Origin of the sequence: Haliscomenobacter sp. (assembly GCF_041740695.1) — a bacterium.
Lineage (GTDB): Bacteria > Bacteroidota > Bacteroidia > Chitinophagales > Saprospiraceae > Haliscomenobacter.
This window is the reverse complement of sequence record NZ_JBGSLK010000006.1, coordinates 1-105,589: the sequence shown is the minus strand read 5'-3', so window position 1 is coordinate 105,589 and position 105,589 is coordinate 1. Positions and strand designations below refer to the sequence as shown.

Genomic DNA, 105,589 nt, shown 5'->3' with positions numbered 1-105,589 from the left:
AGAGGAAACCCCATAAATTTTTTGAATATTACCTGTTTCATTAGCCAAAATTGTCGACCAAGTTAAGCTATAATCAGGAAAAACATCATTTACCCATCGGTCTTCAATGTTGTAACTTGCTTGGGTTTCTCTTGCTACTACTCCTTTTACTCTGCTGGATTCTCTTAAAACAGGGTCGCTGCTTGCAGCATTCGCAAAGTCATTATTAAACGCAATCCAAAGAGAAGTGCCTGCACCTGCTGAATTACCTGCCAAAATAATTTTATTTTTGTCAATCTTAAAATCGCTTGCTCGATACCTGATGTATTGTAAAGCTCTTTTTACATCAGACATCGGTTTTTTAATCCCCTCTGTTTCTCCTGTCGTGCTTAACAGTGTGTAACGAATAGTTGCAAAAGCAATATTGTTTTGAAGTAAAAACCTAATGTCCGAGGGGAAATCCCAAGCACCGCCCGACTGAACAGAATACACAAAATTCTTATCGCCACTCGTAAATCCCCCACCATGTACATATATAACTAACCCGGTGGGTGTGTTAGAATTGGGTAGCCATATATCGAACTGCGTCCTTTCTTTGTTGTCATAGGCAATGTCTTTTGCAAATTTTGCATTTACACCTTGCAAGTCAAAAGGCGATTCCGAATAGGTAATATTAGAAGTTGGATTTACAGGATTGTCATCATTTTTATCACAACCAAATGTGAACAAGACAAGGAATAAAAAAGCAATGCTTGTTTTTTGGTATGTCCCCATATTATTTTTGTTTTTATGGTTGCTTACAACATCAAGCCCAGTAAACGTAAGTTTGGTTCAGGCCAAACTTACGTTTACTGGGCTTGATGTTGTAAGCCAATTGCTCATAGTTGATGGCTCACAGCTTACCACTGTCACTTCAACTCCGCCGACCCAAACAGCACCGAAAACGCTTTGCACCAGATCAAAACAAACTTTTGAGATTTAATATCGACATTATCTGGAACAGCGATCCGTACATTGCCCAATGACAATTTGCTTGAAATTTCGGTGAAATCGTCAGCCTTGAGCGAGGTAGCAAGGTAAATCCGAAGGTCAGGACCACTATCAGCTTTAAGATTTTCCAACAACAGGAACCGCTTACCGTCCTTGTCTTTAATCAATTTCGCGGTGCCGGAAGCAGTATGCTGGCTAGAATTTATGAAAGAACCAGTAGCTAGTACCTGATCCGTATCAACTGGAATTATGGCATCATCGGCAACGTTGGGTTTGGAACATGCAAAAGCAAGGAAGCTTAGGGCAATAATAATCGACTTGTACATAATGCTGCAATTTTAATAAGGAATTGAATTTTCATCCCCCATTTAACGGTAATGTTGTTTGCTTTGTTTCTCTTTGACTTGTCGCGGCTGAAACAGTTTAGTTTGATTCTCAAAGGTTTTTACTTGTAGCCAAACTGCTTGAGCAAAAAATCATCGTTCCGCCAGTTGTCTTTCACTTTGACGAAGAGCTCCAGGAAAACCTTTTTTTCCAAAAACTTTTCCATGTCCAGGCGGGCATCCGTGCCCAGTTGTTTGATTGACACTCCATTTTTGCCAATCAAGATGGATTTTTGCGTATCGCGCTCCACAAAGATGGTGGCAGAAATACGGGCTATTGCTTTGCCACCAACCGTTTGGTCTTCTTTAAACTCCTCGATGATCACCTGCGTTGCGTAAGGAATTTCCTGATGGTACAACGTCATGATTTTTTCCCGGATGATCTCGCTCATAAAAAAGCGCTCGGGTCGGTCGGTCAATTGGTCTTTGGGGTAGTATTCCGGGCCTTCGGGGAGGCTTTCTTTTAAAGTGTTCAGCAACAAGTCGGTGCTGATTTTTTTCAATGCTGAAATGGGGATCACCTGGGCGTCGGGCAATTGTTCGGCCCAAAATGTTTTCAACTGCTCCAATTTCTCCTCGTCTACCAGGTCAATTTTGTTCAAAACCACAAACATGGGAATGCTGATTTGGCGACGCAATTGTTCCAGGAGTTGATCGCCCGCCTTGTATTCTTCCAGCACGTCGGTTACCAGGAGCATGAGGTCAGCATCCTCGAAAGTGGACTGTACGAAGGAATTCATGGCCTGGTGCATCTTGTAGGCCGGTTTTTCGACTACTCCGGGAGTGTCGGAAAGCACCATTTGGAAGTCCTCGCCACTCAGAATCCCGATGATCCGATGGCGGGTCGTTTGAGGTTTGTTGGTGATGATGGACATTCGTTCGCCCACCAGTGCGTTCATCAACGTGGATTTGCCCACATTGGGATGGCCGATGATATTGATAAAACCAGAACGGTGCATATGCTTACTTCTAATGCGAATGATAGGTAGTTACGTTTACTAAACTTTTAAAGTTTAGTAAACGTAACTATTCTAAAAGATCCCATCCCTGGGGCAGCTGCTTGATCCGTCCGTTGACCAATTTATCCAGGATATGGTAAATGTCGCTGGGCTTGAAGGGCCGCCAGTTGATGTTGTTGAATTCGGGGCCAAAGTTAAGGTAATATTGGAGTTTGTTGTCTTTCATTTCTTCATAAACGTGCTTGAGCGAGTTGATGATCACGATCCAGCCATCTTCGTCCTTGATGTCTTCGTACCATTCTTCGTAGTAGTCGTTGTCGCCACTGTGGTAATTGAGCACGTTTTCGCAGATCAAAATGTAGCGGTAAATGCCTTTTTCGATCATGAAATCCACCAGTTCACGTTTGAGGTAAATGCTGTCGTCATAGAGACAGTCGTTCCATTCGCCGATCATTTCGATGATGGCGTACCCCTCATCGTAATCAGCGTACAATACTTTTAGGTACAGGGTTAGAGAGCCAATGTTGTCCCATTGAGGATGAATGTAATAGTTGTAAATTTTATTGGTGTAATAAAGCTCGCTATACTCGCGTCCGTAAAAGGGCGAGTTAACGTCTTCAGCAGCCACGTAGTCATCCCGCCAGCGGTAGTATGGTTCGATGTCTTGCACAGTCGTGATTTTTTTTTGGAAATGTACGATCAAAACGATTAAAATGGGGAAATAGTTGAGGGAAGTTGATAAGGTTTAGGAAGGTTTAGGCTACCGCAGCGATTTTGACAATGTCCTTGTCTAAGCCACTGCGGTAGCCTAAACCTTCCTCAACTTCCCTCAACCTTCCTCAATTTTTCTTCTTAACTTGGTCTTTCACAATCAAAATCAATGTTAAAAATAGGCATCACCGGTCCTGAATCTGCTGGCAAAACTACCTTGGCCAAAGCACTCGCTGTCCATTACAAAACGGCCTATGTGCCTGAATTTTCGCGTCTTTACCTCGAAAAGCATGGCCCTGGGTACGATGAAGCCGACCTGCTCGAAATTGCCAAAGGCCAGTACAGCTGGGAGCTCGCCTACGCCCGCGATGCCAAACGGTTGTTGATTTGTGATACGGATTTGTTGGTGATCAAAATTTGGTCGGAGGTGCGCTTTCAGGAATGCCACCCCTGGATTGAGCGGCAGTTGCACTTGCATCCTTACGATTTATTCTTGCTGTGCAAACCTGATTTGCCCTGGGAAGCGGATCCACTGCGGGAAAATCGGGATGATCGGGAGGATTTGTACCAGCGCTATTTGAAGGCACTGCAGGATATGAATGCCAATTTTTTTGAAATAAGTGGTTTGGAGTTCGAACAACGGCTGGCGCTGGCGGTTTTTAGTGTAGATCGGTTTTTAGGATTTGCAGGTTAAGAGGAAAGTTTTAGCTTTGCGTCCGGTCGCTGGCTCCCAGCTCTCCTCCCACTTCCCACAGATAAATCTGTGGGGTGGAGCGGTAGGTGGCCTCCCATGGATAAATCCATGGGTTGGCAGATAACCTTGAGCGATGAAAGGCCAACACACCCACACGATCACACTTCACACCCACACCCATTTTTGTTCTCATTTGGGGTGCCCAACCGAACGGGCTGAGATCATACCCATTGAACCTGCCAGGTAATTCTGGAGAGGAAAATGAGCACCTTCGACAAACTTGCTTTACCGCAAGTCCCAGGTGCACGAAGGTATTACACCGTCGAACCCCTTGATGGTGTCTTTTTCAATGTAAGGTTGAGAAAGTTGAGAAGGTTGAGAAAGTTGAGGCTGCCGCAGCAATCCTTGCACTTCGGCTACGCTCAGTGACCGGGTCGCTGCTGCAGCCTCAACTTTCTCAACCTTCCTCAACCTCACTCAACCTTCTTCAACATTTTTTCATGAAATCCAATTTTTTGATGCTCGCATTGCTCTTTCTGTTGAGCAGCAGCGCCTGGGCGCAAGTGAGTTTGCGCGGCAAAATTACGGACGCTACTGGCCAGGGTTTGGCCGGAGCCAATGTCTGGTTGGAAGGCCTGAAAAGAGGCACCACCAGTGATCGTTTTGGCGGATTTAGTTTGCCCAATTTATCTGCCGGGACTTATCAACTGGTGATCAGTTACGTTGGCTATCAGGATTTGGTGGAAACCGTAGAGCTAAACAGCACCCACGAGTTGAATTTTGTGCTGAGCGAAAAAACCTACTCCATGGATGCATTAGTGGTCAAAAGTACCCGCTCTGACCGCAAAACCCCCATGACTTACAGCAACTTGAATGCCGAACAAATTGGCAAAAACAACCAGGGTCAGGATGTGCCTTTTATCCTGCAATGGACTCCTTCAGCCGTGGTTACTTCCGATGCGGGCACTGGCATTGGCTACACGGGCATCCGCATCCGGGGCACTGATGCTACCCGCATCAACGTGACCATCAACGGGATTCCCCTGAATGACGCCGAATCGCAGGGGACTTTTTGGGTCAACATGCCGGATTTTGCCAGTTCCACCAATGATGTGCAAATCCAGCGTGGGGTAGGTACGTCTACCAATGGCGCAGCAGCATTTGGGGCCAGCATCAACCTCAATACGGCTAAGGTCTATCAGGATGCCTATGCTGAGTTGAACGGTACAGTGGGTTCCTTCAATACCTTGCGCAGCAACGTGCAGTTTGGGACGGGTTTGCTTAAAAGTGGCTTCAGTGTGGATGGGCGTTTGTCCAAAATCAGTTCCGATGGTTACATCGATCGGGCGCGTTCTGATCTGAGCTCCTACTTCGTGTCAGCAGCCTGGACGGGCAAAAAGCAACTCTTGCGTCTGAATGTATTTTCGGGTCATGAAATCACCTACCAGGCCTGGAATGGGGTGCCGGCCAACTTGATCAATGACCGGGAAACCCGCACCTACAACTCGGCAGGTACCGAAAAACCCGGCGAGCCCTACAACAACGAGGTGGACAACTACCGCCAAACGCATTACCAGCTCATTTTTAACCGGGCCATCGCTCCGGCCTGGAATCTGAATTTGGCCCTACACTACACCCGTGGGCTGGGCTTTTATGAGCAGTACAAGGCCGGGGAATCCTTCGCCGACTACAACATCCAAGCCCCCAATGACTCCATCAGAACGACCGATTTGGTGCGCCAACTCTGGCTCGACAACGACTTCTACGGCGGCGTGTACGCGCTAAGCTACAATAAGGGTAAAGTTGACTTCAGCATCGGCGGCGGCTACAACATCTACGATGGGCGGCACTACGGCAAACTGCCCTGGTTGCAGTATTCTGGCGATTATGTGTTGGGGGACAAATTTTATCAAAGCACTTCTTTGAAAAAAGACTTCAACGTATACGCCAAGCTCAATTACCAATTGGCGCGCAGCTTGTATGCCTACGCCGACCTGCAAGTGCGCTCCATCAACTATACATTGGAGGGCAACGACCGCCAAAAACGCGACATCAGCCTGGAGGATCAGCTGGGCTTTTTCAATCCTAAATTTGGCTTTAGTTACCTGCCCAACAGCCATAGCACTTGGTATACTTCCTTTGCGGTAGCCAATCGGGAGCCTAACCGGGACGATTACCTGAGTGCCTTGTCCAACTTCCCGGAGCCTGAGCGTTTGTACGACACCGAATTGGGCTACAAATACGCAGGCAAAAAAGGGGTACTGGAGCTGGCCCTCTTCCACATGTATTACCGCGATCAACTGGCAGTAACCGGGCAAATCAATGACGTGGGATCTCCAATCAAAATCAACGTTCCCAAAAGTTACCGCTTGGGGCTTGAATTGAGTGGCGGCTATCAATTGAATCCAATGCTGCGCGTCCAGGGTAACGCTGCTTTCAGCCGCAACAAAATTGTAAGCTTCACCGAATACCTCGACGACTACGATGCTGATTTTAACTGGTTGGGCCAACAGCAGTTTGTACGCGAGCAGGCGGATTTGGCGCTATCGCCCAATTTGATCGCAGGCGCGGAACTTGCTTTTTCGCCGTTCCAGCGGGGTAGCTGGGCGGATAAACAAAGTTTAACTTTGTCTTTGCTCACGCGCTACGTTGGGCAGCAGTTCATCGATAATTCCGGCGATGTAAGCAATACCCTGAAGGCTTATTCATTTAGCGATTTGCGGGTTGTCTACCAGCACAAAGGGCAGTTTTTGCGGCAGCTGGAGCTAAGTTTGTGGGTGAATAACTTGTTTGATGCGATGTATTCCTCCAACGCCTGGTCGTATCGGTACATTTATGCCGGGCAAGGTGCGGTGGATCAGGGATTGTATCCGATGGCGGGAAGGAATGTGATGATTGGGGCGAAAGTGAGGTTTTAGAATTTGGCTCGTCCTAAAATCATGTCCTAAAATAGGTTTACATTAAAATCGGCTCTGTTTCAATGGTGAAACGGAGCCGATTTTAGTTTTAAAAACAAAAAATCCTCCCACCTCTCCAACACAAATCCCCCCAAAGCGCGTTTTTTAATCAGGTCTACTAACAAAACACCATCATACCATGAGACTACACTTACTTGCGATCTTTAGCTGTTTTGTTGCTGTTTACTCCCTCCATGGTCAACAAATCTCTATTTGCACCAAAGCGAGAACCATTGCATGTGACATCACCTACCGGGACAGTACCGATTTTGAAACCAGCCTCAGCAGCAATTATCAGTGTAGTGAAGGGGGTTCTTTTTTGGGCAGAGAGCGGGTCTACAAATTCACTTTGATTCAGCCACGGAACATCTTCATTTCCCTACAAATTGCCGAGGCTGGAGTCGATCTGGACTTGTTTTTGCTGGGTTCCTGCGTTTTGAGTGCAGATGCCTGTTTGGCGTACAGTACCTCAAATACCCGAAAAGAACAGCTTGTACAATCCTTGGAAGCAGGCACTTACTACATTGTGGTGGATGCAAAATTGGCCGAGGCTATCGGGAGTTATCGACTCAAGCTTACTTGTGTAGACAACATTTGTCAGCGCTCCATCTCCTCCATCATCTGTGGAGAATACAGAGCCAAAGAAAACCTGGACAACACCCTCAACCTGATTGACGAATACCCCGGCTGCCTGAATAAAGTCTATTCGGGGCGAGAAAAGATTTATCAAATTGATCCCGGTTCCAATTCCAACATCCAGGTGGGTTTGCATGTAGACACCAGCAGTAAAAAAGAGTTTGATTTGTTTCTGGTGCAGGTGGATGAAACCTGTTATGAGATTACCTGCCTGGCGCAAGCCACTGCTTCGGCGATCAAGGGCAGTAAATATTTATTCAGCAACCAGCTTAGTGGCGGCACCTATTACCTGATTGTTGATTCTCAAGAGTTTTATACCTCGGGGGAATTTTCCATCGATGTTTCCTGCGCAGACTTGCCTTGTACTGGTTTGGCTGCATTGAATTGTCAGGCTCCGCTGCTTGGAACCACCAGCATTGCGGCCAAAGACCGCAGCAAAGTGAGTCTTTACCGGGTTCGGCAAGAAAATGCCCCCGAAAAATATTACCCTGGACACGCGGGGCCTGAGAAAATTTATTCCTTTGAAGTCTTTGAACCTCAGAATGTCACGTTAAAAGTGAGTCAGCCGGATGAGCTCAGGCCAAAAGACCTGAGCCTTTTTGTACTCAAAAGTTGCGACAAACTAGATGCCGTTGCAGCAAGTTCGACCCGAGGCAGTGGCACAAAAACGCTTACCGTTTTTCTCAATCCCGGCACTTATTACGCCGTGGTGGATCAGTTTTTAGGTGTCGATGCCTATAAATTTTCGCTGGATATTCAATTTACCCAGGCTTGTACCAATATTTGTGATTACGGTGGGGCTTTTATCTCCCGAGGGACTACTTTTTCCAATGAGTTGTCGCGTTCAGAAGTTGCTCCAATCTTACTGTATGAGGATCAATGTGTGAAAGACGCATTTGGCAATTTTTCAGCTGGAGGGAAAAGATTGTATGCTGATGTTTTTTTGTTCAACAATGAAGCAGCACAAAGCCCAATCGTATTGACTTTGAACGCTAGCAATGGCACTCAAACCATTCGTGGTTTTATCCTGCGCTGTGATTCCACGGCAAAAACAAGTTGCCTGGGTTTTACCGAGAATGGCAGCCTGGATTTAGGCCCAAGTGCCGCAGGTTTTTATTATGTCGTCATCCTGGATACCCAAAACACGCCTTATACCTTTAGCATCACGCCCAAGGGTGTTTGCGAATCCAACCCCGAGTCCATTCCGTTGAATACAAACATTACCCGTACCGTCAGCGGAAAGAAAAACGATTTCAGCATCGGCAGCAGTGGTTTCACTGGGTACAACTGTTACAGCGGTGCGCGTACCTATCAGGGCGAGGATGTAGCATTCCAATTCACGGTACCTTCCAATGTTTTAGCCAATATATCCCTGAGTTCCAATGCGGCGATGGGGCTATTCCTCTATGGCTACACTTGTGGAAAAGGGTGCCTCGATTATACCCAAACCGCGATCGGTGGAGGAAGTGGAGAAATTAAGGATTTTCCGCTCAGCCCAGGGACGTATTATTTGATTGTGGACAAAAACGACCTGGCTACTGAAAATAGCGAATTCAGCATCAGCATCAATACCCGACCGGCCATCGCTCCTCCTTTTTTCCTGGCCTACGATCCGCTCAATTCTAGTTGTGTACAAAGCAAAAGGAAAGGGCACAGCCTGGAAATCAATAAAAAAGCAGCTGCCAATCAATTGACGGCAAGTGATCGGTTCTACCTTTTTTCCGAACAATTGAGCCCCCAAGCCCGAGCCATTGAGAAGTATTGGGAGCCCAATGCCAGTGGGGAAACCATAAAAATGGATGAGCTCAAAATGGACTCCCTAGGCGATGCGCAAAAATGTGGCTTCAGAGACCGCGATTCCATCTTTATCTTCCTTGAAACAAACGACAAAGACCAACAATACATTCAAGAAATTCTGCCAGAATATGCCGCGCCTTTACCCAGCAATGCGGTCACGGCCAAAGGCGTATACAAACCTGGAGGGGTAAGTTTAATCCAGGCCTTTCGCTTCATTCGGCCCCGGCATTTTGCCCTCAGCACCACTCAGCTCATCGTCAATCCCAATGAAAATGTCACCCAATCAATCGCATTGAAGACCAATGTTCGATTTAGGGTCAAAGTGGAACCTGCGGTGGATTACATCAAGATTATTGACTACCAAGGTATCTATCCAGCCGAAGCAACTGAGCTTAAACTATCCATCGCCAAAAACAGCAGTGGAAAACCGCGCGATCCGGTGAAATTGATTTTCACATCGGCTGACAGTCCAACATACCGCGCCGAAGTGCTCCTCCAAGAGAAACAATGTGTGCCATTTGTGGCCAGCATTGTGGCTAGCGAATCCACCACTTTATGCCCCGGAAGCTCCATTACCCTAAGTGCCAGCGTCAATAACGGGAGTTTGTCCGACTACATATATTCCTGGAACAATGGGTCAACGGCTGCTTCCATCGAGTTGAATGATTTAAAAACGGGTACAAGCGATTATGTGCTTAGCATCACACCCAAAAATGAAAGCATTTGCGAAGTAAAACCATTGACTCAAACCATCACTGTATTGGCGCGGCCCAATGCGCCCCTTGCGGTCAAATCAGAAGTGGGGGTGTGTACTGGTCAATTGGCCCCGCTGCTATCGGTGGCTCCTCAAGCAGGAGTAAGCACCAATTGGTACAATAGCGACAATGAACTATTGCCCGCGGTTGACGCGATCCGATTTCTGCCCAGAGTAAGTCAGCCTGGGGTGTATACCTATTATGTGGAAGCGCAAAGCAGCGCGGGTTGCATCAGCGAAAATCGTACACCCATTACACTGAGCGTCTATCCGGCATTTACCCTGGCCGCCGATCCGGTAGAAAAAAATGTTTCTTGCAAGGGAGGAAGTGATGGCATTTTAAACATCCAAATCAACGAACTTGGGTACAAAAACCTCACCTATCGCTGGTCCGACAATGGGACGGGCAGCCGCCGAACCGACCTCAAGGCGGGGCCTTACACGGTTACCCTGAATTCAGGATCAGGCTGCGCTCAGGAGTTTTCTGCCGTATTACAAGAACCCGATTCACTTAAAATTGCCGTTAAAAGCATCAAAGCGGATACCAGTTCAAAAAACAGCGGGGGGATTGAGGTGGTGGTAAATGGGGGCACTCCTCCTTATGGCTATAAATGGTTTCGAGAGGGGCAATTGTTTAGTAGCACCCAAAATCTGGTCCAGGCCAGCACGGGCAATTACCAATTGGAGGTAAGGGATCAAAACCAATGTGTGCGGCTAAGTCCGATCATTACCGTTCCGAGGGTGGTGTTGAGCTCTGGTAAGGAGCATCCTTGGGCGGCGCGGATTACCGTTTCTCCCAATCCGACGGATGGGGTGATTAATGTTGCTTTTGATTTGCCGGAACGGATGGAGGTGGCTCTTGAGATTTTTAATGCGTTGGGGGAGTTGGTGGTGAAATTGCCGAGGCAGTGGGTGATGAAGGGGGGTATTCAGACGGAGATTAAGGGAGTGGGGGCTGGGGTTTATTTTTTGAAGATTGGATTTGACGGGGGGATGGTGGTGAAGAGGGTTTTGGTGGGGAGGTGATGTGGGACGAGACAACCGGGCCTGTCAAGATGTAGTAAATCCTCTTTTGACAGGCCCGTATCATTTTTCAATTAAAAAATAAGCGCAGATTCTAGCTCTGAACCACAATTTAAAAATATATTGCAGAAATAAATTTAACACTTAATCTAGTGCATTAATCTTCCTTCCCTAATTACCAGAACATCCGTAAAATAGAGTTACTTCATAAATATGCTTGGCTGTGTAGCAGTGCTGCAAAATCAAGGTGATAATATATAAACATGCAGTTGTTTTCGTACTTAAGATTTAGCTTGGGTTTAGGCATTTTATTGTTTCTGTTGCAATGCAGCTCGGAACGGCCATCGAGTATCCCGGATGTTTTTCGCAGTAGTTTTTTCTCGGATCGTTTTAAGGTTGTAGAACAAAAGATGTATGCCTTGGAATTTCCGCAGGCATTACAGCAAGTGGAGCAACTGATTTACAAATCTGAATTACTAGTTCCCGAGCAAAAATACGCCTATCTACAAGCCGCCTTTTTAAACCTTTCCCTGGAAAAAACCAAGAGGGGCCTTGCCTGGATTCAACGATTCCGTAACGCATTTCCAGATAGTACAAAGTGGAGCGTGGCAGTTAGAGCCCACTATCATTTGGTAAAAGGGATGGCTGAATACCAGGAGTTGGAGTTGTTTGAGGCAAAAGAGGAGTTTTTAAAGGCGGTCCCTTTGTTGCAAAAAGTGTACACGAACAACCATTATTATGTAGCGGTGGGATTGACACAAATGGGGCTGGTGTTGTTTGATATTGATCATACACAGGTGCTGGTGAATGAGTACATTGAGCAAGCAGAGGCGATTTATCAGTATAACCCTTCTTTAGAAAAATTTGCCTGGGAAGTGTATCTAGGTAAGGCCTTACAATCAATCAATGATCATGCCTATCAAAAAACACAAAGCGCAATTGCCCAAGCTTTGTACCTCTATCAAAACTTACCATTCAAACTACCCATTTTCCATGGTCGATGTTTATTGGCCATGGGGAATGCCTTAAAAAAACTAGCAGATCCCATAAATCGCGGGGCCAGTAATTATGACAAGGCTGACAGTTGTTTCCATTTAGCTGTTCAACTCATTACCCCTAGTAAAAGTATTCGCCTTCAGGAATGTTATCGAGATATTTGTATTTTATGTGTACGGGCATCATACAACCAGCCCTTTAAACAAAACCTCCAGGCATTAAAGACCCTAATCAAAACACAAGGCCGAGATATATTTGGGTTTCCTGATCGTTTAATAGGGTTCAATAATTACATACAAAATAATGCTGATTCGACGCATGAAAGTAACTCAACTAAAACTGGCACTTTCTCGGTTATCCATTCATATGAGCAATTTTTAAGAAAAAATACTAATAATCCTTACCATCGTCGCCATCTGGATGAAGCATATTTTTTCCTGATGCGTACCTACGCACGTTTAAAAAACTATCCTAAAGCCATTTATTATTGCCAAAAAAACATCCAATTGTACCAAGTCGAACGTCAAAGTGCAACTTACCAGCCTATTGTCGGAGTCCCTATGGATACGAATGAAGTAGCAGCGTGGATTGGCTGTGGTTGGCAGGCGGGTTTTCAACTCCAGTTGGCCAAAATCTCCAAAGGAATAGCTCAAGAGCAAGCTTTAAAAAGAGCCCTGAATCTTTTCATTTTATTTGATGCTCACTTTTTCAACAGTATCTTGAATAACCAGGAAGATGCCCTAATCGGTTTTCAAAACGAGGTCGCCGACATAATCTATCAGAATGCCTTAGAAGCTTGTTATGAACATTATCTAGCTACCAAAGATGAAAAATCCATAAACTTAGCTTTGCGTTTTAGCGAACGTAGCAAATCTCATTTGTTGTACCGAGATATGCTCAAACAAAATCCTGATCAAGTAGCAAAAAGGAATGCTCTCCGCAGCTTACAAAATGAGTGGAACAAGTTGTACTTCGTTTTGAGTCAACAATCGGAACGCAATAATAAGGAGCTATTTCGGCAGTTAAACCAAGTAGAAAAAAAATTGACCGATGCTTTGGCTGATATGCGAGTTGATACCCTGGCTTATCACAAAAAAATTGAACAACCCAGCCACACCCTCGCCCAGATCAAAAGGCAAATTCATTCCAACCAACAAGTTATTCATTATGTCTTGGGTGAGCAGCAGGTGTATGCCATTGCCATCAGCAAGGAAAAAACCTGCTTTGTAAAAACGAACACGGATAGTTTAGCACATTTTGTTCAGCGTTTTTTAGGGGTAATGGGTATTTCTGGTTTTCCCAGCGCTATTCAAAACCAACAATATCTCCTTTTAGCGAATACTTTATTCAACCATCTAATCAAGCCTCTAAAAGCTGTAATTACCGATTCCAAAACGACTATTATCGTTCCCGATCAATATTTACACTTATTGCCCTTCGAAGCTTTGCTAGAAACACCAATCACTTCATCGGAAAATCTAAACTTCAAAACCCTCCCCTATTTTCTGTGGAATGGCCCAATTGTGTACACCCCATCATGGAAAGTGTATGCTGAAAAATCAAGGCGGGATTTCAGTAAAATCAGCTCAGGCCAGGCATCCTTTTGGGCGGCTTCGGACGTGTTGCAAACCCAGGAGTTAAAATCGACATTGCGTAGAATGTATGGGCAAGACTTACAGGTTTTTGAAGCAAAAAATTGTAAGCGTGATTTATTTTTGCAGCAGTTGCCTCAACTGCAAGGGCTGGTACAGCTATCCGTACACGCGGAGAGCAGTCTACAAAATCGATTGGACAATAAGTTTAAATTTCCAAGCGACAACCCAAGCTCGGGATACCTCTATGGCTTTGATTGTAGCGCGTTGTCTCTGGACAAAATTGATTTGATGGTACTAGCCGCTTGTCAGTCCAATTTTGGGCAAACGGGAGGTGAAGGTACTTTTTCCTTAGCACGGTCTTTTACGCAGGCTGGGGTAGGCGCAATTGTAGGGACACTATGGAGCGTAGACAATGGTACAACCAATCGTTTGTTGGATCGGATGTACCATCATCTGGCAAAAAAAAGGCCTTTAGAGAAGGCTATATGGTTAGCAAAAAAGGAATTTGTTACAGCTAATCAATTTAATTTTCCTAGCTCTTGGGCTGGTATAGTATTGACAAATTAATTTCTTCTCACTTTGTTGTTTTAACCAATCTAGCATCCATTGTGGTGTAAACTGCCCATTTATCGATATATTCATGCGAAAAATCAATGGCGATCAAATCACACTCCTTAGCTTCGTCAAACCAGTTAATAAGATAAGCTCTACCGTCTTCATTATCAGGGACAATATGATAAACAACAGTATTGCTTGAAAGTAACAATGGAATCGCAAATGCGTTTCCCCATTTTCCTGGACTAGGATACCACCTAGCTGTTTCACCTCTAGCCCTTCTACGCCGCATACCTGAATTAACGGAACGGTGCATAGTTCGTAAAGTAGTTGAAAGATCTGGGTCACTAGCATCTATATAGAACAAAAGATAAGCGGATTCAAAGGAAGCTAACGATGTGTGCATCAAATATGCACAGGCCTTTGCTCCGTGTTGCTTATTCTCTTCTGGACTTGCTTCTTCAGAAAATGCACTCATACCTTTAGGCAAAGCCCTCTGACACGGGTGATTTACATCATTAGATTCATTGATAGTATGAATTAAATCAAATTTACCGCTTGGTATAGATAACGCGTTAAGTTTAATTCTTTCTAGCGCTTCTTTATCAGGAGAAGTTCCAACAATAATTGGTTCTATTGCTAGTTTAAATACTTCTGGGATAATTATTGAGGTATCTGAAAAGTATTTTCCAGTTGATGGGTTATTTAGCATCTCAAGGATATTGACATTTTTTATATCCATAGCAATAACTTCTTTTACCAAATTCGCCCCTTTCTTCAATATACAACGTTTCAAAAGAGGATGGTTTGGTAAATTATCAAAATTTCCCAATGACACTTCGCCTACAGAGTATCTGTTGATATGGTTACTAAAAGGTACCATTTTAGGTCTCTTACTTCTTTTTTGATTTTCTTTCATCAGGTGAATTAAGTTTTAGTTGTGCAATTAACTTTCTAATCTGGCTATGCTTGTGATGTTGAAATGTACTCAAATGTAGTAGGATATCTATTGCAAGTTTCTTCTCCCCCACTCCCAAATACCCCAGCGCCAAATACCACTCCACATCTTCCCGAATCGTTTCAAACCGGGCAGACTTCGCCAATTGTTCCAAAACCGGAATGGCCTTTTCTGCCTGATTGCTTCCCACCGCTGCGATAGCGGCATACAACAAATACGTACTGTCCTGAGTCTCCTGAAAAAGGGTTTGCATGGCCTGTTCGGCCTTTACATAGTCGTGGTCTTCTTCATACAGGCGGATGGCCTCTTGGGGGCTAGTCCCCAAGGTGGCACCGTAGTAAGGAAAATGGTCAAAAGCGGCCTGTGCGATGGCTTGGTTTTCGTTGAGTTGGGGTTTTCGCTCCTTGCTGAGTAGCCAAATGGCCAGTACAATCAGCAACGAAACCCCGATCAATAAAATCCACCATTTTTTCCACCAGGCTGGTTTTGTCAGTTCCAGGGCTGGCGCTTTTTGTTCAAGCTGAGCCAACTGATTTTTCCATTGGCGTCGTTGAATGTCGCGCAGTCCTTTTTGTAGTTGTTGCAGTTCATTTGCGGCCTCACGGAAATCGACATCTGTATTGAGTCGTTCTTCCAGCGCGTTACGTTCTTGTTCCGCAAGCTCAGCCTTCCAATAAGTCTCCAGCAACGTTATGTCTTTAGCATTTAGTTCCATAGCCCAGTGTTTTTTACGCGATCAAACACTTTTTCCCGCAAACGGTCGATGCACCGACCGTATTGCACTCTTATTCCTCCTATTGCTGTTGCCAGAGCACTTTCGTCTTGAGTATTTTGACTGGGGTTTAGCCAGCTGTATATCGCTTTGTACGACAAATCTTTGAGCACACGCAAGTCTATCAGTTCCCGGCATTTTTCGCCCAAATTGTCGAGTTCCGCTTGAATGATTTGCAAAAATGCTTCTTCATCATTTGCCTCATTTTCTGCGGCGGTGTTGGGAAGCAGCTCTTCTGATTCAAACTTCAATTGCTTCGTTTGGCGATTTTGCACCAAAAGCAGGTTCCGCCCAATTCCTTTCAACAAAGGCAACCAGCCTTGGCGAACTTCCTGAATTTTGCCGATCTGGATACTTTCCAACAACACCAAAAAGCTTTCCTGATAGAGTTCAAGCACTTGGTCGGTCGAAAGATTCCATTTGTACGCAAAGTTTTGGCAGAAGCCCTGGCGACAAAGCAGGTATACCTCCTCAATCGCCCGGTCATCACCTGCACGAATGCGTAACAGTAGTGAATTAGCGTCTTGCATCATAGAGTGATCGAAATAGGGAAAATGCAACAGGGTGAGTCTTATTTTTTTTCGGGCCAAAAAAATCAGCAATTTTTTTTCAAGTAGATGTTGCGTTTTGATGCTTTTGGTCACTTAAGGATAGAAAGCAGTGAAATCAACATTTGAACAACAGGTGGCTCACTACTTTCTAAAGTAAACATAAGCAAAATTTAGCAACTCAATCTTTTGTGGGCGAAAGAAATTTTATACACAAGAGAAGAGGTACAGAAAATATTTTTTAACCCTAAATTCTTGAACTATGCCTATCAGAGTAAGATTAGAATTTGATGAAATTAGAATTCATCGCGAAAGGAAAAGGTGGAACCTTTATTTTATTGTGGTGGCTGATCATCCCATTGATCAAGATCGCAGGATTATCAGCATCATCCCAAATGACACCATGAAGTTGTCGCCTGCTCAGGAGAATTCTTATGTATTTGATAGTGGTCCAGGTTCTGAAGGTTTGTTTATATTCAGCCAGGAGATGCCCATTAGTCGAGCAATCAATGCGCATGTATACCTGAGGCATTCTCGCCAAACAGCTCGTAGCTTTGGGGCTGTACTTGCTGAACTAAGCGATTTATTAAAAACAGATGCAGGTGTAGACCACATTATTGAAAAAAACCTATCCGGAGTAGCTAATGTACCTTGGATTTCGATTGCTAAAACGGCCATAGAAAAATTAGGGCAAATCCTTGCCAAGATTCCAGACCGAGATATGGGTTTTTTGAGTGTATTTGAGCGCTTTGGAAACGAATTTGAAATTCAAACTGATATCGATCGGTACAAGGAATTTACCACTGGTGAGGCATCCCTGGTATACAGTTGGTCGGTGGAACAGGAAGTTGAAATTCCTGCCTAACAAAAAATTGAACTAGAACAACACCCCTTCATCAACCTCTTAAACCTAAGTGTCATGAACACATTATTGCGTATATTCATTCTTCTCTTACTCCCAATTTGGGCAATCGGGCAAACTGACGACACAAGCGTATCCATCGACCCAGCTACACCCAAAGCAGGAATTCCATTTACGGTTAAAGCAAGCGTCTGGCACCCAAATGGTTGCCTGAAAGCTATTTCAATTACCAGTATAAGCGTTTCAACAGATGGATACCTTGATCTACGTATCTCCAGGGAGATTTCAACAGGCCCATGCACTCAAGCTACTGTTGTGGTGTCCGCTTCAAAGACCATAACCATAAATAGACCAGGATCATATAAAGTCCGCATAAATGGTGAGGTATATCTTCAGGCTGTACACAATGACTGGGCATGGGTCTTAGAACCTTTTGTTTTTACAGTCGAAGGTGCCAATCCACAAGGGCCAGGACGCCCCCCCATATGTTTAGGAGGCCCGAACGGACTGTATAACGATTTTGCTAATGACTTCCCTGACCAAGGTGGCAATGGACTCGTTGCCTGGTGTAATAGCCGTTACAGTACCAATGATCGTTGGCGGTTATGGAATAGTAGTGTCAATGATGCTCCAGTATATTGGGGAATTGAGACCGGGATTTTTGCCAATATAGGCACGGGAGTAGATGTACTCTACAACCTGGGGGGTAAAACAACAGGAGTTTACGAAGTTGACATTGAAACCAATGACCGGAACGTAGCGTTCAATTTTCAATATTCATACAATGCCCCCGGAAATTGGGCATTTGAAGTCTTTTTGACCGAAAACAACACAGGTTCCATTCGAGTCAATCAAAACACCATAAAAAATTTCTCTTTCCAGCCCATTGTCGGTCAAGGTTATGGCACATTTTCAAGGGTTCCGATGAAATTCATCGTTGACTTAAATCGAGATTTGGTCACCATGTCGATCAATGGAGTAAGCATCCACTCCTGGCGTTATAGTGCCGGATCGTCCAATATAACAAAGGGCCTCGGTGCCATCAATTTTTGGGGAAGCGACACCTACAATTATGCACTAATTGATGCCTGTGTAAGCGAACAAAGCACTGGAGGCCCCAGTCTTCAACCATGTGAAAGGGCTACTGCTTTGCAATGTGATGTACCCGTGTCGGGGAGCACAGTAGGGGAAAGCAACAATTTTACCTCCACAGATTACCGTAGTTGTTATGATGACTACAGTTTCAATGGCAATGACAAGCTCTACAAATTTACACTCCCACGCAGCACCAAGGTCAATCTACGGTTGAGTCGACTTTCTGAGGATATTGATATGTTCTTGTTGAGTTCATGTAATCCGGCCAGTTGTATAGCTTACAGCATCAATGGCAGTACCAATGCTGAAATCATCAGCGCAAATCTTTCTGCTGGGACCTATTATGTAGTAGTAGATGGGTATCGTGCCGGGGAGGAAAGTAGTTTCTTACTGCATCTGGAATGTGAAACTGCCCAAACCGAAACCTGCCCTCAAGCCATCCCAATCACCTGTGGTCGCACAGTAAGTGGCAATACCATGAATGGCACGGCACAATTTACTATCAATAGTTATCAAAATTGTTACGCCTCAAGAAGCAGCTTTAATGCCCGTGAACTGGTATATAAAGTCCAAGTAAATTCCACTTCGATACTCGACTTGCAACTTTATGGCCATAGTCGTGATTTGGATATGTTTCTTTTGACCGCTTGTCAGCCTACCCCACGCTGTGTAGCCTCTAGTACCAATGGGTACAATTACAATGAACGGATTCGGGTACAGGTATCTCCAGGCACCTACTATATCGTCATCGACGGGTATAATAGTACTGAAGAGGGTGCCTTCAATCTCAGTGTGAATTGTGGCAACTATGTCGAGGGCGTTGCTTTTGAGGAACTTAGTGCTACTCCAGGAGATAAACCAAGCTTGAATGAGCTAACAGGCTATAAAAGTAAAAATCAAGTCGGTACCACACGAGTCAATTTACACAACACCCCTAATCCTTTTAATCAACAGACTGCAATTGTGTTCGACTTACCTGAATCAATGAAAATTGATCTCCAGATATTCGACACTCAAGGGCGCAAAGTCCATCATGATCAAGGAGAGTTCTCAAAGGGGCTTAACCGTTGGGATTTTCTCACGCCATCAACCATGGTTCCTGGGCTCTATTATTATCGGATACAAGGAGAAGGGGTTATTGAGTCTAAATCAATGATCATTAGTCATTGATTGGTCCCATGGAAATTTATGGAGGCGAGCTAAGCCTCGTCTCTATAAACCCTCAAAAATTATTTTAATTTTAATTCATTCAAATTCACCAAAAATAGTGACAAACGGTGTAAATTGAACATTGTAGTTTTACCATTATGTATTGACTCTAATTATTGTATATCCCAAAAATAATATTCCTGTAATTTCCCATTAATCTTACATCTCGATCTTGAGTAAGGTAGAATTTTTAAAACCAAAGTCTAACACACCAAAGATTAACAAACTAATTGTCAATACTTAAAATTTACTAACAAAATAATTATTGCAGTCGTTTCCAACGATCGCACCTCATTCTTATGCGAATATTAATGCTTAATGCCTCGGTGGAATTTCATTCCAATTGGAAAGTTTTGCTAAAGAGCCATAGTAAGATGTTTTGGGAAGCTCCGATTGAGCAACTCCAAGACACCGAAACTTGGCAGGAGCGACAGCCCGATTTATTGGTAGCACCATTACCAATAGATTTGAAATACAGTAAATGGATCCAGGATTTGCAGGATCACATTTCGTTCCGCTTGTTGTATTATTCAAGTGATCTCAATCTGGATGCCCTGGATAAGGCCTGGATAACTCAACCTGAAGCCATACTCATTGATCCAATTACCGAAGCACAAATGATCGCCACGCTGCGGCTTATTCAACTCAATCTGAATAATTTATCCAAAAAAAACATCCAGGATAAACTAAAACAGCTGAGCCTTCGTGAGCAAGAAATCGTGCAGTTGATTCGAAGAGGATTGAGTAGCAAACAAATCTCCGAGCGCTTATTCATCTCAACAAATACAGTAAACACCCACAAACGAAGGATCAAAGAAAAGCTGCAAGTAAAGCGATTTGCAGAAATAAGTTGACCCACAAAATAACAATGCTAAAAACAAACATTATGCTTAGACTTTTCCTCTTGGTATGGTCATTCATGTCCATCATTAATTTGACCGGGGCACAGACAGTCACCGAGGTTATTGTTGATCCTGGCACACCTTTGGTTGTTCGGGATTTCAGCATAACCTTAAAGGGTTACTTTCCCAACGGTTGTTACACTGGTGCCACCATTACAAAAGTAAGTGTAAGTGGAAGGTACATTGATCTTGATGTAGCGGTTAGTCGTACAACGAATACCATTTGTACACAAGCTTTAGTACCCTTTGAAACCTCAACAAAGCTAAGGGTAAATGATCCTGGGGAATATGAAATCCGGACAAATGGAATAAATTTGGAATCCCCACAATATGTTGTCGTAGATGAGGAAGGGATTATATTTGAAGGTTTGTGTACAAAGGCTATCCCGATTAGTTGTGGGAACACCATAAATAGCAGTACTTCTTCGGAAACAAATTCGATATCCAGTTACAATTGTTTACCTTCTAGTTTAGTCGGTCCAGACAAAGTATATTCTTTTACCCTTAGCCAAGCAACGACGGTTAATGTCAGAATGGCTATCCAGGCATTAGGGCTTGATTTGGATGTATTTATATTTGATGGCTGCAGCGGGGAAGTCCGTAATTGTGTTGCTGAAAGTAGTGCAGACAATCGCAGTTCCAATCTGGAAAACATCAGCACTTATCTGGAAGAAGGAACTTATTACATTGTGGTAGACGGTCAATATAGCACTTCCAGAGGCTCCTTTCAATTGTCGTTGAGCTGCAGCAATGTAAACACTGGCGGGGGTGGCGAAGGAGGAGGGGGTTCTCCGAGTAATATTTGTGAAAAAGCCACTCCTATCAATTGTGGGAGTACTACTTCTGGCAGTACCAATTCCGAAACCAATATCATAAGCAGCTACAATTGTTTAACAGCGTCTACTTTAGTTGGCCCAGAAAAGGTTTATTCCTTTACACTCAGCCAAACGACTACGGTAACTTTGGACATGAGTATACTGGCTCAAGGTCTTGACCTTGATCTTTTTTTGCTTTCCGGGTGTGGTAACAATTCATGTATTGCTGAAAGTTCAAGTGATAACCGATTGTCCAATAAAGAGGTTATTTCAAAAACCTTAAACCCAGGTACTTATTATATCGTCATTGATGGTCAATTTTCTACCTCCAGGGGTTCCTTCCAATTGTCTTTAAATTGTGGCAATACCGGAGGCGGTGGAGAAGGTGGCGGGAGTATTTGTTCCAAAGCCGTTCCCATCAGTTGTGGCAATACGGTCAATAGCACAACTGTAGGCGGAACCAATCAACTGCAAAATTATGACTGTTTGGGTGGGTTTACTTTAGTTGGCCCAGAGAAAGTGTATAAATTCACTTTAACTCAAACCACAACAGTTTCAATCGCTTTGGCCATTCAAACCTCCGGTCTTGATTTGGATTTATTTTTAATGGGAGATGTTTGTAACTATTTTTCAGGAGAGAATGATGTTTTTAAAGTTTCCGGTGACATCTGCATTGCTGAGAGTTCTTCGGACAATCGCAGTTCCAACCGCGAGAATATTACTAAAACCTTAGGCCCTGGCACCTATTACATTGTTATTGACGGGCAATTTTCTTACTCCCAAGGTGCATTCCAGCTATCACTGGTTTGTGGAGGCAATGAAGGTGGAAGTATTTGTTCTAAGGCAATGCCCATCAGTTGTGGCAACACCTTAAACGGCACTACAGTCAACGAGAGTAATTTGCTCCGGGAATACGACTGTTTAGGAGGATTTACCCTATTGGGTCCTGAAAAGGTATACAAATTGGTCTTAACCCAGCGGACTTCGGTAAGTATTGACCTAGCCATCCAAAATGCAGGTTTAGATCTTGATTTGTTCCTTTTAGGTGATGTTTGTAACTATTTTTCAGGAGAGAATGACGTTTTCAAAGTTTCAGGTGACATCTGTATTGCCGAAAGTTCATCGGACAATCGCATTTCCAATCGGGAAAACATCACTCGAATCCTCGATCCTGGAACCTATTACATCATCGTTGATGGGCAATTTACCACTTCGATGGGGGCCTTCCAGATCTCCGTAAGTTGTGGGCAAAACGGGAGTATTTGTGAAAAAGCAACTCCGATAAATTGTGGAACTACCTTGAGTGGATCTACTGTTGCTGAAACAAACATTCTTAGTTCCTACAATTGTCTTACTGCATCGACTTTTGTTGGGCCAGAAAAAGCCTATAAGTTTACGTTGAGCCAACGTACTCCAGTTACCATCAATATGGCCATCCAAACTTTAGGGTTGGATCTGGACCTTTTTTTATTGAGAGAATGTAACAATATTCAATTTGGCGCTACAAGTCAATGTGTTGCCGAAAGTTCTTCGGACAATCGCACCACTAACCAGGAGGCCATTACAATAACCCTTGATCCAGGTACTTATTACATTGTAGTAGATGGCCAATTTGTCAGCTCCGCAGGTGCTTTTCAGCTTTCTGTTAATTGTTGTGAACAAGCTCAAAAAAACTACAATTGTGGTTCAATTTCCTACCGTTATACTGGTACGGGAGGAAGTTTGAAATTTGCCTTTAGCAGTACCCAAAGTATAGCTCCAGGTCGAAGATGGTTGGTCAACAACCAAGAAATCAGCTACGCGACTGGCAATAATTTCGAGTATACTTTTCCTTCTGTTGGCAACTATGAAGTTTGTTTTCCATACATCAATGCCAGCGGTTGTTTAGAATACTGCTGTTACAACGTCTATGTCAGCAACCCTTTTGAATGTTTTGATTTCGATTATTTGTACAGTCAAACTTCTGATGGGTTCCAGTTTCGGCTCAATCGTACCGGAGCCAGCAACATCAGCTGGATTGTAGATGATACAGGCCAAGGCTTGGGCAGCGGCTCAACCTCAAATTTACTGCCACGACCTGGTACTTGCGTTTTCCGCACCATCACCGTCAAATACTATTGGAATGGCCGATGGTACATTTGCTGCCGGACCATCTGGTTGTGTAATCCTTTTGATTGCTACGACTTTGACTATCGCTTCGTATCAAACGTCGAATCCAGTGGATATCAATTTGACTTAAACAAACCAGGTGCGAGCAACATCAGCTGGATTGTGGATGATACTGGTCAAAATCTTGGAACTGGCAATGCATCATCCTTGTTGCCTGTTCCGGGAACATGTATTCGTAGAACAATATCTGTACGTTATTTTTGGAATGGCCGCTGGTACATTTGTTGCCGGAGTATTTGGTTGTGTAACCCTCTGGATTGCACCCCCATCGTTTATCGTTACGTCCCTAATCAAGGGTTCCAATTTACTTTGACGGAGCCAGGCACCACTAGTCAAAGCTGGACCATAGATGAAACGGGACAAGACATTGGAACTGGTTTAAATACCCAATATGTACGGCCGCCTAGTAATTGTGTGAATTATACGATCAGTGTCCGTTATTTCAAAAATGGAATCTGGTATTTTTGTTGTTTGCGGATTCGACTCTGTGATCCATTGTCCTGTAATGTCATTCGTTACGTCACCCAATCCAATGGATATGAGCTTACCCTGGATGATACCAACGCGGAGCAAATCTCCTGGCTGGATGACGACAACAACAGCCAGGTTTTGGTTACAGGTACTCCGACGACCGTTGTTCCACTTCCGACACCTTGCCGTGACCGACTCATTTCAGTACGTTACTATGATCCGATCAGTCGTACCTGGCGATATTGTTGTGTATTGATCAAATGTGGAACACCCCCACCGAGTTGCACCAACGACAATTGTAACCTCATTGCCTACCGGTACTTTGAAAATACTGGTTTTCAGTTTACATTGAGTCAAGCTGGGGCTTCAAATATCAGTTGGTCTGTACTTGAAACCGGGCAGCAATTGGGAACAGGGGTGACCATTGGGGGGTTGCGGCCATTGGCCGACTGTCAAGTCCGAACCTTTGTTGTTCAATACACTTTGAATGGGCAGGTCTATACTTGTTGCAGAAAAATTTGGTTGTGCAATCCTTTTAATTGTAATCCAATTATTTACAAATATTCAGAGCAAGGATACCAATTCACGCTCGATGAGCCAGGCACCTCCAATCAAACCTGGACCATTGACGAGACCAATGAAGACATCGGTGAAGGTTTGATCTCAACGTTTGTACGACCACCAAGCAATGGCAACTGCATTACCCGCACCATTAGTGTTCGTTACTATAAGAATGGCACCTGGTATTTCTGCTGCCAACGCATCGTAATTTGTGATCCGTTTAACTGCCAATCTTTGGTGTACAATGTTACTGGCTCCAATTATGAACTATCACTGGATGATGGCAATGCCAACCAGATTGTTTGGCTAGACGACAACAACAATGGTGCCGTACTCAACCAAAATGTAAGAGTAATCAGTGTGCCTGCGCCTACACCTTGCGTTGATCGCATCATTTCGGTGCGCTACTACGATCCAATCAGCCAGACCTGGAGATACTGTTGTGTCCGAATTCCATGTGGCCAACAGAGCTGCCAGCTATCCGTAAGTCCTAGCACGCTAAATTTCTCCAAAACAGGAGGCGAACAAACGGTAACAGTTACGGCCAATTCAACTTGGAATGTGGCAACACCAAGCGTTTCGTGGCTTAGAGTAACCACCTTATTAGGTACAAATTTGTTAAGAATTCAAGTTGATCCTAATAATTCAACCCAAGCAAGATCTGGAACAGTTTCACTTTCATGTAGTGGAAACCGGGTTAGCATTCAGATCAATCAAGAAGCAGGCGGTTCTGGGGGCACAGGTGGTGGTACTCCTCCTTGGGGTGAACCTACTTCTTCTTTACTGAGTCATACGGTTGCGGTGCTACGCAATGTTGATGCAGAGGTCGGAGGAAATCCATTACAAGTTGGAGATTATTTTGGCTTTTTCTATAAAGCATCAAACGGTACGCTGGTTATTGCTGGCAAAAAAATCTGGGAAGACAAAAACACCTTGATCACCGTAAATGGAGATGACCCAAGTACGCCCAATGAACAAGAAGGGTTCAAGGATGGAGAAGTTTTGGTCCTCAAAGTTTGGCGTGCCGCAGATCAACAAGTTTACGACGTAAACGCTGACTATCTCTCTATTGGCACTGCCATTGGCAATGCGTTTGTTGACGCAACGGATAAATTCAAAAACCAGGCACTCAGTGCAATTGGTAAACTTCGCTCCGGAAACAATGCCACCCATGACATTCTCCTGAAGAAGGGCTGGAATCTGATTAGTTCAAAGGTTACTCCGCAGGCTCCCGATATGGAGGTGGTTTTCCAGCCTATTATTGATCAAATTCAGTTGGTGAAGTCTATATCAGCTTCATTCGTTCCAGGATTTTCCAACGATTTGGGCAATTGGGACATCTTACAGGGCTATTTTGTCAAAGCCAAAAATGATGTCACCCTTTCCATTCCAGGTAGCAGAATTGACCCAAATCAGGTGTCCATTCCACTCCGGGAAGGTTGGCAGATTGTGCCGTACTTCTGTGACGTAAACCGACCTGTTGGTGAAATATTTTCCGACCCTGCCTTAGGCATTACAGCGGTTAAAAGTTTGACCAATACCTATATTCCAGGCTTTTCTTCTCCTGATGAGATTTGCATGCAACCAGGGCAGGCCTTTCAGGTACAAATCCGCAACGGAACCAAACGTCAGTTATTGCTGAATTGTGGTGGGGCAACTTGTACTGCGTTGAGAGACCCAATTGTACCCGAACTACGCGGTGACGAAGCCCAAGTCATTACCGCACACAACGCGTCTATTCTGTTTTATAAAGAATTATTAACTCAGCTCCCGATCGAATCTGTAGTTAAAGTTTGGGATAAACAAGGCGTGCTACGTGGACAACAAACATTCACTGGTCAAAATTTGCAGGTTATCATTTGGGGTGATGATCCCTATACTCGTGAAAAGGATGGCCTCTGGGAAAATGAAGCATTTGAAGTTCATTTTGTAACACCTGATGGCAGTACGCTCAAGTTGGAGGATCTCAACGTTTCATTGCCCTCTTTGACTTATCGTACCAATGATTTGATTTGGGCAAAAACGAGTAGAGTGTCACTTCCTCTGCTCCGGTCAAAGGTATTATTGGCACCTAATCCAACTCAAGAGAGCACTTGGTTGCATCTTGATCTGATCCAGAGCAGTCAGGTGATTATCGCTGTAACTGACGTCCAGGGGCGCTTAATTCGCCCAGAGCTTAAATTGAAACTCGATAAGGGGCGTCACAAAGAAGAGCTACAACTGGCAGACATCAATCCAGGTGTCTACTTGGTCAAGGTAACCTTTGCTGATTACAGTCAAACCCATCGACTCATCATCCAGTAATTTGAGTTTTATCGTGGAGCAAATGTGAATAAAGCATTTGCTCCACACTTCTTTTCATCTCAAATACCTTTTGACATGTTCAAATGGAGGAAACTATACCTAACCTTGCTGGCGTTAGGGTTGTATATTATGGGCTACGCCCAACAAGACTGCGTTTTACCCAATCCGAATGCTCACATTATCCTTATACCAGTGGGAGTACCCAAGCTGGACGGGCAAGCCCTTCCTAAGGGCAGCATCATTTCTGTCGTTTTTGAATCTGCGGATACCTTAAGGTGCGCTGGCCAAATTACCTGGCAGGAAAAATCGGTGATCCTGCAAGTCTATGGCAAAACAGCCGAGGGAGATGAAGGTTTTTTGTCCAATGAACCTCTCAAATTTCGCATCATCTTACCAAATGGGTGTACCATTGAAGACGATTTGATCACGACTAAATTTGAAGGAATAGAAAACAGTCAAAATCCTGGTTTCCAAAACCTGGCGATCGATCGGCTCGAGCAGTTAAACGCCATCTCTCCAAACTTCAATTTTACACTACCAGCCCTGGACACCATCACCTGCAATGAACCTCAAATTGAACTTAATCCACAAATTGATGTCATTGGTGCAAAATTTCAATGGTCAACCGACAGTTTGGGGGTGATCAGCAGTCGATCAAAACTAAGCACTGAAACGGGTGGAGTTTACACGTTAACGGTTTCTTTAAAAGGGTGTATAAAAACACAAAGCATTGAAATAAAAGACCTAAAAATTATTCCAGAAGTAAACCTCAGCTCCTCTTCTCCACAAATTTGCCAGGGGGAAACTGCCCGGATTGAAGTGAGCACCAATGTAAAAAGTGCAAGCTTTAGCTGGAGTACCGGTTCCAAAGCCAATTTTATCGCAGTAAGTAAAGCAGGTCGTTACAGTGTTGTCGTAAGCACCGCTTTTGGTTGCACCAATGAAAAAGGAGTGGACTTGGTTGTAAATGCCCGTCCGGCTTTAGAATTGGGTGCCAATCGGGATATCTGCAAAGGTGATAGCCTTCAACTTAGTGCTCCTCAAAACCTTGCAACTACTTATCAATGGAACACCGGAGACAGCACCTATTTCCTTGCAGTGAAAAATCCCGGCTGGTATAAACTTAAATTAACCGATGCCACCAATTGCAGCAGTATAGATAGCATCAAAGTCACTTTTGTGGACCCACCTATGGTCTCACTTCCGCTAAGAACCAATTTGTGCTTTGGTGACTCACTGGTACTAAAACCTGGTGGTAGTGCAGAATTTTTCCGCTGGAGCACCGGAGATACGGCTGCCAGTATCACAGTACGGAAAGCAGGAATCTATCAAGTCAACGCCAGTAATTCAGCAGGGTGTAGAAGCACAACAAGTACTGAAGTCGCCACTGCAGCACTCCCGATTAGTAATCTCCCTTCTGAGGTTAACCGTTGCGCATCAGAGTCGATTACTTTGAATCCCGTCACCACGGCTATAAAATTCAACTGGAGTTCTGGCGATACAACTGCAATTATTTCACCCAAAAAGAGTGGACTTTATATTGTTACACTCACGAACGCTGAAGGTTGCGTGATAAAAGACAGCTCTAGCGTGGCCTTTTTACCCGCACCAGTCGTTAACCTGGGGCCGGATCAATCTCTTTGTAATGGAAAAATTGCCAAACTAAGCGTTGTCGACTCCGTAGGTTACCGTTACCGCTGGAGTACCGATGAAAAATTACCGTCTATAGAATCCGCAAAATCTGGTTTGTATTCCGTGACGGTAAGCAACATCGCCAATTGTCAATCTATCGATAGTGTAACCATAACCTTCAAGGCAGCTCCTCAACGTACTTTACCCAGAGTCATCAATGATTGTGAAGTAGATACGAAAAAAATTGTGGCGGGTACTGGTCCTCTAAAGTATCTATGGAGCACTGGCGAAACCAGCGCCTCAATTGTTCCACGCAAATCGGGAATGTATAGTGTATCTATTGCCAATCCAGAGGGTTGTTCCGTTCTGGATTCTACGACCATCACGATAGCTCCAAACCCCAAAATAGACCTTCCCGATAAAATGATCCTTTGCCCGAATAAGGCAGTTACCTTGGATGTGTCAAAACTGGGGACCAAATTTAGCTGGAGCAGTGGTGCCAGCACTGGAACAATTGAAGTAGCCCAAGCAGGGCGCGTCAGTGTAATGGTCAGTAATGAACAGGGTTGCTCAGCTGTTGATAGCGTATTACTTGAGAATAGACCAACCATTGCCCGTCAATGGCCCAACCCACTTACGGCCTGTCTTGGCAAAACCATTGGTGTTGATGCAAGTTCACTGGGTAAGGTCATCTCATGGAGCAATGGAAGCACAGACCCAATGATTCAACTGAGTACAGCTGGCCTTTATACCGTTAATTACCTCGATAAATTTGGCTGTGAAACGTTGGATAGCCTGCGCACAATTTTTTACAACAACCCCAATCCTTCACTACCGGATAGCTTGCGCATTTGTTCCGGCACCACAACTACCCTCGATGTTAGGAGTTCTGGAAAAATGTATGAATGGAATACTGGCGCCCAAGTGGGTAGTATTACGGTTGAAGACGCCAAAGTATACCGGGTTAAAGTGAGCAATGAATTTGGTTGCCAAACGACAGATAGTACCCGTTTGATTTTATGGGCCAACCCAGTAGTGAGCTTGGTACCCACGGATACCATTTGTCCCAATGAAAACCTGGCCTTAGATGTGCGCTCCTGGGGGCAAATTTTCAAATGGAATACCGGCTCCACTACAGGGTTAATCACTGCGGCCACCGCCGGTTTGTATCAAGTTACTGTTACTGATCGAAACGGGTGTATTGGACAAGGCTCTACTAGGGTTATTGCACTCAATTTACCCGTAGCGACAATTGACAGAACTGTCAGTTTTATTTGCCAGGGCGATTCTACGACACTTGTTGGAAAAGGTGGCAGTCCGCTGCGTTGGTTAGACCCTAGCAATACGAGTAAACCATTGACAGCGGATAAAATTCGGGTCAAACCCAATATTAATACTACTTATGGCTATATAAGTGAAAACCGTTGTGGTACCGATACAGCCTATGCCCAAATCGAGGTACGCAAAGTAAATGGCTCCGCTGGAAAAGATACCGTCATACTGGTTGGCCGGAAACTTAAACTACAAGCAAGCGGAGGTAAGATGTATCAATGGACTACACCTGAATTTGAATTAAGCAACGAAACAATCTCCAATCCTGAAGTAGCACCCAAGGATAGCACCTACTTTGTTGTAAGCATTCAGGATGACAACAAATGTATACTTAGGGATACTGTTTTTGTTGGCGTTTATTCCAATATCACTGAATTGGTCAAACCGATCAACTTATTCACCCCTAATGGCGATGGGAAAAATGATGTTCTAAAATTCAATGACCTGGAGTTGTTCAACACCACTAAAATAACGGTATTCAATCGTTGGGGCGGGATTGTTTTTAAACAAGATAATTATCAAAATGACTGGGATGGAAGCTACAATGGCAGGCCACTTCCTCCTGGTGTATATTACTATGTTTTGGAACTTGATGAAGTTGTTCTCAAAAATTCACTCACCATAATCCGCAATTGAAATGCAAAATCTAAATGCAGTTTATATATGCTGTGCTCTATTTTTAAGTACTACACTGGGAGCGCAACAGCTTCCTTATCGTTCACCGATGGGATCCACCGACTTTATCTACAATCCCGGGCTTACTTCAGCTGAAGACTTCATGGAGTTCGGTGCATTTTATCGCCAGCAATGGCTTGGTTTTTCTGGTGCCCCTGCCACTGCTCAAGCATTTATCCATGTGCCAGCCATTCATCGCAAGTTAAGCCTGGGCGGTTTTTTACAACACGATGAGGTAGGTCAATTCACCACCAACAGTCTTGCATTGACTTATGCTTATAAAATGGAATTGGGCTTGCGATCAGATGATCAAATCACTTTTGGTTTGTCTACCAGCTTCCAGCAATATCAATTTGCAGCCAATCGTGCAGTTGTGGCGGATGCCGATGACCCTCAAGCAATTGTTGATTTCAACAATGTAGGTCGCTTCAATGCTGGTTTTGGTATGGTTTATACTTCACATTATCGTTTTGATTACGATGAAACCTGGTTTTTCTTTGGGTTAGCCGCCAATCAATTGATTCGCAGTAAAATTCCCAGCAGTTCAGCCAACACCATTGGTCATCTCAATCGTGTTTTTGCAGCCAATACCTTCGTTGGGTTCCGTATCCCGTATGATTTTTCCTACCTCGAGCCTTCGATCTGGCTGCATTTTTCAGAACCAAATCTGCTCGGATACTCCATCAATCTCAACTATGAATTAGAAGATACCTTTTGGACGGGGGTATCCTATGCTTCGGGGGGGCAAGTCTCGCTACAGGCCGGGGTAATTCTCAAAGATGGAATTCTACAAGATGGAAAACTTCGGATCGGAATATTGGGTGGCTATAACCTCCAGCAACTGGCCAGTAATAATTCATTTGGGTTAGAATGTTTATTAGGGTATCGGTTTAATTTGTAGTTCCAAATTTAGCCATTTATTTTTGTTAACTATATAAAAATCAATAATTTACTGTTCTAAATTCAAGCAAAACCACAAAATCTCTCCCATCATTTCACTCTGCAAAATGACACCTAAACCCTGCCCTTTTTCTCCTTACTTTGTCCTAAGAACAAACAGAAAAGGAAGACGATCCTTCCATGTAAGTTCCTACTTAATTACTTGTAGCCACAAATCCGAAGTGTAGCCTCCGGGCTGCACTTTTTCACAAGCTTATTAACCATGCACAATGATAGTACGCCTTATTTTATCTGATTTTGTTCACAATATAGCACTGTAACCTTAGTGTTGTATTATTCACAAAGGGATCCAGATGTAGCGGTTTTTTATTGATTTTGTTCCCGCTGCAAATGGATCCCTTTTTTGTTTGTATACGCCTCTGAACTCCAACTTGACCAAAGTTCCTCTACCAGCAGTTTTATCAAACTTATCTTCAAATTGTTCGGACAGTGTTTGAACAATTTGAGGATAAGTTCGATTATTTAAAAAACAAACAAAAATTATTTTCCACAAACAATTAATTATTTTTATCTTGCAAGACCAATAAACCAAGCCTTCAAAAGCTTCCACAACCATCAAGCGACCCATGCTTTCAGCAGAAGACATCCAATTAATCGTTACCAGCAGCGAGGGTTATAATGCCGAGTTCAAGGTTGCAGTTCCTTCAAAAGTAAGGGAACTCACTGAGGAAGTATGCGCGTTTGCCAACGCGGCTGGAGGTGTAGTACTATTAGGTGTAGATGACCATAACCAAATCAAGGGCATCAACATCGACAATGCCAAACGTTCCGCCATTCAAAACAGCATTAGCGACATTAGCCCTGCGTTGTATTGTACCTTATCTATGGTTGAAGTGGAAGGAAAAAATATCGGTGTAATTGAGGTGCCTTCGGGTACCGAAAAGCCTTACATTTTTTCGGGTGCCATATACATTCATCTTGGTCCGAATAGCCAAAAATTGACTACCGCAGAGGAAATGAGGGGCTTTTTCCAGCAGTCTGGGAAAATTTATTTTGATGAAAGTCCCTGTAGAGATTTTGATGCTGCCAATAAATTGACAAAACCAACGCAGCTATTTTTAAGGAAATGGCTCATTTGAGCGCCACAGTACCCGATTTCCAGGTGTACAACAATCTGAAGTTGTTTACGGGTGAAGGATTTGTAAAAAGTGGTGCAGTTTTGTTCTTTGGCAAAGCGCCAGAAACCTATTTTGAAAAAGCCATCATCCGTTGCGTTGCTTTCTCTGGCACGAATAAACGTTACATTATTGATGACAAGCCTTTTGGTGGCCCCTTGTATGCTCAGTACCTCAAAGCTATTTTATGGCTCAGAGAAAAACTGGACGTTCGGTATGACATTGAAGGCCAAGGCTCTGGCCCCAGGAATGAAATCTGGGAAATACCCGAAACGGTATTCAAAGAAGCCATCATCAACTATTTATCTCATCGCGACTACTACGACAAAGGCGCCGTCACTACTGTTGAATTATTCACCGACCGCATCGAAATCAGCAACCCTGATGGATTAGTAAGTGCAATTAGCCCCGCAGATTTTGGCAAGCGAAGCCATTCCCGTAACCCGCTCATTTTTGGACTCTTTGCAAAAATGCATCTCGTTGAACAAATCGGATCAGGAATCAACCGAATGAACGAGTCAATGAAAGCAACAAATTTACCATTGCCTCAATACAGTACAGAAGGAATGTTCACTGTGACATTCCAACGTCCGTTAAAAACTGTGGAGAAAACTTCGGAAGAAAAAATCCTCCTCCTCATTAAATCCAACGCTAAAACTACAAGCAAAGAGATGATGAGAGAAACCGGACTCACACGCAGAGGGGTAGAGTATTTGCTCAACAAATTAAAAGAAAACGGGACAATCCAAAGGGTAGGTGCCGACAAAGGCGGATATTGGCAGCTCACTAACTAAGAATGAGCATCTGGCTGATACAATAATACTCCCGATTCAGCATCAAAATGTATAAATAGTAATTGTTTCTAGAATTTTAAAATATTAAAAATCAGAAATTTACTGCTCAAAATTTAACCAAAATCCCCAAATCTCCTATATCTTTTTTTTCTGTAAAACGACACCTAAATTGCGCCCTTTTTCCCCTTACTTTGTCCTAAGAACAAACAGAAAAGGAAGACGATCCTTCCATGTAAGTTCCAACTTAATTACTTGTAGCCACAAATCCGAAGTGTAGCCTCCGGGCTGCACTTTTTACCAAGCTTATTAAACATGCACAATGATAGTACGCCTTATTTTGTCTGATTTTGTTCACAATATGGCACTGTGACTTTAGTGTTGTATTATTCACAAAGGGATCCAGTTGTAGCGGTTTTTTATTGATTTTGTTCCCGCTGCAGATGGATCCCTTTTTTATTTGTTTACACTTTTGAACTCCAAAAACCCATTTGGATTTCTCCCATTTATTTCCTACCTTTGCGCCGCTTTCGCCCTAAAATCAACCTTAGGCCGAGCTACATTGTTGAACAGGAATACCGTTTAAGCCCAAACGATGAGAAAAATTGAGTTGGATATAGTTGCACTTTCCCATAGCGTTACCCAGTCCCACAATTATGCGGTAGTGCTGGGAGAGAAGAAAGGTGCTCGCCGTTTACCGATTGTCATTGGCAGTTTCGAGGCGCAAGCCATCGCTGTAGCCATGGAAAGAATGACCCCGAACCGCCCGCTCACCCACGACTTGTTCAAAAACGCCCTGGAGACTTTCAACATCAACCTCAAGGAGATCATCATCAACAACCTGCTCGATGGCATCTTTTACGCCCGCCTGGTGTGTGAGCGCGATGGCGATGTAACCGAGGTGGACTCCCGCACCTCCGATGCGCTGGCCATGGCCGTTCGGTTCAACTGTCCAATCTATACCTACGAGTTCATTTTGGATGCTGCTGGGGTAGTCCTCGAAGATACCGAAGGTAGCGATGAAGATGAAGAGCTATTTGCTGCCGCACCTTCCACGGGTATGTCCGACAACCCACTTGCCTCCTACTCTACCGAGGCTCTGACGCGCATGTTGGATGAGGTGCTGGATGAAGAAAATTATGAGAAAGCGGCACAGATTCGGGATGAGATTGAACGGCGGAAGTCGAGTTGATTTTGACTGGAATCAAATGCAATTGATCCTCGGGTTATAAACGAAAAAAGCCAGGCTGAATGTTCAGTCTGGCTTTTTTCGTAATGGTATTCCTGGATCAACTATGATTAGTCAATCCAGGAATACCAGGAGAATAGTTAAACTTCTTACAACGGATTCTGTACCGCTGCCTTATTGGCATCCAATTCTGCACGAGGAAGCAAATACTCCCAACGCACATCACCAGCAGGAACCTCAAAAAGTTGGGCAACTGCGGGCAAGTGGCCAATCCCATTGCGGTCCAGCGGCAGGTTCAAACGCTTCAGATCCAGCCAACGGTGACCTTCACCCCAGAGCTCAATACGGCGGTTGAAATAAATCTCATCCAGCAACTCTGCTCCGGTTTTAGTGGACAGTACATAGGAAGGGTCGCGCTTGCTCACCATGTCAAACAAAGCTTTGGCAGCACCCGCATCATCACCTGATTTTGCTTTAGCCTCTGCTTCGATCAAGTACATCTCTCCCGCACGCATGAAAGGTACATCACCCATGACACTGGTACTTGGGGTACCGGGCAAGCGGAATTTTTGTACCATGTAAGGTGCTCTAACTCCTCCTGGCGGGGTAATTGCGTTGGCAGCAGTTGGTGCTTTCACCCACATTTTGGCCCGTACATCCGTCGCTGGAATCAAGTCATAAATCAATTTATTGATCGTCTTTGGCGTTTGACGAATCACAGAAGCGTTGTAGTTACAAGAAATGTAGCTGTGGTAGCCACCAAAGAACTCCGATTGATCTTCCAGGTGGTCAAATCCCCACATCCATTCTGGGTTCGAAACATCGGCAAAACCATCCTGGTATTGAGCGATCGACATCAAGGTGAACCCTTGACGCGCTTCAGCCGCAAATGTTGCAGCTTTGGCCCAATCTTGCTGTGCCAATGCAACCCGAGCCTGAATACCTCTCAATACATTTTTGTTGAAGTGTGATTTTGCAGAACGAGCGGTAGTAAGCAGTGCAGCCGCAGCTTCTAAATCCGTATTGATTTGGGCGTAAACTTCTTCCACGGTAGAACGAGGCAAACCTTCTTGAGTTGGCTCCAAAACCAATGGTACACCTAGTCCGCTGTTCGGTTTGGCACTCGCATCATAACGCTTGCCATAGTATTGTACCAAATAGAAGTAAGAAAACCCACGAAAAGCCAGAGCCTCTCCTTTTAATTGATCCCGCTCAGCAGGCAAACCTACTGCATTATCAATATTCGCAATGGCCACGTTAGCATTGGCAATGAAGCGGTAAAACATTTCGTAAGGGAATAAAGCCATGGTACCCACATCGCTCCGGTGCGACAACCAACGCTGCTCCCCAAAATGCCAGCCATTGGAGGCATTGGCAAAAACCAGGTCTTCCCCCATTACATCGTTGATGATCATCAAGGCTGGGAAGCCTGAATGGCCCTGTGAGCCCCGATAACGCACCATCATCGAGCGATAAATGCCATTGATTGCAGCTTTGGCGTTTTTGGTTGTAGCGTAGGCCGAACCGGCATCTACACTACCAGTTGGCGTAGTATTGAGATAATCTTTCTCACATGAGCTCAAGCTCAGGCCCAAGGTCAAAATAGATAAGATTAGAAATTTATACTTCATCATGGTTGTTGTTTTTAGAAGGTTAAGTTAATCCCACCGACAAAGTTGCGGTAGAAAGAATAAGTGTTGGCAGTAACGCCTTCAAAGCTACCCAAGCCATCCATACCTTTGCGTTTGTTCCACAAAGCGAGGTTTTCACCAGTCACAAAAATTTGTGCACCCTGGATTTTCACTTTTTTAGTCAGGCTTGCAGGCAAGCTGTAAGTCAGGGAAACGTTCCGCAAGTTCAAGGAAGTTGCATCAGTCAACCAGCGATCGGAAGTTCCATCATGATCAACCGAACGGCCCAAGTCTGCCCGAGGAACATCGGTAATGTCCCCAGGTTTTTGCCAACGATTCAGCACATCCACATGCTTGGAAGCACCATACCCAGAAGAGTTCATCAAGCCTTGGTAGGCACCATCGTAAATCAAACCACCGACCTGATAAATGAACAATACGGACAAAGTGAAACCTTTGAATTCAAAGGTGTTCGTAAGACCCCCACTAAAGTCAGGAATAGCGGAGCCATTGTAACGGAAACGTGCGTTGTTCAAAGTCGTTGTCAAGGTATCACCATCTTCGGTGATCCGTGAGTTAGAAGCAACGAAAGCATTGGCGCGGTATTCTGCGTTGCCGTTTTCAGGATTAACCCCTACCCACTCTCTCAACCAGAAGTCAAACAAAGAACTGCCGACCTGGAGTTTTTTGGTTCCAGAAATGATCTCCTTATTGCTCTCCGGCATCCGGGTAATTTTGTTCTGATAACGGGTAGCATTAAAGTTGATTTCCCAGGTAAAGTCGCGGGTTTGTACCGGCGTGAGGTTCAGTTCCAATTCCAAGCCCCGGTTGTACATGGCCCCGATGTTGCGGGTTTGTGATGCAGTACCCGTTGAAACTGGTAGTGGAACGGCAAACAACAAATCATCCGACTGGCGGTTGAAGTATTCAAAAGTACCCGCAATGCGGTTTTTCAGGATGCCGAATTCCAAAGCCAGGTCAAACTGGTTGTTTGACTCCCATGACAGGCCGCGGTTCCCCAAGCTACCCTGTAAAATACCAGCCTCGCCAGCGTTGTTCCAGCCCAGGTTGTACAATGGCTGCCAAGCGTAGAAACCAATCCCGGCATTGTTACCCGTTTGGCCATAAGAACCACGCAGCTTCAGATTGTTGATCAATGAAGAGCCTTTCAGGAATTCCTCCTGGTGCAACTGCCAGGCGCCACTGACCCCAAAGAAGGTACCCCAACGCACTTCTTGTTGAAAACGACTGCTCGCATCACGGCGAGCCGAAAGGGTAACGAAGTACTTGTTCTTGTAGTCGTAGTTAACCCGAGAGAAGTAGCCTTCCTGGCGGTTGAAATCAGCCCCCGAGTTCAGGTTAGTCGTGGTCGTAAAGTTGACCAATTCAATGTTACCATCCAGGATCAATTGTGAGCGTGAACCCGTCAAGAAGTTGGTACGGTAATCGTAATTCTCGTGACCCAACAATACATCAATATTGTGTTCTCCAAACTTCTTCTTGTAGGTCAGTTGCTGGTTCAGGTTCAGGGTCAATTGGTTGGTAAATTCTACCGTAGCCCGACCCGCAGGTGCACCGTCTCCAATGATTGGGTTACCAAAGGTATTGTCGTTGACGTTGACGTAATCCGCACCTACATTGACTCTAAACTTGAAATCTTTCAAGAAAGAAACTTCACCGTAAGTACGGCCACTGAAGAGGTTCCGACGGAAGAAGTTTTGGTTCAGTTCGGTTTCCGCAACCGCATGGCGGCCACCGTACTGAGGGCGGTTAGGCAAACCCAGCGCATTCAAGTTACCAAAGTCGTACTGCCGCTGACCATTGCCATCGAGCAGATACTCTCCTGGATTATTGGGATCATACGCATAAACTGGATAGATTGGCCCCATCCCTCTGGAAAAAAAGAAGGGGTTTACAAATGAAGTGTTCCCACCCGCGTCATCCTGATTAGCAGTAGAGTTGGTGTAGGAAATATTCACCCCAGTCGAAAACCAGGACTTCAAACGGGTATTGAATTGTAAACGTGCACTGTAACGCTCAAAATCGGAACGAATCAAGAAGCCCTTGTCGTTCAAATAGGCAAAAGAAGCATAAAAGTTACTGCGGTCATCGCCGCCACTGAAGTTAAGGTTGACCTCGTCACGTTGCCCTGCGCGCGTAAGGGGAGTTTCCCAGTTGAGGTCTTCTTCTCTGAAGACCAATTGTGCATTGGGGTTCAAGACTCCGGCAGTGCTCACCAAATCAGCAGCTGGTACATTGTAGGCATTGTAACCCAAGAGTCCTACGATGTTGGCAGAGGCATTGGTACTGGCTGCTTCCAACGAAAGTGGACTTGCGGTACGCGACATCAAACTGTTGCGGTAAGATTCCCACATGTAGGGATAATATTGAGCCGCGTTCAAACGGTCGTATTCTGGCAAACCACGCTGAGAAGTACCCCGAGTGTACTTCAGGCTGATCTGACCCTGACCCTTGGTGCCTTTTTTGGTGGTGATCATCACCACACCGTTGGCAGCTCTGGACCCGTACAATGAAGTAGAAGCAGCATCCTTCAGGATCGTGATGTTTTCAATATCGTCCGGATTGAGGTTGGAAATAGCCGCATCGTAAGGAATCCCATCTACTACATACAATGGAGCATTGGATGCTGATACTGAACCAAAACCACGGATACGAATCGCAGGCGTTGAACCTGGAGCGCCACTCCCGATGGTGGCTTGCACCCCGGATCCTGCTCCTGCAATAGCCTGACCAACGTTGGTAATGGGCCGTCTGGCGATTTGTTCAGCAGTTACTGTAGCCGCTGAACCCGTAAATTTTTCACGGGTAGATTCTCCAAAAGCAGTTACGATGACTTCGCCCAAGAGCGCAATGGATTCTTCCATCTGAAGGTCAACCGTTGTGCGACCATTCAATGCAATCTCCTGAGAAGTGAAGCCCGTGTAGCTCAGTAAAAGGACATCTTTGGATGGGTCAGCTTGCAACTCAAACTTTCCATCAACATCAGTAGTCGTACCTACTGCAGTGCCTTTGATTACAACGGTGGCCCCAATAAGCGGCTCACCACCTTTAATCGAGGTAATGACCCCTCGAACTGTGGTCTGTGCCCCCAGGCAAAGCCCTACGAGCAACAGCATTCCTGTGAGTGTAAAATGCAAAAGCTTCATAAATGATTTATTTGGTTGATAAAATAACAGTCGCAGGTACAGTCTGTGCTGCGACAGACCATTCTAGGTTTTGGGAAAATACAAGCATACAGATTTTTGCCGTTTTTCTTGACTTGGGGCAGTCTGATGGCAGTGTAGGTTGGACTTTGATTTTAGTCGGCTTTAAAAATACGACACAAATATGCAACTTAAGTACTTCATATCATAGTTTTGCTATCTTTTTTTCACCGTTTACCTGATTCGCGACATTAAAAAGAGGGCATATTAGTGTTAATTCCTTGTAACATTTCATAGGCAGAAAGTGGTAATCTAGCCCAAATAAAAAAGGCAGCACCAAGAACACCCAACAAAACGCCGTCAACGTCTAACTTTGTGCCCTTTGTGCTGCCTCTGTGTTCTTTGTGAAAATAAGTCGCTTTAGTCGCTCCTACCCTCCAAAATCATCATATGCAATGTTCTCATCCGGAACGCCTAAATCCCCCAGCATCTTTTCCACTGCTGAAAGCATCATGGGTGGGCCGCAGATGTAGTATTCAATCTCTTCAGGTTCGGGGTGATTCTTCAGGTAGTTTTCGAACAATACCTGGTGAATGAAGCCCTTGTACCCCGTCCAGTTTTCATCAGGAAGTGGTTCCGACAAGGCGATATTGAATTTGAAATTGTCAAACTCCTTCTCAATAGCTTCAAAATCATCCTGGTAAAACAATTCCTTACCTGAACGGCCACCATACCAGAACGACACTTTCCGATCCCGCATTTTTTCGGTGTGGAACATATGGAAAATGTGCGAACGCAGTGGTGCCATACCCGCACCACCACCAATGTACACCATTTCCTTTTTGGTCGGTTTGATGTGGAATTCACCGTAAGGGCCCGACACCATCACTTTATCCCCTGGGTTGCGGGTAAACGTATAAGAAGAACAAACCCCCGGGTTGACTTTCATCCAATTGTTGGCAGCCCTATCCCAGGGTGGTGTGGCAATCCGGATGTTGAGCATGATGATGTTGCCTTCCGCAGGGTGGTTGGCCATGGAATACGCCCGGAATTGCTCCTCGGGGTTCTTCATTTTTAAGTCCCACAATTTGAACTTGTCCCAATCCGGCTGGTAACAATCCGGGGCGCGGTCGGTCAAACGTGGATGCGCGGTGATGTCCATGTCTTTGAAGTCACACTCTATCTCCGGCACGTCAATTTGGATGTAACCACCCGATTCGAACTCCAGGTGTTCCCCCTCGGGCAATTTCACCACAAACTCCTTGATAAAAGTGGCCACATTGTAATTGGAAACCACCTCACACTCCCATTTTTTGATGCCAAATACCTCTTCTGGTACCCGGATTTTCATATCCTGCCGCACTTTCACTTGGCAAGCCAACCGTTTGTGTTCCGCTACTTCCCGCCGCGAAAGGTGGTTGAGTTCAGTCGACAATACGTCGCCCCCACCATCGTCTACCCAACATTTGCACATGGCACAAGTGCCTCCACCTCCACACGCCGAAGGTAAAAAGAGGTTTTGGTTCGATAAAGTAGACAACAAGGAGGAACCCGGTGAAACCAAAACCGGATTTTCGTCATCACCATTGATGATGATTTTGACATTCCCCTGCGGCACCAACTTCATTTGAGCATAAATCAACCCAAAAGTCAGCAACATAATCACGGCAGTAAAAGCAATGGCGCCGTAAACAATCGGTAGTATATCGAAAAGTAAGATCATTTTTGTAAAAATTTGAAGGTTACATGCGGATTGCTCACTGCTGACAGCTTATTGCTGAAAGCTGATTCCTGACAGCTGAAAGCTTATTGCATATACGTTGCCGGGTTAATCCCCATCAGTGCCATAAAAGCCATCCCCATTAAACCAGTCAGGATGAACGCAATCCCCAGGCCCCGCAGTGGTGCAGGCACGTTGGAGTAACGGATTTTTTCCCGAATGGCCGCCATGGCTACAATCGCCAAAGCCCATCCAAAGCCAGAACCAATACCGTACACCACCGCTTCGCTAAAATTGTACTCGCGTGCCACCATGAACAGTGCTCCTCCGAGGATGGCACAGTTTACCGTGATCAGGGGTAGAAATATCCCCAAGGCATTGTACAGAGACGGCGAATATTTCTCTACGGCCATTTCCACCAATTGCACCGAAGCGGCAATGCTGGCAATGAATAGGATAAAGCGCAAAAAGGTCAGGTCGGTTTTAAAAATACCGTTTGGCCCCAGCACAAATTCGCTGATCACCCAGTTGATGGGTACCGTAAGCGCCAACACAAAAATAACCGCTGCACCCAGGCCGATGGCCGTTTTTACAGATTTGGATACCGCCAAGAAGGAACACATCCCCAGAAAGTAGGATAGTACCATGTTTTCGATAAAGGCGGACTTGATAAAGACATTCAGCAGATTGTCCATTGTATATCAATTTAAGATGCGTCAACCAATTTTGGATTGCGCGAACGTTGAATCCAAATAAAAATACCAACCAAAAAGATTGCCGATGCCGGAATGACCATTAAGCCATTCGGCTGATACCAGCTTAACCACCAATGTTTGCTGGTATTGAGCAAAAATTCATCGGTAGCCCCCAGGATTTTGTAGCCATAAAGCGCACCCCGACCAAAAAACTCACGTATGGCAGCTACTGCGATCAAGATCAACCCATAGCCTGCGCCATTCCCCAATCCGTCCAAAAACGAACGCCAGGGAGGATTGGCCATGGCAAATGCTTCCAAACGCCCCATTACAATACAATTGGTGATGATCAGTCCGATGAATACCGATAACTGCTTCCAAATGGGATAGCTGTAGGCTTTCAGGACTTGTTCTACGATGGTTACCAAAAAGGCAATCACTACCAATTGAACAATCATCCGGATTTGTTTCGGAACACCATTGCGCAGCGAGGAGATGACCAGATTGGAAAAGCCTGTTACCAGAGTCACCGCTATGGCCATAATCAAAGCGGGTTTGAGCATGGTTGTGACCGCAAGGGCCGAACAAACACCAAGAACCTGAACGGTGATGGGATTGTCATCTCCCAGTGGGTCAGTAACGAGCTTTCGCTCCTTGGGCCCAAACCACTCCAGCTTTTCTTTTTCTACTGTTGTTGTCGTTGTTTCTGCCATGGAATTTATTTTTTCTGCGCTTGCAAATAAGGGAGATACACTTCGAGGCCACGAACCATCATGTCCGAAACCCCAACCGAGGTAATGGTGGCACCCGAAATCGCGTCTACTTCATGTAGCGGATCTTTTACACCACCTTTTACTACTCTGACCGAAACGTATTCACCCTGATCATTCAACAATTTTTTTCCTTCAAATTGTTTAGGAAAACTGGGATTGTCTTTAATTTCTGCACCCAAACCAGGTGTTTCACCGACGTGCCCAAATGCTGTCCCAACAATGGTGTTCAAGTCTTCTTTGATGGCAACATATGCCCAGATTTTATCCCAAAGCCCATTTCCACGTACTGAAGCGAGGTATATTTTACCTTGCTCACTTTGATAAATGTACAATGGATACTTGCGTTCATTTTCTGGTTTCTTTTCTTCCGATGCCATGTCTACTTTTTCGGCGCTAATGCCTTGCAGGCTCTCTCCTTCAGCATTGATCACCACCTGCTCGACTTTGGAATCAAATAAGCTCAACACCTCCTCGTCACTCATATCTTTGAGCTTTTTGGGCAATTGGCTTTCAATCGCGCTCAGAATATCGCGCTTTTTATATATCGCTTCCGCCTCATCGTGAAAAGGTTTTAAGCCCGTAACGGCAAAAGCGAGTACCACCGATACGACCAGGGTCATGATCAGGGTATAGATCGTGATATAGCGGTTACTGTACATGCTTCATTCGTTTATTGATGTTGGACTGCAATACAAAATGATCGATCAGCGGTGCAAATACGTTGAGCAGCAGGATGGCCAACATCCAGCCCTCGGGATATGCCGGGTTCATCACCCTTACGATCAGGCCAATGACGCCAATCAGAAAGCCGTAAATCCACTTGCCTCGATTGGTGGAAGCAGCAGTGACCGGATCAGTGGCCATAAAAGCCATGGCAAACAAAAAGCTGCCCATCGAAAAATGGTAGTACCAAGGAATTTCCATGAAGGCATTGTAACCCCACATGTTGAAAATCAAGGCCATAAATACCATACCCAAACTCATGGATACCATGATGCGCCAACTGGCAATGCCTGCTCCAATCAACATCAAAGCACCAATGATGATGAATGGTTTGCTCGTTTCTCCAATTGATCCGGGAATCAACCCCCAGAACATTTGCCCGGGCGTGTAATGCTCCATCACCGCAGCCCAGCCGCCTTTAGCAGCCAGGGCCATCGGAGTAGCCCCCGAATACCCATCCACCACGGCATAGCCTTGATTAAAGGTATCCCACCCAAAGGATTCAAAAATGGGATTGAGTACCTGGAGGTGAATCCAGCCATAATCGGCCATGCCGCCAGGGCCAGCCTTGGTCAGGCCAGCTACCCATACTTCATCGCCGGAAATGGTAGCGGGGTAGGCAAAAAACACAAATACCCGCGCCAGCAAGGCAATATTGACCACGTTCATCCCGGTTCCACCAAAGGCTTCTTTGCCGATGATAACGGCGAATACGATGGAAAAAGCCAAAATCCAAAGCGGCACATCAGGAGGCATAATCAAGGGAATCAGGGCACCTGTAACCAGGAAACCTTCTTCCACAGCATGTTTTTTGCGCGCCGCAAAATAAAACTCAACGCCCAAACCTACCACATGTGCCACGATCCAGATCGGCAACAATTGCACCAAACCGTAGAACAACTTCAGGTGAAAACCTTCCAAAATCAGGTTTTGGTACAATCCCAGTGCCGCAAAATGCTGGTGCCCGATGTTCAGGGTGCCCCAGAGATAACAGAGTTGCAAGGCAATCACCACTATAACCATCGTCCGCTTGAGGTCCATCCCATCGCGGATGTGTACGCCATCTTTGGTAACGGAATTGGGTGCAAAAGCAAAAGTAAAAAATGCATCGTAGGCCGTGTGCAACAGTGGAGATTTCTCCTTGTCCGGCTCCATACGTTTAAAAAGACTGATTATTTTTTCTTTCATGACTATAGCCCTTCTTTAATCATCATGTCAATGCCCTCGCGTAGGATTTTTTGCAAGGGTTGTTTGGAAGTACAGGCGAACTCGCAGATTGCCAAATCCTCTTCTACCACTTCGTGAATGCCCAATCCTTCGATGCGTTCAATGTCGTTGGTAATGATGGCCTTCAACAAGTGTTGAGGAAAAATGTCCATCGGCAGCACATCTTCATACTGACCTGTCATAACAAAGGCGCGCTTTTCACCGTGGGTATTCGTCGTGGCATTGTAAATCCAGCCAAAGGGCAGAATACCACTAAAAAATGTACGAGAAGTGGAGGGCCTCGCGCTCATTGGTGCCAACCAACCAAACATTTCATAATCATTTCCTTCTGGAATGACGCTGACTTGATCGTCGTAAACATTCAAAAACTGCTCGGCTGTTTTGGTTTTGCCAGAGAGTACATCCCCGGAAATGATGCGGGAATTTGCAGCAACACCCTGGTTTTTCAGCAAGTCACCAAGATTCGCCCCTGCATAGGTACGCACATAAGCAGGTTTGTCAAGCGCAGAACCCGTCAAAGCGACGATCCGCGATGCATCGTATTTACCTTCCAGAAACAAGGTACCCAGTGTGATCACTTCCTGTACACCCAGCGTCCATACCTTTTCTCTGGAGCGAATTGGGCGAATGTGGTGGATTTGAATCCCTACATTTCCAGCCGGATGTTTACCTTTGAACCCGATTTTTTGCACCCCTCTTGCCTGACTAAAAGCGCTGGATACCGCGTTGCCACGGGCGTCAAGGCCCAGGTATACTTTACCCGTGGTCAGTTTGACCAGCACGTCCAGGCCTTTTTGAAAAGCAGCTTCGCGGCCACTGACCACCAGATTGAGGTCGGGCGCCAAAGGGGCTGTATCAAAAGTGGAGATAAAAATATCCCTTGGCACCGCATCAGGATCAGCCAGAAGATTATACGGTCGCTGACGAAACAGGGACCAGGCGCCGCTTTCTTGTAAAAAGGCAAACAGTTCTTCTCGTGAACTATCCAGGCTAGGAATTTTGTCGTACGTGCGGTATTGGATGGTTCTATCCGCCAGAATCACCAGCTCTTGAATCGCTCGCCGCTCACCCCGGTTGATGGCAATCAATTCGCCACTCACTGGTGCAACAAAAAGGACTTCCGGTCGATTTTTGTCAAAAAACAAAGCCTCACCCGCCAAAACGTGCTGCCCCTCCTCTACCATTAGTTTTGGCATAGGTGCCAAGCCCAGGTAATTGGGTGCTTGAACAGCAAATCGATTTACGGATACCTCGGAATGGACTTTTTTGGGAGCTTCCCCGTACAAGTGAACATCGAAGCCGCGTTTCAGCTTCACAATAACTGGCTCTCCTTCAGGACTGTCTGCAGTTGGAGCTTCTGCTATTCTACTTTCCATGCGATACTTGGTCTTTCGGTTAGCATTTTGCGCAGCGCAACAAAACAAAATGAAAATTTCAATTCATTCCAAATGTAAAAAAAATATTCTTTCCTAGTGTACATAAAAATATTTTCGAGCAAATCCACGACAACAGTTAATTTTAGGGTTCCAGATTCCCCATCGGTCGCCGAGCGAAGCCGAGGTGCCTGATGGGGAATCTGGAACCCTAAAATTAACTGCTGCTATGTCATTTCAAGGAACATCCTCTTACGTCGCCACCTCAGAATTGCAAATAGCTGTCAATGCGGCCATTTATCTTCAACGCCCCTTACTGGTTAAAGGCGAGCCGGGCACGGGCAAAACCCTACTGGCCCACGAGATTGCCAATGCGCTGGGTAAAAAGCTGCTGACTTGGCACATCAAATCGACTACCTTGGCCCAACAAGGCCTGTATGAGTACGACGCAGTATCGCGCCTGCGCGACTCCCAATTGGGCAAAGAGGGTGTAGACGACATCAGCCACTACATCAAAAAGGGCAAACTCTGGGAAGCGTTCACCGCCGACGAATCAGTGGTACTGCTCATCGACGAAATTGACAAAGCCGACATCGAGTTCCCCAATGACTTATTGCTGGAACTGGACCGCATGGAGTTTTATGTGTACGAGCTGCAACAAACCATCAAAGCGGTGAACCGCCCCATCGTCATCATCACTTCCAACAACGAAAAAGAATTGCCGGATGCCTTCCTGCGGCGCTGCCTTTTCCACTACATCCGTTTCCCGGATAAAGCTACCATGTTGGACATTGTCCACGTGCATTTTCCCAATATCCGCGAGGAATTGCTCAACAACGCCCTGCAATTGTTTTATGCGCTGCGCGAAGTGACGGGTTTAAAAAAGCGGCCTTCCACCAGCGAGTTATTGGATTGGATCAGCCTTTTGTTGTTTGAACAATTGCCCGCCAGCGCTTTGGCTGAAACTGATCTCAAGGAGCAGCTTCCGCCTCATTTGCATACCTTAATTAAGAATGAGCAGGATTTGAATATTTTGGAGGAGTGGCGGAAGAGGCGGAAGTATTAACTCACTTTCCTTTTTCCCAAAAAGGGCGTACTTTAGTGGTAAAATTTGACCAATATGAGCAACGGTCCCAGCTTTGGCATTACTTCTTTTCACATCGAAGGCTTTCGAGGCATCAAAGACACCTCAGTGGAAGGTATTCCTGCTGATACCAAGTGGATTTTTTTGACGGGGAAAAATGGAGGGGGTAAGACGAGTGTGTTGCAGGCGTTGTTTGTGGGGTTGTTTGGGAATAGAGATAAAAAACTGATTTTAGAAGATGGCGAATTTGATATTAATATAGGTTTAAGACATGGAAAATCATCTTACTTCAAAGCTACAACGGGACTACTTGATGGTGCATCTGCAGGTGTTAATGATTTACCATCTGATGACGATCTAATTCGAAAAACTTTAGCATATGGCGCATCCAGACTCAATGTGAGTGTTTTTGGCGAGGAAAAAAGTGCTCAATCATACAGTTTGTTCAACTCTGATGGCATCTTATTAGATATTGACCCAGAATTAAGGGTGATGACTTATAGAAGTTCTTTGCCAGAACTTATGTATAAAGACGAAAAGCTTGTCAACCTTCTCAAAAAAAGAGTTGAAGCCATTAAAAGCTTATTCCTTCGACTTATGCCCAATATTGAGAAGATAGAAGTCGATGTAGCAAAAGACAAAGTTTTTTTCTATGAAAAAGATGATCTTGGAGAAAAGCTTAATACTGCAAAAAACTTCAATCAATTGGCTTCAGGTAATCGTAATATTATTGCAATGATTGGAGACATGGTGATCCGTCTATTTAATACTCAACCTGAAATTAGTACTCCGGAACAATTAGAAGGCATCGTCCTAATCGACGAACTCGACGTCCACCTTCACCCCACCTGGCAAAAAGCCCTGCCCGGCCTTCTGTCTGAAATTTTCCCAAAAATCCAGTTCATCGCCAGCACCCACAGCCCCATCCCACTTTTAGGTGCACCAAAAGAAAGTGTAGTATTAAAAGTACACCAAAGCAGTGAAGCAGGTATTACTGTTGAAAAATTGGATATTGACTTGACAAGGCTGCTGCCCAATAGCTTGCTTACCTCACCTATTTTTGACCTTGAGGAAATTATTCCCACGGCAAATACTGGCCCGAAAGATTTACTCACTGAAGACTCTTTCGAAGAAGCGATGGCAAATGAAGAAATTAAAAATCGTTTAAAAAAGCTCGCGCAAGCATTGAAATGATCAAAGTACATAAGGACTTCGAGGCAATTCCACGTCACCTTACTCAAAAGACTGCTCAACAGCAAACACTTGCCGCTGTTGCGGCACAAGACGGAAGTATGTACATCAGGAATTACAAACACCCCCCGGTCAAAACTGCCTTATCCAAGATTTATCACCATAAATGCGCCTATTGTGAATCCACTATTACCCACAGCGCCCCTCTACAGGTAGAACATTACCGACCTAAAGCAAAATTAGATCAACAAGACCTAAAAGCAGGAGAAACCCATCAAGGTTATTATTGGCTGGGCAATGAATGGTCAAATCTCCTTTTAGCTTGTCAAAATTGCAATGGGAAAGGTGCTAAAGGGAATCGCTTTCCAATTGCGGGAATTCGACTTTTGAACCATCCAAGCGATGTCGCTCATTATTCGATTTTACATGAAGCCATGCAAGCTGAGAAGCCTCTCTTGCTGAATCCAGAAATAGTAGATCCTTTGGATCATTTATATTTAGATCAGGATGGGTTTTTGCATGGAAAAAGCAACTCTGGTAACATAAGCATTGATGTTTACAACTTAAACCGTGAGGGGTTGAGAATTCGGCGGCAAACAATCATCAATCAATTTTTTCATGACCTCAACAAACAATTGATAGAGCTTTTGAACCCTATAGAACCCCTCACTCCTGATCAATTTCAACGCCAAATGAACCTTATTTTTAAAAGAATATTTGACGGAAGAAAGCCTAATGTAGAATACTCATTCGTATACATCAACATCGTATCCAACTTTGATACCATCCTTTTGCCATTTATAGAACAGGAGTTTCAGCCCATCATAAATCGATCCTTTCAAATCTTTATACAAACCCAAATCTTCTAGACCCCCATTTCCCCCACCTTCATCGCTTTCCAATCCGGCGTCATCGAATAAAATAGCAAATCTTCTCCTTCCACCCCCATACTTGCCCTATGATCGCAATTCAACATACGATCAGCAAAACCAAAAAATAACAAACACTCAAAATTTTTAACATGAACCCTATTGGTATGATTGCCTTATGGTGGGGTGGCATCTTCCTCGCCATTTTGATTTTTTTGCTCACTTACCGTTTTTGGTTCAGGCTGCTGGGAATTATTCTGGTGCCGGAAGACAAAATCGGACTCGTCACACTGAAGTTTTCGCTTTTTGGCGAAAAGAAAGAACTACCGCCCAACCGGATCATCGCGGTTGATGGCGAAGCGGGTTTCCAGGCCCAAACCCTGGCCCCGGGAATTCACTTCTGGTACTGGATTTGGCAATACGAAATCAACCTACAGCCACTGACCGTGATTCCTCCCGGGCAAATTGGTTTGTTAATCGCTAAAGATGGCGCCGAATTGCCGACCAACTCGATCCTGGGCAAACGTGTAGATTGCGACGCCTACCAAGACGCTGCCGCCTTCATCCGCAACGGTGGTCAAAAAGGCCGTCAAACCGCCTACATTACTACCGGGGTTTACAGGATCAATACCTTCGTGTTCGACCTTGTATTGGCGCCGATGAACCAAATCAAGGAAAACATGCTGGGCGTCATCACGACCCTGGATGGTGCGCCGATTGAAATGGGACAAATCGCCGGACGCGAAGTCCTCGACCACAACAACTTCCAGGACGCCGATGCCTTTTTGCGCGGCGGCGGCAACAAAGGTTTACAACCGCAGGTGCTCCTGGCAGGTTCGTACAACCTCAACCCCTGGTTTGCACAAATTGAAGAACATGAAATGACGCAAATTCCGATCGGCAACGTGGGGGTAGTCATCTCTTTCTACGGTAAAGAAGGTGTCGACCTCAGTGGCGACGAATTCCGTCACGGTAACATTGTGTCCAAAGGCCAAAAAGGCGTTTGGGCAGAACCCCTTGGCCCTGGTAAATACCCCGTTAATAAATATTTGTATAAGGTGGAATTGGTACCCACCACCAACTTGGTACTCAACTGGGCTACCGCCCGCACTGAGTCACACATGTTGGACAAACATTTGTCTACCATTACAGTACGTTCCAAAGACGGTTTCCCTTTCAACCTCGATGTGTCGCAGATCATTCACATCCCGGCCACCGAGGCACCCAAGGTAATCGCTCGCTTTGGTAGCATGCACAACCTGGTCAGCCAGGTACTGGAACCGACCATTGGCAACTACTTCCGCAACTCGGCCCAGGATGCCGATGTGATCTCGTTCCTGACCTCGCGTAAAGACCGCCAGGATTCAGCAAAACGACACATTGGCCAGGTACTGGAAGAATACAACGTACACGGGGTGGACACCCTGATTGGCGACATCGTACCGCCCGATTCGCTGATGAAAACACTGACCGACCGCAAGTTGGCCGAAGAACAAAAGGTGACTTACGACACCCAGAAAATGGCTCAGGAAACCCGGCAGGCCCTTGAAAAAGAGACCGCCATTGCCGACATCCAAAAGCAGATCGTCCAAGCCGATCAGGGTGTATTGATCGCCGAACGCATCGCCGATGCTGCCGTGAAAAAATCGACCGGTGAAGCGAATGGGGTAAAAATTGCCGCCTCAGCAGAAGCGGAACGCACCAAGATGATCGCCTCGGCCGACGCCGAACGTACCAAAATGAGTGCTGCTGCCGAATCTGAAAAGGTGAGACTGATGGCGCAGGCCGAAGCCGAAAAAATTGAACTCACTGGTAAAGCGGAAGCTGAAAAGACTCTAGCCGTGGGTCAGTCTAGCGCCGAAGCATACCGCCTCGCCGTAGAAGCGATGGGGGGCGACAACTTTACCAAGATGAAAGTGATGGAAACGATTGGGCAGGAAAAAGTTAAAATCATCCCGGACGTACTCATCACCGGTGAAGGTGGTGCTGGTGGCAATGGTGCCATCGGCGGTATGCTGGGCTTGAGATTGTTGGACATGCTCAAGACGGATAAAAAAGAAGAACAGGCTTAATCAGGATTTTTTTTGACGGTAGAGGCTGTCTCCAAACGAAAGGAAGGAGGCAGCCTCTGTGTTTTTGAATACAGATTACCCACTTTTACCCATAGCGTAGAAAAAATACCAATTTTTTGCCCATAAACTAAGCACTAAGGCGTGGCTCGTTTTTTGTGCCCAGATGCTTGAAAGAATGATTGTATTTAACTATTGATCAATGTAAAATCAACCATCATGCAAAACAATGAAAAATTGGTTTCGGCCCTTAACGAACTGGTAAGTATCAACTACGACCGCGTTTTTGGTTATGAAAAAGCGATAGAGGAAGTAGGCAGCACCGATGTGGATTTGCGCACCCTGTTCAATCGTTACGTTAGCCAAAGTCGCAAGTACGTCAGCGAACTCCAGCAAACCATCCGTGGTTTGGGTGGCGAACCCGTAACGGATTCTACTACGCGTGGTAAGTTGTTTCGCGTTTGGATGGATTTTAAAGCCACAGTGATGGGAAAAGATCGCAAATCTGTTCTGGATTCCTGCGCCTATGGTGAGAGCGCCGCGTTGAAAGCTTATGATGACGCATTACAGATGGATGCCCACTTACCCGACAACATTCGGGTGATGATTGCTGAGCACAAGCAAGCTTTGAAATCAGCACATCAGGCTATTGAGGAAGCTGCCCGTCTGCAAGAGGTAGTGGACAAATAATACTGTTCATTTTCTCTGAAGCTGTTTGAGTTATTAGATTGGAAACTGCCATTCTAATAACTCAAACAGCTTTTAACATTCGACATTTACTAAACTTTAAAAGTTCAGTAAATGTAAAACTCTCTCGCATGGAAGCTCAAATCATCAATACCTCCCCGGGAATTTCCAAAACCCGCTTGACCTTACTCAAATCAGCAAATATATTGTTTTTTTTGTTGTGTATCGGGTTTAATTTCCTGGCAGTCTTTTTACCCCTCAACAACAAGACTACCCAGGAGCTATCCGATCAATACCCCAATTTATTCACCCCAGCAGGCTTGACTTTCTCTATTTGGAGCCTGATTTATTTGCTACTGCTGTTCTTTTCAGTCTGGCAAATCTGGCCACTACGTTCCGCCCAACGCCGCCTGGATCGCAATCGCGCCATTGACGCGCTTGGATGGCGCTTCGTATTCGTATCTTTCCTCAACATGGCTTGGTTGTTCTGTTGGCACTACGAATTTGTGTCAGCCAGTATAGTTGTGATGTTTTTGATGCTTTTTCAGCTCATTCGTGTCAATCGCCAGGCATTTTATATACTACCCCACACCCAGGATTACCGCAATTTTTTACAAATTCCCTTCGGATTGTACCTGGGTTGGATTTCGGTTGCCAGTATTGCAAACGTAACTGCTTGGCTTAAGGGCGCACAGTGGGATGGTGGCGGTTTATCCGAAAAACTCTGGACTGTAATGATGATACTTGTGGCAATAGCGCTATCGCTGGGAATGCTATTCGTAAGGCGCAACATTCCTTACGCTTTGGCTGTCACCTGGGCGCTTTTCGGGATTTCGCTCAAGCATCAGGAATTGTTCAATACCTCTTTATCCACTATTATTTTTACTGCTTATGCCGGTATAGCCATTTTACTAATTGTAATCGCTGTAAAATTACGACCCTGGTGGAATAGAGCGGTGATAGACAGTACTCTAGCAACTCCTCCACTTTTTCCCCGGTTATCATGAACAGCACCATTTCATACCTCAACAAAGCCCTCCGGCGAATCTGGTTCAATCTGCGGAATTTTTTTCATTTGCTTTACCAGTCTGCTTATGAGTTCAGCAATGACAATGCACTGAAATTAAGTGCTTCCTTGTCGTATTACACTTTGTTCTCATTGGCACCCATGCTGATTATCGTCATCGCAATCAGCAGTATTTGGTTTGGCAAAGAGGCTGCAGAGGGATACTTGTATACGCAATTTGAGGGCCTTTTGGGTACTACAGGTGCCATCCAACTCCAGGAAATGATCAGCAATGCCCATTTCTCAGGCAATACCCCGCTGGCTACCATTATCGGAATTGCAACATTGGTGCTAGGGGCTACGGGTGTTTTTTTGGAAATTCAGGATTCCATCAACACCATTTGGAGCATTCGAGCCAAACCCAAACGAAGCTGGTTAAAATTCATTCAAAATCGTTTGCTTTCCTTTTCCCTGATCATCGGCATTGGCTTTTTGCTTTTGGTATCCTTGGTGCTTAGTGCGATGCTTTCGGTGGTGTATAATTTTGTCAATCAGCATTTTGGAGAAGTTGCATGGTTAAGCTGGACGATCTCCAACGCCATCAACGTCGCCGCAGTCGTTTTGCTTTTTGCGATCATTTTTAAAGTTTTGCCGGATGCTACGATTCATTGGCGCGATGTGATGGTAGGAGCTCTATTGACTGCCCTGCTGTTTTTATTGGGCAAATGGTTGATCAACTATTACCTAAGTCGCTCTTCTACCATGTCCGTTTATGGCGCAGCCGGGGCCATGGTATTGATCATTTTGTGGGTGTATTACTCGGCTGCCATTCTATATTTTGGAGCAGAATTTACTAAAGTATACGCCAACAAATACGGAAGCCGGATTCGCCCCAATCAGTATGCTGTTTTTGTTGAGAAAAAAGAAATTCAAACCCAGGATTCGACGGTTAGTCTTGCAGAAAAGAATCGCGATGAGATTGAAAAAGAAAAAGGCAGCAAAGTCCCAAATGTATAATCGGCTGTTTGGGTATACTGTTAATCCTGATCTGATCCTTTCCAAAACCGAATCCAATGAATCTTCACACTGCTAACCCATACTGGCTGCTCAAGAGTGGTCTACTTTTTGAGTATCCTTCCCTGCAACAAAACCTAAAAACCGACTATGTCATCATCGGAGGTGGTATAACCGGTGCGCTGATTGCTTGGTATTTGTCGCGTGCGGGCGTATCCGTCGCATTGCTCGACCGGAGGCATATTGGCATGGGGAGCACTTGTGCCAGCACCTCGATGTTGCAATATGAAATAGATACGCCCATGTACCAATTGGCCGAAATAGTGGGTGAAGAGCATGCAGCCCGCAGCTATTGGTTGTGTGCTGAAGCCATCAATAAGTTGGAAATCATTTGCAATCAATTGGCTGTAGCCACCGATTTTGAAAAAAAACCCAGCCTCTATTACGCCTCGCGGAAGGCTGATTTGCCCGGTCTAAAGACAGAACTGGCCATGCGCCAAAAACATGGCTTTGTAGTTGAATTCCTGGATCAGGTGGCTTTGCAGGCTTTGTTTCCTTTTGCTGCCCCAGGTGCCTTGTATTCCAAAGAAGGTGCCCAAGTGGATGCCTACACTTTAACTCACGGCTTGTTACAAGACGCCATCGGCCAAGGTGCCGCCATTTTTGACAAAACAACTGTGACCGCCATCCATCGCAACAAAAATGGGGTAAATCTGGAAACAAAGGAAGGCTACAGCGTGCACGCCCGCAAATTGGTCATTGCAGCAGGGTACGAATCGGGACAATGGTTGCCGCGTCAAATCGCTTCTCTAAATTCTTCCTATGCCCTCGTCAGCGAACCCTATGCTGCTGAAACCCTCTGGCACGAAAACGCTCTGGTTTGGGAAACGGCCCGTCCTTATTTGTATTGCAGAACTACCAGCGATCGCCGTGTATTGGTAGGAGGCAGAGATGAAACTTTTCAGGATGCCGGGCGGCGCGACCGTTTGCTCAAGCGCAAAAGCCAGCAATTGACCCGAGACTTTGAAAAACTGTTCCCCCAACTGGCACCCCTAAAAGTAGATTATCATTGGGCGGGGACCTTCGCTGAAACCGCCGACGGGCTACCCTACATTGGCAGCATTCCCGAGCATGAGCATACCATTTATGCCCTGGGTTTTGGGGGCAACGGCATCACCTTTAGTCAAATCGCTGCTGAGCTCATTCGCGACGAAGCGCTGGGGCACAAAAACCCCGACGCCAGTATTTTTTCTTTTAACCGCTGATAAAACCCAAACAGCCCATGCCTCAAACCTCGAATAAGGACAAAAAGACCCTCAGTTGGGGAAAAGAAACCCCGTATTTCCCCGTAAACCCTGTGGCAAGAGTTTTTATCCTTTAGATGCAACATACTATGAGAAAACCCCAGCCCCAAAAAACCAACTTTTTTCCACCACCAACGAAAAACCAAAACACGTATGAGATCAAGACCATTAGGAGTTATCCTCATCATCCTAGGTATAGTGATGATGGCATACACCGGATTCAATTTTGTAACGCGCGAAAAAGTAGTGGACATTGGTCCACTAGAGATTGAAAAGAAAGAAAACAATCCCGTTCGCTGGTCACCCATAGTAGGTTTGGTGCTGTTAATTGGCGGAGTTGTCGTGCTGGTAAGTAGCAAAGGTACTGCCAATAGCAACGGTTAAACCTACTCTGGCATAAGCACTTGTTTAAGTTTTTTTGCAGTCTTTTTTACTTCTGCCAAAAAAACTTAAACAAGCTCTAACTCCCATTTTTACCATCTCATCACCTTTAAAAACGAATGACATGAATGCAAGAAAAATCGCATGGCGCGTAGCAGCCGGTGTTGCTGTTGGCTCTGCTGTTGCAGCTTTGTATGGCACCAAAAAAGGAGCAGAACTGCGCAAAAAAATTGCTGAATTCACTAGCCAGAACGCTGGCGGAGTAGCCACTGCCATTACAGGAATTGTAGGTAGCCTCTATGGTGCTTCAGGAAGCAAGGAGGAATCAGGCCACACCCGCAATCCCGAAAATAAAAACATGCACAACCCCAATCCAGAAAACAAAAACATGCATAACCCTCAAAATGAAAAGAGAGAAGAATGGGCCTTGCCATCTGCCTCAAAAACGCGGTAGCCTAAACTTTTCCTGATCGCACTTTCAAGTGCGGCAGAAGACTAATCCAAAGGTTAATCCATACAAAAGAGAGGGAGGGAATTTCTCTCCCTCTTTTTCCTCTTCTTGTAGCCCATCCGAATGGTGAAGCTTCAAGGGCTGAGTAGGCCTGTTTCACAATCCCAAAAAATACAAATCATGAATAATCTTTTCAAAGGCCTTATAGCAGGCTATGGTGCCATGAAACTAGGCGGAGGTTGCCTGGGAACTATCATTGTATTCATCATCATCTGGGTAGCACTTGGACAATGCAACTAACTTAAAATCGCATTTGCCCATCACTACTAAGATCAATTCCCTTAAGGGCAATCAAACTTCCTATTTCATACTACGAAAAATTCTACAATGAAAACTATCGCAGCCATCCTCTTTATGATCTTGATCGCATTCGGAGGCTTATCGGCACAACAATCAAACTTTTATCCTACCCAACGGGGCAATTTTATGATTGGTTCAAGCATGGGGTTTTCTATCTCCAAATCATCCATAGATGTTCAATCCAACACTGGTTCCGTTCAGGGAGATGGTGGTAGGGCTTCCCAATTCAACCTTTCGCCCAGTATTGGTTATTTTCTGGGGCAAAATTTTGTGATGGGTATTGGCATGGATTGGCTCAGAACTACCAGCACTGCCGGCGTGGACCTGGGAGATGCAACAGTTCCCCCCGTGCGTTCTGAAAACGACAATCTCCTTTTTGGTCCGTTTGTGCGCTATTATATTCCTTCTGGTGAAAACAAGGCGTACTTCTTAGATGCTACGATTGGTTTTGGTAATTCGAGAAATCAATTTATTGAAAACAAAGAGACACAAATCATCGATAATAGTTTGTTGTCGATCGGGGTCGGGCCTGGTTTCACCATTTTTGCCAGTGACGGGATTGCCCTCGAAGCGTTGGTAAAATACAATTTTGCCAAAAGTGACAGCCAGATTAATGTGGGGGAAATCAGCAGGACTTCTGTTACCTGGACCAATGCTTTGGATTTTTCGGTAGGGATTCGCTACTATTTTGGTGGAGTTCGGCCGGCAGCAGCCCAGCAGCAGCCAATACCGCTGAATAGTGGCAGCTTGTACCGTTAGTGCTAGTCTAAAGCGAAACCCATACAACAACATATCCTGCTTGCTACATATGGTGCAGAGGCAACCCAGGAATATTTTCTATCCTAATTCCATGCACACAACTTACGGCCAGGCGGTCAAACTTCGGTTTGATTGCCGTGGCCGTTTGTTGTTTGTCATGGTTTAATTCAGGGGAGAGCAACTTCTCCCCCTGATTCAAAATGAGAGAGCGTTTCCCAAAGAAAGGGTTTATTAAAAAGGAAAAACCGTAAGCGAAAGTTGGAAGCCGTGGTTGACGAACCTTGGATTGATATCAAGCTCTGCCCCATTGACGTCTGTAAAAGTGACATCAAACACATCCTTTAATCCTCGATAATATCGACCTTGCAAACTAAGCCGATCCGTAAGCTCGAAAGATAGGCCAGCAATCAGCCCAAAATCTAAATTAGTAACGGATTCGTTGCTTTCCCCATTTCTTTTGGTGTCGCCATATTTTCCACCCAAGTTTAAAAAATAGCTAGTTTCTGCGCCGAGTTCAAATGCCAAGCGAGGCATGAGCCGTAAATTCCCGTAGAGGGGTAAACTGAGGTAATGGAAGCGGCTAGAATAATTTACATCCTGAAAGCTGGAATCTTTGGTGATTCCTTTGAAGCCTCTTTGATTGTACACGAGATCAGCATTCAAGCCTACTTTTTCGGATAAGTGTAGTTTACCATGCAGCCCTGCATTCAACCCTAACAGCCGTTCAGTACTCTGGTTGTACAATTTGTTCAAATTGACAGAACTTGAGGAGGGAAAATTACTGGCTAATTGATCTGTATAATTCACTCCCGCTTTTACCCCAATTCTCCACTTGGAGCCATTTTGAGCAAAAACAGTCAGGCCAATCAACAAGCATAAGCTCGTAAGTGCAATTCGATTCGACATATTGAGTTTTTTTTGTGAAGGTTTGTTCTAATAACGTCGAATTTCAAATGCAGTACGCAGTATTAAAACATTTAACATCCGTTAAAATATCATTGAGCCACAATAAAATGGGAAGGCTTAAAATAGACGAAGACGCACGACCGTACCTGCCTAAAATAAAAATACCCGGAGGGGATAACTCCGGGCATCACCAGATATTCGTATATCTGAAGGGCAACTGTAAAGTACAAATGTACACCCTTATTTTTTTAAAAGCAATCCCTTTTCAAAAGGAACGGTAGTTTTTTTTTGGTAAACGGTGCAATTTTGTCAATCTACGGTCAAAAAACTACCCGAGCGCAGCTTTCATTATCCCGCACCGCCGCTTTTTTCCTCTTTTTCATCATATACAAAGGCTGCTGAGATGTATTCGCGGTTGAGGCGAGCGATGTTTTCTACCGAAATTTCCTTCGGACATTCTGCTTCACAAGCCGTTACGTTGGAGCAGTTTCCGAAGCCTTCCAGGTCCATTTGTTTCACCATGGCCAGTGCGCGACGTTTGGCTTCGACCTTACCTTGTGGCAACATAGCCAGGTGAGATACCTTTGCACTCACAAACAACATCGCTGAAGCATTCGGGCAAGCGGCTACACAGGCACCACAACCAATACAGGCCGCAGCATCAAAAGCAACTGTTGCGGATTCTTTAGACACCGGGATGGCATTGGCATCCTGGGCCTGACCAGTGTTGATCGATACAAAGCCCCCCGCTTGGATGATGCGGTCAAAAGCGGCACGCTCTACCACCAGGTCTTTAATGACCGGAAAAGACTTGGCGCGGAAAGGCTCCACGGTGATGGTGTCGCCGTCGCGGAAGAAACGCATGTGCAATTGGCAGGTGGTCGTTCCAGTGTTGGGCCCGTGTGGGTGGCCGTTGATGACCATCGAGCAGGTACCACAAATGCCCTCGCGGCAGTCGTGTTCGAATGCTACCGGTTCCTCGCGCTGGGTGATAAGTTTTTCATTGAGCACGTCCAACATTTCCAAAAAGGACATGTGCTCGCTGACGTTGTCCAGTTCGTAAGTGACGAATTCCCCTTTTTTGGGAAATTTGCCGCCCTGGCGCCATATTTTAAGTTTTAAATGCATGTTTTCCATTGGAATCTCTTTTTATCGCCCTCCCTGTATGTCCCACGAATAAATTCGTGGGGTGGGGCGAGGTGGTGCCTCCCACGGATAAATCCGTGGGTTGGCGGAGTTTAAAGATAGATGGTAGAATTTTAAGTGAGCCGGTTCTAAACCTTCTCAACTTTCTCAACCTTCTAAACTTACTTATAGCTTCTGCTCTTAAGCTCTACGTTTTCGAAGACCAGTTCTTCTTTGTTCAGCACGGGATCGGAATCCCAGCCGTTGTAGGCCCAGGCAGCAACGTAGGCGAAGTTGGCATCGTCGCGCAGGGCTTCACCCTCTTCGGTTCGGTGTTCTTCGCGGAAGTGGCCGCCACAGGATTCCTCACGGTTGAGTGCGTCCACAACCATCAATTCACCCATTTCGAAGAAATCGGCTACCCGGAGGGCTTTTTCCAGTTCTGGATTGTAATCCCCGGTAGCACTCCCTGGAACAAATACGTCTTTGTAGAACTCTTCGCGCAACTCCTGGATTTGACGGCGGGCGGCGGTCAGACCTTCGGCGTTGCGGGCCATGCCACATTTTTCCCACATGATTTTGCCCAAGCGGCGGTGGAAACTTTCTACCGATTGTTTGCCTTGTACACCCATCAGTTGATCAATGCGGCCTTTCACGTCTGCTTCAGCCTGCAAAAATTCTGCTGAATTTGGATCAAACTTCGGCGTACGGATGTCGTTGGACAAGAAATTGCCGATGGTATAAGGCAATACAAAGTAGCCATCAGCCAAACCTTGCATCAAAGCCGAGGCACCGAGGCGGTTGGCGCCGTGATCGGAGAAATTGCACTCACCCGCTGCAAACAAGCCAGGGATATTGGTTTCCAGATTGTAATCTACCCACAAGCCACCCATAGTGTAGTGTACGGCTGGGTAAATTTTCATCGGCATTTTATACGGGTTCTCGCCAGTGATCTTTTCGTACATGGCGAAGAGGTTGCCGTATTTTTCTTCTACCACATTTTCACCCAATTCGATCACCTTTTTGTGCTCGGGATTGTGGAGGCCCATCACGCCAGCCTTGGAGCGTCCGTAACGTTCGATGGCAGCAGAAAAATCTAGGTACACGGCCAAACCAGTTGGTGCTACACCCAAACCTTCGTCGCAGGCAACTTTCGCAGCACGTGAAGCTACGTCACGAGGCACCAGGTTACCGAAGGCTGGATAACGGCGTTCGAGGAAGTAATCGCGGTCTTCTTCAGGAATGTCCAGGGCATTTTTATGGCCGGAGCGGATTGCAGCCGCGTCTTCCTGCTTTTTAGGTACCCATACCCGACCATCGTTCCGCAGCGACTCCGACATCAGGGTCAGCTTGGATTGATAGTCACCACTCACGGGAATGCAGGTAGGGTGAATTTGGGTAAAACAAGGGTTGGCCATCAGCGCACCTCGGCGTACCGAACGCCAGGCCGCGGTTACGTTGCACATCATTGCGTTGGTAGACAAATAGAATACGTTGCCATATCCACCCGTCGCCAGTACCACCGCGTGGGCAGCGTGGCGCTCCAACTCTCCCGTAAGCAGGTTACGGGCAATGATGCCGCGGGCTTTGCCATCCACCAATACCACATCGAGCATTTCGTGGCGGTTGTACATCTCCACAGTACCCAGCGAAATTTGGCGCGACAAAGACTGGTAAGCACCAATCAACAACTGTTGACCAGTTTGACCCCGGGCATAAAAAGTACGGCTTACCTGCACGCCACCAAAAGAGCGGTTGTCCAACAAACCTCCATACTCGCGTGCGAAAGGAACCCCCTGCGCCACAGCCTGGTCGATGATGCTCGCACTCACTTCAGCCAAGCGGTAAACGTTGGCTTCACGAGCGCGGTAGTCGCCACCTTTGATGGTATCGTAAAAGAGGCGGTAAGTACTGTCGCCGTCATTGCGGTAGTTTTTCGCCGCGTTGATCCCCCCTTGCGCCGCGATGGAGTGCGCCCGGCGTGGACTATCGTGAAAGGTAAAGCACTTGACGTTGTAGCCCAGTTCGCCTAGCGAAGCCGCAGCTGCAGCACCCGCCAAACCTGAACCTACTACGATGATGTCAAGGCGTCTTTTATTATTGGGAGCTACCAGTGGCATGGAAGCGCGGTATTTTGTCCACTTTTCCGTTAAATTTCCCGCTGGAACTTTACCATTAAGAGCCATGATGTGTAATGTTTATATTGAAAAAATTCAATTTTCTGAAATTCGGGCATTCGTACGGGCAACTCTGTGTGGTTCCTCTTTTTATGCGGACAACCACACAGGGTTGTCCCTACCACCATCCCATGGTGTCTCCATAAACATATATTGGAATGAGCGCAAAACCTGCAGGAATCAACACTGAATACGCCTTACCCAATGCCTTGATGAGGGGCGTATATTTGCTGTGATTCAATCCAAGCGTCTGGAAGGCACTTTGGAAACCATGCCAAAGGTGGAATGCTATGGCAATCATGGAAACCACATAAATGATTACGAAAGTTGGATTGGCAAAGGCATCCATGACTGGATTGTACAAATCCTTCACTATTTCTCCATTTCCATAAGCTGCTCTTGGAACATTGCCCAACTTCATCTGTAACCAAAACTGGTACATGTGCAACAAGATGAAAATCAGCAGAATTGTACCCAACCAACCCATACGGGTGGCAGCACGAGCATTGGTGCCTACTGCACGGGTAACCTTCACCGCATAATTTTGCCCACGTGCGCTGGCGTTTTGTCTCCACAAGAGCAGCCCCTGAATCGCATGCAGTACAATCGACAGGTAAAGGGTGTAAGAGACTATTTTGATGATTTTGTTGTGCGTCATAAACTCCGCATACAGATTAAAATCACGTCCACCATCATCTTTCATCAAGTATAAATTACCTAACAAGTGAATCGGTAAAAAAGAGATCAGGAAAAGCCCTGTCAGCGCCATCAGTACTTTTTTACCAATGGAGGAAGTCAGGAACCCGCCAAACCAGCCCAGTCCTACTGGTGAAAGCGTGTTTGTCAGCCAACTCATGTGTTTTCGTTTTGTGTTTTGTGTATTTTTGTGCCGGCCACAACCATTGAAGTTTTTCAAGTGTTGTGCCGATAAGTAGTGGGGCAAAATAAATGTTCATTTTTTATCGCCCCTAAAACATCTACAAAGCTATATATTTGAGGCTAGATGCACAAAAGTGTGTGACGCAAGTTACCCCATTGGCTTTAATTTTGAACGAGTCTAAATAATAGCCACGTAATCAAAATGTTTAATTGATTTTTTGGACTTTTGTGGCATCAATTCGCGTTTTTTAACATGGCAGAAGAAATAAACATATCGCTTGCAGGTTTTCTGGAACAGTTTCCAGAAGTAAAATTGCCCATCACTTTGACGGATGAAAGCAGTCGCATATTCAGTCAAAGCAATGAGCCTTTTCCTCAACGCATGATCGACCAGTACCTACTCCCCCTGGAAGAAGAGGAAGTGGATGAGTTCACCGAATTTGTTCCTTGTTTTCGCATCCCGGAAACCTACGACTTTCATGCCGTAGTGTATTGGGTTGCCCATTTGATGAACTATCAATTCGTGATGCTAACCGTTGGTAAGGAAGGCCAGCTCATTGACAAACAAGTCATCGCGGGAACTTTCTACGACGGCAAAACGTTGACAACTACCGTGGCTACAATTGACGAAGATTGGACGATTTTAATGGTGTCTGGACAATCTTCATCCGACACCAACTACGACGCTTCCGGTACCCGCACTCAAAAACTAGAATTGCTGCCGGAAGGGCAGATTATAACCCATTAACCAAATGAGAAAAAGAAACCCTAAAAGAGGGAAAGAAGACATTCGTAGATTGACTACTAAAGACCTGCAAAAAAACGTATTGCTCCTCTTTCAAAAAGACCCGAAAAGACGCTTGAACCCCAAGCAAATTGCCAAAAAACTCAGCATCGACAACAATAAGGATTCCGTTCTTCATGCTTGTCAGGAATTGGTCAAACTCGGCTACATCATTGAGTTAGAAGACTTCAAATACAAACTACGCGGCACCAGCGGGGCCCTGCTGGGTCAGGATCGCAAAGTGCTGAATGGCACCATGGACATGACCCGCTCCGGCGCTGGCTATGTGACGGTAGAAGGCCAACAAGACGATATTTTTGTAGCAGCCAAAAACATGAACACCGCCCTGCATGGCGACAAGGTCAAAATCAAAGCCTGGGTACCCCGAGGTCGCAACCGCCCAGAAGGTGAGGTTTTGGAAGTTTTGGAACGCGCCCGCGAGCATTTTGTCGGTACCATCTGGATTCACCCCCGTTACGCCGTAGTGGTCACCGATCCACCTTCTTCCTTAGAGATTCTTGTTGATCCCGCCAAGATCATGAATGCCGTAGATGAAGACCGTGTAGTGGTCAAAATTGAAAGTTGGACTGGCGGACAATACCGCCAACCCATGGGGGTATTGACTTATGTACTGGGCAAAGCGGGATCGCACGACATCGAGATGAAAGGCATCCTGATCAACAATGGCTTCAATCTGGATTTTCCACCCGAAGTCATCAAGGAATCAGAAGAACTGGGCACCGAAATCCCGGAAGTGGAAATCGCCATTCGCCGCGACATGCGTAAAACGCCCACTTTCACCATCGACCCTGAAAACGCCCGCGACTTTGACGATGCACTCTCCTTCCTCTACCTGCCCAATGGCAACTTGGAAATTGGGGTTCACATTGCTGATGTGACGCACTACGTGCATGAAAACACGGCTTTGGACAAAGAAGCGCTGGCCCGTTCTACTTCGGTGTATCTGGTCGACCGCGTTTGCCCGATGTTGCCCGAAAAGTTGTCCAACGAGCTTTGCTCCCTGCGCCCACACGAGGATAAGTTGACCTTTTCCGCCGTATTCACCTTTGACAAGGATGAAAAAATTGTGGAGCGCTGGTTTGGCAAAACGGTCATTCACTCCAACCGTCGCTTTTCCTACGAAGAAGCGCAAGAAGTGCTGGACACGGTGGAAGGTGACTTTGCCCAAGAATTGAAAGTGCTCAACAAAATCGCGCACAAACTCCGCAAAGAGCGCTTCAAAAAAGGGGCCATTAATTTTGAATCGGAAGAAGTCCGCTTCCGCCTGGATGACGCGGGTGTACCCATCGAGGTGTTCACCAAGGAGCGCAAGGACGCGCACATGTTGATCGAAGACTTCATGCTGCTGGCCAACCGCGAGGTAGCCACTTATGTTTCCGAAAAAGGCACCAAAGAGGAAGCTGAAATCCCCTTCATTTACCGCGTACACGACGAGCCTAACCTGGACAAGGTGGAAGAACTCGCCCGTTTTGCCCGCCAAATGGGTGTGGAGATGAACGTGGCTACGCCCAAAGACATCGCCCGCTCCTTTAATAAGCTGGCCGAACTGGCCGAAGAAAACGAAGCCTTGAGCATCCTCGGGCCCATTGCCATCCGCACCATGGCCAAAGCGGCCTATTCGAGCGACAACATTGGGCACTACGGCCTGGCTTTTGATTTTTACAGCCACTTCACTTCACCAATCCGCCGCTACTCGGATGTGCTGGCGCACCGCATTTTGTTCCAAAACCTGAAGGCCACTCACCGGGTCAACAAGGAAAAACTGGAGGAAATGTGCCAACACGTGTCCAAACAGGAACGCCGCGCCGCCGACGCCGAACGGGAATCGATCAAGTACAAACAGGTTGAATTCATGTCCAAACACTTGGGCGAAGTTTTCCCTGGCTTCATCTCTGGCATTGGCGACCGAGGCATTTTCGTCGAACTACGCGGCAACCGCTGCGAAGGAATGGTGAGCTTCGAAACCATGAACGAACCTTTTGAAATTGACCCTGGCCGTCTTAGGATTCGAGGGGTGCATAGCAAAAAGGAGTTCACAATGGGTCAAGAGATTCAGGTGCGGATCGTGAGCACGAATTTGCAGAGACGGCAGATTGAGATGTTTTGGGAGGAGATTTGATTTTGCAATAAAAAAAGGCCGCCGATCCAGTTCCCTAGATCGGCGGCCCGCTGCATGTTGAAGAAAAATCTCGGTGTCAGATCAATACAAACTCACGAGCAGGTTCGTGAGACCACGAAGAATCGTGGGTTTCTGGTCATTTCAAAAGTAAGACCCGGCATACTTAAAATGTGCTGCCCGCCGATCCATTATTTTTTAAGGTTTAGCAAAATAAATGTACTTGTTGATCTTTTTGCGCAGGCCAAGCTGGATGCCCCAGTTTTGGTAACGCTGATCAATGGCGTAATCATTAGCCGTAAACGAACCGGAATGGCGCAATACATAAGGCTCCAGCACCAGCCGCAAGCGTGGGGTGATGGGGTAACTCGCGGCGATACTTCCGTAAAAAGCTAGGCCTAAACTATTGCGGAAAGCCGGATAAGCATCCGGCGTTTTGCTGGAAAAATCCAGTACTCTATTTAAGTCGGGCGACAAAAAATTGCCCTTTTGATTGAAGGTCATGTTCAGATACACCCCAGCATTGGCCGAAAGGGTAAACTTGCCCAAGTTGTTGCGCTCGTAACCTACCACAACGGGGATATCAATGGTTTGAAAGCTATTCTGTTGTGCTTGCTGTTGGTAAGTAAACGTTTCGCGGTGGTTGTTGTAGCTCAAGCCACTGCGCACCGCGATGCCATCAATGGAAATCATCGAAAAACGCAGCGCGGCTCGGTAGCCATTTTGCACCGCTTCACTTTGTTCCCGCGCTTGGCGGTACAGTTCAAATTCCGGTTCACGAGCCTGCAAACTACGGGTAGGCACATCCATACCCGCCATTAACTCGCCGTACACCCGCCAGCCGCGGGTTCTGGGTAGGTACAATGGTTTGGTACCATCCAGGCCAAGTTCGGTCTGGTAGTCCAAATTGGAATTGCGTAAATCCAGAAGATTGAAGTTTTCTATTTTCCCCGATTCTTCCGTTGCTAATGAAGTTGTATTTATTGCTTCTGCTTCCCCAGGTAGTTGAGCAGAAGCAGCGGTATTCAAATTTTGCGCAGCCGAAGTATTAAGTGGCGTTTCTTCCTGAACTGTCCCATCCAAAAGCCGATTTGGAGGACTAGCACTTGCAGCAGCCTGCTCGTTTCCTTTGGATGCCTTGTTGAGTTGCGCGGCGGCCCGGCTGTCCAGATTGGGCATCAATACCGCAGTTTTATAATTGCCAAAACTTTGTTCCTGGAATTTTTCTTCCATCCTTTGTTCCTCACTATTTGAGGCAGATTGGAGTAGCCCTGGTTCAGCTTTCGCCGCAGGATCTATAGCCACAATCGGCGTATCCGACTGAGCCTGTTTAAGCGGTTTGACCTGTTCTGGTTGATTGTTCATTTGCTCCGCCCACATCCAGATGGCCCCAGTCAAACTAAGCAATAGGATAGCCGCAGTCAGAAACCAGGCCAGGCGGCGACGTTGGGCTTCTTTATCTTGAGCGGTTTTCCGGGCGTCCAGTGCGGCCCACAAGTGCATAGGGGTTTCCATGCTGTGGTGGTACAACTTGTCCCGAAAAAGATCATCCAATGGATTGTGCTCACTCATACCGTAACTTTTTGTAGGAGCAGTTTAACCTTGATTAAACATGCTCTAAATTCATGACCATTGCCTGCAGCATCTTGCGGGCTTTCACCAATTGTGACCGGGAAGTACTCTCTTGAACGCCCAAGGTGTCCGCAATCTCGGCGTGACTGTAGCCTTCAATGGCGTACAGGTTGAACACGATGCGGTAGCCTTCGGGTAGGCGGGCAATCAGCCCCAAGAGTTCTGCTTCACTGAGCTGGGAAAAAACACTGGGTTCGGCGGCGGAAAAATCCTCCCTTATTTCCAGGCCGTATTGCTCATGTGTAAAACTTTTGCGGTCAAAGGTTTTCAGTGCAGTGTTCACCACCACACGGCGGATCCAGCCCTCAAAGGAGCCTTTGTTCTGAAACTGATGCAAATGATCGAAGATTTTGATGAAAGCGTCTTGAAGAACATCTTCCGCTTCCATGTGATGGCGGGCATACCGCATACATACCGACAACATCTTTCCAGCGTAACGCTTGAAAAGTTCCTGTTGGCATTCTCGTTTTTGCCGCAAACAACCTTCGATGATTTCTTTTTCCGTCACAAGTTTAACAGGTCTTATTGAATAGAGCCGACAATGGTCTAATTCGCTGCCTTAGAACTTGTTTAAGTTTTTGGGGTGAAGGCGAAAACGAGGCCATTTTTGACCAAATGAGGCACGAAAAGCGGAGTTTAGCAGCGCTAAATGAGCATTTTCGGAACGAAATTTGGTCAAAAATGGGCCGTTTGCAGCCCGATCCCAAAAACTTAAACAAGCTCTCTGAACTACTAAAACCTGTCGCGAAAATACAACAATAGTCCGTTAACGGTGTGAGGATGTTGAAAAAAGCCTGATTTCCAGCACTGAAAGGCTTCTTCAAGGGGCATCAATTCAAGATCGACTGCCTCACCGGTATCCAAATCGATGGCATGATTGGGTTCACAATCGGTGGCCAACCAGTGGTGGATGTAGGAATCCATAAAGACGGGATTGGAAGGAATACTGCCCAAAAAGGTCCAATTTTGGCTGGCATAACCCGTTTCCTCGCGCAGTTCGCGCTGAGCAGCAAAATGGTGTTCTTCACCAGGGTCGACTATTCCTCCCGGTAGTTCCAGGGTTTCAAAACCGATGCCCACCCGGTATTGACGGGCCAGAATCAGCTCTTGATTGGGCGTGATAGCAACCACATTCGCAGCATCCGGCGAGTTGAGGATGATCATCCGTTGGGTGATGCCATTGCGCGGGTTGGTCAGGTGGTCGAAACGCGCCTGGAAGAGTTTTAGATCGGGGCCTGGCTCGGAGTGTTGGAGTTGCCAGGAAAGTGGGTTGGAAGGCATGGGTTGTTTGTTGGGGCGCCCCTATGTGGGCGCCCTTGATACGGCGAATGGGCACCCACATGGGGGCGCAAATATGGGCACCCACATAGGGGCGCCCCTACACATCATTTTGCGTCATCAATAATGGCATCATCAATCAGATCATTGCCATCTTTGTCGCCATCTTCGAATCCGTGGGTTTTGTTCCCTTTGGTAGATTGAAAATCTGGGTCTTTGCTGATCTTGGTTTCGCTTGAGAACGCCCCACTGTCGCCATCGGCCCAACGCTTGGCTTTGTCAAAGAAGTCATCGTGTTTGCCGAGGTCGTTCTTTTTGGCATCGTCCATCACATCCATGAAGGTGCGGTCTTTGTCTTGGGCCTTCTCCTCAATTTTATCGCCCATTTCTTTGGCCTTTTGGATGAGGTCGTCCATGGAGTTTTGGTTTTTTTCCGAGGAGGCTTCTTTTTTGGCTTTTTCGTAAAGTTCATCGGTTCTAGTGATAACCTCGCCTTGCATTTCTTTCACCTTTTCCCACACTTCACCGCCCTTTTCCATCACCTTCTCTCCTACTGTTCCAGCTACTCCTTTCATCGTTTCAAAAACGGAACTGCCCACGTCTAGCAGTTTTTCACCTGCTTTGGCAGCCACTTCTTCTACTTTTTTACCAGCTTCAATGGTGGTATCCAGTACTTTGGCACCAATTTTTTCAGCCGTTGTTTTTTCCCGAGGAATGCTTGAATCTGCGCTGTCCAAGGTATCGAAATTGAGTGGGCGATCTTCCACAATCGGATTGGTCACGGGAGGTGGCGGTGGTGGTGGCGTCGTTTGTTTTTGGGTTTCTTCAAAAAGGTCATTGACGCTTTCCATTGGAGAGGAAGTTGGCGGCGGAGTGGAAGCTACCGGTGGCGTTTCCGGTTCCTTTTTGGTGCCCATCACGTCCTGGGCCTTGTCGATCACTTTAGCCCCCAGGTCTTCTACTTTATCCAGTGCATCGCTGAAGAAATCTTCTGCTTTATGGACGAATTCCCCCGAACGCTCTTTTATTTCTTGTCCAGCTTCTTTAGCGGTTTCAACGGCCTTATTGGCAGCCGATTTACCTAAAGACTGTGCGCCAAACAACACTTTTTTGATTTCATTAAAAAATCCCATAGCAATTTGGATTTTTGAGTTGGTTAAATTTTTGGGAAAGACAGGCTAAATATAATGGAAAAGCAAGGGGATTCCAACAATTGCTTCGACAATTCCCTCTTGGATATCGACTAAAGGTTTATTCAATTTCAGAGAGGAAACTTTTGATTTCCCTCATGACTACTTTGAGGTAACCCCCATAACTCCACATTACCAACATGCGATCCGTTTCGTAATGTGTCTTCAAATTCAGCCGGTCGTAGGTGTATCTATCAACAATAATGGTATCCACGTAAATTTTTTTCACGTCTGCCCAGCTTTTGGAATAGTGCATGCGGCGAAAAGGGACAAATACTGGACCTTCGTGCTTCTCAATTGTTGTTCGAGTAACCGTGATTTTAACCGTATTGTAAGATGAGGCCAAGGCCTTTATAACTAAAAAAACACCAATTAACAAATGAAAGAATCCACCAATAAATACGTACTCTTCCTGCTCGGCAATTGCAAAAATATAGATTATCAATACTCCTCCTGCCCAAAAAAGTGCAGCAAACCAAATCCAAAACTTTGATTCATTGGTAAATGGCAAAGTGAATTCCAAAGAATCTTCAGTCCGCTTGATTTCCAGGTCTTCAGGCACGGGTAGATCCAGCACTTGTTGATGTATGTTAGCAGGCATAAATTTGAATTAATGGGGTACAGCTCGATTTTCGATGCCTAAAAAAGTCTCAATCTCCTGTTCCAGATACAATGCATGCCCTGACTGAGAAAAGCCGCCAACCAAACGTTGACGCTCCGCACTGGTGGTTAGAGCCGTGACGGCATAGGTGTAATCGGGTTGACCATTTGTTTTACTAGGTACATATTCCTCGACAAACAACTGCTCAATATCCCTTACTGCCATGAAGCGATTGGGGTTAAAAGGAATGGGAATTGGGCCATTTTTGATGTCAACCCCTTGGCTGGTGACCACGATACTGGTTTTGTTGAACAACAAACCGAGTGTGTACAATAAAAAAGAAACTCCTACAATGAGGTGAAGGCTAGTAACCAATAAAATAATCCATTCACCAGTAGCGACGCCTACCACAACAAAGGGCGTTAGGATGGCATTCCACACAATAGTAAATAACAAAAAGAAACCCCAACGCCGGGTATTACGCCAGGGAATGATGAAGCGCAACTCGCCAAAATCGCGTTCGGTGATCACTCCTCTGGGCATTTCTATTTTTCGGCCATCACTGGGCCTTTGTAAGGTACCACCTTCCCCTCGATTGGCTTCCTTCATTAATGCCTGAACGGTCTCTAATATACTTGATTTAGAGGAATCTGCATTCGCTGGCACAAAAGAAAAAACAGCATTGCAATTGCGGCATTTGGCCACCATGTTTTGCAAATTGACATTCTCGGCAAGAATGAGTTGCCCGCAGGTAACGCAGCTCAATTGGTTGGACATAGGTTTAGGTGTTGGTCAGTGAATCGGACGCTTTAATAGGTGTCTTTACGAAAAAAGATGTTCTAAGTTAATCCTTTTTTCTTATCACCGCGTTTGAATAGGGCTTTTCAAGCCTAAATTTACGCCAAAACCATTCACAACACCTAATTATGCAATACCGACAACTGGGAAAAACTGAACTCCAGGTAAGTGCCATCTGCCTGGGCACCATGACATTTGGAGAACAAAACACCGAAGCCGAAGGCCATGCCCAAATGGATTATGCCCTGGAACGTGGCATCAATTTTTTTGATACTGCCGAAATGTATTCCGTTCCTGCCCGCAAGGAAACCCAGGGCAGCACCGAACGTATCATTGGTAGCTGGTTCAAAAAAACGGGCAATCGGGATAAAATTATCCTTGCTTCTAAAGTGACGGGCCCATTTAGCCTATATCAGTTGGACCGCGGCCCCTTTAACTTTTCGGCAGCACAAATCAATGCCGCTTTGGAGGGCAGTTTGCAGCGCCTACAAACCGATTACATCGACCTCTACCAACTGCACTGGCCGGAGCGCAAAATGAACATGTTTGGCAAACGGGGCTTTGTTTACGACCCCCAGGATCCCTGGGTTGACAATTTCAACGAAGTATTACATGCCTTGAACGAACTGGTCAAAGCGGGGAAAATTCGCCACATCGGGCTTTCCAACGAAGTACCCTGGGGGCTGATGCGCTTTTTGCAGGAATCAGAGCGGCACGATTTACCACGGGTTGTGAGCATTCAAAACCCTTACAATTTGCTGAACCGTTTGTTTGAAGTCGGTTTGGCCGAAATGGCGATTCGAGAAAAAGTGGGCTTATTGGCTTATTCGCCCCTGGGTTTTGGCCGTTTGTCGGGCAAGTTCAATCGGCCCGGTGAGGATTTGAGCAAGGCGCGAATCAATCTCTTCAAGCAATATACCCGCTACAATAGCCCGCAGTGTTTGGAGGCCGTGGAAAAGTATTTGCAGATTGCTGAAAAACATGGGCTCAGTTTGACACAGTTGGCGCTGGGTTTTGTCAACAGTCGCCCTTTTTTGACCAGCAACATCATTGGGGCAACGACTATGGAGCAGTTGAAGGAAAACATTGACAGTATTGAGGTGAATTTGTCAGCGGAGGTGTTGAGTGAGATTGAAGCGGTGCATGCGGCCATACCGGATCCGGCACCGTAAAGTTTTAAGCTGAGGTGCCTCTTCGGTGCCTTTGGTTTCTTAGGTGGTGAAAAAGAGAAACGTTCCTTCGTAGAAGGGACTTATTTTTACCACCTAAGAAACCAAAGGCACCGAAGAGGCACCTCAGCAATTAGGGCTTATGCATCGGAATTGTTACTTCTAACTCGTTACTCTTTGAGTCTTGCGACCCAACCATCCATCGTGGTGGTCAGAATCTCCCCATTGCCAAGTGGGACAACATTGTTGACCAGGGCATTCGACAATTTATGCGCCCAGAGTAGTTGCCGTTTTTCACGATCCACCACATAAATCACACCTTTATCGCTGGCAATGTAAATTTTGCCATCTTTTTCCACGGTGGGTGAAGGGCCAATTTCATAGCCAAATTTCAGGTTGAGGCTCCAGGCTTTCTCTCCCTTCAGGTTAAAAACGACTAGCGAGTCTTGCATGGTTTTGCTGTACAGTTCCTGGCGGTCGCTGGAGATGCCGATTGATTCACGGCCTTTGGCATAATTACTCCGCCACACTTCTTTACCTGTAGCGGCATCCAGTGCCGTAAAATAGCGATCGGGCGCGGCGATAAACACCTTGCCAGCCGCTACAACCGGGAGGCAGGCGGCAGGGGAATACAAGCGGGAACTTTGCCCATTGCTCCAACGCCAGAGGAATTTGCCCGTTTTTTTGTCCAAAGCATAAAAGAAGGTGCCCCAATCGCCGAAGTAAACCCGGTCGGCATCCACACATGGGGTACTTTCCACAAAATCGACCACCCCATTAAAAGTCCAACGGGAGCTACCGTCTTTCAGGTTCAGTGCCCGAAACTTGCCTTCGGAGCTTCCCAAGTACACCAGTTCGCCATCAATTAAAGGTGAAGCGACGATCGATTTTCCGGTCTTGGTTTTCCAAAGGAGTTTACCTGTTTTGAGGTTCAAACAATAAACATTGCTATCGGTGGAAGCGACCACCACCCGATCAGTTGCAAGGGCGGGGGTGGAGAATATTTTACCTCGGGTAGTGTAGTGCCACAACTTTTTACCCGTTTTTACATCCAGGGCTACAATTTGGCCAGCACTATTGGGATAAACGGCGAGTTCGGCATTGGCTACAATGCCTGCACCCACGTCGCTTTTGTCTTGAAATTTCCAAATGGTTTTGACCTGGAAAAACTTTTCGTTGACGGAAAAATCAGGCTGAGGCTGGTCGGTGTTTTCGTAGCGGTGTTTGTAGAGAAAAACTTTATGCCACACGGGCAAGGTTTCGCCTTCTGCTTCCACCACTTGAATGCCCTCTGGTGCCTGTGCACGCAGCGGGCGGCGTTCGGCATAATACAGGGTGTCAAACTGGACATTGACCAGGTTATACCCGCCCACGGGCTCCTTGGCACGCAAATTGGAACGCCCCATCACGTTGGGAATACCGGCTGCGTCCAGGAATTTGTTGCGGTGGCCATGCCCACAGAGGGCTAGTTGGGTATTGCGTTTTTTCAATTTTTCCAGCACTTGGTACCAATTGGCCAAACCTTCATCCAGGGGGTAATGGTTGACAAAAACGATGGGCTGTGTAGCTGGAGTTGCGGTAAGGATGGAATCCAGCCAAACCAGATCCTCCCGAGGCACCAAACCTGGGGCCATGCGCATATTGGGGCCACTGCTGCATCCAATGAAGCGATACCCGGCATGGTCAAAAACGAATCGATCGGCGCCAAAAATGGCACGGAAACTATTGCAACCACTTTCGGACCACTTGGTATCGTGGTTGCCAGGTACGATGTACAAGGGTTTGTTGAGCTGGCTAAGGATGTTTTTGGCCTGTTTTAGTTCCACATCCGACCCAAATTCGGTAACGTCCCCTGAATGAATGACAAATGCAATATCAGCTTGAGCATTGATGTCGCGTACCGTACGCTCCAGGTCTTCGGCGGCAGTTGCGCCGCTACCGATATGCGTATCGCTGATGTGGGCAAATTTGAAAGGTTGTGCTCCGAGGCAAATGGGCAAAAAAACGGCGAAAAGTGCCACGAATTTTAATAATCGTTCCATGGAATGTTATTTTTATCCAACATTTTTACAAAGAGCTTACTCAAACACTACCATTATGCAAAAGCTATTACCGTTGATTTTAGTATTGACAAGTTTTGTGGGGCTACGGGGGCAGTCTTGTGGGCTAAAAGTAGTCAATACCCTGGAGGGTTATCGCCAAAAAGTAGTAGAAAATCCCGAGAATGAATTGGTCGAAATCATCAAAGCCATTCCCTCCGTGAAACTCGACATCAAATACGCCACCAAAGACAACCTGGTGCACCAGCGGGTGTACAAACAGGCCCGGGCTTTTGCGCGTAAGCCAGTAGTTGAAGCCTTGCAAAAAATCCAGGCCGAACTCAATACCCAGGGTTTGGGCATCAAGGTTTTTGATGGCTATCGCCCCTATGCCGTCACTTGCCTATTCTACGCCGCCATTCGGGATACCACCTTTGTGGCTGCACCTTGGCATGGTTCAAGACACAATCGGGGTTGTGCCATCGACCTGACCCTGATCAATCTTAAAACGGGCAAAGAACTGCCCATGCCCTCCGGCTACGACGAAACCACTGAACGTTCTTTCCACGATTATGCAGGAGGCACAGCAGAAGAACGCAAAAACCGGGCAATATTGCGCGAAGTGATGACCAAACATGGTTTCGCCATTTACAAATACGAGTGGTGGCACTACGATTTCATTGGCTTTCAACGCTTTGACATTACGGACATCCCCTTTGAAGAACTCAGCAAATGACCCCCAACCCACGAATTTATTTGTGGGCAAACGCTCAACCATGCATCCTCAACTCCTAAAACGGCTCCTCATTTTTGCCAGTGTCTCCATGTTGATTCTTCTGGCCTCGTTTGCCCTCTCTTTTTATTTCAAACTTTACCGCCAGGTCAACCTCAACATTTGTGCTGGTCGTAAAGATGGGGAAGGTTACCATTTTGCACAAGCCATTAAAGTGGTATTGCGAGAACATTATTCCTACAAAATCAAAAGGTTCGACATCATTGAAACGCCTGGGTCGGAGGCCAATTCTGACTCAATTAGCCGCAAAAGTGCTGACTTTGCCTTGCTTCAGGCCGATGTAGAACATTTTCCTGACAATGGTGGTATTGTTGCTATTCTGTATGCAGATTTGTTTCAATTGGTGGTGCGCAACAACAGTGGTATTCAGCATATGCGCGACCTCAAAGGCAAAAAAATTGCTTTGCCTGAAAAAGGAAGTGGGCAGTACAGTTCTTTCTGGGCTTTGGCCCACTATTATGGTATTCAAGAATCGGACATCCAGGCCTTTCATTTGTCCAATCAGGAAATTGAGCAAGGGATGATGTTAGACTCGTTGGATGCAACCTTTGCGGTAAGAGCACTTGGCAATCATTTTGTGCAAGGTTTGCTGCGTTCAGGAAAAGCCAAACTGGTACCCATTGAAGACATTGATGCTTTTCGAATTGATCGACCTTCCTTAGCCGCAGGCGTCATCCCTCGCGGTGCGTATGGAGGCAGCCCCTATATTCCAGGGGAAATAACCCATACAATTGCAGTGCCTCGTCTTTTGGTGGCTAGAGATCAAACCGATAAGGAAGCTGTGCGCCTGCTTACCCAATTGTTATTTGAGCGCCGCAATGACCTGATCAAAGCGCTGGGAATGGAATACCAACACCTAAGCGGTTCAATCACCCAGCCTGATGGAAGGCAAGGCACCTTTATCCCACTTCATCCCGGCGCTCAAGCATTTTATGATCGGGAAAAGCCTAATTTTTTCAGCGAAAATATCGAGCTGTTTGGCATTTTGATCTCGATCCTTTTGCCCCTTATTTCTGGTGCCTTGGGCTGGTACACCAATCGGATTGAACGGCAGAAGAATACCGCAGATCAATATGCCAAGGAGGTAATGGCCATTGTCAATGATTTGCAAGAAACAAAAGACCTAGCAGGGCTGGATTTAAAACGAGAAGCCATGCTCAATGTACTGAATCGAGTAATGGAAGATTTGGACAATGATGTACTCAATTTGGAGGGATTCCACTTGTTTTCATTCACCTGGGAAATGGGCTATCAGGCTTTAAAAGAACGGTCAAGAGCACTAAAGCGAAGTTAAGCCCTGCCAAGATATTACATCGGGTTAATAACCACAAGGCCTGCAAAGTTTTGAAAGTCGCTTACATTCCTGGTGACTATTGCACAGTTGCGAACGATTGCCGTTGCTGCGATAATCGCATCTGGCAACTTAATTCTGCGCTGTTGCTTGATTTCAACTACTTTCTGGACTATAGATTCTTCGATGGAGAAACGGAACAAAACATCTAGTATGGCTGTGGTCTCTCGTTTTTCATTTTCATCAGAAAAAGGATAGCCCAGAGTCTCCATGTATGAAATGTCCGAAATAAAAAGCTCGTCCTCGGGCTGAATAAAGCCTCCAGGGTCTAATTGTTTTTTTGCAACATAAATAATGATATTGGAATCCAGCAAAAGTCTACGACCACTCATTCCTTTGTTGATTTTGCCATTCTACAGGATTAATAATATCCTGAAAAAGAGGGGAGGTCTGTTTTTTGAGTGTTTCTTGCAATAAGAACAGTTGACTATCAGAGCTAGGCTTTACCTCTTCTCGCTCTAGGTTAGGAGAAGGAACTTCTTCTTCAATTTTCACATAATCCAAAGTTTTTAAAAATTGAAGAATTAATCCATATCGACTTTCTTCTATGTTTAGAATGAGTTTTTGCATAAAAATCAATTAAAATGATTGTAAAACTTACAGTAGTGATGTAACAAAAAATCACTACTGTAAGTTTCCAACTACTTCACCAATTCAAACTTGTACTGCAACCTTTCGATAATTGGACTATCCTTCCCCGGCATGGTATTCTCCAGGATGATGTCCACATCGATGGTTTCACTTTCGGTTTTATCGGTGCTATCGAAAGTCACTTTGATTTTGCCCGACTCGCCAGGTTTCACTGCATCGGTGGAATAATCCGTTGTGGTGCAATCACAGGCGGTGATGATGGCAATTTTGAGCTCAGCATCCCCTTTGTTGGTGAATTCAAAGGTATATTCGCGTTTCTCACCCTTTTTCACTTTGCCAAAATCTACTTCGCGGATTTTGAACTGCATAACTGGAACCCCTTTGAGGTCTTTCGCATAATACAGCGTGGAGAAGCGGTGAATGGTATCTTTCACTGGAGCAGGAACCGGAACCGTATCAATCAACTTATTGCGGTTGGGCGCAGGTTTGGTGGTGGTCGGTTTTTTGCGCAATTCCGCCCGTTTGATCACAATTTTGGTCGGCCCCTTGATAATTTTGAACTCCGTACGGCGATTCAACTGGTGTGCAGCTTCCTGTTGTTCCTTGGTTTCCAGGTTGTCGATGAAGGTCTGGGTGAGGGTATCTTTCACGGTCATGAACAAGTTCTCCCCCGCCATTTTTTCATTCACAGGTTTGGGTTGAGCTTCACCATAACCTTTGGCCTGAATCCGGGTAGAAGCGATTCCTTTTGCCAATAACCATTTACGCGCAGATTCAGCGCGGCGTTGAGACAAATCCTGGTTGTAGGTATCCCGGCCCCGGTAGTCGGTATGTGAGCTTAGCTCGATGACCATCTCGGGGTATTTTTTCATCAGGTCCAAAACCAGATTGAGGTCGGGTTCGGATTCTGGCGTGATTTTATCGTCGTCGTAGCCATAAACGATGTTGTCCAAAAGAATGGGTTGCTCAGTAGTAACCGTATCGTATTCAGGTTCTTCTTTCACCTTGGTTTCGGGACGGGCTTTCAGGAAGAATCTTTTTTCCAAAACCTTAGTTTCTTTCAAGCCAATCGTGGAAACCTGCGCGCTATCGGGGAAATACCCGGGCACGGTCACTTTAACTTTATAGGCTTTGTCCAATGTCAAGGGGAAATCAAAGCGGTTGCCATCGGTATTGAGTTTTTGATCAACCGGGGTAATTTCGGTGGTTGCAACTGTTCCGAGGTTGGTGGTCCCACCTTTGAGTGGCTTTTTAGCGATGTCAAACACCCCAACTACCAAATCTGCCTTGATACGTGGCACTTCAAACTCATAGATGTCGTCGCAGCAGGTTTTGGCACGTACTGAGCGGTTGGTGCCAGGGCGATTGGAGGTAAAAAAGCCCTTGTACCCTTCCCGATCCAATGAGAAGTATTGATCATCGGTAGAAGAGTTGTAGCCATTGCCAAGGTTGCGGGGTTCGCTCCATACCTGACCATTCCAAACTGTAAAGAAAATATCCTGACCACCATAACCGGGATGGCCGCTTGAACTGAAGTACAGGGTACCATCAAAATAGAACGGCGTAACTTCATCCCCAGGGGTGTTGATTTTTGGGCCCAAATTGATTGGATCACCGTATACTCCTTCCCCTTTGTAAGTGGCATAATAGAGGTCTAAACCTCCTTGTCCACCATCCATATTGGAGGTAAAAAAGAGCACTTCTTTGCCAAACAGTTCGCCAACTATGGGGTGTAGTGACAAATATTCGCCATTAACACCGGTGCATTCCTCTGCAGCGCCCCAGGAGTCGCCGCCGCCCTGGCTGAAGAATATTTTACTTTCGGATACTTCATTGCCTTGCATTAACGCACGGGTGAAGTACATGCGACTGCCATCGGGTGAGAAGGATACAAAGGAGGTTTGGTAACCCTCGCGGTTGATTTTTTGATCCAACACTTCGGGTTTATTCCAGCCTTTATCCGTTTTGGTAGTTTTGTAAATTTTGGCCCCTTTTTCCTCCGCAGAATCGGAAGCAATCACCACCTCGTCGGTTTCAAAACTGACGTAATAGAGGCTACCATCGCGGTACAAGGACGGAGAATACTCCGAAAAAGCGTTGCTCACGTTTTTGTCCAAAGCCTTGGGTGTTACTTTAGCTTTGGTTTTGGACATGGCCAATTCACAGCCCGTCACTTCGTATTGCGCCAACTCCTTGAGTTTTTCATCTTTGGTGGCACCGATGAATTTTTGGAACTCATCCAGGGCTTCCTCACAGTCTCCGTTCATCTTGAGTGAACGACCAAATTTGTAGCGCAGCTCGACAAAGTTGTTCTGTTTGTCTTTGCGCAACAAAGCCCGGTAATAACGCGCCGCTTTGGTATAATCCCGCAGTTGGTAATTCATATCCGCCAATTGTGGTAGCAGCGACTCATCTTCTACTTCCTCGTAAGCCTTTTCCAGCAGGAGGACTGCCTGATAGTAATTCTTGTCCGCCATAGCGGCCTCGGCAGCTTCCATATTTGCTTCCCGGGAAGACTTGCGCAAGGGCTGAGCATGTAAACTAAGCCCAGCAAAAAGAAGCAACAACAAAATTGAAAAATAACTTTTCATATCAACTAAGGATATTAGACTTTATGCACAAAAGTTTGGTCGGCCAGAACCCTCTGTTCATAACGTCTATTGGCATACTAAATTTAAAGTCTTGGACACAAAAGTGAAGGTGGCACATTGGGCTTTTTGTACAACTTGATGATGTAGTTGGCCGCCAGTTCAAAACCACCTTTGATGCCCCGGGCGCTGGACAATTCGCCCAAACGCATGTCCCAGGACGCACCAATGCGCAGGTCTTTGTGGTCTACGCCCAACAGTAAGATGGCTGCATCCCCTACGCGGTAACCCAAACCCGCATTGAAACGAATGTCTTTGGTCCACTTGTAGCCACCCATTAATTCTGGTACAATCTCGGTAGAATTCGCTACCGACTGGAACAAAAGGGAGGGCGAAATGCTTATTTTATCGGTCAGGTTTTTGGTGTACAAACCATGAAAGATGGTTCGAGTTGGTTTTTTAACTTTGTTGGCCCGTTTACCAGTATCGGTGGTATCCCGATTGCCGAGGCCAAAGCCATATTCCGGGCCGTTGATGTGTGCTGCAGAAACCCCAAGCTCCAACAAATCACCTTCCTTATTGGTCGATTTGAACATCAAGCCAACTGAAAAAGTACGCGATGCCTGAGATTCGAAATAAGGGTTATCTGGATCACTAGAGCCTTGTCCGAAGCGTTGCCGATCAGAACTAATTTGTCCACCACCGCCACCAGGCCCCAGAATATCTTCTTCAAAACGCAAACTATCTGCCCGTACTGAATACTTGGTGCTCCCGGTTGAAATCCCCAGAGTCAAGTGTTGATCTCCTTTTTTGGTCAGTGCAAAATGGTAAGATGCGTTGATGGCACCTTGCTGCGCGGAGCCCAAACGAGAAGTACCTGCCCGGTCGCCATAAAATGAAAAGCCAGCGCCGACCCAGTCGTTGCGTTTTTTGCGAAAACCTTTGATGACCGGGGCATCAATAAAAAAGGAACGAGTGGAATAATCTTTGGGAAGAAACAACCACTGATCCCGGTAAATTCCACCGATCCTGGCAGTGCCAAAAAAAGCTCCGGCTTGGGCGGGGTTTAGGGTAAGGGGCGACATGTTGTACTGGGAAAAGTGAATGTCTTGGGCTCCCAGATGGACCGTAGTGCAAAGCAAAAAAAAGCAGCTCAGCCGGTAGAAAATTCTCATACGCTGGTTTTTAAACGGTAAGTTAGCGGTTATCTATCGACCGCACAAACAAATTAACGCAGATTCGCTGGAATTATGGATTGTGTAAAGCCCTTTTAGCGTTTTTTTTTATTTATTGTCACCCATCAGCTAATCTTGATAGGAATGAAGGGCTCGATCGCTAGAAAGATTTTTTCAGGGTCAATTTGCTCCATGCAATTAAAATGGCCCTTGGGACAGGCATCAAAGCCAATCTTGGAGCAAGGCCGACAGCTCAGGTTTTTTACCTCAACCGTAGTATTCTCATCCATCCCATCCGGGTAAAACGGAGTCATGCCAAATTCAGGGATGGTATTGCCCCACACCGAAACTATGGGCTTGCGCAAGGCCGCAGCGATGTGCATCAGCCCAGTATCGTGGGTGATAACTTGTTGGGCCTGGCGAACCAATGATGCCGATTGATGCAAGCTATATTGCCCACAAGTGTTGACAACGTGGGTTCCAGTAGCACGGGCAATTTGTTCTGCTGCCGGGCGATCATCGGGCCCACCCAATAGTAAAATCGGTAACTTGATGCCTTGGCATATTTCGATTAATTTATTGACGGGCAAACGTTTGGTAGCGTGGGCAGCGCCGATGACTAGGGCAATGTATTGACCTTGTTGCAGGGCATTGCGGAGTTCTGGCGAGAGGTTTTGGTCGGTAGCCAGATTGCGAAGGGGGAGTTCCTGTGCTTCTGGGATAAAATAATCCAGGCCTTGGCCGTCGTATTGAACGCCTAGTTTTTTGACCGTATCCAGATAGCGGTGGACGATGTGGGCGCGGGGCAATACGTTCCATTTAAAACGTACCATTAGCCATTTTTGTAAGTTGATTTTATCAAAAGAACGGTTGGCAACGCGCAACAAACGTTTGACTTGGAAACTGCGCAGGTTGTGGTGCAAATCGATCACCCAATCGTATTGTTCGCGTTTTAATTCCTGACTGATTTCACCGATTTTCGACTTAATCGCATAAACCTTGTCGACATATGGATTGGCGTCCAGGATGCTTCTGAATGGTTTTTTGGTCAAAAAATGTACTTCTGCCTGTAGTTGCTGTTTCAGACAACGCACTACAGGAGTAGTCAGCACAATATCGCCAATCGATGAAAAACGGATGATTAGAATTTTCAAGGGCACAGTGTACAGGTTTATGGAATAGGTTGCGGCAAAACTACTGAACTACTGAGAATTAAACCGTCAAATGAGATTAAATGATCTGCATCAATTCGTAAACTGGCAATAAACTTTCGCCCTGGTAATGTTTGCCTTCTTCCAGTCGCTCTCGGTGAGCAGCCATCAATTCATCATCTTTTTGCATAAAACCCCAAAGTGTCTTCACCACTTTGCAAAATCTTTCAAAATCGTGGGTAGCTGGCATATCCGGGGTGCCCAAGGCGCTGAGCAGGCGTTTGAAACGATCAAAATGATACAGGCTGTAGTGGTCCGGATACCGAAAAGCCAGGTACAGCGATACGATTTGGTAACCGTCCTGATGAAAATGTTTGCCTTCCCGGCTACGGGGGTGTTTTTCCAAAAATTCGGTCAACAATTCATCACAATAAAAAACAAAGCGCCCTACCCTGCCATCGACTTTTTTATTTTCATCAAAAAGGTCTTGAAACATCTGTTTGACAAAATCAGGCTGCATGCGCCAGAATTCCAACATCATCCGTTTGGGTTCGTAGTTCTCGCGGTTCCACAAACGGCGGGTTTGGGTATTGTTGAGGCTGCGATTGTACATCGACACTGGGTCGGTGGACTCCAAATTCCAGTTTTCTTGGAAGATTTTTTGCGACTCGTAAATGTAGAGGTGCTCCTCTTTGGCCTCGGAGGCCAGGTGCGTTTTAAATTGATCTAGTGCTTCTTGAATTTTTTTTAGTTGCATGGAAAAAAACGTTACTCGCCCGTTTGTCTATTGAACGAAAAAAATTGAACCCACAAATTTGGAAAAATTTTGAAAAAAGAAGCAGAAAAGATTCAGATTGTATTGATCCGTGGTGCATTAATTCATCGAATAGGTGCGTAAAAAGCGCCAGAGTCGATCGTAACGGTCGAGCACCAGTTCAGTTACCCCCAATTTTTTGAGTTGTTCGCGGTAAGCAGAGGCCAAACGTTCAAAGTCGGGGCGCAAGCTAAGGCGTGCAATGGCAATCGCGCGCATGCAACGGTGCAGTTGGTTGTGCAGGTAAAGGGTAGGTGTTTCCGGGTCGGTATTGTACAGATTGTCTACGTTTTCGAGGCGGGTGTAGCGCTCGAGGAAACTGATTCCTCGTGATAAAATCCCTTTTTGAATGGCGTTTACAGCTGGCAGGATATCGTCTTCACAACAAATTGAAAAGCGCTCAATGGGCTGCTCAAATAATTTGCCTAGTGGTGTAAACAAGGTGAAATTGTTTGATTGCAACTCGGGCAATCCTTGGGTAAAAGGATTGGCTAAGTCCTCCACGGCATCGTGCCTAACCGCCAGGTTTACTTCCAGAATCTGGATATTATCCCCTGGAATCCAATTCAATATAATGCATTGAAAGCCAGTTGGAGTAACCCGACGGAATTGATTGAGCTGGGGCACAAAGAAATAATCCCGTTCAGCCAGCCGTTTTTTCAACTCGTCCTGGATCTGATTTTTTAGCAAACTTGAGTGTTGTAAATGGAGACTACTCATGAGTAAGTTTAAATCCAAAACGAAGGTAATGCTAATTTTTTAAAGCTATGTTAACTGAGTGTAAATTTTCAGGTATATCCCCCTAAAATTTGCTTTAATATGCATATTTTCATGCATTTGCAGGCAAATAAAAAATTTCAATGCCATTTATTCTGAAAAATAGGGCCAAATAAAAAGCCAGGAGCGTCCCCCTGGCCACCTATAAAACCCGACTGTTATAAAATGCAAAAACTAAAAACAGGAAAAAAGACGACTGTAGTTCGAATACCTTATACTTTGATGAAACAAGCCAGTACTGAAGCGTTTGTACTCACTTTATCAAAACTTTAACTGGACAAAATCGTTTCTAAAATCAATTTTAACCGTCTAAATGGCGTTATCTGGCCGTAGAGACGCACGGCCGTGCGTCTCTACCATCCATGGGTTCACGTATTAATCTAAAAAAATGAAAAAAGTACTCTTGTTCAGCCTATTGGCCATAAACGTAAGCTTATTGAGTGCCCAAACCAAAACCAAGGTGGTCACTCCCCCCAAAGAAACTTCGGATCCAGCGACCAAAGTGGTACTGGAGAAAATGCGCTCCAAATACGAGGGCTACAAAACCCTTGAAGCTGATTTTTCACTGATTCTGGAAATGCCCGAACAACCCAAAGAAATTCAAAAGGGCAAACTCCTGCAAAAAGGCAACAAATACCGGGTGAGTTTCAATCAACAAACGGTGATCTCGGATGGAAAAGCAGTTTGGATCATCCTACCCAAAAACAAAGAGGTGCAAATCAACAACATGCCTGACCCCAACGACGATGAAAGCATTTTGTCGCCACAAGCCCTGTTTCGCATTTACCTGCGTAAAGACTTCCTCTATTCCATCACCAACGAATATGCCCAAGGCAAACGGGTGATCCAGGAAATTGAGTTCAAACCCACCGACAAGTATTCCGAATACTCCAAACTGCGCTTGAACATTGACAAAAAGACCCAGGAATTCATCGAGATGAAGGCTTTTGGGAAGGATGGCTCGCGGTACACCGTGGTCATGAACAATGTCATACCCAACAAACCTTTGGCGGACAGCAGTTTTGGATTCAACAAAGCCAGTTACCCGGGGTATCACATCGAGGATCTCCGAGAATAGCTATAAGCGGATTAATTTTAACAAGCAGGTTAAAAAAACGTCAAGTCTGGTGCTTTACGCTAAAACTCTTTACCGGTTAAAGCGTTTTTAAAGTACCTTTCGGTCGCAATTTTTAACCCATCAAAAAATCAAGCAATCATGGCTTTTGAACTTCCAGCGTTGCCCTATGCATTTGACGCACTCGAACCCAATATTGATGCACGCACCATGGAAATCCACCACGGTAAACACCACGCTGCCTATACCAATAACCTGAACGCTGCACTGGCAGGTACTGGACACGAAGGCAAATCAATCGAGTCCATCTTGGCCAATATCTCCCAGTTTCCTCCCGCTGTACGCAACAATGGGGGCGGTTATTTCAACCACAACTTGTTCTGGACCATCATGTCGCCCAATGGCAGCCCTACACCAGCAGAAGGCACTGCGATCCATGCAGCCATTACTGAGGATTTGGGTGGTTTTGACACCTTTAAGAAAGACTTCTCTGCGGCTGGCGCTACACGCTTTGGCTCCGGTTGGGCCTGGTTGAGTGTCGATGCCGATGGGAAGTTGTTCGTGAGCTCTAGCCCTAATCAGGACAATCCTCTGATGGATGTGGCAGAGAAAAAAGGAACCCCGATTCTCGGCATGGATGTTTGGGAACACGCTTATTACCTGAACTATCAGAACCGTCGCCCTGATTACATCGAGTCTTTCTACAACGTAATCAATTGGGAGGAAGTGAACCGTCGCTACCTCGCCGCAAAATAAAAAAGTTGAGAGGTTGAGAGGTTGAGAAGTTTAGGCTACCGCAGCGATTTTGACAATCTTCTTGTCTAAGTTTCTGCGGCAGCCTAAACTTCTAAACTCCTCAACTTTCCTCAACCTTCTCCAACTTTTTTTCCTCCCTCATATACTATTTTTTTCTCCCACCACGTTTCTCCCTCTACACACACCTACAATACACGGTGTGACCATTCAGGTGTACCTATCGCTTGTATTTTGACTTCACTACCGCTGACACTGACGTTTACCCTACACTGTATGTTCCAGCTTAAATCGTTTCTTTTTTACCCAAAACCGTCTCCCATGATCATCGCAGCTTTTTGCCTAGTTTTATTTCTCATTTTTGGTTCTAAGCTATTAGAAAGAACCTAAACACTTGTTTTAGAACAAATTGATAAATTAAAAAGGCCGCGCTCTTCAGACAGAGAACGCGGCCTTTCCATTGGTATCCGAATTTTTTAGAGCTTGTTTAAATATTTTTGTTTTAGGCGAAAATGAGGCTAATTTGGGGTGAATGAGGCACGAAAAGCGGAGTGTAGCAGCGCTACATGAGCATTTTCGGAACGAAATTCACCCCAAATTGGGCCATTTGCAGCAAAACAAAAAATTTTAAACAAGCGCTTAGTCCATTCCCAAATCCTTCCGCAGGGGTAGATCTTTCAAGTTGTTTTTTTGCCAATAAGCCTCTAGCAAAGTATGGGTTCTTGTAGCAATGGTTTGGCGCATTTGTTTATCCAACAAAGCCGGATGACTGTCCATCCAACCCTCGATCAGGAAAGGCTCTTTGTCCTGATAAACGATCTCCAGCTTGCGTTCCAGTTCCGGAAAATTGAGTTGGTATACCTTTAAGTTGTTTCCTTTAAATTCTTTGCCCTCGTAATTTTCCAGCTTTGCTTCTGCAGTATAGGCTTTAAAAGGTTTGTGCATCAGGCGGATGTACATGGTGCTGGGATAAACCTGCACCGTACCCAAAGGCAAAGCATCCGGCCCCATCCGCAGGCGTGTCCATACTTCATCTTCCAACAGGGCTTGTGGTAAACTCAGATTTTGATCCGCTTCGTTTTCAAAATAGGAGCGCAATTCTACCTTGTAATTTTCTTTGTCCGCATTGATTTGCATGAAGGTTTGGCCGCACCAGTCCTGGCTGCTGCTGGTCACTTTAAGCGAGTGAGGGAAACGTTTCAACTCCTCGGGGGTAAACACCGAAGTCATCACCGAATAGTCATAAATCCCGGTCGTGAAGCGTTGAATGTTGTTGAGTTTCAGTACAGTCGTGGAGTTCTTTTTTTGCCCTTGGTCATTTTTGACTTGTTTGTCGGTCAAAAAAGGCTCGGTCACGAATACCAGGACGGCCTCTCCCGGGTGGAGGTCGCGGTAGCGATTTTGAGATAAGGTATAGTGGTTGATTTCTGCCTTGCCTTCAAACCAGTAAGGACCTAAGCCAATTTTTCCTTCTTTTTTTACCGTACTCGATTTGGCTGAAAGGTCCTGCCGCCCCAATTGAGGCATACAAGTGAAAAAAAGGGCCATGAGCACCAACATCCATTTCATCAATTTCATAATGCTTATTTTGTATAGAAACAGCGGAAGTTCAGTTTTGCTTAAAAAACATTAAATTAAGCTACTATTTTACATTGTGAATGTCATAGACAAATGGTTTCACCCAAAATATACTCCGATGAAATTTATGTTTTCTCTCTGCATCGCCCTGGGGCTGGGCGCATTTTCCTGGTTTAGTCCCAAGTCCACCAGCAATCAAAGCCTGGAAGGTGCCTGGGACACCGGGCAAGGGGTAGTGATTTGCACCCCCACGTACTTGGCTTGTACCGATTTTTCGGTGCCCAACAAAAAATTCAAAGGCAGCTGGGGCGGGACCTACACCTGGGTCAAGGACAGCCTCAAAATCAAAATGGAATTTTCAACTTACGACAAGGCTTCGGTAGGTAAGGAAAAAGTCTTCCTGGCCAAATTGAAAAAAGACCTGAGCCTAAAAGACCCTGCCACCAAAACCGAACTAAGTTGGAAAGCCATTCCCGAAGATGGCCCCGCTGCCCTCGCCGGCCTCTGGCGCATCACCGGGCGCATGAACAACGGGCAACTGAGTGCTATGCCCTTAGCCGCGCGCAAAACCATCAAAATTTTCAGCAAAACCCGCTTCCAATGGGCGGCCATTAATACCCAAACAGGTGACTTCTCCGGTACTGGCGGCGGATCTTACACCCTCAAAGACGGCAAATACACCGAAAACATCGAGTTCTTTTCCCGCGATAGTACACGTGTAGGCGCATCCCTCGGCTTTGACGCCCTGGTGGAAGGCAACAAGTGGACGCATATGGGCAAAAGTTCAACCGGGAATCCGGTGCATGAGATTTGGGAGAAACAATAAAGTGAAAAGTGAAAAGTGAAAAGTGAAAAGTGAAAAGTGAAAAGTGAAAAAAATGCACTTCCCTTTTCATTCCAAATTTTAAGCAAAAAAATTGTACAAAACAGTTGAAAGGCTGCTGGTGTAAAAGCTTTTCACTTTTCACTATTCACTTTTCACTCCCTAAGGCAATTGGGTCAAGCGGAATTTTTTCCAACGCACCTTAATCCCCCCACCATCGTGGATTTGCAGGGCGATGAACCCTTCGCCCTTGCCAATTTTTTCGTCTTTGAAGTAGATCATCTGCTGGCCATTCAGCCAGGTGGTGACCTCATCGCCGATGACCTGGATTTTCATTTGGTTCCATTCGCCAGTTTTGAGGGCTTTTTCGGCTTCGGCAGTGGGTTGGATGAGCCAGCCACGGCCATAAGATTCGTACACGCCGCCGCTGTGGCTATTTAGTGGTGCCACTTCGACTTGCCAGCCGCTGATCTTCACACCCTCAATGCTGGAGCGGAAAAAGACCCCGCTGTTGCCGTTGGCTTCTTGCTTGAATTGCAGGCTGAGCACGAAGTTTTTGTATTTGCCAGCCGTGGAAAGATAGCCGTAGGCTTTGTCGGGGCCACTTTCACAGATCAGTTCGCCTTTTTCAACGTACCATTTTTCAGTACCATGGATGTTCCAGCCACTGAGGTCTTTGCCATTGAAAAGCGATACTTTTTTTTGTGCGGTAGCCAATAGTGGCAAACAAGCGATGCAAACGAGTAGGTAAGTAAATTTCATGAATGAAAGAGATTGTAAGTAAGGAAATGAATTGGATAGGGCAACCCTATTCACGGGTGAATATAAGTGGGAATGGGGGAAAAAACAATCTTTAGATTTATCCTTCTGAATACATTTCCCTTACCCAGTATACTTCTCCTCCAACACCTCCAACCACCCCCGATAAAATCGATCACTATACTTCAACAGATTCCCCGGCAAGGCCGCCAATCCGGCCTCAATCGCCGTTTTAGCCTCATTCAAATTCCCTTCGGCATACAACAAAGCCGCCTTCGCCAGCAAAGTATGGGCATTTTTTCCGCCTTGTCCCAATTTGCCCATTTTCTCCCAAATGCTGCGTGCCTGAACCGGATCATTTGCCAAAAAGGCATAGGCAAACACCAGGTCTTTTTGCAACTCCACCCGAAAGGTCAGCGGTTGATCTTCCAGCAAAGGTTCCATTTCCTGAGCTGCGGCGAGTGCTAATTCCTTTTCATCCCGATCCAAGCGGTGATAATAGTTCATTGAAAGGGCAAAAGCTTTCATCAAATCTGAATCATCTGTTTTGATCAGCTCGATTTGAGAGGGGTCAATATTGGAGTAGGGTTGATTGGAATAACTGTGCGCCAATACCTCTAATACTGCCTGCTCGATGGCCGCCGTTTTACCCCCACCAATCAAACGAAAAAAGCGCGCCCGATCGGTGAAAAAAGCGCCAGTACGGCCAGGAATGGTGGTAGCCAGAAACAAAAAAAAGGAAGTAAGCGCAAATATGAGCGAAAATACGAGCAAGGCTCTTAAGCCAGCATTGGACCCTGCGGCACTCAAATTCATGGTCACGAAAAACGCAGGTACGCCTACGAATAGTGCACCACCGATACTTGTCAACGGCCCGGCAGCCACTACAGCCGCCAGTTTTTTGACCAAATCAGGTGATTTTTGGGTGGGTAAAGTAGCGGCTACTCCGCCAAAAAGATTGGCATCGCGATTGAAATACCACTCAATTTTATCATCCAAAGGATTGCGGCGAACACCCAAAAAACCTGCTACATATAAGTGGAAAGTAAAACCCTGGAATAGTCCTGTCAGCAGGTGTCCCAACTCATGCGCAGCCAAAGCCGCCCAAATGGCTACAAAAACCAGGACTAATTTTAGCGGGTTTTCCCACCAAATGCCCCCGCTGCCTTTCAAGTTTTGGAAGATGAAGTCCGGCGTCCATTTTATAACCCCATACGCGAGAAAGAAGCCCACCGCAGCGCCTACTGCGCCACCGATGAGCAGTTGTATCGTTTTGTTTTGTTTCTTTTTAGCCATAAATTAGCAAATGCCAGTTTTGGCAAAAAGTTCATATAACATCAAGCAATTTATAGCCAATTGCTATTCCAATTTCCCCTTTAGCAAACAAGCCCTGCAAGGGCGACATCTCTCAAGAATGGGCAGCGCCCTTTTTTTGAATGACTCCCTTACTTCAACAGCACCGCTTCCCCACTGTACGATTGCAGCACCTGATCCTCGGTTTCCAGCTCCGCTATCCACACAAATGTACCCGGCGGCACTGCCTTCCCGCCATACGTACCATCCCAACCAATGGCTTCATCGTTGAGGGTGCCATTGCTGGCTTCGTACACGAGGTTGCCCCAGCGGTCAAAAATGCGAAACTGCACAATTTTCAGGTTCTTTTTGCCCAACAAATAAAAGCGGTCATTTTTGCTGTCGCCATTGGGAGAAAAGGCTGTTGGTGCATAAACCTGGTCTTTTTTAACCACAAAAACATTGAACACCGCCTGCGAGCGACAACCATTTGCACTCAACACCTGAACCTGGTATACGGTACTGCGCGTAGGGTTCACTTGAATGCTGTTGCAGCCATCACACGCAGCAAGATTGGTGCCCACCCATTGCAAGGAGGCCAAGCCTGTAGAGTCACCCAGAACTGCGGTCAATTGTAGGGAATCGCCCGGAGTGACTTCGTTGGTAGGCGCAGTGATGCTCACCTCGATGGGTATAGATGCCAGAATGGTCAAGCTGGTATCTCCTTCACATCCAGCAGCGTCTTGTACTTTAATGCGGTAAGTACCCGGCGCAAGGTTGTTGAAATTGCGTTGGCTAGCAAAAGTGCTATCCCGTAAGGAAAAAGTATAAGGCGCTACTCCCCCACTCACCAATTCGATGCCAATGCTACCCCGACCATCAGTGGCACATGGCGGCTGCTTCAAATTGATGCGATCAAACTGAGGGCCATCGGTATTGCCGCCCAATTGAAATGAATCGCTAAAGGTGCAACCATTATTGGCGTTACTGAGTACCACATTGTACTGTCCAGGAGTATTGACTTGTATTGTCGCAGCCGTATTTGCACCACTTATTCCTTGGCCTGACCAGGAATAAGTCACACTCGGCAACACATCCACAGCTAGGGCAGCCGTAGGATTGGCACAAGAAAAGGGCGTTTGTACCTGGATTAAACTGAAAGGGCGTAGCGTATCCGATTCCACCGTAGTGGTCAATCTTAAATCGCAGCCATTGACCGTATCCACCACCAAAAAGGTGTACCGCCCACCACTAAAAGCCGTAGTGCTCGCGTTGCGCGATAGGGTATCGAGCAAAGAAGGGGAAATCCAAAAGGTTTCCACTCGATTGGAGTTGACCGTAGCCCTCAATGCCGTGCTGCGGTTGATACAGGTAATTTTGCCCGTGGTATCCAGCATAGCTGAAGGTCGCAAGGTATCAGCGCTAATACTGGTGTCTTTACTGGCCTGACAAGCGTTGCTGGTACTGCGCACACTAAGCTGGTACGAGCCAGCCGTATTGACACGTAAGAATGAATCCTGACTAACCGTTCCTCCCATGCCATTGCGCCAGGTATAACTCAAGTTTTTGCTAGTACTGCTCGCATTCAAGAGTACCGATTGGGAGCGGCAATCCAATTGCCCTTGTCCACTCAGTTGAATGCTTGGTGCCAAGGTATCTACCACTACGGTAAAGTCGGCGTTGTTTTGGCAGCCATTGCTGGGTTGTACGACGATCAATCGATAGGTGCCTCCCACGTTGGTGGGTGCCAATGGATCAGGTAATGTATCGTTCTGGGGAGTAATCCAATAATATTCCAGGGTGTTGTTGACGGGCGAAAACCCCAACTGCACCTCTCGGCGCAAACAATTGATGCTATCTCCACGCAGGGTAGGTGCTACTGGTTGAGTTTGATCAAAACCGATCACAATGTCCAGTGGAACGGAGGCACACAATGAATCCGTGGTGGCAATCACCTGATAGCGCCCAGGGATAAAAGCGGTGTCTCTGGCCAGGGTAGAACTGTAGCCATTGGGGCCGCTCCAAGCATAAGTAGCCAATGAGTCAGAAGACTGAGCATCCAAAAAAACGAAAGGGTCCCGACAAGTAATGGTATCTGGTGTGGCCTGTACAATGGGTAAGGGTAAAATCTGGATGGTATTGCCAATCAGCACCGGAGGGAATTCCCGAATGTTGTTACCAACTTGATTGTACTGTGCGACTACTGGCGCCGTTTGGTCTCGAGGGTTCGTCACAAAACCCAAAGTAGCAGGATTACCCGGTTGTAAAGCTACCAAACGAAGCACAAAAATTCGGGTGGTATCTGGCAAGGTAGAAAAAGTGCCATCCGATTTAAACCAGGCGACGTTCACCCGCGTGCCTGACGCTGGAGCTGCAAAATCGAATTCGGTTCGGGGAAAAATACTATTGCTGATGCCCAAAAAACGAAACTGTCCAGGAGCCCAACTTATCGCAAATTGAAAACCCGCTACACGCCTGAAATGAACAGTGCGAACGGGTATCTCGATGGTGTCTCCCACGCAGACTTTGCGCGAAGTCAAAATGAAAGTTGTAGAATCAATCGCTCCTTGAGCGTAGCCCGCACTGTAGTTGAGTAGTGTAAACAGTACCAACAGTGCCAAAATGTATAATTTTCCCATACTTCCTTGAGGATTTCAAGGTTTAACCAGAATCCCAAAGCTAAATTTCACCAAAGCGACATTTTATTATCACAAAGAAAAAAACAAAGAGGACACAAAGAACACAAAGCTAGCTGTTGACGAAGGTAACCTCTAAATGAAAGATTCTGTCAACGTCTAACTTTGTGTCCTCTGTGCCCCTTTGTGCTTTCTTTGTGAAACAAAATAGTCGCTTTAGCTTTTTAAAGCTTCGAGATTCTGACCAAACCCCGAAATGCACTATGATTATTTCGTCAAAATCACCTTATCCGTCAATACGCCATAAGCGGTCAGGATTCGATAGTGGTAAACGCCATTTTGGCCCAAGGTGTTGCCATTAATTGTCCATTCTTGAACTCCTGCTGACAAATTGCGGGCTTCGCGGTATACTTCACGACCAGCAGCATCGATGATCGACAAAGTGGTGCGTGAATCCGTAGGCAGTTTGAAGCGAATCAAAGCCTGATCGCTGAATGGGTTGGGTTGTACGCCCAATGCTTTGATGGCATTGCGTTTGCCCAAATCCACTTTGAGTGCAGCATCGGTGTAGCGTGCTTTGATGACCTGTGCCTGCCCAGCCTGATTGACGGCCATGCCAGCAAATCCTTGTTGGTTGAGCCAGATTGCTTGAGCTACTTCACCTGCTCTGCGGGTGTTGAACGTAAGCCTGAACAATACGGGATTTTCGGCACTGCGCAAAGATGCTCCGGTTTGATACCACAGCGTTGGAATATGGCCCTCAGCTACGGCATTCAAATTGAAAGTATTGCGGTCTACTCCGGGCACATCACCCGCTTCTACCCCTACAAAATCGAGGGTTTCGCGGTCAAAGCCCAGATCGAACTGATACCCTGCATATTTACCCAGATCGCTGGCGCGTACATCAACTACCAGTTTTTCGCCGTAGTCAAATGCGCGGTTGGCCATCATGATTTCCATGGGCTCTTCGGCGCGCAACTGGGCATCTTTGCTCAGGTTAACATCACCTACTTTGATCCCAATGAAGTCATTGTTCAGGGTGTCCTTTTTCAAACCCGTAAAGGAGATCGAATCTGGGAACGGAACGGTCAATGGATTGGCCGCACTATCCGGAAACTTAAAGCTCACTGGCACAAAGCGCCAGGAGGGGCTATTGGGGAATGAATCCAGCGCACCCAAAATCAAACGACGGATGTCTAAAATGTCCGCTACAGTAACTGTTCGAGAACGGTTTACGTCGGCAGCAATCCACTTGTAAGGACTGTCCAAAGTGTCTTTGGCCAGAATATGTCGCTGAATCAACACGACATCCAAAATGTTCACCCCACCAGAATGGTTAGAATCCAAAGAGGGCCGAATGGTATGGTTCCGGTTGTAAACCAAGGAATCGAATGCATATTCGCCAGTGATCCCAGTAATGACCGAAGCCAGACTATCCGGACTGATGTCAACGGTTACAAATTTAACCGCAGTACTGTCCTCACGGTAAATTTTTCCAGCTATTCTAACTGGCCCAGTGGTATCTATTGGCGGAACTGTTGTTGTGTCTGGACATACTACTCCGTCGATGGTCGTTGGAATAATTTCGGTCAAAGAAGATTTGGTCGCAATGATCTTGGATGGTTCATTTTTGAACTGAACCGGGATACATTCTTTACTTGCCGAATCTCTACTGATTTGTAAGGTAAAGATGGTCGTGCTATCCGCCAGGGTTACACCATTAGACTGTGCGTCAAACCAATTGACTGTACGAACAGTAGAAGAGAACGCAAAATTCTCTACACCTCTGAGCGCCGCTGTGTCACTGATGAATCCAACAAAAGTGGCCAGACTATCCGGTATCGAGAGCGAGAACTGAAATCCTTGTACCGCGTCGAAATTAAGTACTTTAACCGGCACAGTGATGGTGCTGTCGGTAAAGGTCACTCCACTCGTGTCTATAAAGAAGGTGAGCGAATCGACTGGGATCGGAGTAATAATTGTGTCTGTTCCCAGGATTACTTTGAAGATACAAGAGTCAATAACCTTGTTGGCACTTGTATCCGTAAGAACGTACCTGATGCTGGTTGTACCCACTGCCAAGGTATCACCAGGCTCATAGTTGCTACTCAGTACCGCGGTGGTACTATCACAACCACTTGAAAAAGTAGGCGCGTTCCAGGTTACTACCGCCGAGGTTTGACCCGCAGGAGCTACCGTTATAATGTCAGTGGGGCAAACCGTAAACCCAACAGTTTGGGTACTGTCGATGAGCACTACGATGGCAGTCCGTTCCGTACTGGCACAGGTTGATGTCCCTGAAGAATCAATCGCTTCAACGTAGAAGGTATCTGCTTTTGACGGCTTAAAACTCAGCGTATCGGTGGCCAGCGGTGTACCTCCAGTAGGCACATCATACCAGTTGACGGTAAAAGCAGAATCTGCTTTTACGGTGATAACAGGCAGGTCTGTTGCTGAACATGCTCTGATGGTATCCGCCTCAATTTGAGGTTTGGGTGAAGAAGAACCAATCACTACGGTACGCGTTCCTTCACAGCCACCCGTGGTGTCCTTAACCATTACGGTATAGGTACCAGGGCCGAGCCGTACCGAATCAGTAGTAGCACCAGTACTCCAAATATAACCAGCACCACCTGAAATCGTCACTAAGGTGGAATCTCCATCGCAAATGCTGGTTTCGCCAGAAATGGTAACGCCTAACATGGGTTTCACTGCCAGCGCAAGTTGTACCAGACTATCACAACCTCCTTCCGTAAGCAGATTGACAACGTAAGTACCGGCCTGACGGAATACATTTTCACCCACAGTGTAGGTTTGTCCTTCACAAATGGTAGTATAAATTACGGTATCGCGTGGCGCAGTGGAAGTAGCTCTTACTCTGGTCACGATAATAGTGCTATCACATCCGCCAGCAGTCACCAGCTGAGTAGTGTCGATACCAATCGGACCAATACAAACGGCAATGGTACGGTTAATTACTGTATCTCTACAGGTAGGTGGTAGAGGTGGTGTGATGGTATCAGCAGTTATTTCAACCGATCCGGCCTCACCTTTGAATTCACGCTTCACACCTCTTGGGTTCAGTACCAGGGTGGTGTCAGTTGTGGAAAAGGTGATGGCTGAAGTACCGACTTTCAACGGTTTAAAGCAGAGTTGGTACAGTGTAGTACTGTCAGGAATTGTCAAGCCCGCAACACTATCAGGTCTGGAATAGACCAGAGCGATTGAGCTCCCATTGGGTTGTAGATTAAAATTTTCTTCCGTGAGATCGGTCAAGGCACTATCAGGGGCGATCTTAACTTGTTTGAATTGTAGAAAGGAAGTGTCGAATTTCACTGTGTACTGTAGGGCGGAAATGGTGTCGAAGTTAACGGAAAGGACGTCTACACAAACCAATGTGTCGATTAAACGGGCTTTCACATTCGCTACACTTACCGGGAAGGCCGTGCTATCAAGGGGCATAAAAAAGCTCAGATAGCCCGGCGGCTTGATAGGGTGGTTTTTGGGGCCATCCAGGGCAGATAACTGCCAGCAAAGCATGCTGGATAGCAAGAGTAATAAAACTGTTCTCATATGTCAATGGTTTTTTGCAAGGTTATGGGGGCTATGCCAATGGCAGTAGGACATAGCATGTTTGTGCTAATTCTTGCTTATGCTTCGTGGAATTTTTTTGGCTGGAAAAAATAGAAAAAGTGTCAGGCAGGCTGGATTTAATGAAATGTTAACGTCGTCATTTGTGTGAAAAGTATCTATGTATCGTAACAATTTTTACAAAATCATCGAAACTTCTCTTTTCGCCAATCATTGGGTCTTTGCCCAGTGACCCGCTTGAAGGTGCGGTTGAAATGAGGAATATTGTTGAAGCCCGTTGAATAAGCGACCTCCGCCACAGTACGCTGCTGTTCCTCTTTGAGAATCCGGCATGCAGCATTGATGCGGATTTCATTGAGAAAAACGGTGAAGGTTTTGCGGGTATGTTTTTTGAAATAACGGCAAAAAGCGGGTGGGGTAAGGTGGACTTGCGCGGCTACTTTTTCCAGATTCAGTTCATCGGCATAATGTTTGAGCAAATATTGGAATACAGCGCTCATCCGTTGGCCTTCACTTTCCGAAATAACAAATGGTGTTTGTTGACTCAGATAAAAAGGATTTTTTTCGGCATGTAGACACTCTAGTAGTTCTAGAAAAAAAGCCACCCGTTTCAGCGTATGAGCAGCCTGAATCCACAACATCAACTCAATGACCCGGGCTTTGGTGCTTTCGCCTACCTTAATTCCACGGTCGAATCCACTTAGCAATGCAGCCATTCCGCTCAATTCAGGAATAGCTTCTAGCGTTTTACCCATTTTGATTGGATCAAAAAATAAGGTGAGCGCATGAATCGACAACTTGGAATCTGCTTCAAAATAAACCGGATCGCTGTTGAACAAATGAGGCTGGTTGGCCCCAATCAAAAAGATAGCTTCTGCCTCAAAACGATGCACCTGCTCCCCTACCAGCAAATTGCCGTTCCCTTCCCTTATCCAAGTAATTTGTATTTCGGGGTGCTGGTGTAAATGGGGATAAAAATGAGGTTCCCGATCCTCCTGCACAATGATGGACTGTTCTCCACTCACGGGAATGGTAAAAGGGATAATTTTCAAGACAAAACGTTTTTTGCCAGTAAAATACAGTTAAGGAAGGATATTTGGTTAAAAAAAGTTAGTTTTTAGCAAATCTACATCAATCCCCCTATCCTTTCGGCCACTATTTTTGTCAAAAATTACCACATGAACGCATTTGAATGGAAGGGCGTGTTTCCGGCGCTTACCACCAAATTCAATAGTCAGGATGAATTGGATTTGCCATTGTTCGCCAAAAACCTGCAAGCACAGGTAGATGGTGGCGTAAATGGCATCATTTTGGGCGGCTCCTTGGGTGAAGCCAGCACCATCACCGAAGCCGAAAAAGAAACTTTGGTCAAATTTTCGTTGGAAAAACTGGAAGGCAAAACGCCAGTCGTGCTCAACATTGCCGAAGGCTCTACCCGCGAGGCAGTGCGCCAGGCTCAATTGGCCCAACAGTGGGGTGCCGATGGCCTCATGCTTTTGCCCCCCATGCGCTACAAAGCCGACGACGGCGAAACCACCGCGTTTTTCCGCGCCGTAGCCCAGTCTACCGACCTACCCATCATGCTGTACAACAATCCAGTGGATTACAAGATTGAAATCACGCTGGACATGTTTGCCGCTTTAATTGAAGAAAAAAACATTACCGCCGTCAAAGAGTCGACTCGTGATGTTTCTAATGTGACTCGACTGGTCAATCGCTTTGGCGATCGCCTCAAAATCCTGTGTGGAGTAGATACCCTGGCGTTGGAAGAACTCGTTTTGGGTGCCGATGGTTGGGTAGCTGGCTTGGTTTGTGCCTTCCCAGCAGAGACCTGCACCATTTATCGACTGGTGAAGGAAGGAAAGTTGGCCGAAGCCTTGACCATTTACCGCTGGTTCTTACCTTTGTTGGAGTTGGACCTCCACCCTAAACTGGTACAGTACATCAAACTGGCTGAACAAGAAGTGGGGATTGGCTCCGAATACGTACGCGCCCCCCGTTTGACACTAGAAGGTGCGGAAAGAGACCGCATTTTGAAGGTGATTCGGGATGGAATCGCGGCAAGACCATAAGTTCTAGTTGAGAAGGTTGAGGGAGGTTGAGGAAGGTTGAGGCTGCCGCAGAGACTTAGACAAGGACATTGTCAACATCGCTGCGGAAGCCTCAACCTTCCTCAACCTTCATCAACCTTATCAACTTCTCCTCAACCACCAAACTATGAACAAACAAACCATGCAACAAGCCGCCACGGCTTTCCCCATTTACAGCAAAAAAAGCACTGCTGAACGCGCCGAATTTTTGGAGCGTATTGCCAGTGAAATTGAGGCTTTAGGCGATACCTTGATTCAGACCGCCATGGCCGAATCCAATCTGCCTGAAGCCCGTTTGCTCGGCGAACGTGGCCGTACGGCCAATCAACTCCGGCTCTTCGCCAATCTGGTGCGCGAAGGTTCCTGGGTAGAAGCCGTGATCGACAGCGCCCAGCCCGAAAGAATCCCCCCTCGCCCCGATTTGCGCAAAATGCTCAATCCACTGGGGCCAGTGGTTGTTTTTGGTGCCAGCAATTTTCCCCTGGCCTTTTCTACTGCCGGAGGAGATACGGCTTCGGCCTTGGCTGCTGGTTGTACCGTGGTGATCAAAGGGCATCCCGGGCATCCCAAAACTTCGGCCTTGGTCTTTAGCGCGATGCAGGCAGCGATTGCCGCTTGTGGCATGCCTGAACATACCATTCAGCACGTGGAAAGCACCGATTTTGCCATCGGCAAAGCCCTGGTGCAAGATCCGCATACCAAAGCGGTTGGTTTCACCGGCTCTTTTGGGGGTGGTATGGCGCTGGTTGACTACGCCCGGGAACGCAAACAACCCATTCCTGTTTTTGCCGAAATGGGCAGCATCAATCCGGTGATTTTGTTGCCTGAAATCCTCTCCACACAACCCGAAGCGCTGGCCAAACAACTGGCTGCTTCTTTTACCTTGGGGATGGGGCAGTTTTGTACCAAGCCCGGCTTGATCCTGGCTCAAGACTGCGAAGCACTTGACGTTTTCCTGCGCACCATTGGCCACGAAGTGCCTGCTTTACCAACCATGCCAATGTTGCACGCAGGTATTCATGCGGCTTTTCAAAAGAACTTGAATACCGCCCTGGAACAACCCGGCCTGGGTGTTTTGGGCAAAACGGAAAAAGAGGTGACTGGCATCGAACCAACGGCAACCATTGCCCTGGTGGATGGCGAGACTTTTTTGGCCAACCCCAAATTGCATGAAGAAGTTTTTGGCCCTTATGCCTTGGTGGTAAAGTGCCAATCAAAAATACAAATTGCCCAAATTCTGGAGCATTTAGAAGGACAACTCACCCTAACCTTCATGGCCACCGAGGCTGACGCATTGGCCAATGCCGATCTGGTGGAGCTGGGCCAAGCCACAGCGGGCCGGGTGATTTTTAATGGGGTACCTACGGGGGTTGAGGTCGTGGCTTCCATGCAACACGGTGGCCCTTATCCGGCTACCACCGATAGTCGCTTTACCTCAGTTGGTTCCGACGGCATCAAGCGTTGGGCTCGCCCGATTTGTTATCAAAATTATCCAGCTGCCTTATTGCCCATGGAATTGCAAGACAATAATCCACTGGGGATTTGGAGATGGGTAGACGGACAATTTATAAAGTGAAAAGCGAAAAGTGAAGAGTGAAGAGTGAAAAGCAGATACACCAACCGCTTTTCATGGTGCAAATGAATTTCATTACTCTTCACTCTTCACTTTTCACTCTTCACTTTTCACTCTTCACAAATGAGGACTTTCTTCTGCATTGACGCCCATACCTGCGGCAACCCGGTGCGCCTGGTCGCTGGCGGCGGGCCCCAACTGGAGGGCAAAGACATGAGTGAAAAACGCCAGCATTTTCTTGCCGAATACGATTGGATTCGCAAGGGGCTGATGTTTGAGCCACGGGGGCATGACATGATGAGTGGCAGTATTCTGTACCCACCGCACGACCCCAAAAACGACGTGGCGGTGCTCTTCATCGAAACCAGCGGTTGCCTGCCCATGTGTGGCCACGGCACCATTGGCACCATTACTGCTGCATTGGAACATGGCTTGATCAATCCCAAAACGCCGGGCAAAATCCGTATGGAAGCGCCCGCTGGGTTGGTCGAGATCACCTACGTACAAGAAGGCAAAAAGGTCAAAAGTGTCCGTTTGACCAATGTAAAATCCTTTCTGGATGCCGAAAAACTCCCGGTGGAATGCCCTGGTTTGGGCCCAATTACCGTGGATGTGGCTTACGGAGGAAATTATTACGCGATTGTGGATGTGCAGGAAAACTTCCCCGGCCTGGAGCATTACCCTGCCGAGCAGTTGGTAGCCTGGGCACGTGAATTGCGCAAACGCATCAACGCCCAGTACAGCTTCGTGCACCCGGAAGACCCTACCATCAACGGTTGTAGCCACATCCAGTGGACAGGCAAAACCATTAACGCCAATGCCACCGCCCGCAATGCGGTTTTTTATGGCGACAAAGCCATCGACCGTTCCCCCTGCGGCACGGGTACTTCGGCGCGGATGGCGCAGTGGTACGCGCAGGGCAAGTTGCACAAGGGCGATGAGTTTGTCCACGAAAGCATCATCGGCTCCCAATTCATTGGCCGTATTGAAGAAGAAACCAGCCTGGCGGGCAAACCAGCTATTCGCCCCAGCATCGAAGGTTGGGCACGGATTTATGGCTACAATACCATTAGCATCGATCCTGAAGATGATCCGTATGCGTATGGGTTTCAAGTAATTTAATGGTTGAGGGAGGTTGAGAAGGTTTAGGAAGGTTTAGGCTACCGCAGCGACTTAGACAAGGACATTGTCAAAATCGCTGCGGTAGCCTAAACCTTCCTAAACCTCCCTCAACCTTCCTCAACTTTCCTCAACTAAGAATGAAAACAGCAATAGTCATCGGCGGCGGCATCATCGGCCTTAGTTCCGCCTACTACCTGAGCCGCGCGGGCTGGCAAGTAACGGTCATCGACAAAGGGAACCGCCGCAACAACTGTTCTACGGGCAATGCCGGATACATTTGTCCCAGCCACTTTGTGCCCTTGGCTACGCCGGGGATTGTGTCGCAAGGTCTGAAATGGATGCTCAATTCACGCAGTCCATTTTATGTGCAACCGCGTTTGAGTTGGCCACTGATTCAATGGGGCATCCAGTTCATGCGCAGCGCTACGGCTCAGCACGTGCAGGCTTCGGCACGGCCCTTGCGGGACATTGCCTTGTTCAGCATGGCCTGTTATGAGGACTTGAAAAAAGAACCTGGGTTCGACTTTTTTTATGCCCACGACGGCATGTTGGAAGCGGTACAAACGGCTGAAAACGTCCACCACGCCAAGGAAACCGCTGCCATTGCCCGCGATTTGGGTCTCGACGCCGAATGGCTCGACAAGGACGGCGTAAAAGCCATCGAACCCGATGTGGAAATGAACATCCTCGGGGCCACCTGGTTCCGCTGCGATGCGCATTGCAATCCCGAACAATTGGTGCAAAATCTGGAAGAATACCTGCTAAAAAATGGGGCAGAACTACAGGCAGATAGCGAGGTGACCGGCTTTACCAAACAGAACGGGGTCATTACTCAGGTACAAACCGATAAAGGAACGCATAACGCCGATTTGGTGGTATTGGCTACAGGTTCCTGGAGTCGGGAAATGGCGGCTAAACTGGATTTGAGCTTACCACTGGTCGCTGGCCGGGGATATTCTTTTTTGGCCAATGCCTCCGATTTCCCGTTGCGTCGCCCGGTGATCCTTACCGAAGGGCGGGTGGCAGTAAGTCCTTTTGAAGAGCAGATTCGTTTTGGCGGCACCATGGAAATTACCGCCATCAACACCCCACCGCGTTACAAACGAGTGGAAGGCATCGTACAATCCGCACGGGAATTTTTCCCACAATTGAAATTGGAACAGCCCAAAGCAGAGGATATTTGGTACGGCTATCGCCCTTGCTCGGCGGATGGACTGCCTTACATTGGGCGGCTACAAAAAACGCCAAATGTGATCGTGGCCACTGGGCATTCGATGTTGGGTTTGAGCCTTGGGGCGGGTACGGGTAAGTTGGTGGCGGAATTGGCGGAGGAAGAAAAGGTGAGTGTGGATTTGGGGATGTTTTCGCCGGAGCGGTTTGGGTGAAAGGCTTTTTTTGATTTGATGCTTTATTGATAGGATAAATTTTAATAGTAAACTACTTGCAATCATTATACAACAAAGCTATATTTGTTGACAAATGGATTAGATTATACATTTAAAACCTAAAATAGAATTATGGAAACTATTGATGAACAACAACGCCAGTTGGACTTCTGGGGCGAAGGCTCCAAGCTCTTTGGTATTTTTATTGTGAACATGTTGCTGACCCTTATTACCCTCGGGCTATACTACCCTTGGGCGCGTGCTGCAACAATGAAATACCTTTATCAGGAAACTGAGTTTGAAGGCAGCAGGTTCACTTTCCACGGCACTGGAAAAGAAATGTTCCTCGGATTTATCAAGGCATTAGGCATTTTTGGCGGCCTTTATTTGATTTTATTTCTATTTATGTGGGTGGGAAATCCATTGTTCACACTTTTGGGATTCCTGATTTTCTTCACTGGTATATCGTTGTTAACGCCCATAGCCATTCATGGCGCGCTCCGCTATCGGATGTCGCGCACGTCCTGGCGGGGAATTCACTTTGGCTATCGCGGAAATCTTTCTGAACTGATCCGCATTTGTATCATTGGCTTTTTGCTGACCCTGGTTACTTTTGGCATTTACAGCTTTTGGTTCGAGATGAAAGTACGGCGCTACTTGATCCAAAACATCCGTTTTGGCAATGTGCAGTTTTCTTTTAGAGGAGATGGCACCGATTGGTTTGGACTCAATCTGGCGGGCTATTTGCTGACCATAATTACCCTGGGAATTTATAGTTTCTGGTGGATGAAAGACCGCCTGAAGTTTCAATTTTCCAACATCCGTATTCACCAGGACGATTCGACGATCAAGGTCAAAACAAGCTTCACTGGAGGAAATTATTTTGGTTTGGTCATTGTCAATGGCATTTTGATGGCGATTACCTTGGGGCTTGCCACACCATGGATCATAATCCGCAACATCAAATACATTTTTGACAACATCGTGCTGGATGGCGCATTCAACCCTGAAGCCATTCAGCAAACCGAGGAAGACTACCGCGATGCCACTGGCGATGATTTGATGGATGCATTGGACATGGGCATGATGTAATCGTTTGATATGTACGAATACGAAGTAAAATATTACGATGGCCAATCTTCTCGCAGCAGGAATGCTTTTCTCCTGCTGCGAGACAGCCATTGGCAACTGATCTTTCGGGATGAAAACGGTGAAGAACAGTCCACCCGTTGGGAAATTGATCAGATCAAGCAAAATGATACAGGGAGTGCGCTAAATACTTTCCATTATGGCGATTTTCCGCACCAAAGCGTTGAAATTGAAGACCCCACGTTCATTGATGATTTAAAGCAAAAATATCCGAACCTGGAATTTGTCAACAAAAACTACCATCGTGTACTGACCGGAGGCTGGAAAGTGATGGCTGGTTTGGTGGCATTGACGGTCCTCTTGTTTGCCTTGTTTGCCTTCGTGATCGTACCCAACAGTGCATCTTTGATCGCAGGGCAAATACCCCGTAGTTTTGAGACCAAGCTGGGCGAGAATGCCTATCAAGTTTTTATGACTACCGCTCAGGAGGATGCTAAACGTTCTCTTCTCGTCAATCGTTTTGCGCAGCAGGTAGATTTTGAAACCGACTATCCGATCAGGATTACCGTTGTTGAGTCTGCCGAAGTCAATGCATTTGCCTTACCGGGTGGCCGCATTGTCATTTTTTCAGGCCTGCTGGACAAAATGGGATCTGCCGAAGAACTAGCCGGCTTGCTGGGACACGAAGTAGGACACGTGAAGCTCCGCCACAGCATCAAAGCGCAAATGCGCAGCCTCTCGACCTACTTGTTTGTTTCCTTGCTCCTGTCGGACGTCAATGGCGTCACCGCAGTACTGATGGACAATGCCAAAATGCTCAGCAACCTGAGTTACTCCCGCAAATTGGAGCACCTGGCCGATGAAGAGGCATTGGCCGTGCTGCAAAAAAACCACATCTCGCAATCGGGCCTGGTTGATTTGTTCCGCACTCTGCAAGGCGAAGCAGGAAAAGAACCCCAGTTCCTGAAGTTCCTGAGCTCACACCCCCTTACGCATGATCGATTGGATTTTGCCAAAAAAGCAGCGGCAAAACAGCGAGGGGAAAAAGAGAATCTGGAATTGAAGGAGATTTGGGAGCGCATTGAAACCGAGGGGAAAAAAGAATCGAAGCTGCCTGGCTAATTTATGGTAAAAAACAAACACAAATGAGCAAAGAAGAACTATCTCAATTAAGCGACGAAGAGCTGCTAGAAGCAGCAAAAGCGAACAAGCCATCGCCCATGATCGATGCATTTTTCATTGGATTTTTAGCCGGAATAATAGTTTACAGTATCGCTGCGAACGCTTGGGGTTTTTTCACATTGATTCCTTTGTATTTGATTTATCTTTTTTTGAAAAAACCAAAGCAATATGAAGCGCTGAAGAAAGAATTGAAAGAACGAAATTTACAGTAAATACATGGCGAGGTTTGAGGGGCAACATTTACCAGAATTGAAAAAACAGCACTTAAAGCTTTAAATCCTTATCTATGCACAAAGCAATTTGGAATAATCAAATCATCGCACAAAGCGACAAAACAGTAGTAGTCGAAGGGAACCATTACTTTCCAATGGAATCCGTCAGACAAGAATTTTTAAAAGAGAGTAGTCATCAATCACGTTGCCATTGGAAGGGGCTTGCTAATTATTACTCGTTGGAAGTCGATGGCAAAATAAATGAAAATGCAGTTTGGTATTACGCCGAGCCATCAGAAGCGGCAAAAGAAATTAAAAATCGTGTTGCTTTTTGGAAAGGTGTGCAAATCATTACGGAGGTAGAATGATAAGCAATCAGTCACAAGATTAAAATAAGATGGTATTTACAATGGCAGTCGTAATGACTAAAAAGCAAAAAATTATCAAATCCAAGAAAAAAGATTGGATCAGCAATGCCTTTAAAAACAATATCTAAAACTTTCTTGAGGCATGTCTGCCTTCCTGTGTCAATGAGCGAATCTTGAAAATATCACTACTTGTTTTTAATCCACCCAATACGCATCCAACAACTGGAAACCAGATTCAGGGTTTAATGCTTCGTTTAACCAGATTAAAAAATAGAACGGTTTTCCATTCCGATCTTTCAGCTCCGTCCATTTACCATCTCTAAAGGTAAGTGCGGTGATTTTATAACATTGATCATCTGAGCAATCTAACCCTGTCAGTTCTTTGTTTCTTTGGACTAATTTTTTTAAAATTTCCGTCGAAAAACCGCTGTCAATCACTAGAAAATCAAGGCATTTATCCCCGTTAACATCACCATATCTGAGGCCAGTTACATCTTCAACATTGGTAAATACCTGTAAACTGGTGTCTTGCCCAGTGATTGCAAAAACAGGGTAAGAAAGTACCCGACACATCCTCCCTATACAATTATTCATGGGTACACCCAATCGATAGATAAACTTGCTGTGGTTGAACGTAAACTCAGCATTTTCCGGGAACTCCATATGAAGCTGACAATGCCCCGCCCATTTATGACTACCAAATTGTAAAACACTATTGCAACTATCCGCTGTATTCTCAAAAGGGCCCCTTTTTTCCCAATCATAATAATGGTAGTATTGCCTAATGTCGCCTAGTGTTTTAACGATGCGAAAGTTGTTATTGCCCAACGCAAAGGTATCCGCGCTGCACAATGGATCAGTTTGCGCATAGGTGATGTCCGAAGTTTGGACGAGGCTATCGAGGAATTTTTCAAGTGACTTGTGCCTGGTAAAGATTAGTGGCGGTGCGGGAGAATCGGTGAGTAGGCCCTGTTTTTTGGGTTTCTCACAGGCAGTCAGAAAAATGAAAATAAACAGGAAAAGATTCTTTGCCATGACATTAGTTGAAATTGAATTCTGATTTTTTTGTATTAAATATCAATGGATTATCATGTTTTTTTGTAACTATTTAGCGCCCGAAGGGCGCGACATATATTTGGGTGCTGCAAGCAGCACGAAGTTCATTGAAAACATTGAGTTGATGCTTACGACAGGTACTAATGAAGCCTTGAATTCGGGCATAGGTTTCAGCACCC

General features: G+C 46.1%; 81 protein-coding genes and 1 riboswitch. Of the genes, 40 read left to right on the top strand and 41 right to left on the bottom strand.

Annotation, left to right across the window (positions count from 1 at the left end; translation table 11 throughout):
* The 4 genes from ACEW9O_RS01200 to ACEW9O_RS01185 all read right to left on the bottom strand — a co-directional run.
* On the bottom strand, positions 1-753 hold a 753-nt coding region (locus tag ACEW9O_RS01200; protein ID WP_373548288.1), incomplete at its 3' end, for an alpha/beta hydrolase.
* 134 nt (positions 754-887) lie between these two features.
* Positions 888-1,295, bottom strand: coding sequence for a DM13 domain-containing protein (locus tag ACEW9O_RS01195; RefSeq protein ID WP_373548287.1), 408 nt, complete (start codon positions 1,293-1,295; stop codon positions 888-890).
* Positions 1,296-1,414: 119 nt separating this feature from the next.
* Complete coding sequence (gene era, locus ACEW9O_RS01190; protein ID WP_373548286.1) at positions 1,415-2,311, bottom strand: GTPase Era; 897 nt, start codon at positions 2,309-2,311, stop codon at positions 1,415-1,417.
* A gap of 67 nt (positions 2,312-2,378) precedes the next feature.
* The gene (locus tag ACEW9O_RS01185) at positions 2,379-2,981 is read right to left on the bottom strand and encodes a hypothetical protein (protein WP_373548285.1); all 603 of its coding nucleotides are present in this window, start codon (positions 2,979-2,981) and stop codon (positions 2,379-2,381) included.
* 210 nt (positions 2,982-3,191) lie between these two features.
* On the opposite strand from ACEW9O_RS01185, the gene ACEW9O_RS01180 reads away from it, so the two are divergent.
* The 4 genes from ACEW9O_RS01180 to ACEW9O_RS01165 all read left to right on the top strand — a co-directional run bounded on the left by ACEW9O_RS01180 (position 3,192) and on the right by ACEW9O_RS01165 (position 14,041).
* On the top strand, positions 3,192-3,716 hold the full coding sequence (locus ACEW9O_RS01180) for an AAA family ATPase (protein ID WP_373548284.1): 525 nt from the start codon (positions 3,192-3,194) through the stop codon (positions 3,714-3,716).
* Between the two features lie 184 nt (positions 3,717-3,900).
* Positions 3,901-3,993: riboswitch (TPP riboswitch) on the top strand.
* Between the two features lie 223 nt (positions 3,994-4,216).
* Entirely contained in the window at positions 4,217-6,634 is a 2,418-nt protein-coding gene (locus ACEW9O_RS01175; RefSeq protein WP_373548283.1) for a TonB-dependent receptor, read from the top strand.
* 178 nt (positions 6,635-6,812) lie between these two features.
* Positions 6,813-10,886 carry a T9SS type A sorting domain-containing protein gene (locus ACEW9O_RS01170; RefSeq protein WP_373548282.1) on the top strand — a complete coding sequence of 1,358 codons (4,074 nt, stop codon included), beginning with the start codon at positions 6,813-6,815 and terminating at the stop codon, positions 10,884-10,886.
* 260 nt (positions 10,887-11,146) lie between these two features.
* Complete coding sequence (locus ACEW9O_RS01165; protein ID WP_373548281.1) at positions 11,147-14,041, top strand: CHAT domain-containing protein; 2,895 nt, start codon at positions 11,147-11,149, stop codon at positions 14,039-14,041.
* Positions 14,042-14,048: 7 nt separating this feature from the next.
* Here ACEW9O_RS01165 and ACEW9O_RS01160 read toward each other — a convergent pair whose 3' ends face one another.
* From ACEW9O_RS01160 to ACEW9O_RS01150, 3 genes are read right to left on the bottom strand one after another with little or no spacing between them, the layout of a single operon-like run.
* On the bottom strand, positions 14,049-14,948 hold the full coding sequence (locus ACEW9O_RS01160) for a hypothetical protein (protein ID WP_373548280.1): 900 nt from the start codon (positions 14,946-14,948) through the stop codon (positions 14,049-14,051).
* Complete coding sequence (locus tag ACEW9O_RS01155; protein WP_373548279.1) at positions 14,923-15,702, bottom strand: hypothetical protein; 780 nt, start codon at positions 15,700-15,702, stop codon at positions 14,923-14,925. Before ACEW9O_RS01155 ends, ACEW9O_RS01160 begins: the two co-directional genes overlap by 26 nt.
* A complete protein-coding gene (locus ACEW9O_RS01150; protein WP_373548278.1) occupies positions 15,693-16,292 on the bottom strand; it encodes an RNA polymerase sigma factor in 600 nt (199 codons plus the stop codon). The genes ACEW9O_RS01155 and ACEW9O_RS01150 overlap by 10 nt, the downstream gene beginning before the upstream one ends.
* A 277-nt stretch (positions 16,293-16,569) precedes the next feature.
* Here ACEW9O_RS01150 and ACEW9O_RS01145 point away from each other — a divergent pair, with 277 nt between their 5' ends.
* From ACEW9O_RS01145 to ACEW9O_RS01120, 6 genes are all read left to right on the top strand, one after another.
* On the top strand, positions 16,570-17,172 hold the full coding sequence (locus tag ACEW9O_RS01145; protein ID WP_373548277.1) for a hypothetical protein: 603 nt from the start codon (positions 16,570-16,572) through the stop codon (positions 17,170-17,172).
* A gap of 54 nt (positions 17,173-17,226) precedes the next feature.
* Positions 17,227-19,434 (top strand): pre-peptidase C-terminal domain-containing protein, encoded by a 2,208-nt coding sequence (locus ACEW9O_RS01140; protein ID WP_373548276.1) that lies wholly within the window; start codon positions 17,227-17,229, stop codon positions 19,432-19,434.
* 413 nt (positions 19,435-19,847) lie between these two features.
* Positions 19,848-20,327 carry a response regulator transcription factor gene (locus ACEW9O_RS01135; protein WP_373548275.1) on the top strand — a complete coding sequence of 160 codons (480 nt, stop codon included), beginning with the start codon at positions 19,848-19,850 and terminating at the stop codon, positions 20,325-20,327.
* A 32-nt stretch (positions 20,328-20,359) separates the two neighbouring features.
* Positions 20,360-26,695 carry a pre-peptidase C-terminal domain-containing protein gene (locus tag ACEW9O_RS01130; RefSeq protein WP_373548274.1) on the top strand — a complete coding sequence of 2,112 codons (6,336 nt, stop codon included), beginning with the start codon at positions 20,360-20,362 and terminating at the stop codon, positions 26,693-26,695.
* A gap of 75 nt (positions 26,696-26,770) precedes the next feature.
* The gene (locus tag ACEW9O_RS01125; RefSeq protein WP_373548273.1) at positions 26,771-30,295 is read left to right on the top strand and encodes a gliding motility-associated C-terminal domain-containing protein; all 3,525 of its coding nucleotides are present in this window, start codon (positions 26,771-26,773) and stop codon (positions 30,293-30,295) included.
* Between the two features lies 1 nt (position 30,296).
* Complete coding sequence (locus tag ACEW9O_RS01120; protein WP_373548272.1) at positions 30,297-31,235, top strand: PorP/SprF family type IX secretion system membrane protein; 939 nt, start codon at positions 30,297-30,299, stop codon at positions 31,233-31,235.
* Between the two features lie 336 nt (positions 31,236-31,571).
* On the opposite strand, the gene ACEW9O_RS01115 is transcribed toward ACEW9O_RS01120, so the two are convergent.
* Entirely contained in the window at positions 31,572-31,862 is a 291-nt protein-coding gene (locus ACEW9O_RS01115) for a hypothetical protein (RefSeq protein WP_373548271.1), read from the bottom strand.
* Here ACEW9O_RS01115 and ACEW9O_RS01110 point away from each other — a divergent pair.
* The 3 genes from ACEW9O_RS01110 (at position 31,861) to ACEW9O_RS01100 (ending at position 34,392) form a co-directional block, all read left to right on the top strand.
* The gene (locus tag ACEW9O_RS01110; RefSeq protein WP_373548270.1) at positions 31,861-32,373 is read left to right on the top strand and encodes a helix-turn-helix domain-containing protein; all 513 of its coding nucleotides are present in this window, start codon (positions 31,861-31,863) and stop codon (positions 32,371-32,373) included. The two genes, ACEW9O_RS01115 and ACEW9O_RS01110, sit on opposite strands and share 2 nt — an antisense overlap.
* 41 nt (positions 32,374-32,414) lie before the next feature.
* Positions 32,415-33,203 carry an ATP-binding protein gene (locus ACEW9O_RS01105; protein ID WP_373548269.1) on the top strand — a complete coding sequence of 263 codons (789 nt, stop codon included), beginning with the start codon at positions 32,415-32,417 and terminating at the stop codon, positions 33,201-33,203.
* 592 nt (positions 33,204-33,795) lie between these two features.
* Positions 33,796-34,392 (top strand): bifunctional nuclease family protein, encoded by a 597-nt coding sequence (locus tag ACEW9O_RS01100; RefSeq protein WP_320032597.1) that lies wholly within the window; start codon positions 33,796-33,798, stop codon positions 34,390-34,392.
* A gap of 146 nt (positions 34,393-34,538) precedes the next feature.
* On the opposite strand, the gene ACEW9O_RS01095 is transcribed toward ACEW9O_RS01100, so the two are convergent.
* The 8 genes from ACEW9O_RS01095 to ACEW9O_RS01060 form a co-directional block, all read right to left on the bottom strand.
* The gene (locus ACEW9O_RS01095; RefSeq protein ID WP_373548268.1) at positions 34,539-36,023 is read right to left on the bottom strand and encodes a RagB/SusD family nutrient uptake outer membrane protein; all 1,485 of its coding nucleotides are present in this window, start codon (positions 36,021-36,023) and stop codon (positions 34,539-34,541) included.
* A gap of 11 nt (positions 36,024-36,034) precedes the next feature.
* Entirely contained in the window at positions 36,035-39,187 is a 3,153-nt protein-coding gene (locus ACEW9O_RS01090) for a SusC/RagA family TonB-linked outer membrane protein (protein WP_373548267.1), read from the bottom strand.
* Positions 39,188-39,614: 427 nt separating this feature from the next.
* On the bottom strand, positions 39,615-40,907 hold the full coding sequence (gene nqrF, locus ACEW9O_RS01085; RefSeq protein WP_373548266.1) for an NADH:ubiquinone reductase (Na(+)-transporting) subunit F: 1,293 nt from the start codon (positions 40,905-40,907) through the stop codon (positions 39,615-39,617).
* A gap of 83 nt (positions 40,908-40,990) precedes the next feature.
* On the bottom strand, positions 40,991-41,599 hold the full coding sequence (gene nqrE, locus ACEW9O_RS01080; RefSeq protein WP_373548265.1) for an NADH:ubiquinone reductase (Na(+)-transporting) subunit E: 609 nt from the start codon (positions 41,597-41,599) through the stop codon (positions 40,991-40,993).
* Between the two features lie 11 nt (positions 41,600-41,610).
* Positions 41,611-42,312, bottom strand: a complete 702-nt coding sequence (locus ACEW9O_RS01075) for an NADH:ubiquinone reductase (Na(+)-transporting) subunit D (protein WP_373548264.1) — start codon at positions 42,310-42,312, stop codon at positions 41,611-41,613.
* A 5-nt stretch (positions 42,313-42,317) separates the two neighbouring features.
* Positions 42,318-43,031 (bottom strand): NADH:ubiquinone reductase (Na(+)-transporting) subunit C, encoded by a 714-nt coding sequence (gene nqrC, locus ACEW9O_RS01070; RefSeq protein ID WP_373548263.1) that lies wholly within the window; start codon positions 43,029-43,031, stop codon positions 42,318-42,320.
* Complete coding sequence (locus ACEW9O_RS01065; protein ID WP_373548262.1) at positions 43,021-44,283, bottom strand: NADH:ubiquinone reductase (Na(+)-transporting) subunit B; 1,263 nt, start codon at positions 44,281-44,283, stop codon at positions 43,021-43,023. Before ACEW9O_RS01065 ends, nqrC begins: the two co-directional genes overlap by 11 nt.
* A 2-nt stretch (positions 44,284-44,285) precedes the next feature.
* On the bottom strand, positions 44,286-45,698 hold the full coding sequence (locus ACEW9O_RS01060) for a Na(+)-translocating NADH-quinone reductase subunit A (protein WP_373548261.1): 1,413 nt from the start codon (positions 45,696-45,698) through the stop codon (positions 44,286-44,288).
* A gap of 226 nt (positions 45,699-45,924) precedes the next feature.
* On the opposite strand from ACEW9O_RS01060, the gene ACEW9O_RS01055 reads away from it, so the two are divergent.
* From ACEW9O_RS01055 to ACEW9O_RS01005, 11 genes are all read left to right on the top strand, one after another.
* Positions 45,925-46,761 (top strand): AAA family ATPase, encoded by an 837-nt coding sequence (locus ACEW9O_RS01055; RefSeq protein ID WP_373548260.1) that lies wholly within the window; start codon positions 45,925-45,927, stop codon positions 46,759-46,761.
* Between the two features lie 54 nt (positions 46,762-46,815).
* Positions 46,816-47,973, top strand: a complete 1,158-nt coding sequence (locus tag ACEW9O_RS01050) for an AAA family ATPase (protein WP_373548259.1) — start codon at positions 46,816-46,818, stop codon at positions 47,971-47,973.
* On the top strand, positions 47,970-48,839 hold the full coding sequence (locus ACEW9O_RS01045; RefSeq protein ID WP_373548258.1) for an HNH endonuclease: 870 nt from the start codon (positions 47,970-47,972) through the stop codon (positions 48,837-48,839). Before ACEW9O_RS01050 ends, ACEW9O_RS01045 begins: the two co-directional genes overlap by 4 nt.
* A 152-nt stretch (positions 48,840-48,991) precedes the next feature.
* Positions 48,992-50,911, top strand: coding sequence for an SPFH domain-containing protein (locus ACEW9O_RS01040; RefSeq protein WP_373548257.1), 1,920 nt, complete (start codon positions 48,992-48,994; stop codon positions 50,909-50,911).
* A 216-nt stretch (positions 50,912-51,127) separates the two neighbouring features.
* Positions 51,128-51,598 (top strand): PA2169 family four-helix-bundle protein, encoded by a 471-nt coding sequence (locus ACEW9O_RS01035; RefSeq protein WP_373548256.1) that lies wholly within the window; start codon positions 51,128-51,130, stop codon positions 51,596-51,598.
* A gap of 128 nt (positions 51,599-51,726) precedes the next feature.
* Positions 51,727-52,602, top strand: a complete 876-nt coding sequence (locus ACEW9O_RS01030; RefSeq protein ID WP_373548255.1) for a hypothetical protein — start codon at positions 51,727-51,729, stop codon at positions 52,600-52,602.
* Positions 52,599-53,618, top strand: coding sequence for a YihY/virulence factor BrkB family protein (locus ACEW9O_RS01025; RefSeq protein ID WP_373548254.1), 1,020 nt, complete (start codon positions 52,599-52,601; stop codon positions 53,616-53,618). Before ACEW9O_RS01030 ends, ACEW9O_RS01025 begins: the two co-directional genes overlap by 4 nt.
* Positions 53,619-53,674: 56 nt before the next feature.
* Positions 53,675-54,880: an NAD(P)/FAD-dependent oxidoreductase gene (locus ACEW9O_RS01020; protein WP_373548253.1), complete on the top strand. Its 1,206-nt coding sequence runs from the start codon at positions 53,675-53,677 to the stop codon at positions 54,878-54,880.
* Between the two features lie 192 nt (positions 54,881-55,072).
* The gene (locus tag ACEW9O_RS01015) at positions 55,073-55,303 is read left to right on the top strand and encodes a hypothetical protein (protein ID WP_373548252.1); all 231 of its coding nucleotides are present in this window, start codon (positions 55,073-55,075) and stop codon (positions 55,301-55,303) included.
* Between the two features lie 121 nt (positions 55,304-55,424).
* Complete coding sequence (locus ACEW9O_RS01010) at positions 55,425-55,754, top strand: YtxH domain-containing protein (RefSeq protein ID WP_373548251.1); 330 nt, start codon at positions 55,425-55,427, stop codon at positions 55,752-55,754.
* Positions 55,755-56,138: 384 nt separating this feature from the next.
* Positions 56,139-56,870 (top strand): hypothetical protein, encoded by a 732-nt coding sequence (locus tag ACEW9O_RS01005; protein WP_373548250.1) that lies wholly within the window; start codon positions 56,139-56,141, stop codon positions 56,868-56,870.
* A 231-nt stretch (positions 56,871-57,101) separates the two neighbouring features.
* Here ACEW9O_RS01005 and ACEW9O_RS01000 read toward each other — a convergent pair whose 3' ends face one another.
* The 4 genes from ACEW9O_RS01000 to ACEW9O_RS00985 form a co-directional block, all read right to left on the bottom strand.
* The gene (locus tag ACEW9O_RS01000; protein ID WP_373548249.1) at positions 57,102-57,776 is read right to left on the bottom strand and encodes a porin family protein; all 675 of its coding nucleotides are present in this window, start codon (positions 57,774-57,776) and stop codon (positions 57,102-57,104) included.
* 348 nt (positions 57,777-58,124) lie between these two features.
* Positions 58,125-58,913 (bottom strand): succinate dehydrogenase/fumarate reductase iron-sulfur subunit, encoded by a 789-nt coding sequence (locus ACEW9O_RS00995; protein WP_373548248.1) that lies wholly within the window; start codon positions 58,911-58,913, stop codon positions 58,125-58,127.
* A 170-nt stretch (positions 58,914-59,083) separates the two neighbouring features.
* The gene (locus ACEW9O_RS00990) at positions 59,084-61,087 is read right to left on the bottom strand and encodes a fumarate reductase/succinate dehydrogenase flavoprotein subunit (protein WP_373548247.1); all 2,004 of its coding nucleotides are present in this window, start codon (positions 61,085-61,087) and stop codon (positions 59,084-59,086) included.
* Positions 61,088-61,196: 109 nt separating this feature from the next.
* On the bottom strand, positions 61,197-61,934 hold the full coding sequence (locus tag ACEW9O_RS00985; RefSeq protein WP_373548246.1) for a succinate dehydrogenase cytochrome b subunit: 738 nt from the start codon (positions 61,932-61,934) through the stop codon (positions 61,197-61,199).
* A 276-nt stretch (positions 61,935-62,210) separates the two neighbouring features.
* Here ACEW9O_RS00985 and ACEW9O_RS00980 point away from each other — a divergent pair, with 276 nt between their 5' ends.
* Both ACEW9O_RS00980 and rnr read left to right on the top strand, forming a co-directional pair.
* Positions 62,211-62,705 carry a hypothetical protein gene (locus tag ACEW9O_RS00980; RefSeq protein WP_373548245.1) on the top strand — a complete coding sequence of 165 codons (495 nt, stop codon included), beginning with the start codon at positions 62,211-62,213 and terminating at the stop codon, positions 62,703-62,705.
* A gap of 4 nt (positions 62,706-62,709) precedes the next feature.
* Entirely contained in the window at positions 62,710-64,881 is a 2,172-nt protein-coding gene (rnr, locus tag ACEW9O_RS00975; protein WP_373548244.1) for a ribonuclease R, read from the top strand.
* A gap of 195 nt (positions 64,882-65,076) precedes the next feature.
* Here the strand turns inward: rnr and ACEW9O_RS00970 are convergent, their stop codons facing one another.
* The 6 genes from ACEW9O_RS00970 to ACEW9O_RS00945 all read right to left on the bottom strand — a co-directional run bounded on the left by ACEW9O_RS00970 (position 65,077) and on the right by ACEW9O_RS00945 (position 70,356).
* Positions 65,077-66,450: a hypothetical protein gene (locus tag ACEW9O_RS00970; RefSeq protein ID WP_373548243.1), complete on the bottom strand. Its 1,374-nt coding sequence runs from the start codon at positions 66,448-66,450 to the stop codon at positions 65,077-65,079.
* A gap of 34 nt (positions 66,451-66,484) precedes the next feature.
* Positions 66,485-67,018, bottom strand: a complete 534-nt coding sequence (locus ACEW9O_RS00965; RefSeq protein WP_373548242.1) for an RNA polymerase sigma factor — start codon at positions 67,016-67,018, stop codon at positions 66,485-66,487.
* 224 nt (positions 67,019-67,242) lie between these two features.
* Positions 67,243-67,791, bottom strand: a complete 549-nt coding sequence (locus ACEW9O_RS00960) for an NUDIX hydrolase (RefSeq protein WP_373548241.1) — start codon at positions 67,789-67,791, stop codon at positions 67,243-67,245.
* Positions 67,792-67,895: 104 nt separating this feature from the next.
* The gene (locus ACEW9O_RS00955) at positions 67,896-68,921 is read right to left on the bottom strand and encodes a hypothetical protein (RefSeq protein ID WP_373548240.1); all 1,026 of its coding nucleotides are present in this window, start codon (positions 68,919-68,921) and stop codon (positions 67,896-67,898) included.
* Between the two features lie 118 nt (positions 68,922-69,039).
* Complete coding sequence (locus ACEW9O_RS00950) at positions 69,040-69,579, bottom strand: hypothetical protein (protein ID WP_373548239.1); 540 nt, start codon at positions 69,577-69,579, stop codon at positions 69,040-69,042.
* Positions 69,580-69,588: 9 nt separating this feature from the next.
* Positions 69,589-70,356: a hypothetical protein gene (locus ACEW9O_RS00945; RefSeq protein WP_373548238.1), complete on the bottom strand. Its 768-nt coding sequence runs from the start codon at positions 70,354-70,356 to the stop codon at positions 69,589-69,591.
* A gap of 149 nt (positions 70,357-70,505) precedes the next feature.
* On the opposite strand from ACEW9O_RS00945, the gene ACEW9O_RS00940 reads away from it, so the two are divergent.
* Positions 70,506-71,549 (top strand): NADP(H)-dependent aldo-keto reductase, encoded by a 1,044-nt coding sequence (locus ACEW9O_RS00940; protein WP_373548237.1) that lies wholly within the window; start codon positions 70,506-70,508, stop codon positions 71,547-71,549.
* A gap of 167 nt (positions 71,550-71,716) precedes the next feature.
* Here the strand turns inward: ACEW9O_RS00940 and ACEW9O_RS00935 are convergent, their stop codons facing one another.
* Positions 71,717-73,588, bottom strand: coding sequence for a PQQ-binding-like beta-propeller repeat protein (locus ACEW9O_RS00935; protein WP_373548236.1), 1,872 nt, complete (start codon positions 73,586-73,588; stop codon positions 71,717-71,719).
* A gap of 55 nt (positions 73,589-73,643) precedes the next feature.
* Between ACEW9O_RS00935 and ACEW9O_RS00930 the strand changes: the two genes are divergently transcribed.
* Together ACEW9O_RS00930 and ACEW9O_RS00925 are read left to right on the top strand one after the other, a co-directional pair.
* Entirely contained in the window at positions 73,644-74,321 is a 678-nt protein-coding gene (locus ACEW9O_RS00930) for a M15 family metallopeptidase (RefSeq protein ID WP_373548235.1), read from the top strand.
* Between the two features lie 40 nt (positions 74,322-74,361).
* The gene (locus tag ACEW9O_RS00925) at positions 74,362-75,672 is read left to right on the top strand and encodes a TAXI family TRAP transporter solute-binding subunit (RefSeq protein WP_373548234.1); all 1,311 of its coding nucleotides are present in this window, start codon (positions 74,362-74,364) and stop codon (positions 75,670-75,672) included.
* Between the two features lie 14 nt (positions 75,673-75,686).
* Here the strand turns inward: ACEW9O_RS00925 and ACEW9O_RS00920 are convergent, their stop codons facing one another.
* From ACEW9O_RS00920 to ACEW9O_RS00890, 7 genes are all read right to left on the bottom strand, one after another.
* Positions 75,687-76,061, bottom strand: coding sequence for a type II toxin-antitoxin system VapC family toxin (locus tag ACEW9O_RS00920; RefSeq protein WP_373548233.1), 375 nt, complete (start codon positions 76,059-76,061; stop codon positions 75,687-75,689).
* Complete coding sequence (locus ACEW9O_RS00915) at positions 76,048-76,299, bottom strand: hypothetical protein (protein WP_373548232.1); 252 nt, start codon at positions 76,297-76,299, stop codon at positions 76,048-76,050. Before ACEW9O_RS00915 ends, ACEW9O_RS00920 begins: the two co-directional genes overlap by 14 nt.
* Before the next feature lie 71 nt (positions 76,300-76,370).
* On the bottom strand, positions 76,371-78,911 hold the full coding sequence (locus ACEW9O_RS00910; RefSeq protein WP_373548231.1) for a DUF1573 domain-containing protein: 2,541 nt from the start codon (positions 78,909-78,911) through the stop codon (positions 76,371-76,373).
* Positions 78,912-78,994: 83 nt separating this feature from the next.
* Positions 78,995-80,083 (bottom strand): PorP/SprF family type IX secretion system membrane protein, encoded by a 1,089-nt coding sequence (locus tag ACEW9O_RS00905; RefSeq protein ID WP_373548230.1) that lies wholly within the window; start codon positions 80,081-80,083, stop codon positions 78,995-78,997.
* A 125-nt stretch (positions 80,084-80,208) separates the two neighbouring features.
* Positions 80,209-81,243 (bottom strand): glycosyltransferase family 9 protein, encoded by a 1,035-nt coding sequence (locus ACEW9O_RS00900; RefSeq protein WP_373548229.1) that lies wholly within the window; start codon positions 81,241-81,243, stop codon positions 80,209-80,211.
* A 70-nt stretch (positions 81,244-81,313) separates the two neighbouring features.
* Positions 81,314-81,991 (bottom strand): hypothetical protein, encoded by a 678-nt coding sequence (locus tag ACEW9O_RS00895; RefSeq protein WP_373548228.1) that lies wholly within the window; start codon positions 81,989-81,991, stop codon positions 81,314-81,316.
* Between the two features lie 117 nt (positions 81,992-82,108).
* Complete coding sequence (locus ACEW9O_RS00890; protein WP_373548227.1) at positions 82,109-82,738, bottom strand: hypothetical protein; 630 nt, start codon at positions 82,736-82,738, stop codon at positions 82,109-82,111.
* A 475-nt stretch (positions 82,739-83,213) separates the two neighbouring features.
* Between ACEW9O_RS00890 and ACEW9O_RS00885 the strand changes: the two genes are divergently transcribed.
* Together ACEW9O_RS00885 and ACEW9O_RS00880 are read left to right on the top strand one after the other, a co-directional pair.
* Positions 83,214-83,903, top strand: coding sequence for an outer membrane lipoprotein carrier protein LolA (locus tag ACEW9O_RS00885; RefSeq protein WP_373548226.1), 690 nt, complete (start codon positions 83,214-83,216; stop codon positions 83,901-83,903).
* Positions 83,904-84,041: 138 nt separating this feature from the next.
* The gene (locus ACEW9O_RS00880) at positions 84,042-84,656 is read left to right on the top strand and encodes a superoxide dismutase (RefSeq protein WP_373548225.1); all 615 of its coding nucleotides are present in this window, start codon (positions 84,042-84,044) and stop codon (positions 84,654-84,656) included.
* Positions 84,657-85,292: 636 nt separating this feature from the next.
* Here ACEW9O_RS00880 and ACEW9O_RS00875 read toward each other — a convergent pair.
* A complete protein-coding gene (locus tag ACEW9O_RS00875) occupies positions 85,293-86,231 on the bottom strand; it encodes a hypothetical protein (RefSeq protein ID WP_373548224.1) in 939 nt (312 codons plus the stop codon).
* 118 nt (positions 86,232-86,349) lie between these two features.
* On the opposite strand from ACEW9O_RS00875, the gene ACEW9O_RS00870 reads away from it, so the two are divergent.
* Positions 86,350-87,057, top strand: coding sequence for a membrane or secreted protein (locus tag ACEW9O_RS00870; RefSeq protein WP_373548223.1), 708 nt, complete (start codon positions 86,350-86,352; stop codon positions 87,055-87,057).
* 159 nt (positions 87,058-87,216) lie between these two features.
* On the opposite strand, the gene ACEW9O_RS00865 is transcribed toward ACEW9O_RS00870, so the two are convergent.
* The 5 genes from ACEW9O_RS00865 to ACEW9O_RS00845 all read right to left on the bottom strand — a co-directional run bounded on the left by ACEW9O_RS00865 (position 87,217) and on the right by ACEW9O_RS00845 (position 96,385).
* Positions 87,217-87,816 carry a DUF1080 domain-containing protein gene (locus ACEW9O_RS00865; RefSeq protein ID WP_373548222.1) on the bottom strand — a complete coding sequence of 200 codons (600 nt, stop codon included), beginning with the start codon at positions 87,814-87,816 and terminating at the stop codon, positions 87,217-87,219.
* 120 nt (positions 87,817-87,936) lie between these two features.
* Complete coding sequence (locus ACEW9O_RS00860; protein WP_373548221.1) at positions 87,937-89,109, bottom strand: M50 family metallopeptidase; 1,173 nt, start codon at positions 89,107-89,109, stop codon at positions 87,937-87,939.
* Between the two features lie 149 nt (positions 89,110-89,258).
* On the bottom strand, positions 89,259-91,745 hold the full coding sequence (locus ACEW9O_RS00855) for a gliding motility-associated C-terminal domain-containing protein (RefSeq protein ID WP_373548220.1): 2,487 nt from the start codon (positions 91,743-91,745) through the stop codon (positions 89,259-89,261).
* Positions 91,746-92,009: 264 nt separating this feature from the next.
* Positions 92,010-95,315, bottom strand: a complete 3,306-nt coding sequence (locus ACEW9O_RS00850; RefSeq protein ID WP_373548219.1) for a cohesin domain-containing protein — start codon at positions 95,313-95,315, stop codon at positions 92,010-92,012.
* 203 nt (positions 95,316-95,518) lie between these two features.
* Positions 95,519-96,385: a helix-turn-helix transcriptional regulator gene (locus ACEW9O_RS00845; RefSeq protein ID WP_373548218.1), complete on the bottom strand. Its 867-nt coding sequence runs from the start codon at positions 96,383-96,385 to the stop codon at positions 95,519-95,521.
* 126 nt (positions 96,386-96,511) lie between these two features.
* On the opposite strand from ACEW9O_RS00845, the gene ACEW9O_RS00840 reads away from it, so the two are divergent.
* From ACEW9O_RS00840 to ACEW9O_RS00805, 8 genes are all read left to right on the top strand, one after another.
* Positions 96,512-97,405, top strand: coding sequence for a dihydrodipicolinate synthase family protein (locus tag ACEW9O_RS00840; protein ID WP_373548217.1), 894 nt, complete (start codon positions 96,512-96,514; stop codon positions 97,403-97,405).
* Positions 97,406-97,550: 145 nt separating this feature from the next.
* Positions 97,551-98,999 carry an aldehyde dehydrogenase (NADP(+)) gene (locus tag ACEW9O_RS00835; RefSeq protein ID WP_373548216.1) on the top strand — a complete coding sequence of 483 codons (1,449 nt, stop codon included), beginning with the start codon at positions 97,551-97,553 and terminating at the stop codon, positions 98,997-98,999.
* Positions 99,000-99,119: 120 nt separating this feature from the next.
* On the top strand, positions 99,120-100,118 hold the full coding sequence (locus ACEW9O_RS00830) for a 4-hydroxyproline epimerase (protein WP_373548215.1): 999 nt from the start codon (positions 99,120-99,122) through the stop codon (positions 100,116-100,118).
* Between the two features lie 137 nt (positions 100,119-100,255).
* Positions 100,256-101,503: an NAD(P)/FAD-dependent oxidoreductase gene (locus ACEW9O_RS00825; protein ID WP_373548214.1), complete on the top strand. Its 1,248-nt coding sequence runs from the start codon at positions 100,256-100,258 to the stop codon at positions 101,501-101,503.
* A gap of 132 nt (positions 101,504-101,635) precedes the next feature.
* Positions 101,636-102,595 carry a YjgN family protein gene (locus ACEW9O_RS00820; protein WP_373548213.1) on the top strand — a complete coding sequence of 320 codons (960 nt, stop codon included), beginning with the start codon at positions 101,636-101,638 and terminating at the stop codon, positions 102,593-102,595.
* Positions 102,596-102,604: 9 nt separating this feature from the next.
* Complete coding sequence (locus ACEW9O_RS00815) at positions 102,605-103,714, top strand: M48 family metallopeptidase (RefSeq protein ID WP_373548212.1); 1,110 nt, start codon at positions 102,605-102,607, stop codon at positions 103,712-103,714.
* A 23-nt stretch (positions 103,715-103,737) separates the two neighbouring features.
* Positions 103,738-103,986 (top strand): FUSC family protein, encoded by a 249-nt coding sequence (locus ACEW9O_RS00810; protein WP_373548211.1) that lies wholly within the window; start codon positions 103,738-103,740, stop codon positions 103,984-103,986.
* A 74-nt stretch (positions 103,987-104,060) separates the two neighbouring features.
* Positions 104,061-104,354 (top strand): DUF427 domain-containing protein, encoded by a 294-nt coding sequence (locus tag ACEW9O_RS00805; protein WP_373548210.1) that lies wholly within the window; start codon positions 104,061-104,063, stop codon positions 104,352-104,354.
* 195 nt (positions 104,355-104,549) lie between these two features.
* Here ACEW9O_RS00805 and ACEW9O_RS00800 read toward each other — a convergent pair whose 3' ends face one another.
* Entirely contained in the window at positions 104,550-105,389 is an 840-nt protein-coding gene (locus tag ACEW9O_RS00800) for a hypothetical protein (RefSeq protein WP_373548209.1), read from the bottom strand.
* Positions 105,390-105,589 lie beyond the last annotated feature (200 nt).

Coding starts and splice junctions, on each gene's coding strand:
- ACEW9O_RS01195 (WP_373548287.1), bottom strand. CDS start 1,295: ATGTACAAGTCGATTATTATTGCCCTAAGCTTCCTTGCTTTTGCATGT.
- era (WP_373548286.1), bottom strand. CDS start 2,311: ATGCACCGTTCTGGTTTTATCAATATCATCGGCCATCCCAATGTGGGC.
- ACEW9O_RS01180 (WP_373548284.1), top strand. CDS start 3,192: ATGTTAAAAATAGGCATCACCGGTCCTGAATCTGCTGGCAAAACTACC.
- ACEW9O_RS01175 (WP_373548283.1), top strand. CDS start 4,217: ATGAAATCCAATTTTTTGATGCTCGCATTGCTCTTTCTGTTGAGCAGC.
- ACEW9O_RS01170 (WP_373548282.1), top strand. CDS start 6,813: ATGAGACTACACTTACTTGCGATCTTTAGCTGTTTTGTTGCTGTTTAC.
- ACEW9O_RS01165 (WP_373548281.1), top strand. CDS start 11,147: ATGCAGTTGTTTTCGTACTTAAGATTTAGCTTGGGTTTAGGCATTTTA.
- ACEW9O_RS01160 (WP_373548280.1), bottom strand. CDS start 14,948: ATGAAAGAAAATCAAAAAAGAAGTAAGAGACCTAAAATGGTACCTTTT.
- ACEW9O_RS01155 (WP_373548279.1), bottom strand. CDS start 15,702: ATGGAACTAAATGCTAAAGACATAACGTTGCTGGAGACTTATTGGAAG.
- ACEW9O_RS01150 (WP_373548278.1), bottom strand. CDS start 16,292: ATGATGCAAGACGCTAATTCACTACTGTTACGCATTCGTGCAGGTGAT.
- ACEW9O_RS01145 (WP_373548277.1), top strand. CDS start 16,570: ATGCCTATCAGAGTAAGATTAGAATTTGATGAAATTAGAATTCATCGC.
- ACEW9O_RS01140 (WP_373548276.1), top strand. CDS start 17,227: ATGAACACATTATTGCGTATATTCATTCTTCTCTTACTCCCAATTTGG.
- ACEW9O_RS01135 (WP_373548275.1), top strand. CDS start 19,848: ATGTTTTGGGAAGCTCCGATTGAGCAACTCCAAGACACCGAAACTTGG.
- ACEW9O_RS01130 (WP_373548274.1), top strand. CDS start 20,360: ATGCTTAGACTTTTCCTCTTGGTATGGTCATTCATGTCCATCATTAAT.
- ACEW9O_RS01125 (WP_373548273.1), top strand. CDS start 26,771: ATGTTCAAATGGAGGAAACTATACCTAACCTTGCTGGCGTTAGGGTTG.
- ACEW9O_RS01120 (WP_373548272.1), top strand. CDS start 30,297: ATGCAAAATCTAAATGCAGTTTATATATGCTGTGCTCTATTTTTAAGT.
- ACEW9O_RS01110 (WP_373548270.1), top strand. CDS start 31,861: ATGCTTTCAGCAGAAGACATCCAATTAATCGTTACCAGCAGCGAGGGT.
- ACEW9O_RS01115 (WP_373548271.1), bottom strand. CDS start 31,862: ATGGGTCGCTTGATGGTTGTGGAAGCTTTTGAAGGCTTGGTTTATTGG.
- ACEW9O_RS01100 (WP_320032597.1), top strand. CDS start 33,796: ATGAGAAAAATTGAGTTGGATATAGTTGCACTTTCCCATAGCGTTACC.
- ACEW9O_RS01095 (WP_373548268.1), bottom strand. CDS start 36,023: ATGATGAAGTATAAATTTCTAATCTTATCTATTTTGACCTTGGGCCTG.
- ACEW9O_RS01090 (WP_373548267.1), bottom strand. CDS start 39,187: ATGAAGCTTTTGCATTTTACACTCACAGGAATGCTGTTGCTCGTAGGG.
- nqrF (WP_373548266.1), bottom strand. CDS start 40,907: ATGATCTTACTTTTCGATATACTACCGATTGTTTACGGCGCCATTGCT.
- nqrE (WP_373548265.1), bottom strand. CDS start 41,599: ATGGACAATCTGCTGAATGTCTTTATCAAGTCCGCCTTTATCGAAAAC.
- ACEW9O_RS01075 (WP_373548264.1), bottom strand. CDS start 42,312: ATGGCAGAAACAACGACAACAACAGTAGAAAAAGAAAAGCTGGAGTGG.
- nqrC (WP_373548263.1), bottom strand. CDS start 43,031: ATGTACAGTAACCGCTATATCACGATCTATACCCTGATCATGACCCTG.
- ACEW9O_RS01065 (WP_373548262.1), bottom strand. CDS start 44,283: ATGAAAGAAAAAATAATCAGTCTTTTTAAACGTATGGAGCCGGACAAG.
- ACEW9O_RS01060 (WP_373548261.1), bottom strand. CDS start 45,698: ATGGAAAGTAGAATAGCAGAAGCTCCAACTGCAGACAGTCCTGAAGGA.
- ACEW9O_RS01055 (WP_373548260.1), top strand. CDS start 45,925: ATGTCATTTCAAGGAACATCCTCTTACGTCGCCACCTCAGAATTGCAA.
- ACEW9O_RS01050 (WP_373548259.1), top strand. CDS start 46,816: ATGAGCAACGGTCCCAGCTTTGGCATTACTTCTTTTCACATCGAAGGC.
- ACEW9O_RS01045 (WP_373548258.1), top strand. CDS start 47,970: ATGATCAAAGTACATAAGGACTTCGAGGCAATTCCACGTCACCTTACT.
- ACEW9O_RS01040 (WP_373548257.1), top strand. CDS start 48,992: ATGAACCCTATTGGTATGATTGCCTTATGGTGGGGTGGCATCTTCCTC.
- ACEW9O_RS01035 (WP_373548256.1), top strand. CDS start 51,128: ATGCAAAACAATGAAAAATTGGTTTCGGCCCTTAACGAACTGGTAAGT.
- ACEW9O_RS01030 (WP_373548255.1), top strand. CDS start 51,727: ATGGAAGCTCAAATCATCAATACCTCCCCGGGAATTTCCAAAACCCGC.
- ACEW9O_RS01025 (WP_373548254.1), top strand. CDS start 52,599: ATGAACAGCACCATTTCATACCTCAACAAAGCCCTCCGGCGAATCTGG.
- ACEW9O_RS01020 (WP_373548253.1), top strand. CDS start 53,675: ATGAATCTTCACACTGCTAACCCATACTGGCTGCTCAAGAGTGGTCTA.
- ACEW9O_RS01015 (WP_373548252.1), top strand. CDS start 55,073: ATGAGATCAAGACCATTAGGAGTTATCCTCATCATCCTAGGTATAGTG.
- ACEW9O_RS01010 (WP_373548251.1), top strand. CDS start 55,425: ATGAATGCAAGAAAAATCGCATGGCGCGTAGCAGCCGGTGTTGCTGTT.
- ACEW9O_RS01005 (WP_373548250.1), top strand. CDS start 56,139: ATGAAAACTATCGCAGCCATCCTCTTTATGATCTTGATCGCATTCGGA.
- ACEW9O_RS01000 (WP_373548249.1), bottom strand. CDS start 57,776: ATGTCGAATCGAATTGCACTTACGAGCTTATGCTTGTTGATTGGCCTG.
- ACEW9O_RS00995 (WP_373548248.1), bottom strand. CDS start 58,913: ATGGAAAACATGCATTTAAAACTTAAAATATGGCGCCAGGGCGGCAAA.
- ACEW9O_RS00990 (WP_373548247.1), bottom strand. CDS start 61,087: ATGGCTCTTAATGGTAAAGTTCCAGCGGGAAATTTAACGGAAAAGTGG.
- ACEW9O_RS00985 (WP_373548246.1), bottom strand. CDS start 61,934: ATGAGTTGGCTGACAAACACGCTTTCACCAGTAGGACTGGGCTGGTTT.
- ACEW9O_RS00980 (WP_373548245.1), top strand. CDS start 62,211: ATGGCAGAAGAAATAAACATATCGCTTGCAGGTTTTCTGGAACAGTTT.
- rnr (WP_373548244.1), top strand. CDS start 62,710: ATGAGAAAAAGAAACCCTAAAAGAGGGAAAGAAGACATTCGTAGATTG.
- ACEW9O_RS00970 (WP_373548243.1), bottom strand. CDS start 66,450: ATGAGTGAGCACAATCCATTGGATGATCTTTTTCGGGACAAGTTGTAC.
- ACEW9O_RS00960 (WP_373548241.1), bottom strand. CDS start 67,791: ATGCCTTCCAACCCACTTTCCTGGCAACTCCAACACTCCGAGCCAGGC.
- ACEW9O_RS00955 (WP_373548240.1), bottom strand. CDS start 68,921: ATGGGATTTTTTAATGAAATCAAAAAAGTGTTGTTTGGCGCACAGTCT.
- ACEW9O_RS00950 (WP_373548239.1), bottom strand. CDS start 69,579: ATGCCTGCTAACATACATCAACAAGTGCTGGATCTACCCGTGCCTGAA.
- ACEW9O_RS00945 (WP_373548238.1), bottom strand. CDS start 70,356: ATGTCCAACCAATTGAGCTGCGTTACCTGCGGGCAACTCATTCTTGCC.
- ACEW9O_RS00940 (WP_373548237.1), top strand. CDS start 70,506: ATGCAATACCGACAACTGGGAAAAACTGAACTCCAGGTAAGTGCCATC.
- ACEW9O_RS00935 (WP_373548236.1), bottom strand. CDS start 73,588: ATGGAACGATTATTAAAATTCGTGGCACTTTTCGCCGTTTTTTTGCCC.
- ACEW9O_RS00930 (WP_373548235.1), top strand. CDS start 73,644: ATGCAAAAGCTATTACCGTTGATTTTAGTATTGACAAGTTTTGTGGGG.
- ACEW9O_RS00925 (WP_373548234.1), top strand. CDS start 74,362: ATGCATCCTCAACTCCTAAAACGGCTCCTCATTTTTGCCAGTGTCTCC.
- ACEW9O_RS00920 (WP_373548233.1), bottom strand. CDS start 76,061: ATGAGTGGTCGTAGACTTTTGCTGGATTCCAATATCATTATTTATGTT.
- ACEW9O_RS00915 (WP_373548232.1), bottom strand. CDS start 76,299: ATGCAAAAACTCATTCTAAACATAGAAGAAAGTCGATATGGATTAATT.
- ACEW9O_RS00910 (WP_373548231.1), bottom strand. CDS start 78,911: ATGAAAAGTTATTTTTCAATTTTGTTGTTGCTTCTTTTTGCTGGGCTT.
- ACEW9O_RS00905 (WP_373548230.1), bottom strand. CDS start 80,083: ATGAGAATTTTCTACCGGCTGAGCTGCTTTTTTTTGCTTTGCACTACG.
- ACEW9O_RS00895 (WP_373548228.1), bottom strand. CDS start 81,991: ATGCAACTAAAAAAAATTCAAGAAGCACTAGATCAATTTAAAACGCAC.
- ACEW9O_RS00885 (WP_373548226.1), top strand. CDS start 83,214: ATGAAAAAAGTACTCTTGTTCAGCCTATTGGCCATAAACGTAAGCTTA.
- ACEW9O_RS00880 (WP_373548225.1), top strand. CDS start 84,042: ATGGCTTTTGAACTTCCAGCGTTGCCCTATGCATTTGACGCACTCGAA.
- ACEW9O_RS00875 (WP_373548224.1), bottom strand. CDS start 86,231: ATGAAATTGATGAAATGGATGTTGGTGCTCATGGCCCTTTTTTTCACT.
- ACEW9O_RS00870 (WP_373548223.1), top strand. CDS start 86,350: ATGAAATTTATGTTTTCTCTCTGCATCGCCCTGGGGCTGGGCGCATTT.
- ACEW9O_RS00865 (WP_373548222.1), bottom strand. CDS start 87,816: ATGAAATTTACTTACCTACTCGTTTGCATCGCTTGTTTGCCACTATTG.
- ACEW9O_RS00860 (WP_373548221.1), bottom strand. CDS start 89,109: ATGGCTAAAAAGAAACAAAACAAAACGATACAACTGCTCATCGGTGGC.
- ACEW9O_RS00855 (WP_373548220.1), bottom strand. CDS start 91,745: ATGGGAAAATTATACATTTTGGCACTGTTGGTACTGTTTACACTACTC.
- ACEW9O_RS00850 (WP_373548219.1), bottom strand. CDS start 95,315: ATGAGAACAGTTTTATTACTCTTGCTATCCAGCATGCTTTGCTGGCAG.
- ACEW9O_RS00840 (WP_373548217.1), top strand. CDS start 96,512: ATGAACGCATTTGAATGGAAGGGCGTGTTTCCGGCGCTTACCACCAAA.
- ACEW9O_RS00835 (WP_373548216.1), top strand. CDS start 97,551: ATGAACAAACAAACCATGCAACAAGCCGCCACGGCTTTCCCCATTTAC.
- ACEW9O_RS00830 (WP_373548215.1), top strand. CDS start 99,120: ATGAGGACTTTCTTCTGCATTGACGCCCATACCTGCGGCAACCCGGTG.
- ACEW9O_RS00825 (WP_373548214.1), top strand. CDS start 100,256: ATGAAAACAGCAATAGTCATCGGCGGCGGCATCATCGGCCTTAGTTCC.
- ACEW9O_RS00820 (WP_373548213.1), top strand. CDS start 101,636: ATGGAAACTATTGATGAACAACAACGCCAGTTGGACTTCTGGGGCGAA.
- ACEW9O_RS00815 (WP_373548212.1), top strand. CDS start 102,605: ATGTACGAATACGAAGTAAAATATTACGATGGCCAATCTTCTCGCAGC.
- ACEW9O_RS00810 (WP_373548211.1), top strand. CDS start 103,738: ATGAGCAAAGAAGAACTATCTCAATTAAGCGACGAAGAGCTGCTAGAA.
- ACEW9O_RS00805 (WP_373548210.1), top strand. CDS start 104,061: ATGCACAAAGCAATTTGGAATAATCAAATCATCGCACAAAGCGACAAA.
- ACEW9O_RS00800 (WP_373548209.1), bottom strand. CDS start 105,389: ATGGCAAAGAATCTTTTCCTGTTTATTTTCATTTTTCTGACTGCCTGT.